This window comes from Novosphingobium resinovorum, assembly GCF_036352595.1.
GTDB lineage: Bacteria > Pseudomonadota > Alphaproteobacteria > Sphingomonadales > Sphingomonadaceae > Novosphingobium > Novosphingobium resinovorum_B.
Genome location: NZ_JAZFAX010000014.1, coordinates 1 through 111,888, shown reverse-complemented (window position 1 = coordinate 111,888; position 111,888 = coordinate 1). Strand labels below are relative to the sequence as shown.

116 protein-coding genes, 2 tRNA genes and 1 pseudogene (1 of these 119 only partly in view) are annotated in these 111,888 nt (G+C 65.1%); 65 read left to right on the top strand and 54 right to left on the bottom strand.

Translation table 11 applies throughout. The annotated features are described in order from the left end of the window. Positions 1-1,707, bottom strand: partial view of a TonB-dependent receptor gene (locus V2S85_RS14880; protein WP_330703624.1) — the 5' portion only. The gene continues 693 nt to the left of window position 1, outside the view; only the first 1,707 of its 2,400 coding nucleotides appear in the window; its start codon is at positions 1,705-1,707; its stop codon lies off the left edge, out of view. A 173-nt stretch (positions 1,708-1,880) separates the two neighbouring features. Between V2S85_RS14880 and V2S85_RS14875 the strand changes: the two genes are divergently transcribed. Further along, a complete protein-coding gene (locus tag V2S85_RS14875; RefSeq protein ID WP_330703623.1) occupies positions 1,881-2,210 on the top strand; it encodes a multidrug efflux SMR transporter in 330 nt (109 codons plus the stop codon). A gap of 119 nt (positions 2,211-2,329) precedes the next feature. After that, the gene (locus tag V2S85_RS14870) at positions 2,330-2,713 is read left to right on the top strand and encodes a response regulator (protein ID WP_330703622.1); all 384 of its coding nucleotides are present in this window, start codon (positions 2,330-2,332) and stop codon (positions 2,711-2,713) included. Positions 2,714-2,729: 16 nt separating this feature from the next. Here V2S85_RS14870 and msrB read toward each other — a convergent pair whose 3' ends face one another. Together msrB and msrA are read right to left on the bottom strand one after the other, a co-directional pair. Then, positions 2,730-3,251, bottom strand: a complete 522-nt coding sequence (gene msrB, locus V2S85_RS14865) for a peptide-methionine (R)-S-oxide reductase MsrB (protein WP_419198201.1) — start codon at positions 3,249-3,251, stop codon at positions 2,730-2,732. Continuing rightward, positions 3,251-3,991: a peptide-methionine (S)-S-oxide reductase MsrA gene (gene msrA, locus V2S85_RS14860; protein ID WP_330703621.1), complete on the bottom strand. Its 741-nt coding sequence runs from the start codon at positions 3,989-3,991 to the stop codon at positions 3,251-3,253. Before msrA ends, msrB begins: the two co-directional genes overlap by 1 nt. A gap of 155 nt (positions 3,992-4,146) precedes the next feature. Here msrA and V2S85_RS14855 point away from each other — a divergent pair, with 155 nt between their 5' ends. Further along, positions 4,147-5,883 (top strand): cytochrome c biogenesis protein DipZ, encoded by a 1,737-nt coding sequence (locus V2S85_RS14855; protein ID WP_330703620.1) that lies wholly within the window; start codon positions 4,147-4,149, stop codon positions 5,881-5,883. Between the two features lie 171 nt (positions 5,884-6,054). Here V2S85_RS14855 and V2S85_RS14850 read toward each other — a convergent pair whose 3' ends face one another. The 3 genes from V2S85_RS14850 to V2S85_RS14840 form a co-directional block, all read right to left on the bottom strand. After that, entirely contained in the window at positions 6,055-8,814 is a 2,760-nt protein-coding gene (locus V2S85_RS14850; protein ID WP_330703619.1) for a TonB-dependent receptor domain-containing protein, read from the bottom strand. Positions 8,815-8,882: 68 nt separating this feature from the next. Then, positions 8,883-10,589 (bottom strand): class I adenylate-forming enzyme family protein, encoded by a 1,707-nt coding sequence (locus tag V2S85_RS14845; RefSeq protein WP_330703641.1) that lies wholly within the window; start codon positions 10,587-10,589, stop codon positions 8,883-8,885. 248 nt (positions 10,590-10,837) lie between these two features. Beyond that, complete coding sequence (locus V2S85_RS14840) at positions 10,838-11,881, bottom strand: AraC family transcriptional regulator (protein ID WP_330703618.1); 1,044 nt, start codon at positions 11,879-11,881, stop codon at positions 10,838-10,840. A gap of 213 nt (positions 11,882-12,094) precedes the next feature. On the opposite strand from V2S85_RS14840, the gene V2S85_RS14835 reads away from it, so the two are divergent. The 5 genes from V2S85_RS14835 (at position 12,095) to V2S85_RS14815 (ending at position 16,823) form a co-directional block, all read left to right on the top strand. Continuing rightward, entirely contained in the window at positions 12,095-12,625 is a 531-nt protein-coding gene (locus tag V2S85_RS14835; RefSeq protein ID WP_330703617.1) for a nuclear transport factor 2 family protein, read from the top strand. Further along, positions 12,622-13,518, top strand: coding sequence for an SDR family NAD(P)-dependent oxidoreductase (locus V2S85_RS14830; protein ID WP_330703616.1), 897 nt, complete (start codon positions 12,622-12,624; stop codon positions 13,516-13,518). The genes V2S85_RS14835 and V2S85_RS14830 overlap by 4 nt, the downstream gene beginning before the upstream one ends. Further along, entirely contained in the window at positions 13,508-14,062 is a 555-nt protein-coding gene (locus V2S85_RS14825; RefSeq protein ID WP_330703615.1) for a nuclear transport factor 2 family protein, read from the top strand. The genes V2S85_RS14830 and V2S85_RS14825 overlap by 11 nt, the downstream gene beginning before the upstream one ends. Beyond that, on the top strand, positions 14,062-14,928 hold the full coding sequence (locus V2S85_RS14820) for an SDR family NAD(P)-dependent oxidoreductase (RefSeq protein ID WP_330703614.1): 867 nt from the start codon (positions 14,062-14,064) through the stop codon (positions 14,926-14,928). The genes V2S85_RS14825 and V2S85_RS14820 overlap by 1 nt, the downstream gene beginning before the upstream one ends. Before the next feature lie 242 nt (positions 14,929-15,170). Next, positions 15,171-16,823 (top strand): FAD-binding protein, encoded by a 1,653-nt coding sequence (locus tag V2S85_RS14815; protein WP_330703613.1) that lies wholly within the window; start codon positions 15,171-15,173, stop codon positions 16,821-16,823. A gap of 39 nt (positions 16,824-16,862) precedes the next feature. Here the strand turns inward: V2S85_RS14815 and V2S85_RS14810 are convergent, their stop codons facing one another. Next, positions 16,863-17,465: a TetR/AcrR family transcriptional regulator gene (locus V2S85_RS14810; RefSeq protein ID WP_330703612.1), complete on the bottom strand. Its 603-nt coding sequence runs from the start codon at positions 17,463-17,465 to the stop codon at positions 16,863-16,865. Positions 17,466-17,638: 173 nt separating this feature from the next. On the opposite strand from V2S85_RS14810, the gene V2S85_RS14805 reads away from it, so the two are divergent. After that, positions 17,639-18,367 carry a helix-turn-helix transcriptional regulator gene (locus V2S85_RS14805; RefSeq protein WP_330703611.1) on the top strand — a complete coding sequence of 243 codons (729 nt, stop codon included), beginning with the start codon at positions 17,639-17,641 and terminating at the stop codon, positions 18,365-18,367. Positions 18,368-18,432: 65 nt separating this feature from the next. Here V2S85_RS14805 and V2S85_RS14800 read toward each other — a convergent pair whose 3' ends face one another. The 6 genes from V2S85_RS14800 to V2S85_RS14775 form a co-directional block, all read right to left on the bottom strand. Further along, positions 18,433-20,706, bottom strand: coding sequence for a TonB-dependent receptor domain-containing protein (locus V2S85_RS14800; protein WP_330703610.1), 2,274 nt, complete (start codon positions 20,704-20,706; stop codon positions 18,433-18,435). Positions 20,707-21,226: 520 nt separating this feature from the next. Then, the gene (locus V2S85_RS14795) at positions 21,227-21,658 is read right to left on the bottom strand and encodes an Rrf2 family transcriptional regulator (RefSeq protein ID WP_330703609.1); all 432 of its coding nucleotides are present in this window, start codon (positions 21,656-21,658) and stop codon (positions 21,227-21,229) included. A 71-nt stretch (positions 21,659-21,729) separates the two neighbouring features. After that, positions 21,730-22,341: an XRE family transcriptional regulator gene (locus V2S85_RS14790; RefSeq protein WP_330703608.1), complete on the bottom strand. Its 612-nt coding sequence runs from the start codon at positions 22,339-22,341 to the stop codon at positions 21,730-21,732. A gap of 106 nt (positions 22,342-22,447) precedes the next feature. Further along, complete coding sequence (locus tag V2S85_RS14785; protein WP_330703607.1) at positions 22,448-23,416, bottom strand: aldo/keto reductase; 969 nt, start codon at positions 23,414-23,416, stop codon at positions 22,448-22,450. A 29-nt stretch (positions 23,417-23,445) separates the two neighbouring features. Continuing rightward, positions 23,446-25,254 carry an ABC transporter ATP-binding protein gene (locus V2S85_RS14780; protein ID WP_330703606.1) on the bottom strand — a complete coding sequence of 603 codons (1,809 nt, stop codon included), beginning with the start codon at positions 25,252-25,254 and terminating at the stop codon, positions 23,446-23,448. Next, the gene (locus tag V2S85_RS14775) at positions 25,251-27,116 is read right to left on the bottom strand and encodes an ABC transporter ATP-binding protein (RefSeq protein ID WP_330703605.1); all 1,866 of its coding nucleotides are present in this window, start codon (positions 27,114-27,116) and stop codon (positions 25,251-25,253) included. Before V2S85_RS14775 ends, V2S85_RS14780 begins: the two co-directional genes overlap by 4 nt. A 415-nt stretch (positions 27,117-27,531) precedes the next feature. Between V2S85_RS14775 and V2S85_RS14770 the strand changes: the two genes are divergently transcribed. The 11 genes from V2S85_RS14770 to V2S85_RS14720 are packed head-to-tail and all read left to right on the top strand — an operon-like array spanning position 27,532 to position 43,112. Continuing rightward, positions 27,532-29,646: a TonB-dependent receptor family protein gene (locus V2S85_RS14770; RefSeq protein ID WP_330703604.1), complete on the top strand. Its 2,115-nt coding sequence runs from the start codon at positions 27,532-27,534 to the stop codon at positions 29,644-29,646. Then, positions 29,643-31,334 carry an ABC transporter substrate-binding protein gene (locus V2S85_RS14765; RefSeq protein WP_330703603.1) on the top strand — a complete coding sequence of 564 codons (1,692 nt, stop codon included), beginning with the start codon at positions 29,643-29,645 and terminating at the stop codon, positions 31,332-31,334. Before V2S85_RS14770 ends, V2S85_RS14765 begins: the two co-directional genes overlap by 4 nt. Continuing rightward, a complete protein-coding gene (locus V2S85_RS14760) occupies positions 31,331-33,007 on the top strand; it encodes an ABC transporter substrate-binding protein (protein WP_330703602.1) in 1,677 nt (558 codons plus the stop codon). The genes V2S85_RS14765 and V2S85_RS14760 overlap by 4 nt, the downstream gene beginning before the upstream one ends. Continuing rightward, complete coding sequence (locus V2S85_RS14755) at positions 33,004-33,939, top strand: ABC transporter permease (RefSeq protein ID WP_330703601.1); 936 nt, start codon at positions 33,004-33,006, stop codon at positions 33,937-33,939. The genes V2S85_RS14760 and V2S85_RS14755 overlap by 4 nt, the downstream gene beginning before the upstream one ends. A gap of 35 nt (positions 33,940-33,974) precedes the next feature. After that, the gene (locus V2S85_RS14750) at positions 33,975-35,282 is read left to right on the top strand and encodes an acyl-CoA dehydrogenase family protein (protein WP_330703600.1); all 1,308 of its coding nucleotides are present in this window, start codon (positions 33,975-33,977) and stop codon (positions 35,280-35,282) included. 14 nt (positions 35,283-35,296) lie between these two features. Continuing rightward, positions 35,297-36,652, top strand: a complete 1,356-nt coding sequence (locus tag V2S85_RS14745; protein ID WP_330703599.1) for an LLM class flavin-dependent oxidoreductase — start codon at positions 35,297-35,299, stop codon at positions 36,650-36,652. Between the two features lie 22 nt (positions 36,653-36,674). Then, entirely contained in the window at positions 36,675-37,607 is a 933-nt protein-coding gene (locus V2S85_RS14740) for an ABC transporter permease (protein WP_330703598.1), read from the top strand. Between the two features lie 53 nt (positions 37,608-37,660). Next, on the top strand, positions 37,661-39,250 hold the full coding sequence (locus V2S85_RS14735) for an ABC transporter ATP-binding protein (RefSeq protein ID WP_330703597.1): 1,590 nt from the start codon (positions 37,661-37,663) through the stop codon (positions 39,248-39,250). After that, positions 39,243-40,667, top strand: a complete 1,425-nt coding sequence (locus V2S85_RS14730; RefSeq protein WP_330703596.1) for an NtaA/DmoA family FMN-dependent monooxygenase — start codon at positions 39,243-39,245, stop codon at positions 40,665-40,667. The genes V2S85_RS14735 and V2S85_RS14730 overlap by 8 nt, the downstream gene beginning before the upstream one ends. 28 nt (positions 40,668-40,695) lie before the next feature. Next, positions 40,696-41,871, top strand: a complete 1,176-nt coding sequence (locus tag V2S85_RS14725) for an LLM class flavin-dependent oxidoreductase (RefSeq protein WP_330703595.1) — start codon at positions 40,696-40,698, stop codon at positions 41,869-41,871. Positions 41,872-41,882: 11 nt separating this feature from the next. Further along, the gene (locus V2S85_RS14720; RefSeq protein WP_330703594.1) at positions 41,883-43,112 is read left to right on the top strand and encodes an SfnB family sulfur acquisition oxidoreductase; all 1,230 of its coding nucleotides are present in this window, start codon (positions 41,883-41,885) and stop codon (positions 43,110-43,112) included. A 110-nt stretch (positions 43,113-43,222) separates the two neighbouring features. On the opposite strand, the gene V2S85_RS14715 is transcribed toward V2S85_RS14720, so the two are convergent. The 15 genes from V2S85_RS14715 to V2S85_RS14645 all read right to left on the bottom strand — a co-directional run bounded on the left by V2S85_RS14715 (position 43,223) and on the right by V2S85_RS14645 (position 60,546). After that, entirely contained in the window at positions 43,223-44,437 is a 1,215-nt protein-coding gene (locus V2S85_RS14715) for an acyl-CoA dehydrogenase family protein (RefSeq protein WP_330703593.1), read from the bottom strand. Positions 44,438-44,476: 39 nt separating this feature from the next. Beyond that, positions 44,477-46,177 (bottom strand): ABC transporter ATP-binding protein, encoded by a 1,701-nt coding sequence (locus V2S85_RS14710; RefSeq protein ID WP_330703592.1) that lies wholly within the window; start codon positions 46,175-46,177, stop codon positions 44,477-44,479. Continuing rightward, entirely contained in the window at positions 46,177-47,028 is an 852-nt protein-coding gene (locus tag V2S85_RS14705; RefSeq protein ID WP_330703591.1) for an ABC transporter permease, read from the bottom strand. The genes V2S85_RS14710 and V2S85_RS14705 overlap by 1 nt, the downstream gene beginning before the upstream one ends. After that, positions 47,025-48,005, bottom strand: a complete 981-nt coding sequence (locus V2S85_RS14700) for an ABC transporter permease (protein WP_330703590.1) — start codon at positions 48,003-48,005, stop codon at positions 47,025-47,027. The genes V2S85_RS14705 and V2S85_RS14700 overlap by 4 nt, the downstream gene beginning before the upstream one ends. Then, positions 48,002-49,663, bottom strand: coding sequence for an ABC transporter substrate-binding protein (locus tag V2S85_RS14695; RefSeq protein ID WP_330703589.1), 1,662 nt, complete (start codon positions 49,661-49,663; stop codon positions 48,002-48,004). Before V2S85_RS14695 ends, V2S85_RS14700 begins: the two co-directional genes overlap by 4 nt. Continuing rightward, positions 49,660-51,069: an LLM class flavin-dependent oxidoreductase gene (locus tag V2S85_RS14690; RefSeq protein ID WP_330703588.1), complete on the bottom strand. Its 1,410-nt coding sequence runs from the start codon at positions 51,067-51,069 to the stop codon at positions 49,660-49,662. The genes V2S85_RS14695 and V2S85_RS14690 overlap by 4 nt, the downstream gene beginning before the upstream one ends. Before the next feature lie 16 nt (positions 51,070-51,085). Further along, complete coding sequence (locus V2S85_RS14685) at positions 51,086-53,209, bottom strand: TonB-dependent receptor family protein (RefSeq protein ID WP_330703587.1); 2,124 nt, start codon at positions 53,207-53,209, stop codon at positions 51,086-51,088. Positions 53,210-53,826: 617 nt separating this feature from the next. After that, positions 53,827-54,702 carry a phytanoyl-CoA dioxygenase family protein gene (locus V2S85_RS14680; protein ID WP_330703586.1) on the bottom strand — a complete coding sequence of 292 codons (876 nt, stop codon included), beginning with the start codon at positions 54,700-54,702 and terminating at the stop codon, positions 53,827-53,829. Positions 54,703-54,781: 79 nt separating this feature from the next. Further along, positions 54,782-55,234, bottom strand: a complete 453-nt coding sequence (locus V2S85_RS14675) for a nuclear transport factor 2 family protein (protein ID WP_330703585.1) — start codon at positions 55,232-55,234, stop codon at positions 54,782-54,784. A gap of 177 nt (positions 55,235-55,411) precedes the next feature. Further along, entirely contained in the window at positions 55,412-57,733 is a 2,322-nt protein-coding gene (locus V2S85_RS14670) for a TonB-dependent receptor (RefSeq protein ID WP_330703584.1), read from the bottom strand. A 217-nt stretch (positions 57,734-57,950) separates the two neighbouring features. Next, positions 57,951-58,538: a TetR/AcrR family transcriptional regulator gene (locus V2S85_RS14665; protein WP_330703583.1), complete on the bottom strand. Its 588-nt coding sequence runs from the start codon at positions 58,536-58,538 to the stop codon at positions 57,951-57,953. Positions 58,539-58,925: 387 nt separating this feature from the next. Further along, the gene (locus V2S85_RS14660) at positions 58,926-59,138 is read right to left on the bottom strand and encodes an AlpA family transcriptional regulator (protein WP_330703582.1); all 213 of its coding nucleotides are present in this window, start codon (positions 59,136-59,138) and stop codon (positions 58,926-58,928) included. After that, positions 59,135-59,938 carry a Rha family transcriptional regulator gene (locus V2S85_RS14655; RefSeq protein ID WP_330703581.1) on the bottom strand — a complete coding sequence of 268 codons (804 nt, stop codon included), beginning with the start codon at positions 59,936-59,938 and terminating at the stop codon, positions 59,135-59,137. The genes V2S85_RS14660 and V2S85_RS14655 overlap by 4 nt, the downstream gene beginning before the upstream one ends. Further along, on the bottom strand, positions 59,935-60,300 hold the full coding sequence (locus V2S85_RS14650) for a hypothetical protein (protein WP_330703580.1): 366 nt from the start codon (positions 60,298-60,300) through the stop codon (positions 59,935-59,937). Before V2S85_RS14650 ends, V2S85_RS14655 begins: the two co-directional genes overlap by 4 nt. Before the next feature lie 66 nt (positions 60,301-60,366). Further along, positions 60,367-60,546 carry a helix-turn-helix domain-containing protein gene (locus V2S85_RS14645; protein ID WP_330703579.1) on the bottom strand — a complete coding sequence of 60 codons (180 nt, stop codon included), beginning with the start codon at positions 60,544-60,546 and terminating at the stop codon, positions 60,367-60,369. 102 nt (positions 60,547-60,648) lie between these two features. Between V2S85_RS14645 and V2S85_RS14640 the strand changes: the two genes are divergently transcribed. Further along, on the top strand, positions 60,649-61,320 hold the full coding sequence (locus V2S85_RS14640; RefSeq protein WP_330703578.1) for a hypothetical protein: 672 nt from the start codon (positions 60,649-60,651) through the stop codon (positions 61,318-61,320). Positions 61,321-61,374: 54 nt separating this feature from the next. Here the strand turns inward: V2S85_RS14640 and V2S85_RS14635 are convergent, their stop codons facing one another. The 12 genes from V2S85_RS14635 to V2S85_RS14580 all read right to left on the bottom strand — a co-directional run bounded on the left by V2S85_RS14635 (position 61,375) and on the right by V2S85_RS14580 (position 67,726). Further along, positions 61,375-61,860: a hypothetical protein gene (locus V2S85_RS14635; protein WP_330703577.1), complete on the bottom strand. Its 486-nt coding sequence runs from the start codon at positions 61,858-61,860 to the stop codon at positions 61,375-61,377. After that, complete coding sequence (locus tag V2S85_RS14630; protein WP_330703576.1) at positions 61,857-62,582, bottom strand: hypothetical protein; 726 nt, start codon at positions 62,580-62,582, stop codon at positions 61,857-61,859. The genes V2S85_RS14635 and V2S85_RS14630 overlap by 4 nt, the downstream gene beginning before the upstream one ends. A 1-nt stretch (position 62,583) precedes the next feature. Further along, positions 62,584-62,823 carry a hypothetical protein gene (locus V2S85_RS14625; RefSeq protein ID WP_330703575.1) on the bottom strand — a complete coding sequence of 80 codons (240 nt, stop codon included), beginning with the start codon at positions 62,821-62,823 and terminating at the stop codon, positions 62,584-62,586. After that, on the bottom strand, positions 62,820-63,002 hold the full coding sequence (locus V2S85_RS14620; RefSeq protein WP_330703574.1) for a hypothetical protein: 183 nt from the start codon (positions 63,000-63,002) through the stop codon (positions 62,820-62,822). The genes V2S85_RS14625 and V2S85_RS14620 overlap by 4 nt, the downstream gene beginning before the upstream one ends. Further along, entirely contained in the window at positions 62,999-63,220 is a 222-nt protein-coding gene (locus tag V2S85_RS14615; RefSeq protein ID WP_330703573.1) for a hypothetical protein, read from the bottom strand. The genes V2S85_RS14620 and V2S85_RS14615 overlap by 4 nt, the downstream gene beginning before the upstream one ends. Continuing rightward, a complete protein-coding gene (locus V2S85_RS14610; protein WP_330703572.1) occupies positions 63,217-64,368 on the bottom strand; it encodes a DUF6551 family protein in 1,152 nt (383 codons plus the stop codon). The genes V2S85_RS14615 and V2S85_RS14610 overlap by 4 nt, the downstream gene beginning before the upstream one ends. Further along, on the bottom strand, positions 64,365-64,691 hold the full coding sequence (locus V2S85_RS14605) for a hypothetical protein (protein ID WP_330703571.1): 327 nt from the start codon (positions 64,689-64,691) through the stop codon (positions 64,365-64,367). The genes V2S85_RS14610 and V2S85_RS14605 overlap by 4 nt, the downstream gene beginning before the upstream one ends. Beyond that, on the bottom strand, positions 64,688-65,623 hold the full coding sequence (locus V2S85_RS14600; RefSeq protein ID WP_330703570.1) for a hypothetical protein: 936 nt from the start codon (positions 65,621-65,623) through the stop codon (positions 64,688-64,690). The genes V2S85_RS14605 and V2S85_RS14600 overlap by 4 nt, the downstream gene beginning before the upstream one ends. A 2-nt stretch (positions 65,624-65,625) precedes the next feature. Beyond that, the gene (locus tag V2S85_RS14595; protein WP_330703569.1) at positions 65,626-65,940 is read right to left on the bottom strand and encodes a hypothetical protein; all 315 of its coding nucleotides are present in this window, start codon (positions 65,938-65,940) and stop codon (positions 65,626-65,628) included. Then, on the bottom strand, positions 65,937-66,200 hold the full coding sequence (locus V2S85_RS14590; protein WP_330703568.1) for a hypothetical protein: 264 nt from the start codon (positions 66,198-66,200) through the stop codon (positions 65,937-65,939). Before V2S85_RS14590 ends, V2S85_RS14595 begins: the two co-directional genes overlap by 4 nt. Before the next feature lie 3 nt (positions 66,201-66,203). Then, positions 66,204-66,932: a hypothetical protein gene (locus V2S85_RS14585; protein WP_330703567.1), complete on the bottom strand. Its 729-nt coding sequence runs from the start codon at positions 66,930-66,932 to the stop codon at positions 66,204-66,206. A 188-nt stretch (positions 66,933-67,120) separates the two neighbouring features. Continuing rightward, the gene (locus tag V2S85_RS14580; protein WP_330703566.1) at positions 67,121-67,726 is read right to left on the bottom strand and encodes a LexA family transcriptional regulator; all 606 of its coding nucleotides are present in this window, start codon (positions 67,724-67,726) and stop codon (positions 67,121-67,123) included. A 79-nt stretch (positions 67,727-67,805) separates the two neighbouring features. On the opposite strand from V2S85_RS14580, the gene V2S85_RS14575 reads away from it, so the two are divergent. The 23 genes from V2S85_RS14575 to V2S85_RS14465 all read left to right on the top strand — a co-directional run bounded on the left by V2S85_RS14575 (position 67,806) and on the right by V2S85_RS14465 (position 83,137). Beyond that, entirely contained in the window at positions 67,806-68,042 is a 237-nt protein-coding gene (locus tag V2S85_RS14575) for a helix-turn-helix transcriptional regulator (RefSeq protein ID WP_330703565.1), read from the top strand. A gap of 1 nt (position 68,043) precedes the next feature. Then, positions 68,044-69,438, top strand: coding sequence for a replicative DNA helicase (locus V2S85_RS14570; protein WP_330703564.1), 1,395 nt, complete (start codon positions 68,044-68,046; stop codon positions 69,436-69,438). Further along, positions 69,438-70,667, top strand: a complete 1,230-nt coding sequence (locus V2S85_RS14565) for a DUF1376 domain-containing protein (protein ID WP_330703563.1) — start codon at positions 69,438-69,440, stop codon at positions 70,665-70,667. The genes V2S85_RS14570 and V2S85_RS14565 overlap by 1 nt, the downstream gene beginning before the upstream one ends. Continuing rightward, positions 70,624-71,160: a hypothetical protein gene (locus V2S85_RS14560; RefSeq protein ID WP_330703562.1), complete on the top strand. Its 537-nt coding sequence runs from the start codon at positions 70,624-70,626 to the stop codon at positions 71,158-71,160. Before V2S85_RS14565 ends, V2S85_RS14560 begins: the two co-directional genes overlap by 44 nt. Before the next feature lie 276 nt (positions 71,161-71,436). Then, on the top strand, positions 71,437-71,955 hold the full coding sequence (locus tag V2S85_RS14555; RefSeq protein ID WP_330703561.1) for a hypothetical protein: 519 nt from the start codon (positions 71,437-71,439) through the stop codon (positions 71,953-71,955). Then, entirely contained in the window at positions 71,952-72,119 is a 168-nt protein-coding gene (locus V2S85_RS14550; RefSeq protein ID WP_330703560.1) for a hypothetical protein, read from the top strand. The genes V2S85_RS14555 and V2S85_RS14550 overlap by 4 nt, the downstream gene beginning before the upstream one ends. After that, positions 72,112-72,774, top strand: a complete 663-nt coding sequence (locus V2S85_RS14545) for a hypothetical protein (protein WP_330703559.1) — start codon at positions 72,112-72,114, stop codon at positions 72,772-72,774. The genes V2S85_RS14550 and V2S85_RS14545 overlap by 8 nt, the downstream gene beginning before the upstream one ends. 100 nt (positions 72,775-72,874) lie before the next feature. Beyond that, a tRNA-Thr gene (locus tag V2S85_RS14540) sits at positions 72,875-72,950 on the top strand. Positions 72,951-73,065: 115 nt separating this feature from the next. Continuing rightward, a complete protein-coding gene (locus V2S85_RS14535; RefSeq protein WP_330703558.1) occupies positions 73,066-73,251 on the top strand; it encodes a hypothetical protein in 186 nt (61 codons plus the stop codon). A 542-nt stretch (positions 73,252-73,793) separates the two neighbouring features. After that, positions 73,794-74,216, top strand: coding sequence for a hypothetical protein (locus V2S85_RS14530; RefSeq protein WP_330703557.1), 423 nt, complete (start codon positions 73,794-73,796; stop codon positions 74,214-74,216). Then, a complete protein-coding gene (locus V2S85_RS14525) occupies positions 74,161-75,978 on the top strand; it encodes a terminase large subunit (RefSeq protein ID WP_330703556.1) in 1,818 nt (605 codons plus the stop codon). The genes V2S85_RS14530 and V2S85_RS14525 overlap by 56 nt, the downstream gene beginning before the upstream one ends. Continuing rightward, positions 75,975-77,279, top strand: coding sequence for a phage portal protein (locus tag V2S85_RS14520; RefSeq protein WP_330703555.1), 1,305 nt, complete (start codon positions 75,975-75,977; stop codon positions 77,277-77,279). The genes V2S85_RS14525 and V2S85_RS14520 overlap by 4 nt, the downstream gene beginning before the upstream one ends. Further along, positions 77,279-77,977 carry an HK97 family phage prohead protease gene (locus V2S85_RS14515; RefSeq protein WP_330703554.1) on the top strand — a complete coding sequence of 233 codons (699 nt, stop codon included), beginning with the start codon at positions 77,279-77,281 and terminating at the stop codon, positions 77,975-77,977. Before V2S85_RS14520 ends, V2S85_RS14515 begins: the two co-directional genes overlap by 1 nt. A 9-nt stretch (positions 77,978-77,986) precedes the next feature. Then, on the top strand, positions 77,987-79,288 hold the full coding sequence (locus tag V2S85_RS14510; protein ID WP_330703553.1) for a phage major capsid protein: 1,302 nt from the start codon (positions 77,987-77,989) through the stop codon (positions 79,286-79,288). 72 nt (positions 79,289-79,360) lie between these two features. Next, positions 79,361-79,645, top strand: a complete 285-nt coding sequence (locus tag V2S85_RS14505; protein ID WP_330703552.1) for a hypothetical protein — start codon at positions 79,361-79,363, stop codon at positions 79,643-79,645. Then, entirely contained in the window at positions 79,642-80,064 is a 423-nt protein-coding gene (locus V2S85_RS14500; protein WP_330703551.1) for a hypothetical protein, read from the top strand. Before V2S85_RS14505 ends, V2S85_RS14500 begins: the two co-directional genes overlap by 4 nt. Then, positions 80,064-80,642, top strand: coding sequence for a head-tail connector protein (locus V2S85_RS14495; protein ID WP_330703550.1), 579 nt, complete (start codon positions 80,064-80,066; stop codon positions 80,640-80,642). Before V2S85_RS14500 ends, V2S85_RS14495 begins: the two co-directional genes overlap by 1 nt. Continuing rightward, the gene (locus tag V2S85_RS14490) at positions 80,639-80,965 is read left to right on the top strand and encodes a phage head closure protein (protein ID WP_330703549.1); all 327 of its coding nucleotides are present in this window, start codon (positions 80,639-80,641) and stop codon (positions 80,963-80,965) included. Before V2S85_RS14495 ends, V2S85_RS14490 begins: the two co-directional genes overlap by 4 nt. A gap of 232 nt (positions 80,966-81,197) precedes the next feature. Further along, positions 81,198-81,731 (top strand): HK97-gp10 family putative phage morphogenesis protein, encoded by a 534-nt coding sequence (locus V2S85_RS14485; protein WP_330703548.1) that lies wholly within the window; start codon positions 81,198-81,200, stop codon positions 81,729-81,731. 1 nt (position 81,732) lies between these two features. After that, positions 81,733-81,918 (top strand): hypothetical protein, encoded by a 186-nt coding sequence (locus V2S85_RS14480; RefSeq protein WP_330703547.1) that lies wholly within the window; start codon positions 81,733-81,735, stop codon positions 81,916-81,918. Positions 81,919-81,920: 2 nt separating this feature from the next. Then, positions 81,921-82,328, top strand: a complete 408-nt coding sequence (locus V2S85_RS14475; RefSeq protein WP_330703546.1) for a tail completion protein gp17 — start codon at positions 81,921-81,923, stop codon at positions 82,326-82,328. 18 nt (positions 82,329-82,346) lie between these two features. Continuing rightward, positions 82,347-82,784, top strand: a complete 438-nt coding sequence (locus tag V2S85_RS14470) for a phage tail tube protein (protein WP_330703545.1) — start codon at positions 82,347-82,349, stop codon at positions 82,782-82,784. Continuing rightward, a complete protein-coding gene (locus V2S85_RS14465; RefSeq protein ID WP_330703544.1) occupies positions 82,784-83,137 on the top strand; it encodes a hypothetical protein in 354 nt (117 codons plus the stop codon). The genes V2S85_RS14470 and V2S85_RS14465 overlap by 1 nt, the downstream gene beginning before the upstream one ends. A gap of 332 nt (positions 83,138-83,469) precedes the next feature. Here V2S85_RS14465 and V2S85_RS14460 read toward each other — a convergent pair whose 3' ends face one another. Further along, positions 83,470-83,799: a hypothetical protein gene (locus V2S85_RS14460; protein WP_330703543.1), complete on the bottom strand. Its 330-nt coding sequence runs from the start codon at positions 83,797-83,799 to the stop codon at positions 83,470-83,472. A 20-nt stretch (positions 83,800-83,819) separates the two neighbouring features. Between V2S85_RS14460 and V2S85_RS14455 the strand changes: the two genes are divergently transcribed. The 11 genes from V2S85_RS14455 (at position 83,820) to lysC (ending at position 94,688) form a co-directional block, all read left to right on the top strand. Then, positions 83,820-86,153 (top strand): hypothetical protein, encoded by a 2,334-nt coding sequence (locus V2S85_RS14455; RefSeq protein ID WP_330703542.1) that lies wholly within the window; start codon positions 83,820-83,822, stop codon positions 86,151-86,153. Beyond that, positions 86,153-86,743, top strand: coding sequence for a hypothetical protein (locus tag V2S85_RS14450; RefSeq protein ID WP_330703541.1), 591 nt, complete (start codon positions 86,153-86,155; stop codon positions 86,741-86,743). The genes V2S85_RS14455 and V2S85_RS14450 overlap by 1 nt, the downstream gene beginning before the upstream one ends. Then, positions 86,740-87,330, top strand: a complete 591-nt coding sequence (locus V2S85_RS14445) for a hypothetical protein (protein WP_330703540.1) — start codon at positions 86,740-86,742, stop codon at positions 87,328-87,330. The genes V2S85_RS14450 and V2S85_RS14445 overlap by 4 nt, the downstream gene beginning before the upstream one ends. A gap of 2 nt (positions 87,331-87,332) precedes the next feature. Next, a complete protein-coding gene (locus V2S85_RS14440) occupies positions 87,333-87,740 on the top strand; it encodes a DUF6950 family protein (protein ID WP_419198203.1) in 408 nt (135 codons plus the stop codon). Further along, a complete protein-coding gene (locus tag V2S85_RS14435; protein ID WP_330703538.1) occupies positions 87,740-89,884 on the top strand; it encodes a hypothetical protein in 2,145 nt (714 codons plus the stop codon). Before V2S85_RS14440 ends, V2S85_RS14435 begins: the two co-directional genes overlap by 1 nt. A 17-nt stretch (positions 89,885-89,901) precedes the next feature. Then, a complete protein-coding gene (locus V2S85_RS14430) occupies positions 89,902-90,288 on the top strand; it encodes a hypothetical protein (RefSeq protein WP_330703537.1) in 387 nt (128 codons plus the stop codon). Then, positions 90,281-92,974, top strand: a complete 2,694-nt coding sequence (locus tag V2S85_RS14425) for a hypothetical protein (RefSeq protein ID WP_330703536.1) — start codon at positions 90,281-90,283, stop codon at positions 92,972-92,974. The genes V2S85_RS14430 and V2S85_RS14425 overlap by 8 nt, the downstream gene beginning before the upstream one ends. Before the next feature lie 99 nt (positions 92,975-93,073). Next, positions 93,074-93,724 (top strand): N-acetylmuramidase domain-containing protein, encoded by a 651-nt coding sequence (locus V2S85_RS14420; RefSeq protein WP_330703535.1) that lies wholly within the window; start codon positions 93,074-93,076, stop codon positions 93,722-93,724. A gap of 16 nt (positions 93,725-93,740) precedes the next feature. Then, on the top strand, positions 93,741-94,100 hold the full coding sequence (locus tag V2S85_RS14415; protein WP_330703534.1) for a phage holin family protein: 360 nt from the start codon (positions 93,741-93,743) through the stop codon (positions 94,098-94,100). Then, the gene (locus V2S85_RS14410) at positions 94,097-94,489 is read left to right on the top strand and encodes a hypothetical protein (RefSeq protein ID WP_330703533.1); all 393 of its coding nucleotides are present in this window, start codon (positions 94,097-94,099) and stop codon (positions 94,487-94,489) included. Before V2S85_RS14415 ends, V2S85_RS14410 begins: the two co-directional genes overlap by 4 nt. After that, a complete protein-coding gene (gene lysC / locus V2S85_RS27265) occupies positions 94,416-94,688 on the top strand; it encodes an Rz1-like lysis system protein LysC (protein WP_419198200.1) in 273 nt (90 codons plus the stop codon). The genes V2S85_RS14410 and lysC overlap by 74 nt, the downstream gene beginning before the upstream one ends. Positions 94,689-94,965: 277 nt before the next feature. On the opposite strand, the gene V2S85_RS14400 is transcribed toward lysC, so the two are convergent. The 3 genes from V2S85_RS14400 to V2S85_RS14390 form a co-directional block, all read right to left on the bottom strand. Continuing rightward, complete coding sequence (locus V2S85_RS14400; protein WP_008830900.1) at positions 94,966-95,217, bottom strand: hypothetical protein; 252 nt, start codon at positions 95,215-95,217, stop codon at positions 94,966-94,968. A gap of 313 nt (positions 95,218-95,530) precedes the next feature. Further along, complete coding sequence (locus V2S85_RS14395; RefSeq protein ID WP_330703531.1) at positions 95,531-95,797, bottom strand: hypothetical protein; 267 nt, start codon at positions 95,795-95,797, stop codon at positions 95,531-95,533. Between the two features lie 190 nt (positions 95,798-95,987). Continuing rightward, on the bottom strand, positions 95,988-96,257 hold the full coding sequence (locus tag V2S85_RS14390) for a hypothetical protein (RefSeq protein WP_330703530.1): 270 nt from the start codon (positions 96,255-96,257) through the stop codon (positions 95,988-95,990). A 73-nt stretch (positions 96,258-96,330) separates the two neighbouring features. Here V2S85_RS14390 and V2S85_RS14385 point away from each other — a divergent pair, with 73 nt between their 5' ends. After that, positions 96,331-96,774, top strand: coding sequence for an HIRAN domain-containing protein (locus V2S85_RS14385; RefSeq protein ID WP_330703529.1), 444 nt, complete (start codon positions 96,331-96,333; stop codon positions 96,772-96,774). On the opposite strand, the pseudogene V2S85_RS14380 reads toward V2S85_RS14385, so the two are convergent. The 3 genes and pseudogenes from V2S85_RS14380 to V2S85_RS14370 all read right to left on the bottom strand — a co-directional run. Beyond that, positions 96,740-96,811, bottom strand: a pseudogene (locus V2S85_RS14380) (helix-turn-helix transcriptional regulator); the annotation flags it as partial. The gene V2S85_RS14385 and the pseudogene V2S85_RS14380 overlap by 35 nt on opposite strands. A gap of 76 nt (positions 96,812-96,887) precedes the next feature. After that, the gene (locus V2S85_RS14375; protein WP_330703528.1) at positions 96,888-98,213 is read right to left on the bottom strand and encodes a tyrosine-type recombinase/integrase; all 1,326 of its coding nucleotides are present in this window, start codon (positions 98,211-98,213) and stop codon (positions 96,888-96,890) included. A gap of 157 nt (positions 98,214-98,370) precedes the next feature. Beyond that, positions 98,371-98,462 (bottom strand) — tRNA-Ser (locus V2S85_RS14370). A gap of 281 nt (positions 98,463-98,743) precedes the next feature. Between V2S85_RS14370 and V2S85_RS14365 the strand changes: the two genes are divergently transcribed. The 3 genes from V2S85_RS14365 to V2S85_RS14355 all read left to right on the top strand — a co-directional run bounded on the left by V2S85_RS14365 (position 98,744) and on the right by V2S85_RS14355 (position 101,356). Then, on the top strand, positions 98,744-99,535 hold the full coding sequence (locus tag V2S85_RS14365; protein WP_330703527.1) for an EipA family protein: 792 nt from the start codon (positions 98,744-98,746) through the stop codon (positions 99,533-99,535). A gap of 97 nt (positions 99,536-99,632) precedes the next feature. Further along, the gene (locus tag V2S85_RS14360) at positions 99,633-100,808 is read left to right on the top strand and encodes an aromatic amino acid transaminase (protein ID WP_330703640.1); all 1,176 of its coding nucleotides are present in this window, start codon (positions 99,633-99,635) and stop codon (positions 100,806-100,808) included. Between the two features lie 2 nt (positions 100,809-100,810). Next, positions 100,811-101,356: a GNAT family protein gene (locus tag V2S85_RS14355; protein ID WP_330703526.1), complete on the top strand. Its 546-nt coding sequence runs from the start codon at positions 100,811-100,813 to the stop codon at positions 101,354-101,356. 90 nt (positions 101,357-101,446) lie between these two features. Here the strand turns inward: V2S85_RS14355 and V2S85_RS14350 are convergent, their stop codons facing one another. The 7 genes from V2S85_RS14350 to V2S85_RS14320 form a co-directional block, all read right to left on the bottom strand. Further along, positions 101,447-102,178 carry a hypothetical protein gene (locus V2S85_RS14350; RefSeq protein ID WP_330703525.1) on the bottom strand — a complete coding sequence of 244 codons (732 nt, stop codon included), beginning with the start codon at positions 102,176-102,178 and terminating at the stop codon, positions 101,447-101,449. A gap of 369 nt (positions 102,179-102,547) precedes the next feature. After that, complete coding sequence (locus tag V2S85_RS14345) at positions 102,548-103,165, bottom strand: riboflavin synthase (RefSeq protein WP_330703524.1); 618 nt, start codon at positions 103,163-103,165, stop codon at positions 102,548-102,550. Positions 103,166-103,168: 3 nt separating this feature from the next. Next, positions 103,169-104,143 (bottom strand): bifunctional diaminohydroxyphosphoribosylaminopyrimidine deaminase/5-amino-6-(5-phosphoribosylamino)uracil reductase RibD, encoded by a 975-nt coding sequence (gene ribD, locus V2S85_RS14340; RefSeq protein ID WP_330703523.1) that lies wholly within the window; start codon positions 104,141-104,143, stop codon positions 103,169-103,171. Next, complete coding sequence (locus tag V2S85_RS14335) at positions 104,140-104,625, bottom strand: hypothetical protein (RefSeq protein ID WP_330703522.1); 486 nt, start codon at positions 104,623-104,625, stop codon at positions 104,140-104,142. The genes ribD and V2S85_RS14335 overlap by 4 nt, the downstream gene beginning before the upstream one ends. Before the next feature lie 32 nt (positions 104,626-104,657). After that, positions 104,658-105,407 carry a SprT family zinc-dependent metalloprotease gene (locus V2S85_RS14330; RefSeq protein WP_330703521.1) on the bottom strand — a complete coding sequence of 250 codons (750 nt, stop codon included), beginning with the start codon at positions 105,405-105,407 and terminating at the stop codon, positions 104,658-104,660. After that, complete coding sequence (locus tag V2S85_RS14325) at positions 105,389-105,904, bottom strand: YcgN family cysteine cluster protein (protein WP_330703520.1); 516 nt, start codon at positions 105,902-105,904, stop codon at positions 105,389-105,391. Before V2S85_RS14325 ends, V2S85_RS14330 begins: the two co-directional genes overlap by 19 nt. Positions 105,905-105,908: 4 nt before the next feature. Beyond that, positions 105,909-106,523: an SCO family protein gene (locus tag V2S85_RS14320; RefSeq protein WP_330703519.1), complete on the bottom strand. Its 615-nt coding sequence runs from the start codon at positions 106,521-106,523 to the stop codon at positions 105,909-105,911. Positions 106,524-106,692: 169 nt separating this feature from the next. Between V2S85_RS14320 and V2S85_RS14315 the strand changes: the two genes are divergently transcribed. From V2S85_RS14315 to V2S85_RS14290, 6 genes are all read left to right on the top strand, one after another. Beyond that, on the top strand, positions 106,693-107,298 hold the full coding sequence (locus V2S85_RS14315) for an ankyrin repeat domain-containing protein (protein WP_419198202.1): 606 nt from the start codon (positions 106,693-106,695) through the stop codon (positions 107,296-107,298). 10 nt (positions 107,299-107,308) lie between these two features. Continuing rightward, positions 107,309-107,965 (top strand): COQ9 family protein, encoded by a 657-nt coding sequence (locus V2S85_RS14310; protein WP_330703518.1) that lies wholly within the window; start codon positions 107,309-107,311, stop codon positions 107,963-107,965. 75 nt (positions 107,966-108,040) lie between these two features. Next, positions 108,041-108,280, top strand: a complete 240-nt coding sequence (locus V2S85_RS14305) for a FeoA family protein (protein ID WP_330703517.1) — start codon at positions 108,041-108,043, stop codon at positions 108,278-108,280. Continuing rightward, complete coding sequence (feoB, locus tag V2S85_RS14300; RefSeq protein WP_330703516.1) at positions 108,277-110,121, top strand: ferrous iron transporter B; 1,845 nt, start codon at positions 108,277-108,279, stop codon at positions 110,119-110,121. Before V2S85_RS14305 ends, feoB begins: the two co-directional genes overlap by 4 nt. An 85-nt stretch (positions 110,122-110,206) precedes the next feature. Continuing rightward, positions 110,207-110,791: a single-stranded DNA-binding protein gene (gene ssb, locus V2S85_RS14295; RefSeq protein ID WP_330703515.1), complete on the top strand. Its 585-nt coding sequence runs from the start codon at positions 110,207-110,209 to the stop codon at positions 110,789-110,791. A 450-nt stretch (positions 110,792-111,241) separates the two neighbouring features. Beyond that, a complete protein-coding gene (locus V2S85_RS14290; protein WP_330703514.1) occupies positions 111,242-111,613 on the top strand; it encodes a hypothetical protein in 372 nt (123 codons plus the stop codon). Positions 111,614-111,888: the final 275 nt, after the last annotated feature.

Sequence of the window (111,888 nt, the reverse complement as noted above, 5' to 3'; positions counted from 1 at the left end):
TGACTGGCGCACGAGGTTGATGCCGGGCGACTTGTACCCGCGCGAATAGGACGCATAAGTATGGACGTCGCTCGAAAGGTCGTAGGCGGCGATCGCGGTGCCGGACACGTTGCTGGTGTTGTCCGACGCGGTGTAGGCGCCCGCAGGCGCATAAGCGGCGCGCAGCGCAGCGACGGTGGACTGGATCGCCAGATCGAAGCTGGACAGCGCCGCGTAATCGCCCGTCGCGTAGGCTTCATAAATGCCGGTCTTGTGCTCGTAAGTGTAGCGAAGACCGCCCGTCAGGCGCAGCGAGGGGGAGATGTTCCAGGTCGCCTGCCCGTAGGCCGCATAGCTGTGGGTCGCGGGAAGGACGTGGTTGTAGGACGTCAGGCCATCGAACACGGCGGAGGGCAATGTCGATACCGATGCCGTCGGCGTGTTCGCGGTGGTCAGCCACGTTGTCGCGTCGCGGCCATAGCGGTTGATGACGTCATCGTCGGCCTCCTGCCAGAAGAAGTAGAGACCGGCGGTATAGTCGATGGTCTCGCCACCTTGGGATGCGGCGCGCAGTTCCTGGCTGAACTGCTGCTGTTTGGTGGCCACCACGCTGTTGGTGATGATGTTGGCGCCGAACTGGTCGCCGTCGTAATTGGGCACCCATTTCCAGTTGCGGTATGCGGTGATCGAGGTCAGCGTCAGCGGGCCGACATCCCAGTCCGCGCGGGCCTGGACGCCCCAGCTGGGCATCTCGTCGTACTGCGAGGAGTCGATGTCGGTCTTGCGGTCGAAGGCGTTGACGGTGCCCGGCGTGTATCCGACGTCGGCGGCACGGCGGTAGAACCCGCGGACCTGCGCGCCGTTCGCCAGCGTCGTCGGCATGACACCGGCGATGCTGGTAAAGCCGACGTCGCCCTTCTGGATGCTGTAGTCCGCGATCAGGCGCAGCTTGAAGTCCGCGCTCGGCTTGTAGAGCAGGTCGAACCGCGCGGCATGGTTGTCGAGGTTGTCCCAATGCTCGCGCTGGGTGGTGTTGTAGATCAGTCCGTCGCGCCGGTTGCGCAAGTACGAGACGCGGAACGCCAGGTCGTCGCTGACCACCCCGTTGTACGCGAAGTAGCCGCGCACCTGATTGTAGTTGCCGTAGCTCAGCTCCGCCCGCGCTTCCTGCTGGAACTGCGGCTCGCGCGTGGTGATGTCGATCGCGCCCGCAACGGTGTTCTTGCCGAACAGGGTGCCCTGCGGCCCACGCAGGACCTGAATGCTTTCGATGTCGATCAGGTCGGTGATGACCGATCCGGTACGCGGCCGGTAGACGCCGTCCACATAGAGCCCGACGCCCTGTTCGAGCCCGTCGTTGGTGCCGCCGGCATTGGTGCCGATACCGCGGATCGTGATCGTCTGGTTGCGGCCGCTGAAGCCCTGGATATTGAGGCTGGGGAGCTGCTGGACCACCTGCTTGAGCGAGCTGACCCCCTGCGCCTCCAGCTGGCGGCTGGAAATGGCGGAAATCGCGATGGGAACGTCCTGCGCGCTTTCGGTGCGGTAGCGCGCGGTCACGGTGATTTCGCCGATGTCTGCGGCAGAGGCAGCATCCGCCGGGCTGGTCGCTTCCTCGGCGGCGGCGCCTTGCGAGACGGCCGCGGCAAATACGGCCGCCGCCGATGCCGCGCCGACGCGCAGCGTATGTTTTCGTCTGGAAACAAACGTATCCGGAAACTCTTTCAAACCGACCCCCTGGGTTACCGACTGGCACTCGGTTTGCCGGTGTATTGTCTATCGGATCAATAGACATTGTGTGAAGTCTATATGACTTCGCCTCAAGCAAGGAGGTGGGCGTCTCGCCCGGTGCGGTGCGATGCCCGTTGCGTCCTTCGTTTTGCCCGCATAGTCCCAGGGCCATGAACTGGCTCTACCTGACAGGCGCGATCGCCTTCGAGATCGTCGCGACTTCCGCGCTCAAGGCGACGGACGGCTTCACCCGCGTGGTGCCTACCGCCGTGACGGTGGCATGCTACGTCGCGGCGTTCTTCTGCCTTTCGGTGGCCTTGCGCACGATCCCGATGGGGGTCGCCTATGCGATCTGGTCGGGGGTGGGGATCGTCGCGATCTCGGTGATCGGGCTGGTGGTCTATCGCCAGCAGCTGGACGCACCGGCACTGGCGGGGATCGCGCTGATCCTGGCAGGCACGCTGGTCATCAACCTGTTTTCAAAAGCGGCCGGGCACTGAGGCGCATAAGGCCCAGTCGCGCCGCCAGCGATATGTGGATACACGACACTGATGCTGGGAAATTGCAGTGGCTCAGGAACGCGGGGCGGTCCTGGTCGGTTTCGCTTGCTGGAACAGACATGGTCAGGTGCAACGTGGGTTCGACAGTCAAACGAAGGGTTCTGCTCGTCGAGGACGAGGCGATCATCCGGCTGATCGGCTCGGATGCGCTCGAGGATGCCGGTTACGAGGTGCTCGATGCCGCCAGCGCCGACGAGGCCTTGCGGATTCTGGAAACGATCGACGACGTGGCGATAGTCTTTACCGACATCCGCATGCCGGGAAGCATGGATGGCCTCGAACTGGCCAGGCTCGTCCACGAACGGTGGCCCGACATCAGGCTGCTCATCACTTCGGGAGATACCTGGCCGCCCAGGGCTCTCATCCCGGACGAGGGCCGGTTCATTGCGAAACCCTATGAACTTGGCCAGCTGCGCTGCGAAGTGAGTCGTCTGCTGGACTGAACCCCATTCAGGCTGCTCAGCCTGCCCTGAATGTCAACGCGGCGCCATTCATGCAGTAGCGCAGACCGGTCGGCGGCGGTCCGTCGTCGAAGACGTGGCCAAGGTGCCCGTCGCAGCGCGCGCAGCGGACTTCCTTGCGGACCATGCCCATGGAACGATCGGTGATGATCCTCACCGCACCGGGGAAATGATCCTGGAAACTGGGCCAGCCGGTTCCGCTTTCGAACTTGGTGGAGGAGGAGAACAGCGGCAGGTCGCAGCCAGCGCACAGGAACCGGCCCTTCCCGTGCTCCTTCAGCAGCGCGCTGGAAAAGGGGCGCTCGGTACTTCCCTGGCGCAGCACTGCATAGGCCTGCGGAGACAGCCGTTTGCGCCATTGCGCATCCGGCAGGCTGACGCGCGCCGGCGCCGCGGCGAGCGCACCCGCGCCGGTCATCGCCGCGCCGCTCGCGATGACGACGGCCAAGGTGAAGGCACGGCGGCTCAGGGGAAAAGTGTGCAAAGTCATGGCCTGGCGGATCCTGTCGGTTGGAAGCATCAACGATCCTGCTGGCCGCTTGTGCCCCGACCGGAAACGAGGACGGGAGCGCTCCGGTAGAGGGCGGGGAACGTCGCTTTCAGGGCGGCGACTTTCGGCAGGTCGTTGCGGCGGATATAGCTCGAGTCCGGGTGCAGCGTCAGGTAGTCCTGGTGGTAAGCCTCGGCCGGATAGAAGCCCTTGAACGGCTCCACGCGCGTGACGATGGGGCGCCTCCATGCATCCGTCCTGCCCAGCTGGGCGATATATCGCTCGGCGGTCTCGCGCTGTCCCGGCGACTGGGGAAACAGGGCGCTGCGATACTGGGTGCCGCGATCCGGGCCCTGCGCATTGAGCATCGTCGGATCCGCCACCACCGAGAAGAACACATGCAGCAACTGCCCATAGCTCACCTGCCGGGGGTCGTAGGTGACTTTCACCGCCTCAGCGTGGCCGGTGCCCCCGCGTGAGACTACCGCGTAGCGGGCGCTTGCGCGATCGCCGCCCGCGTAGCCCGATACCGCACTGCTGACGCCCCTGACATGCTGGAACACGCCCTGGACGCCCCAGAAGCAGCCGCCCGCGAAGACGGCGGTTTCGCGCTTCGCGGCCTCGGGGGCCTGGAACGTCGGTGCGGGGATGCGGAACACGGCCTGTGTCGCGGCAGCTTCGACACGGGTTGCCCGCAGGAGAGCGGCGCCGCCGATCATGCCTCCGGCGGCGGTGACGACGAGAATGGCGGTGCTGGCGATACGGTCCATCGGCGGTGCTTCTTCCGGTTTGCGGGCTCTCCTGCAGGTATATACGATGCAAGCTGCCGGATGGATGAATGCTCCCGGCCATTCATGGATCATTATGGTGCCGGGGCGTTTATGGAGCGTGATCCCGGACATCTGCGGCAAGGCGACGACGAAGCATGATCCTTTTCCTGCTGGCTTATCTGGGCGGGGTGCTGACGATCATCAGCCCGTGCATCCTGCCCGTGCTGCCGTTCGTCTTCGCCCGTGCCGACAAGCCGTTCCTGCGCAGCGGATTGCCGCTGCTGCTGGGCATGGCCATGACTTTCGCCGCCGTCGCCACGCTCGCGGCGGTCGGGGGAGGGTGGGCCGTCCAGGCGAATGCCTATGGCCGGATCGCGGCGCTGGTGGTGCTTGCGGCCTTCGGACTGCTGCTGCTGTTTCCCTCCCTGGCCGACCGGGCGACGCGGCCGCTGGTGGCGCTGGGAGGGCGTCTGTCGCAGTCGGCGGACCGCGCCGATCACGGCGCGTCGAGCTTCTTCGCCTCGCTCCTGCTGGGCGTCGCCACCGGCCTGCTGTGGGCGCCCTGCGCGGGGCCGGTGCTCGGCCTCGTTCTCACCGGCGCGGCCCTGCAGGGCGCGAGTGCGCATACGAGCTTGCTGCTGCTGGCCTATGCGGCCGGGGCCGCGACCTCGCTGGCGCTGGCCTTGCTGGTGGGCGGCAGGGTCTTCGCGGCGATGAAGCGTTCGATCGGGGTGGGCGAGCGCATCCGCAAGGTCCTGGGCATCGCCGTCCTGATCGGCGTCGCCGCCATCGCGCTGGGGCTGGACACCGGGCTGCTGACGCGGCTTTCCCTGTCAGGCACCGCGCGTTTCGAGCAAGGTCTGCTGGACCGCTGGCAACCGGGCGGGGCCATGCCGTCCGCCGCCATGGGCAATGGCGGACGACTGGCCGACGAAGGGCCGTTTCCCTCTCTGTCAGGGGCCGGGGAATGGATCAATTCACCCCCGCTCGGCCCGGCGTCGCTGCGCGGGAAGGTGGTGCTGGTCGACTTCTGGACGTATAGCTGCATCAACTGCCTGCGCTCGCTGCCCTACGTGAGGGCCTGGGCCGAGAAGTACCGCGATCAGCGGCTGGTCGTGATCGGCGTCCATACGCCCGAGTTCGCGTTCGAAAAGGATCCGGCCAATGTGCGCAAGGCGGTGCGCGATCTCGGCATCGCCTACCCCGTCGCGATCGATAACGACCATGGCGTATGGCGCGCGTTCAACAACCGCTACTGGCCGGCGCATTACTTCATCGATGGGCGCGGCCGGATCCGCTACCACCACTTCGGCGAAGGCGATTATGCCCGGTCGGAACGGGTGATCCAGCGGCTGCTCGCCGAGAACGGCAGCGCGGTGGGCAGCGCCGGGACGGTCACTGTCGCGGCGAGCGGTGCGGGAGCGGCCGCGGCACAAGGGAAGGCGCGATCGCCCGAAACCTACCTCGGCTACGGCAAGGCCATGCGGTTCACCTCGCCGGGCGGTCTCGCCCGCGACGCCCGCCACGACTACGCCCTGCCGACCGCGTTGCCGCGTGACGGATGGGGCCTTGGCGGTGCCTGGACGGCCGGCCGCGAACAAGTGTCGCTCGGCGCCGCCGGGGGACGCATCGTCTATCGCTTCCGGGGCCGCGACGTGCATCTCGTGCTTGGTCCGGCGCAGCCGGGCCGGCCGGTGCGGTTCCGCGTGACGATCGACGGCAAGGCGCCCGGGGCGGACCATGGCACGGACGTCGATCCGCGCGGCAATGGCGTGGTCGATGGCCAGCGGCTCTACCAGCTTGTCAGGCTGCACGGCGGCATGGCCGAGCGGACGTTCGCGATCGAGTTCCTCGACCCCGGGGTTCAGGCCTTCGCCTTCACTTTCGGCTGAAAGGCGCGACTGAAACAGGGTGGGACACGACAAAGCGCACCCCTGTCAGACAATGATGACTTTGATCCGTTGCGCGGCAAGTTGTTCGACGACGGCGCGGCGTGGCCGTGAGGAGCGGACTGGTATCGCCTGGAAAAGTGCGGGAGCCGCGCCCGGCGGCTCCCGCGATACTCAGAAGTTCTTGCGCACCCCGAACTGCACGATGCGCCCGATCGAGAATGCCGACCCTTGCGTCGCATCGTAGCCGAGGCTGGTTGCACTACGGAACTCGGGCGGAGCGCTATCGAACACGTTCTGTACGTTCAGCGTGAACGAGAGGTTGCTTGCCAGCGCGGATTCGGACTTCACGTCGTACTTGAAGAACAGGTTGATTGCGTCGAACGCGGATACCTTGGTCTGGCCGAATTCGACGGTACCGCGCTTGTAGCCTGACGTGTGGTTCCAGATGATCTGCGCGCGCAGCCCGCCGATCGTGGTACCCAAAGTGCCCTGGATGCGGAAGCGAGGCGTGTTGAAAGCCAGGTCGTCAGCCACCGGGAGCGAGGGTAGCGCCCGCGACTTCTGCGAGAGGCGGTAGTTGCCCGAGGCACTGGCATCGAACGAGGCGAAGCTGGTGTCGAGAACATAGTTGGCGCTGAAGTCGATACCGTCCAGCTTCGCCGTACCGAGGTTTCGCGACCGGGTGTCGAGAGACACCAGCACGGGCGAGTTGACGCCGCCCGCCGTGATGATCGCCTGCCCGGTCGAGGTCGGATTGGCGACCGTGAAGTTGAAGTTGGCCGGATCGAACTGGGTCAGGTAGGCCGCCAGTTCCTGCCCGCTCGGCCGTACCGAGTAGAGCTGCGGGAAGTTGGCGTAGTAGTCGGTCAGGTCGGCGCTCGTCACCGGGCGTCCGATCGTGCCGGACAGGTCGATGTTGTAGTAGCTCGCGTTGAGCGTCAGGCCGGGCACGAAGGGCGGCTCGACCTCGGCGCCGACGGACCAGTTCGTCGCCTTCTGCGGCTGCAGGCCCGGCGCGGTGCCGGACACGAACAGGCCGACCTCACCCGGCGCGGCGGTCACTCCCGGAGGCGTGCGCAGGAACGCGGCGGGGACGGTCGCGACGGCGGAGGCCAGGACGCCCAGCTGATCGACCGGCGAGGGCGCGGTGAACGACTTGCCCCAGTTGCCCCGGATCGCGATCCATTCGACCGGCCGGAATGTCGCCGCGAACTTGGGATTGAAGGTGTCGCCGAAATCGCTGTACTTGTCGTAGCGGGCCGACGCGGACAGCGACAGTTCGTTGACGAACGCCATTTCATTGCCGCTGCCGACGATCGGTACCTGCAACTCGCCGAAGACCGAGTCCACCTTCTGCGTATAGTCGGTCGGATCCTGGAAGGCATAAGTGGTGGCGTTGGTCGTGCGGCGCCGGAAGTTGTCCTGCATGTGCTCGTAGCCGACCGCGGCTTTCACCGAACCGCCCGGAAGCGCGAACAGAGGGCCATTGGCGATGGCGCGATAGTCGAACAGTTCGTTGCGGCCCGTGCCCTCCGCGTAACGCAGCAGGCTGGCCGCCGTGGCCGAACTTGCCGAGCCGACATCGTAAGGGTTGAGCGCTCCGGAAGCGAGCGCTGCCGCCTGCGCGGTCGTGCTGATCTGGGCGTTGCGGAACGAGGTTGTCGCGATGCCGTAGCTGAACAGTCCGCTCAGTTCCCAGTCGGAGCCGAGTTCGACCGATACCGAGGGCGCGACCCGCCATGTCTCGAGATTGGTTTCCTGCGTGGCCGAACGCGCGCCGAACAGCGGGCTGTAGTCGAACCGCACGACTTGCGGCTGGCCGGCGTTGGCATCGCCCGTCGAACGGTAGAACGGCGAGGCGGCCGTCAGCGTGGCCTGGCCGGTGGCACCGGTGCTGAGCGCGCCGGTTCCCAGGGTTCCGCCCACCGCATCGATCGCGCGGTTCGCATAGAGCGCGGTCACGTCGAAACGTACCGAATCCGACAAGTGCTGGTTCAGGCGGGCGAAGACGGTGTGCAGGGTCGCGGTCGGGTATATCGAAACGGTGTCCGAGAAATCGCACGCGTTCGGGCCACCGGCGGCGAGGCCGGTTCCGGAAGGCACGTAAGTGGCCGAGCCTATCGACACGTTGGGCGCGGCGCAGTTGCGGCCGGTAGGCACGCCGGTGTCCCAGTTGACCTGCTTCACCCAGTCCCGGTCGGAGCCATAGACGCTGTCATGGTGCGAATAGCCGTAGGCGACGTAGAAACCGCCGGTGCCCCAGTCCTTGCCGGCCATGGCGCTGGCATCGACCGACTTGTAGTTCTCTCCCAGGCCGTATCGGGCATCGACCTGAACCCCGTTGAAGCGGTCGCGGGTCACGAAGTTGATGACGCCGCCAAGGGCGTCCGAACCGTAGACGGCGGAACCACCGTCGGTCATCGCCTCGACGCGGGCGATGACGCCGGGGGCGATGATGTCCGGATCGACGGCGACCTGCTGGATGCCCGCACCGACCACGCGCTGGCCGTCGAACAGAACGAGGGTCTGCGCGCCGCCGCTGGTGTTCGCTCCCGGCAGGTTACGCAAGTTGGGCCGGTTGATCGGGTTCGAGGCGTTGGCACCGGCCTGCGGCGACACACCGGCGGGCAGGCCGTTGAAGAAGTTGCCCACTTGCGGAACGCTGGCGAGCACCTGGCTCGTCGAGGCCGCGCCTGTTGCGGTGATCTGCTCGCTGGTGACGCCTATGACGTTGTTGCCCGCCGGTGCGATGCCGCGGATCAGCGTGCCGGTAACGACGATCGGTTCCGAGGTGATCTGGTCGCTGCCGGTGTCTTCGGGCTGCGCGGCCTTGTCCTGCGCCGCCGCCATGCCCGGGATCAGCGCGATCCCGGCGACGCCCAGCGCCAGCCGCCACATAGCGTACTTGCTGTAGAAATTCCTCATAGTCATCCTCCCTCTCTTTGTTGAAGAGTCATCGCCCGCCGGTTCTCCTGACCGATCGGGCGGAATTCCAAACGTCAGGTCTTCATCGCCAGCCTTTCCGTAGCGGCACGGCGCAGTTCGCTGGTCCTGATCTTGTTGCTGCCGGTCACCGCGAGGTCTTCTTCGGTGAAGAACAGGACGCGGCGGGGCACCTTGTAGCTGGCCAACCGGGTGCGGGCGTGAGAGCGCAGGGCGTCTTCGCTGAGATCGGCATCCTGGTGCAAGGCAACGCATGCGACCACGATCTCGCCCAGCGTCTCGTGCGGGACACCCACCGTCTGCGCGAGCTTCACGCCCGCGCATTCGCGGATGACTTCGTCGATCTCGAGCGGGGAAACGTTGGCTCCGCCGGTCTTGATGATATCGTTGAGACGCCCCTCCCAGTGCAGGCGCCCGGCATCGTCGAGCCATCCGCCGTCGCCGGTGCGGAAGAAGCCGTCTTGGTCGAGCGTCTCGTCGAGAGGCACGCCAAGGTAGCCGAGCATGAGCGTCGGCCCCTTGACCGCCAGTTCGCCGCGGTCGCCCAGCGGCATCGTCCGGCCGGTCAGCGGATCGACGATCTTGAGGATGTTGCCCGGCAGGGGCAGGCCGTGGCTCCCGGCGGCTTCCTCGCGGCGGGTCTGCGCCGGGTAGGCCGCGCTGAGTGTGAAGGTTTCGGTATTGCCATAGCAGTGGCGCGGTTCGATCCAGTCGGTTTCGACCGTCGGGTGCCGCGCGATCGGCGATGCCGCGTCGATGTAGGTCAGCGCCGACAGATCGACATCGAGCCAGCCGGGCACGGCGACCAGTTGTTCCCACTGATGAGGCCATGCGAAGAGGAACTGAACCCTCTCGGACGCCATCAAAGCCAGTGCCTCGGCCGGTTGGAAGGTCCGCTGCAGGACGATCGTACCGCCCATCGCCAGCGTGCCGCCGACGATCATCGCGAAATTGCCCGACCAGAAGAAGCCGTTCGCGGTCCAGCTTCGCACGCCGTCCGCCAGCCCCTGCTGCGGACCCATGCGCCACATCTGCAAAGCTACGCCGCGGTGTGACGAAAGGATGCCCTTGGGCCTTGCGGTCGAACCTGAGGAAAAGAACAGCACACCGGGATCGGCGGGGGATATCGCGGCCGAGCGGGCCTCGATGCGGTCGGAGGCGATATCGCGGCCGGTGTCGAGAAACGCGTGCCAGCTTCGTATTGCGCCATCGGCGCCATCGCCGATCATCGCCAGGGCCTTGAGAAATGGGAAGCGAGCGGAGGCGTAGTGCTCCGGCGATTGCGATGCTATCCGGGGATCGAGATCACACAGGATCTCGAGGAAGTCCTTCTTCAGCACCATACGTTCGAAAAGCAGCGTCGAGATCGCGGAAACCTCGATCAGGTAGGCCAGTTCATCAGGCGTCGAGAACGTGCCGATCGGCGCTGCCACGCCTCCGGCCAAGGCGATTCCGAAAGTCGCGGCGAGGAATTCCGGGCGATTGGTCATGAGCACGCCGACGCGCTCGCCTTTGGCAAGACCCGCCGCGACAAGCGCGCCAGCGACGGCCTCCGCCTCCCTTTCCAGATCCCGATAGGACCACCGCGTCAGGGCAGTACCTTCACGGTGTACCAGCGCCTCGCGATCCGGAGCGCGCGCGGCGACTTCACGCAGGAACCCGCCGAGCGTGAGTTCGCCCAGTCCCTCCTCGGCGGAAAGCGGGATGCCCCGCGATATCGACAAGGCAGGGTCGGCGATGAAATCGTGAGCGGTCACGCGCATTCCGGTCACTACGGACGCTGCACTTCGTCGATCGAAGTGCCGACGGTCCTGTCGTCATGCTGGCGGCAGAGGCGCCGCTCGACGTCGCTGATGCCCATCGCGACCTTGGGGCCGGTTCCAGCCATTTCGTGCTCCACTCCTGCCTGACCGTATGGGGATGGCTGTGAGGGCCACCGCTGGTCGGATCGTTGTCGAGCGGCATGATTGCGCAAATGGACAGCGCTTGGCTTGACCGATGCGGACAAATTTCAGTTTCGTGTTCGTGGGAGACGCGGGCCGCGCAGTTGGGTGGGAGACTGGCCGAACCAGCGACGGCAACTGCGGGAGAAGACTGCCTGTTCCGCGAAGCCGAGTTTCTCGGAAATACCGCGAAAATCGAGATTGGTCTGTTGCAGGTAGTAGAGCGTCAAGTCTCGGCGCACGTCATCCTTGACCTCCTGAAAGCTGGTTCCCTCCTGATTCAGTCGCCTGCGCAGAGTGCGATGATGGATGCTCAATGCGCGCGCGACTTCGCTGGCGGCACAGTCGCCCTGGGTCAGCCTTCGCATGATGAGACCACGCACTTCCGTATGGAATGGTGCTCTCTGCCTGGGGAAATGCTTCTCGATATAGGCGACGAGGGCGCCGTGCACTTGTGCGTTCTGGCTTAGGATGGGGCTGGCAAGATCCCGATCGGAGAACGTGATGCCATCCGCAGGCTCGCCGAAAACCACATCGCAGCCGAAATACCGGCGATAATCTCCAACCGCGGATAAGGGTTCGTGCCGGAAATGAATGCGGCGGGCGCGGGCATAGCCGCCGGTCATATCCATCGCGCCCAGATGGCCGATCAGGAGGATCTGTTCGATCGCCTGGATACGTTCGCCGCTGATATCGAAAGCCAGTTCATGCCCGGCGAAAACGCTCCCTTCCGCCGAATTCTTGCGCAGCCACATGCGAGCGGCCCGGCTATGCGCATGAATGTGTTCGTTGGCGAAGTGCAGGGCGTCGCCGAACGTCCTGGAATTACGCATGGTGTTGCCCAGCGGCCCGAAGATCGCGCCATCGCGCTGCCGCAGCGCCAGCCGCATGCCGAAGTCCGGGCAGTCCAACAGCCTTGCGGCAATGGCCAGCAACCGGATAACCTGCGGATACGTCAGATCGGTGGTGTCGTCGCGGAAATCTTGCGAAGATATGCCGATCAAGGGAAGCATTTCGGCCTGATCGCCGCCCAAAGTCCGTACCAATTCCGTAAAATGGCACAGCAATGGAATGTTGAGCCTCATAAATTCCGCATCAGCGATCAATGACATCGAAACTGTACTCCGCTGACAGCGAAAGGCACGGGTAGCTGGGGTTTCGCCCGTCTCGTCCATCTGCTGCGATGGTCCAGAGTGGATCGCGTGGCCACATTGGTCAAGTCGCAGCTGCCGTTCTGCGGCATGAACACTTGCGGCAAGTCCTATCGGCACGGGTTCGGTTAGGCAGATAGAAAGCCGCCCGGAAAGGGTGTGCAGGAGAGGCAGATGGAGCAGATTTTACGCGAACTGATCGATCGCGATGCAATTCGCGCCTGCGTCACGCGGCTTGCCAGAGGCGAGGACCGGCGCAGCACGGAACTCATTCAGGCAAGCTGGTGGCCCGAGGCCCGCTTCGATTATGGCGTTCATAGCGGCGACTTCGAAACCTACCTTGCATGGGTGGTGCCGGGCGCCGATGCCATCAAGGACACGCAGCATCTGCTCGGCCAGACCCACATCGAACTGTCAGGGGATCGGGCCAAGGCTGAAACGCACGTCTTCTCCTACCATCGCGTCGACATGGGCGAGGGGGATCGCGATACCTGCATCGGCGGGCGCTATCTCGACAGTTTCGAGAAGCGCGGCCAGGAGTGGCGCATCATCGACCGTATCATGCTCTACGACTGGGAGCAGGATTGGGGGGTGGCAGCGGACTGGTCGAAGGGGGTGATGGGCTATCCCTTCGCAGCGGAGCATTTCCCTGGCCGTGCCAAGGGCGATCATTCCGAATACTGGTTCGCCGGAGAGCCCCGATGAGCGCGCCGCTTGCAGGCAAAGTCGCGCTGGTGACGGGTGCGAGCCGGGGGATCGGCAAGGGAATCGCTCTGGTACTCGCCGAGCAGGGCGCACGGGTCTACGTCACGGGTCGCACCGTGCGCGAAGGCGACTATTACCTTCCGGGAACGGTCGGCGGCACCGCGGCGGAATGCGACGAGCGTGGCAAGGCGAGCGGCGGCAGCGGTGTCGCCGTCGCCTGCGATCATGGCGACGACGCCGCGGTGGAAGCGCTCTTCGCGCGGATCGCCGTGGACGAGGGGCGTCTCGACATCCTCGTCAACAATGCGTTCACGCTTTCGGATGACCTGCTGGAACCGAAGGGTTTCTGGGAAAAGCCGCTTGCCAACCTCGAGATGTGGGACGTAGGCGTGAAATCCAACTACGTCGCCGCATGGCACGCGGCGAGGATCATGGCGCCGCAGAAGTCGGGCCTCATCATCGCGATCTCCGGTTTCGCGGCGGTAACCTACACTTATGGCGTAATCTTCGGCACCTCGAAATCTGCGGTGGACCGCATGGCGCGTGACATGGCTATCGAACTCGAACCCCATGGCGTCGCTTCGCTCACCTTGTGGCAGGGGCTGACCTTGACCGAAAAGGCCCGGGACAACCTCGCGAAGATGGGGGATAAGATGACCAGTTCCATCACGTCGATGCAGGGCAGTTCGGTCGAGCATCCCGGCCGCGTGGTTGCGGCGCTGGCGGCGGACCCGGAGATCATGAAGCGGTCGGGCGGAGAATACGTGACTGCCGAAATAGCCCGGGAATACGGGATCGCCGATGTGGACGGCAGCATCATCGCCTCCGCCCGCGCAACGCGGGGCTCGCCCATCTGGAAGCCGATCTCGGAGGTGAACTACCGTGGCAACTGACCGTCAGGTCCGCATCGATGCATTGCTCGACAAGCAGGACATCCGCGAATGTCTCGAGCGCTTCTCGCGCGGGATGGACCGTTTCGACCGTGAGATCTATCTCTCCGCCTTCTGGCCTGACGCGGAGATGGCCGCAGGGCCCTTCGTCGGCAGCGCAGCCGACTGCTGGGACTGGGCCATCCCGATGCATGAGGCCGGCCAGATCGCGACCCATCATGCGCTGCTGCAATCGAACATCGATCTCGATGGTGCGGTCGCGCACTCGGAGACGTACTACCAGTTCGTCGGGCGTAACCGCGACGAAAGTCTGTGGATCGCGGGGGGACGCTACATCGATCGGTTGGAGCGCCGCGACGGGGACTGGAAGATCGTGCTGCGCACCAATGTGATCGAGTGGGGCTGTCTGCCGCCGGCTCTGCCGATCCCGTTTGCCGACGTTCCCGACATCGCGGTCAACGGTGTCTCCTCGCGTAGCATTGCAGACCCGTCCTACCAGCGACCGCTCGTAAACCGGCGCGTGCCCGCCAATCCGGCGAAAGCGTGATGGAAACGCTGAAGGGACGGATCGCGCTGGTAACGGGGGCCAGTCGCGGTATCGGCAAAGGCATAGCCTGCGCGCTGGCTGAGCAGGGAGCGACCGTCTACGTCACCGCACGAACGCTCAGGCCGGGGGGGAATGCGCTTCCCGGGTCGTTGGAGGAAACCGTTGCCGAAGTGAACGCGCGCGGCGGGCGCGGCGTGGCGGTGGCGATGGACCTTCGCGACGATACCGCCATCGCCGATGTGTTCGAACAGATTGGGCGCGACGAGGGACGGCTCGACATTCTGGTCAACAACGCCATGTCCATCCCGGACAGCATGACCCTGCGCACCGGTTTCTGGGAAAAGCCGCTCGCCGACGAATGGGAGATCTGGGATACCGGCATGCGCGCGGCCTTTGTAGCGGCCTGGCACGCAGCGCGGATCATGGTGCCGCAAGGCTCCGGCCTGATCGTAGGCCTGTCCGGCTATGTAGGCGTCACTTATACTTACGATGTCGTCTTCGGTACGACGAAGACCGCAACCGATCGCATGATGCGCGATATGGGCCACGAACTGCAGGGAACCGGCGTCAGTGCCGTATCGCTCTGGCAAGGTTTTACATATACCGAACGGGCAACGCAGAACCTCAAGTCCGTGCCGGGCATGGCGAACCAGTTGAACAGCGCGGTGGGCTCCTCGCCCGAATTCCCGGGGCGCGTGATCGCGGCCTTGGCCCGGGATCCTGGGTTGCACGGGAAGTCGGGCGGAACCTATATCAATGCCGAACTCGCCGCCGAATATGGTCTGACCGACAGGGACGGGCGAACGATCCCGTCGCTGCGCGAAAGCCGTGGTGCTCCACTCTGGGCCGCAGGCTCGACATCATGAAGTGAGGCATGGGCCAGCCCGTCGGGCGGTTAATGCATGGGCCAAGCGTGACGAGAGCATCAGTGTGCCGGGGCTGAGAAGCCAGGAAGGTTCTCGCCGCAGGGTGCGAAGCGGTGTCGGCAGGGTATACTAAGACTTTTCAGAGTTGCCGGTCTTCGAGGCTATAATTTAGGACTTTGTTATAAAACGATCACGGCTCGCCGCCAAAGGGTCGTTCGGAAACAAGGTCGAGAGGAGTATCGATGGCTGAGGAATTTTGCTGGGATCGCGAGGCTGATGTCGTCGTTCTCGGTTCCGGCGGTGCGGCGATGACGGCGGCCATCACCGCGTACGATTTCGGCGCGAAGGACGTGGTGATCCTGGAGAAGACCGGGATGGTCGGCGGGACGACCGCGATGTCCGGCGGCATGCTGTGGGTTCCGGGTAATCCCTACCAGATCGAAGCCGGCATCGAGGATTCCGACGAAGACGTGGTGACGTACCTCGATACCCTTTGTCCCGGCGCGCTCGATCCCGATACCCTGATGGCCTTCATGGAGCAGGGCCCCGAGATGATCCGCTACTTCGCGGACAGGACGCCGGTGCGTTTCCATGTCTTCGCGGATTTTCCGGACTACCAGTCCTATGTCCCGGGCGCGAAGCCGGATGGCGGCCGTTCGCTGGACAACGAGGCGTTCTCGTTCGAGCGGCTCGGCAAGTGGGCAGGCCGCGTGAACCCCAGCAAGATGGCCTATCCGCTGCGCGGCAGCTTGATGGAAGCCATTACCGGCAGTCTGGACGAAGCGGCTCTCGCCGAGCGCGAGGCGCATGACTATCGCGGCCTCGGGCAAGCCCTGGCGGGATCGCTGTTCATGGCGGTGCTGGACCGCGACATCCCGGTCGAATTCGAAAAGCGCGCGCGCAAGCTGATCAAGGACGGCGGCCGGGTGATCGGGGTCGTCGCCGAGGATGCCAATGGCCGGGACTATCGCGTGCGCGCCCGTCGCGGCGTGGTCATCGCCACCGGCGGCTTCGAGTGGAACGAGGTGCTGGTGAAGACGTTTCTGCGCGGGCCGCTCACCGGCCCGGTCAGCGTGCCCGAGAATGAAGGCGACGGCCTGCTCATGGCGATCGAGGCCGGGGCTCAGCTGGGCAATATGCAGCATGCCTACTGGATGCAGAGCGCGCTGGAATTCAAGCCCCAGCACCGCGAGGCCAAGCCTAACTACATGCTCGGCTCCGACGAGCGCGCGCGTCCCGGCGCGATCCTCGTCAATCGTGCAGGCAAGCGCTTCGTGAACGAGGCGGCCAACTACAATGCACTGGGCAAGACCCTGCATGCCTTCGACGCAGGCACCCATGCCTATGCCAATCTGCCGTACTGGCTGATCATCGACCAGCGTTACCGCAGCAAGTACCAGACCTTCAACACGCCGCCGGGCGGCCCTGTCCCCTCCTACATGATGCAGGCGGACACGCTGGAGGAACTGGCCCAGATCGCCGGGATCGACCCGGCCGGGCTGGCCGCCACGGTGGAGCGCTTCAACGGCATGGTCCGCAAGGGGCACGACGACGACTTCAATCGCGGCGATGCCACCTACGACAACTTCTACATGTGGGGCGACACCGATTTCGAGGCGCCGTACCGCACGCTGGGGGCAATCGACCAGGGACCGTACTTCGCCGTGAAGATGGAGGCCGGCGCCCTGGGCACGGCGGGAGGGCCCAAGACCAACGCCGATGCGCAAGTCATCGACTGGAGCGGCAATCCTATTCCCGGGCTTTATGCGGCGGGCAATGCGATGGCGGCGGTGCTGGGTGAGGCTTATGGCGGCGCCGGCGGTACGCTCGGGCCGGGCATGACCTTCGGCTTCATCGCCGGCAAGCATCTCGGCGCCTATATTCCCAATCATTGACCTCATGGGCCGGCGCCGCCGTCAAAGCGCGCGCCGGCCTCAGGATCCCGGGACTTTCGGTCTGTAGCCCAGACGCAGCAGATGCTTACGCAGCATTTCGCGTTGACGTTTGGCAGGCCAGTCCGAACGTTGAATGGCAACCAGCGTCGCGATGCCGTTGATCGCGACCTGAATATCGGTCGCGACGTCTCTCGGATTCTCGGCCGGATCGAATTCGCCCCGCGACTGGGCTCTGGCGATCAGATCGATGAACACGTCGTTGCTGGAGGTGCTGCTTTCGGACCACTCCGTTTCGATGCCCTCGGTGTCGGGGGTCTGGCCCCAGAAGGCCAGCCAGCAGTGCCAGTCCTGCCAGCGCGCGCTGGTGGTGGGCAGCGCAAAGTCGAGGCATGCCAGAAGATCCTTGCCGTCCTTGCCGGCCTTTCTGATCCGGGCCAGTCCCCGCTGCCACGCGATCCGCTGGGTATAGGCGAGCATCTCGTGCTTGCTGCGAAAATAGTGGCATACGATGGTCGTGCTGTAGCCGCATTCCTCGGCCACGGCGCGGATGGTGACGGCTTCGGCGCCGCCTTTGAGCACAAGCCCGGATACGACCTTGGCGATCTCCCTGCGCCGCTGCTCGTGATCGACTATGCGCGGCATGGAAGCTGTTACCTTGATTTCCAGAGGACGTCGTGGCCGTCCACGCTACTTCCGCAAATCAGCGAAGCCAAGCCCCGAGGTCATTGACCGGCAGTCGATTTTATTTAGAACATAGTTATATAATATAGAACTCTTCGATCGACTTGCATCTCGAAGGGACCGGGATTCGGATCATGCCTGACCAACCATCGTTCCTGCCGCAATGCGGTGCCTCTCATGCCGAAGCCGGGCCGGCATCCGGCCGCCTTGCCGCCTTCGTATCGGAGATGGGGTCATTCAGGCTGAGCGTCATGGACAATCGTACCGGCCATCATTCCTCAGGCATGACTGCTCCCAAACGGTTGAACTGGGAAACCCACAAGGCCGGGGCATTGTCGTTGATTGCCCAGGCCCTCATCGTCGAGGACGACGTCTTCTGGGCGAACCCGTCGGGGATCGTGACCATGCGGCCCAACGAGGTGCTGGCGCGGCTGTGGAAGCGCACCGTGCTCGAACTCTCCGTTCCGGCGTTCATGGCGATTGCGGTGCGAGCCTCGCTCGGCCGGATCGGCGGGGTGATCCTGACGCCGCGTTCGTCATTCCGGACCGATCTTTCGGCGGAATATGCGGCATTCGGCAAGCAGTTCGCCTCGCTCGCGCGGGATTTCATGCTGGAGCACTTCGACGGCAGCCCGGAGATCAGGGACACCGCGCTGCCGGGAGTGCTGAGCCCGCGCGAGGTCCAGTGCATCCGGCTGATCGCGATGGGGCGGACCGACGACGAAATCGCCGACAGCATGACGATCGCGCGCACCACCGTGCGGTATCACTTCACGAACCTGTGCGAGAAACTGGGCGCCAGCAGCCGCGCCAACGCGGTCTACCGTGCCGCCACGCTGGGGCTGCTGCCCAGCGCGGCGTGAGGTGAGAAGGCCGGCGCGGCCTTGCGCCGGGCCTGTCCGTCAGAGGCTGATATCCATCGTCGCGATCATGCGCGAGGGATCCGGATCATGCGGCGGCTTGCCGTACCGGTGTGGACCTTGCGCGAATCCGGCGTGTTCCAGATGCCCTGGAAGAAGGCGTAGTCCTTCTGTTCGCGGATCACGCGGCCGCCCAGGATCATCGTCAGCTTGGGCGCGAACTTCCATTCCACCTGACCGAAGGCGGAATAGGAGTCGGTCTTGAGCCGCGCATCGACGCCGAGGTCCATCGGCGCGCCGGGCACCACGCTGCCGACCGGGAACTTCAGGCCGTTGAGCGAGTGGTTGTCGATGTGCAGGTAGAAGCCGCCCGCCACCCAGTTCAGGCTGTCGGTCGAGCCGTTGAGGCGCAGTTCCTGTGAATAGGTATTGGCATTCACGCCCGCATAGTTCGCCGCCTGATTGCCCGGTCCGGCATCCACATCGACGAACAGCAGCTTCTCGAAGTGCTTGTAGTCGGACACCGAAGTCAGGCTGACCGCGTCCGACAGGTCGAACTCGGCCGTCAGGTTCAAGCCTTGCGTCTTGACGTGGTTGTGATCCTTGAACGCGAAGTCGCTGGAGGTGGCGAAGTCCTTCCCGTCCGGGTCGATGTACCCGAAGAAGTCACCGCCTGCGACGGGACGGCCATAGCTGTCGCCGAAGACGCCGTTGTTGTCGGTGTCGGAGCCCATGTCCTGCCCGTTCGCGCCGATCGTCGCGCGGGTTTCGTCGGCGGCGGCATTGCGCACGTCGACCAGTTCGCCGTCGGCATTGAAGACGCCGATGGTGGACTTGCTCTGGTACGGCGCGGTGGACATGCGGCTGCGCGCGGCATTGCCCGAAAGCGTGAAGCGGGCGGTGTCGGTCGGCTCGAACAGCACCGTCAGGCGGCCCGCCAGCGTATCGTCGTCACCCAGGTTCGCGCCCGCTCCGGCGCCCGGCGATCCGCCGACCGCGCCTGACGGATAGCGGTTGCGCAACAGCGCGTCGCTTTTGTTCCACATCACCGCGCCGCGCACCGCCAGCGTGGTGGAGAGCGGCACGTTGAGCGCCGCCTCGCCGTGGAACATCATCGGCGAACCGACCGAATCGTAGATACCGCCCTTCACGTCGACGTAGCCGGTGGTCTCGGTCAGACTCGGCTTGGTGGTGACGAAGTGGACGAGGCCACCCGTCGCGTTGCGACCGAACAGCGTGCCCTGCGGCCCTTTCAGCACCTCGACGCGGTCGATGTCGAACGTGGCGAAGGTCTGCCCCTGCGCGACCGCGATGTAGCCTTCGTCGAGATAGACCGCGTTGGGCGCCTCGACGATGTCGTTGAAATCGTTCTGCGTCACGCCGCGAATGGTGAACTGGGTGTTCTGCCCGGCGATGTTGCCGCCGGTATGCACGCCCGGCGAGAATGCCGCGAGATCGCGGCTGTCGGTGACATTGAGCGTACGCAACTGCTCGCCCGAATAGGCGGTGATGGCGATGCCGACGTCTTGCAGCTTCTGCTCGCGCTTCTGCGCGGTGACGACGATTTCGCCGCCGAGCCCGCCGCTGTCCGCCTGCGCTTCCTGCGCCAGCGCCGGTTGCGAGACGCCGCATAGGGTCATTGCCGGGCCCGCGATCACCGCTTCGCTGAGAATTTCCTTGATGAAGCCTTCGGGCGCGACGACGGGGACGTGCCGGGCCGCCACTTCCTCGTCCGAGATGACCGCGCGGACGCCGCTGTAATGGTCGGTATGGCTATGCGTATAGATGACGCCGACGATCGGCTTCTGGCCGAGATGCTCGTAGACGAGCTGCATGCCGGTGAAGGCTTCCGCTTCGTAGCCGGGATCGACGATGATGTAGCCGGTGTCGCCGACGATCACCGTCATGTTGGAAATGCTGAAGCCCCGGATCTGGTAGATCCGTTCGGAGACCTTGAACAGCCCGTGCTTCTGCAGCAACTGGGCGTTGCGCCACAGGCTGGGGTTCACGGTCGCGGGGGCAGATTGGCCGAAGAACGCGTCGGTGTTCACGTCGCCCACCGCCTGGCCGTCGGGGCCGCGCAGCTTGCCGTCGGCGACCGTCGCGATGAAGCCGCGCTGGACGAGGTCGAAGTCCTCGCGATCGCTTGTCGGCAGGGTCTTGGCGAAGGCCTCGATGCGCTGCCTCGTGATCGTGTCGGCGGGTTTACCCCCCTCCGCTACAGCGCCCTGTGCAGGGCCATGTTCAGGCGCCGCCCCGGGCGCGGCTTCCTGAGACAGAACCGGAGCCGCGACCAGAGAGGCCGCCGCGATCGAGCACGCAAAAGCTATGCGAAAACGCATGATTTCCCCTAAACCAGAAAAGATGAGATGGCCGCCTGCCGTGAGCCGCGAATGCCCGCCCTCAAGTCGAACAGGACGATGAGACGGTGGCGAACCTGCCGACGTAGGCCCTGCCGACGCCAGCAATGCGTCGCACGAGGCTGGAACCGCATGAACGTGCAGCCTGACCCAAAGCGGTCCATGTATGAACAGTCGTCAGGATGCCCCCGTTTCCGGCGCACGTGGTCGCGGGTCACATGCAGCTCTCGCCTCCGGGGGCCCGGTCAGTCAGAGCATGTAGCGGGCTGATTCCCGCTGTGGTGCTGCGATATCAGCAGGCTCTCTACTCGAACAGTTGAGAAATGATCATGTGAGAATAGATTTTCTTCGCCGCGATCAACCTTGCCGTACTCCGCTGACCATCAGCGCGACACGCCATGCGCCGCCCCGGGCACATTATCTGCGGATGTGCCTGGACGTGAGGTCGTTCCCTCTGACTTCGCTCGAAGGTTAAGTCTGCCCGGAAAGAGAAAGGCGAGACTTAGAAAACTCGCTCACCGCGTGTCTGGCGCGCCGTCAAGGCGGCTATGCTCGTGTTGTCGAGAACCATCGACATTTGGTCGCGTACGTCCAGCATGAGATCGCGGATACGACAGGCGGCCTCATCCGGACAGTCCGCGCAAGCCTTGTAGTCGGTCCGACTGGTACACGCGATTGGGGCGAAGGAGCCTTCGAGTACGCGGATCACCTGGCCCACGCTGATCCGCTCCGCCGGGCGGGCCAGCACATAACCGCCACCCCGCCCCTTCTTGCCGGTGACGAAGCCGGCACGGCTCAGTTCCAGCAGGATGACGTCGAGGAACTTGCGAGGAATGGTGTTGGCGACGGCGATGTCGTTGGCCAGCAGCGGACCTTCCGCGCCGGTGAGATACATCAAGGCTTTGAGCCCGTATTTTGACTTGTTGGAAAGCATGGAACCCCGTCGACGCGGCGTTCCATAAAGCTCCGGGCGCGCAAGTGCAATTGCGGGGTTGGCCGCGCCGCTCAGGCGTTCCCGGACAGTTGATAGGCGATGACGAGATAGAGGCTGGCCGTCCCGCCGCCGAGATTGCGGTAGCTGTGCGGTACGTCGGCCTGGAACTGGACCCAGTCCCCGGTGCGCAGGCGGCGCGGCGGCTCCTTTCCGATCACGATCTCAACGTCGCCGTGGTGGATCGTCAGCGTTTCGAAAGTGCCGGGAGGATGCGCCTCGAACTGCTGGCAGGTTCCAGCCGCCATGTCGATGCCGTACAATTCGAAAGGCTTGCCGCACTGGAAGGGCGACAGCGCGCGGGAGACGTAGCCACCGTCCGGAGAAGCCAGCCGAGGCTCGTGCCCCGCCCGCGACAGTGCGAATTCAGGGGTATAGCCGTAGGCGACCAGCGAACCCGGCCGCACGTCGAGGGCATTGGCGATCTTCCACAGAAGATCGATGGTGGGTTGCCACTCGCCGTCGATGATCCGGCCGAGGCCATCGGCGTCCAGACCGGTGCGCGCGGCAAGAACATCGATGTCGAGTTCGCGACGCTGCATGTGATGGGCGATCCGGCGCCCGACCGGAACCGGGAGCGCCGCGGCTTCGCCGGGCACGGGAGACTTCTGCTGACGGGCACTCATCGGTCGCCTCCGGAAGGTTGTCGTGGCGCGGTAAGCGCCACGACAGAACAGCATATTGTCTATTCAGCAAGTAGACAATTAATCTTGGTCCCGTGCAAGCCTTGGTTCAGCGCACGCCGACCGCTTCCAGCGTGGCGCGCATCTGCGCCGGATAGCGCGAGCCGACCGTGGTGCCGATCGGGAAGGCTTCGTCCAGTTCGGTCAGCGTCGAGGCATCCAGGACAAGCTCGTTCGCGGCGAGGTTCGCTTCCAGATTGGCGATCCGCCGCGTGCCCGGGATCGGCACCACATCGCGGGCAAGCAGCCACGCGAGGCTGACTTGCGCCACGGTCACGCCAAGGCGCTGCGCGACGCCTTTGATGACGGTGAACCGGCGGCTGTTTACTTCCAGCGCATCGGCCTGGAAACGCGGATGCAGGTGGCGACGGTCGCTGTCCTCGGTCGGGCGGCTGCCGGCAAGGAATCCGCGGCCGAGCGGGCTGTAGGCGACGAAGGCGATGCCCAGTTCCCGCGTCGTCGCAAGGATGTCCTCCTCCACGGTGCGCTCCCAGATCGAATATTCGCTCTGCAGCGCGGCGATCGGATGCACCGCGTGGGCGCGCCGGATCACGTCGGAGGATGCTTCGGACAAGCCGATCGCACCGATTTTCCCCTCGTCCTTGAGGCGGACCAGTTCGCCCACGGTATCCTCGATCGGGACGAGCGGATCGACGCGGTGGAGGTAGTAAAGGTCGATGTGGTCGGTGCGCAGGCGCTTCAGGCTCTCTTCGATGCGGCGGCGGGCGTAGGCCGGCTCTGCGTTGACGTGGCGGCTTTCGGGATCGTCGCCGAAGCGCAGACCGAACTTGGTGGCCAGCACCACGTCGCCGCGCTTGCCCGCGAGAGCCCGGGCGACGAGTTCCTCGTTATGGCCCTGGCCATAGACGTTGGCGGTGTCGATCAGCGTCACGCCAAGATCCAGCGCACGGTGGATCGTGCGGATTGAATCCTCGTCCTCTGCCTGGCCATAGCTGTGCGACAGGCCCATGCAGCCGTAGCCCTGCTTGCCGATAGAGCTGCGGGAAAATGCAGTCATTGTCGTATCTCCTTGGGTACGCGGAAAACTCAGATTTCGTCGAATGACGCGTAATTGTGCCGGTGGAGGTCGGCGTAGAGCCCGCCGCGCTCCAGCAGTTCCTGCGGCGACCCCTGTTCGAGTATCGCGCCGTCCCTGAGGACGACGATGCGGTCAGCATCCTTCACCGTGGCCAGGCGATGGGCGATGAGGACGCTGGTGCGTCCGCGCATGAGGACGCGCAGCGCCTCCTGGATCTGTGCCTCGACGAAGCTGTCGATGCTGGCGGTGGCTTCATCGAGGATGAGCACGGCGGGGTCCGCCACCAGCGCACGCGCGAAGCTGATAAGCTGGCGCTGGCCGACCGAGATGTTCTGCCCCCGCTGGTCGAGCATCGTCGCATAGCCGTCGGGCAGCGTCTCGATGAAGTCGTGCGCCCGTACGGCTTTCGCCGCGCGCACGATGTTCTCGTGACTGACGTTCGGGGTCGTGAAGCGGATGTTCTCCTCGATGGTGCCGGTGAACAGGAACGGTTCCTGCAGCACCATGACCACCTTGCGCGCGATGGATTGCTGACGGACGTGGCGCACGTCCTGCCCGCCGATCACGACGGCACCCTGCCATACGTCGTAGAGACGGCAGATGAGCGCGGCGATGCTGCTCTTGCCCGAGCCTGTCGGACCGACCAGCGCGACCACTTCGTGCGGGGCGATGTCGAGCGAGAAGTCCGTGAGGATCGGTTGCCCGGCGCGGTAGCCGAAGGTGACGTGGCGCAGCGAAATCGACGGCACCTTCGCTTCCAGCGGGGGTGCGAAGCGTTGCTCCGATATCTCCACCGGTACGTCGAGCACTTCGAAGATGCGGTGTGCCGCCGTCGTGGCGCGCTGGGCGGCGGTGTATTGCTGGGCCAGCGTGCGTACCGGCTCGAAGAAGCGCTGGACGTAAAAGATGAAGGCTACCATCACGCCGATGTCGGTCCCTCCGCCGAGTGCCAACCAGGCACCGCCCAGTGCGACGATGGCGATGGCGATCCCGGTCAGGGTATCGATCGTAGGCACCATGATCTGCGCCGTCCACGCGGCGGCGACTTGCGCGTCCCGGTTGTCGGTGGCCTTGCGGTCGAAGTCGGCGAGGTTGATAACCTCGCGCCGCGCGGCTTGCACCACGCGGACACCGTTTATGTTTTCCGCCAGCGCGCCGTTTACGATCGACGATGAATCGCGCGCGGCGGTGAACACGATCCGCGCCCGCGGCAGCCACAGCGCCCTGACGCCCAGCAGCACCGGAACAAGCAGCAGCGTCAGAAGTGCCAGTCGCCACTCCAGCGCGAAAAGAACGCCGACGATGCCGACCAGCAACGCCATGTCACCGACTGCAGGCACCGAAGTCTCGAAGAACTCCTGCAGTGCGTTCACGTCACCCTGAAGGCGTGACATGATGCGGCCGACGTGACTGCGATCCATGAAGCCTTGCGAGACGCGTTGAAGATGTTCGAACATCGCCCGGCGCAAGTCGAATATGATGCGCTGCGCTAGCCGGGCGGCGGCGACATCGGACCAGTAGTTCGCAAGGCTGTTGAGTACGATCACCGCTGCGAAGGCGACGACGATGTACGATAGGGCCCAGCTTCCCATCTGCCCCGTAAGGCTGTCCACGGCCGCCTTGATCAGTAGCGGGATGGCCAGTTGCGCACCGACGAAGAGGAGGATCGCCGCCAACGCAGCCAGCGCGAGGCGGCGATGCGGGCGGACGAAAGGGCCAAGTCGCTCCATGACGCCCGAGGTGATCGGCACGAACATCTCGTCGCGCTCCTCGCGCGGGGAGATCCGGTCGGGATCGTTGGCGGTGATCGCGTTCATGCGTCGATCTCCTCGCGGTTACGGTCACTTCCCGTCTCTGGGGCGCTGGTCTGGAGGGCATGCAGGGTCGCATAATAGCCACCAGCACTGAGTAGTTGTGCGTGGGTGCCGAACTCCACGATGCGCCCTTCGTCCAGCACGATGATCTCGTCCGCGTGCATGAGCGAGGACAAGCGGTGGGATATGATGACTGTCGCCTTGTGTCCGGTCGCTGCGCGCAGGGCGCGGCGCAGGCGATGCTCGGTCGCGGCATCGACGGCGGAAGTGGAATCGTCGAAGATCAGCACGGCGGCGTCGGGCAGGAGCCCGCGCGCGATCGCCGCGCGTTGACGCTGTCCGCCCGAGAGACGCGATCCGCGCTCGCCGATGCCGGTGCGATATCCGGCGGGCAGGCCTTCGACATGGTCGTGAAGCTGAGCGGTCCTCGAGGCCGCGCGCACGTCGGTGCGGCGGCTTTCGGGTTCGGCGTAGGCGATGTTGCGTTCCACGCTGTCGTCGAACAGGAACACGTCCTGTGCCACCAGGGCGACGGCGGTGCGCAGCGATTCCAGTGTAACCGCGCGCACGTCCTGTCCATCGACGAGAACCCGGCCTTCCTGCGGATCGTAGAACCGCGCGGCGAGGTGGGCGAGGGTGGTCTTGCCGGCTCCGGCCGGGCCGACGACGCCAAGGGTGCGTCCCGGCCCGACCGTGAAGCTTACGCCGCGCAGGGCCCAGGGGGCATCGTCGGCATAGCGGAACGACACGTTATCGAAGCGCAGTTCGCCATGGCCGCGGGCCAGCGCCTTTGTGCCGGGCGCGTCGGCGATGATGGGCTCCCGGTCGAGGATCTCGAACAGGCGCGCGCCGGATGAAACCGCGCGGGCGGCGGCGTTCATGATCATGCTGGTCTGGCGCACCGGCATCTGCAGGATGGTCATGAAGGCCAGGAACTCGGCAAGCTGGCCGATGGTGATGGCGCCCGCCGCAATGCGATGGGAACCCAGCCACAGTACCAGCAGCATCGCCGCGTAGTACGCGCCGTTGATCTGCGCCATCGACCGCGCCCGGATGCGGATGCGCTGGTTTGCGTGGGCCAGCGCCGCGTCTCCCGCCCGGTCGAACGCCGCCATCTGGTGCGCGCGGGCAGGAAAGGCCCGCACCACGCGCGCGCCCTGCAGGTTCTCTTCCATGACAAGCGTGAGAACCGCCATGCGCTCCTGCAGCCGCGTCCAGGCGAGGCGCAGTCGCAGGCCCATTCGTCCTGCGAGGAGCGCGACCAGTGGCAGGAACAGCAGCGTCACCGAGGCAAGCACCGGATCGCGGTCGAACAGCAGCCAGCCGCCGACGCCTGCCAGCAGGACGAGTTGCACGATCCGTTGCAGCCCGAGTTCGAGGAACCCGCGCACACCCTCCAGATCGAGCATCCCGCGCGTGATGAGGTCGCCCGAGTGGATGCGGTCATGAAATGCGAAGTCAAGGCGCTGGAGCTTCTCGAAGAACGCGAGGCGCAAGTCCCGGCCCACGCTCTGCCCGACGACTTCGGCGTTGTAGCCTGCGGTCATCTGCAGGATGCCCCGCAAGGCGCTGGCGCCGACCAGCAGGGCGGCGGTCCCGGCGACGGGCGCGAGGGCTGCGGCGCCTGCACCATGACGGCCGACGATCGCGACCGTCTGGTCCACCGCGCGGCCGAGCAGGCGCGGCAGGGCAAGGTTGGCGAGCGCCGCGCCCAGGCAGGCGCTCATCGCGACAGTGAAGCGCCAGCGGTAGTGCAGGGTCTGCGCCACGACCCGCTTCAGGATCGCGGGTGCACGCACCTTGTCGATCCCGAGCGCGCTGATTGCCTCGCCGGCTGACCAGTCCTGCGCCTGCTCCTTCTTCACTGCCGATCCTGCCCCTGCTGCATCGAGTCATGGCAGTGATAGGATCGGATTATTCGCTTTGTAAAGGCGCGCAGCCTGTCTGTTGGTACAGGTAGGGGATCATAAAAATAACTATAAAACAATCATATATTGGGGGATTGCGATCGGATTTACCGGCTGAATTAGATTCTCTATCAAATCAGTAAGGAATGATTTATTGATCTTGTGAGTAGGGATATGGCCCTTTGGGTGTGGCCGCAGACCCCACGACCGGATGCAGGCAAAGACCAGTTCCCAGGGGGGCAGTTTGCTTATGTCGTTCAAGTTTCCATCCGGTTTTCGCAGATTAGAAGTCACCGGCAGATTTACCCATGCCGTGTCCGCCCTTGCCCTTACGGCCGCCTTGGCAGGCGCTGCCCATGCGGAGGAAGTGCCGGTGGCTGCTGCCGACGCTGCCGATCCGGCCAGCACCATTGTCGTCACCGGCACCAGCACGATCGATACTGCCCGCAAGCAGATTTCCGAGATTCCCGGCGGCGCCGGCATCGTCGACCAGACCGAGGTGGAGAAGGGCCGCGTCCTGACCAACCAGGACGTGCTGGCATTCCAGCCGGGCGTCTTCGCCCAGTCGGCCGGCGGCGCCGATGGCCTGAAGATCTCGATCCGCGGCTCCGCCGTCAATCGCGGCACCAACTTCTTCCGAACCGGCATCCTGTTCCAGTTCGACGGATTGCCCGTCACCGGCCCGGGCGGCACGCCTTACGAACTGTTCGAGCCGCTCGGGCTAAAGTACACCGAGGTGCTGCGCGGCGCGAACGGGTTCGATCAGGGGTCTTCGTACCTTGGCGGTGCGATCAACTATGTCACCAAGACGGGCCGCGATGACGCCAGGCTGCTTGAGGCACGGGTCGAGGGCGGCTCGTTCGGTTACCAGAAGGGCCAGCTTGCCAGCGGCGGGCAATACGGCAACGTCGATTACTACGTCAGCGCCACCTACTCGCACCGCGAAGGGTTCCAGCGGCAGTCCGAAGGGCGCAGCTTCGGCGTGCTGGGCAACATCGGCATCCAGCTGACACCGGATATCGAGACGCGCTTCTATGTCCGTTATCGCGAGACGTCGAACGAGACGCCCGGTTCGCTGACCCGCGCCGAGATCAGCAACAATCCGACCACGGCCGAACCGGCCAACGTCGCGCGCAACGCGAAGCGCATCCAGCCCGGTTCCTGGTGGATCGCGAACAAGACGACCTTCACGCTGGGCGACGATTCCGACCTGTCGGTCGGCTTCGTCTACCACGATTATCCCATCGACATCCGAACGCAGAACATCGCCAAGTGGGGTTACACGACGCTGAGCGGCGTCGTCGACTACACCCGCACCGATACGCTGTTCGGTCGCGACAGCGTGACGCGGATCGGCCTGCTTACGTCCGACAACGTCAGGGCATGGCAGAAGACCTACAACCGCTATACCGTGGACCCCGCGAACGGCGGGGCGCACGTATCGGGGACGACGGCCGGCACGCTGCTGCGCACGGCCCATTACGACGGTGCCGACCGCAACCTGCACGTCAACAACACGTCGGAGCCGCTGCCGGGCCTGAAGCTGACGCTGGGCGGCGCGCTGCTGAACATCTACCGCGCCACGCATGTCGTCTATCCGGCGACTTACGAGACGGCAGTGGGATCCGGTATCTTCCTGCCGACCGAGCCCTACAGCCGCAATAGCTGGGACTATACCGTGCGTTCGGGCCTCCAATACGCGGTGACGCCGGAGATCCAGCTTTACGGTAACTTCAGCCGGTCGGTGGAGCCTGCGAACGACTGGTCGCATCTCAGCACGGCGGCGGGCACTTTCATCAGCGGCCCGGCGATCACGCAGGCCGTGCGCGGCCTTGCGCTCAAGGACCAAACCGCCTGGACCGGGGAGATCGGTGCGCGCGGTACGTCGCCGATCTTCGGCAACTGGGAAATCAGCGCCTACCGCGCCTGGGTGAAAAACGAGCTGCTTTCGGTGGTCATCCAGCAGACCCCGGTGCTCATCACCGCCGAATCCAACGCCAGCCCGACGATCCACCAGGGCATCGAGGCAGGCTTCGAGACGACGCTGTGGCGCGCATCCCGCGATCCGGGCACGAACATCTCCACCCGGCATGCCTACACTTATAGTGATTTCCACTTCCGCGACGATGCGCAGTGGGACAAGAACACGCTGCCCAGCCTGCCGCCGCACTTCTACCAGGGTGAGTTGAGCTTCAATCATTCCTCGGGCTTCTACATCTCGGGAGATGTGCAGGCGTCGAGCGCCTATTACGTGGACTACGCGAATAGCTTCAAGACGCGCAGCTACGTGATCTTCGGCGGGACGCTGGGCTATGCGCCCAAGGATGCGGACTGGAGCGCGTTCATCGACTTCCGCAACATCGGCGACAAGGGCTACGTAGCGGCCGTAGCGCCGGTCTACAACGCGGCGGGCCTCGATGGTCGCCGCTCGAACCCGGGTGACGGGTTCTCCATCATCGGCGGCATTTCCGTGAAGCTGGGCCGATGATCGTGGGCGGCGCATCCCGCATCATCCTGACGGGCGCTCTTGCCGGCGCCATTGCGGGATGCGCCGCGCCGCCTCGGGCGGCACACCAGGATGCCGGATCCGCGCTATCGCAGGGTGACTACCGGGAAACCGGCCACCCTGCGGAACCGGGGCAGCGCGACGGCATCCTGCGTGTCTCGGCGGCGGCCGACACGGGCACGCTCGACCTTCATTCGATTTCGCACGGCAACGCCCAGTGGCTGGGACGGCTGATCTTCGACAATCTCGTCTATCTCGACGACAAGGGCCTCCCGACCCCGTGGCTGGCGCAGAGCTGGGACGTATCGCCGGACGGCAGGACTTACACCTTCCATCTGCGCAAGGGCGTTACGTTCAGCGACGGTGCACCGTTCGATGCCGAGGCGGTGCGCCTGAACCTTGAGCACATGCGCGACCCGGCAACGAAGTCGCCGCTCGCCGCTGCCTATATCGCTCCGTACGAAAGCGGCCGGGTGATCGATCGCTACACCTTCGAGGCCACGCTGCGCGCGCCTTACGCGCCGTTCCTCAACGTGCTGGCGCAAAGCTGGCTTGCGATGATCTCGCCCAAGCAGATACGCGAAGCGCCGAAGACCATCGCCTCGAACCCGATCGGTTCCGGCCCCTTCGTGGTCGAGAGCTATCGCCGCCAGCAGGGCATCCGCCTCGTGCGCCGGGCGCATTACGATTGGGCTCCGGATTTCATCGGTCATGCCGGGCCTGCCTATGTCGCGCGGATCGACGTGGATTTCGTACCTGAAGGGCTGGTCCGATATACCGCGCTGGCATCCGGGCAATACGACCTCACCATGGATGCGCCGCCGCAGAATGCCGCTGCGATCCGGGCGGACAGCAGCCTTGTGCTCGACAACCGGGTGCGGACGGGGATCACCTCGCGCGCGGTGAACTTCAACGTCGATCGCGCCCCGTTCGATGACATTCGCGTACGGCAGGCGCTGGCCTTCGGCGTGGGGCGCACAGGTATCGCCAAGGCCAACGGCTTTGGAGAATTCCGCACCAAGACGGATTTCCTTGCATCGAATACCGCAGATTACGATGCCGGTGCGGCGGGTTTGCTGCGGCAGGATATCACGCACGCCGGACGCCTGCTGGATGAAGCAGGCTGGACCGGCCGCGATGCCGAAGGATATCGGACCAAGGCGGGCCAGCGGTTGGGGGCGGATATCCTCGTTACCGAATCCGGGACGCTCAGTTCCGTGATCGTCGCGCTTCAGGCCGATGCGCGCGCGGTCGGCTTCGATTTCCGGATCGTCCAGCTGACCTTGCCGATGCTGACCAAGCGGCGGATGGCGAACGACTATCAGGCGCTTGCCGGCGGCGTATGGCACACCAACACGCCCGATGCGCTCTACATCAATTATCAGGGCGGAGAAGTCGCCTCGAAGAAGCGGATCGGGCAGAACGTGTCGCGCCTGCGCGATCCGCAGATCGACGCCTGGCTGGAAGACGCGCGCGAGAGCCAGGATCCGGCAGAGCGCCGCCGTCTCTATGCTCTCGCGCAGAGGCGGCTGGTCTGGCTCGCGCCCGGCATTCCGCTTTACGAGAACCACACGATCACCGCTCACCGCCGCGCGGTCCATGGCATTCTCTATGACACTTCGCACAACACCCCGGTCCTGACGGGCGCCTGGGTGGAAGGTCGCACATGAGGCGCGCCGTCTTTCTAGGCGCGCTGCTGCTGGCGGGCTGTGCGCGTTCTGCCACGCCGCAGGCCGACTTCGCCCAGACGCCATCCCGCCACGCCTTCACTTACGACCGCAGCAATTACGTGGAGACCGAAAGCGGTCGTCCCGGCGGCACCTTGCGCGTCTCGGTCGCCAGCGACACCGGGACGCTCGACCTCCAGACCATCGCCGCGACCAACCCGAAGTGGCTGGGACGGCTGATATCCGATAACCTCGTCTACCTCGACGACAAGGGGAACATCACGCCCTGGCTGGCGAAAAGCTGGGATATCTCGCCGGACGGCAAGACGTACACTTTCCATCTGCGCCGCGATGTGACCTTCAGCGACGGCACGCCCTTCGATGCCGAAGCCGTGCGCGCCAACCTCGACCGCGTTCGCGATCCCAAGACGCGCGCGGCGATGACCACCGCCTACATCGCGCCCTACAGGAGCGGGCGCGTGGTCGATCGCTACACGTTCGAGGCGCAGCTTTCCGAACCTTACACGCCATTCCTGAACGTCCTTGCCCAGAGCTGGCTCGGCATGCTTTCGCCCGCCGTGCTGAAGAAATCGCCTGCCGAGATCGCCAGCCATCCGATCGGTTCCGGCCCCTACGTGGTGGCCAGTTATCGGCGGCAGGAGGGCATCGCCTTCACCAAGCGCCGCGATTATGCATGGGCACCCGATTTCCTGCGGCACAAGGGCCCTGCCTATATCGACCGGATCGAGGTGGGCTTCGTACCCGAAGCGTTGATCCGCTACGTGTCGCTGGCTTCGGGCCAGTACCAGCTCACCATCGACGCGCCGCCGCAGAATGCGCGGGAAATCCGGGCCAATCCGGAGCTGGTCCTCGGCAACCGCGTCAACCTCGGCAATCCCACGCGGGCGATCACTTTCAACGTATCGCGCGCGCCGTTCGACGATACCGCCGTGCGCCAGGCCTTCGCCCTCGCGATCGACCGCACCGGGATCGCGCGGATGAGCGGCTTCGGCGAGTTCGCGCCGACGCAGGCTTTCCTGTCCGCCAACACGCCCTACGCCGATCTCGACGCGAAGACAGGGGGACCGGATCTCGAGCGGGCCGGGCGGCTGCTGGACCGTGCCGGATGGACGGGCCGCGATGAAGACGGTTACCGCACGCGCGGCGCCCAGCGGCTGGAGGCGACAGTGCTCCTGACCGAGACGGCGATGCTGAGCCCCGTCGTCGTCGCCCTGCAGGCCGACGTGAAGCGGATCGGCTTCAAGCTCGACATAGAACAAGTGACGACGCCGCAACTGACCGACCGGCGCAAGCGCAACGCCTATCAGGCGCTTGGTCCCGGCTACTGGCACACCAATACGCCGGACGGGCTCTTTATCGTCTACCACGGCAAGCAGATCAGCACGCCGGCCTTCATAGGCCAGAACACGACGATGCTGCACGATGCGCGACTGGATGCGCTGCTTTCGGCAGCGCGTGCGAACCGCGATCCAGCAGAACTGGCTCGGCTCTATGCCGCTGCGCAGGAACGGCTGGTCACCCTTATGCCTGCGGTGCCGCTCTACGAGAACCATACGCTCATCGCTTACCGCCGCTCGCTGCGCGGCATGGTCTACGACACGTCCCACAACATGCCGTTCCTGACGACGGCCTGGCTCGCGGAGAGCAGCTCATGAACTTGCCCCGTTTCCTTGCCGGCCGCCTGTTCACCGGCGCCATCGTGCTGTGGGGGGCGGCGACGCTGACCTTCATCATGATGCACCTGACGAGCGGGGATACCGCCATCGCCATCCTCGGCGGCCCGGACGCCATGCCCACGGCGGAACAGATCGCGGCTGTCCGAGCCGAGTACGGCCTCGATCGCCCGTTCCTCATCCAGTACGGCGACTGGCTATGGCGGTTGCTGCATGGCGATCTCGGCCAGTCCTATCGCCTGCGCATACCCGTGAGCGAGGCGATCGGCGACCAGATCTGGCCGACCCTGCAACTGGGCCTCACATCCGCGGTGCTTGCGTTCGTTCTTGCGATCGCATCGGCCACGCTGACCGTGCGCCGAAAGCGAGGCTGGATCGGCAAGCTGGCCTCGGTCAGTGAACTGGTGCTGGTCGCCATGCCGGTCTTCGTCATCGGCATCGCGCTGCTGCTCGTCTTCGCGTTCTATTTCCCCGTGCTGCCGGTCGCGAACGCGCCGGGGCTGGCGGGACTGGTGCTTCCGGCGCTGACGCTGGCCCTGCCGATGGCCGCGACGCTGGCGCAGGTGCTGCGGCAGGAGCTGGAAGACGTCCTCGAGCAGCCTTTCATCCTTACCGCCCGCGCGCGGGGCCTTTCAGACCTCGGCACCCGCTTCGGCCATGCCCTGCGCCATGCCCTGATGCCGATCATCACGCTGGCCGGCTTTTTCCTGGCAGTGCTGATCGCGGGTGCGGCGATCACGGAATCGCTGTTTTCCCGCCCCGGCGTCGGCCGTCTGCTGGTGGATGCCTCGAACACCACCGACGTTCCCGTGGTCATCGGCATCACCATCGTCAGTGCCCTTTTCTACGTCATCGCCAGCATCGCCGTCGATCTTGTCGGCGCGATCGTCGACCCGCGCACGGTCGCCCGCTGATCCCTTACGAACTCCCGCAAGAACAGGTGAAGCCCATGAGTGTCGTCGAATTGCGCAAGCCCGAAGTCAGGACCGCTCCGTCCACCGAACCGCCCGTTTGGGAAGACCTTGCCGCCCGCTTCCGGCCGATCTTCGCGCGCATCGCGCAAGGCGCCGTCGCGCGCGAGATCGAGCGCCGCCTGCCGCACGAGGAAGTGAACTGGCTGCGCGAGGCCGGCTTCGGCGCGATCCGCATCCCCGACGCCGAGGGCGGCAGCGGGGCGACCATCGCCCAGTTGTTCCGCCTGCTGGTGGAACTGGGCGAGGCAGATTCCAACCTCGTCCAGATCCTGCGCGCGCACTTCGCCTTCGTGGAAATCCGCCTCAACGACGACGAGCAGCCGGAGGTCCGTCGAACCTGGTTCGAACGCATCGTCGCAGGAGACCTCGTCGGGGCAGCCATGGCGGAGCGGACCAGCGCCACCGAAACCACGCTCGAACTCGTGCAGGAGGGCGATCACTACCGGCTGAACGGGCGCAAGTACTACTGCACCGGCACTCTTTACGCCGACTGGGTTTCCGCCGCCGCAAAGGACGGTGAGGCGCGCGTCAGCGTCCTCGTTCCGACCGATGCCGAAGGCGTCACGCGGATCGACGACTGGGACGGTTTCGGCCAGCGCCTGACCGGGAGCGGATCCACGGTGTTCGAGAACGTGCGCGTAGAGGAAGCGCAGATACTGCGCCGCTTCAACCCGGGCGAGTTCCGTGCCGACAGCTACATCACCGCCTTCTACCAGCAGTTCCACCTTTCCGCGCTGACCGGCATCGCCCGCGCCGTGAAACGGGACGCCATCGCCTTCGTCCAGGCCAAGACGCGTACTTTCGGCGTTCCCGGCAACAGCGATCCCCGCAATGACCCGCTCGTTCAGCGCGTCGTCGGCAAGATCGCCAGCCATGTCTTCGCCGCCGAGGCCATCGTCGAAAGCGTCTCCGCCGCGCTCGACGCCGCTTACGCGAGTTATCTCGCGGGTGAGCCGGACGACGACCTGTTCCTGGAGGCGGACCGCCGTGCCTATCAGGGCCAGCAGGTGCTGGTCCATTCGGTGCCGGAAATCGCCGCGCTGCTTTTCGAGGTCGGGGGATCGTCCGCGACGCAGGAAAGTCGCCGTCTGGATCGGCACTGGCGCAACGCCCGCACCCTCGGCTCGCACAATCCCGCCATCCTGCGCGAGAAGGTGCTGGGCGACCATTTTCTCAACGGTACCGATTTCCGCAAGCAATGGGCCGAGCAGTGGAACCCGGCCAAGCCGGAAGAAGCCGACGCTGAGGCTGCCTCCGAAACAATCGCCGTCGGCGCGGCGTGAGCGGGAGACGTGTCATGAGCAAGTCGCCACGGCAGATGAGCATCGGCATGAACATCCTTGGCCATGGCGGTCACGCCGCCGCATGGCGCCTGGGTGAAGTCGATCCCCGCGCCTGCATGGACGTGGGCTATTACCAGAACATCGCGCGCATCTCGGAGCGAGGCACGCTCGATGCAATCTTCCTTGCCGATGGGCCGGCACTTGGGGGTGATGTCGAAAGCCAGCCCGCCGGGCGACTGGAACCAACCGTCCTGCTGACCGCCGTGGCGCTGGCGACCACGCATATCGGCGTGATCGCGACCTGCTCCAGCTCGTACAACAGCCCGTTCAACCTTGCGCGGCGGTTGCAGTCGATGGACCACATCAGCGGCGGGCGTGCGGCCTGGAACGTCGTCACCAATGCAGGCGACGCCGCAGCGCAGAACTTCGGACTGGCAGGCGCTCCCATCCATGCCGATCGCTATGGCCGCGCGGACGAGTTCGTCGATGTCGTCTTCAAGCTGTGGGACAGCTGGGAGGACGACGCCATTGTCGCAGACCGCGAGAATGGCCGTTTCGCCGATCCCGCCAAGGTCCACCGGATCGACCATGAAGGTGCGCACTTTCGCGTAAGCGGGCCTCTGAACGTATCGCGTTCGCCGCAGGGCCGCCCCGTCGTGGTACAGGCAGGCTCGTCCGAAGGCGGCAAGGCGCTCGGCTCGCGCTGGGCGGATGCGATCTTCACCACGCAGACGACGCTTCCGGACGGCATCGCCTTCTACGACGAGATGAAGGCGCGCGCGCGGGGCTGGGGCCGCAATCCCGAGCATCTCAAGATCATGCCCGGTCTTTCCACCGTGATCGGCAGCACCGAGGAGGAAGCGCAGCGCCGCTGCGACGCGCTCGATGCCTTCCAGGGTGAAAGCGGCCTTGCCAGCCAGATCGCCCAGCGCATCGGCCTGCCGGTGTCCGACCTCGATCTCGATGCCCCGCTGCCGTTCGAGAAGCTGGGCAACGTGGTCGATTACGAGCGCGGCTCGCACGGCTTCTTCGAGGCGCAGGTGAACCTTGCCCGGCGCGAGAACCTGACGGTGCGCCAGCTTTCCCGCCGCATCCGCAGCGGCCACCGGCTCGTCGTGGGCAGTCCGGAGCAGGTGGCCGATACGCTGGAGGAATGGTTCCGCGCAGGTGCGGCGGACGGCTTCAACCTGATGCCGGACATGTTCCCCTCGGGCGCCGAATTCTTCGTCGACGAGGTCGTGCCGATACTGCGCAAACGCGGCCTGTTCCGCCACGAATATACCGGGACCACGCTGCGCCACCATCTCGGCCTGCCGCACCCGGACAATCGTTACGCCAGCCCCAAGCGCGAAGCAGCGCTCGCATCCTGACCGCACCGGAAGGAGAACGACCATGACGCCTCCCGCAGCTACCGCCGCTCTCGCTCCTGCCTATTTCACGCCGGATGGCACGACCATCTGGCTGCCGTCTCGCACCGAGCCAACCGCGCCGGACGCAGCGGGGCTGGTCCAGCGGCTGAAAGCGGTTCGTCCCTCGCTTGCCCTGGCGGCAGTTTTCACCGCGTTGCTCGTGGTCGCCGCTCTGGCGCCCGGCCTGCTGACTTCGGTGGACCCGCAGGCAGCCGATGCGAACCTCGCTTTCCTGCCTCCTGACGCACAGCACTGGCTGGGGACGGATGAGAACGGCCGCGATGTCCTGGCGCGCCTGATCCACGGCACCGGGGCTTCGCTCGGCCTCGGGGTCGCGGCGATGGCGATTTCGCTGGGGATCGGGATCGTCGTGGGCCTCGCCGGCGGGCTCGGTGGCAAGGTGTCGGACTCCGCGTCGATGCGCTTTGCCGATGTCATGGCGGCGATACCCAGCATCCTCTTCGCGCTGCTCGTCATCACGCTCTGGGGACAGAGCACGACCAACGTGATCGTCGCGATCGGCATCGCCACGATGCCGCGCTACGCCCGGTTGGTGCGCACGACCACGCGCACGATCCGGAATGCGCCTTTCGTGGAGGCCGCGACCACGCTCGGCCTGCGCCGTGCGACGATCGTGTGGCGGCATATCCTGCCCAATGCGGTGAAACCCGCGCTGCTGCTGGCGGTGATCGGCATCGGCGACAAGATCGCCTTCGCCGCGGCGCTGAGCTTCCTCGGCTTCGGTGCGCCGCCGCCTGCGCCGGAATGGGGCGCGATGCTGGCGGTGGGACGCAACTTCGTGTCCGTTGCGCCCTGGCTTGTCGCGACGCCTGCGATCGTCGTGACGCTTACGGTTCTGGCCGTTTCCACCATCGGACGCGAGGTCATCCGGCGCGGGGAGGGCAAGACGGCATGAATGCCCTTACGCCTTTTACAGAGACGCCGCTCGTCGATATCCGCGATTTGACGGTGCGCTTCACCGAAACCGGACCGGCGCGGGTCAGCGGCATTTCGCTGTCTATCCGGCGCGGCGAGTGCGTGGCGCTGGTGGGCGAATCCGGTTCGGGCAAGAGCGTCACCGCGCGTACCATCATCGGCCAGACCGGGCCCGGAGCGCGCATTTCCGCCGATGCCGTCCGTTTCGATGGCCAGGATACCCGCGCCTTCACGGAAGCCGAATGGCGGCGGGTGCGCGGGGATCGCATCGGTTTCGTGATGCAGGACGCGCTGGGATCGCTCGATCCGTTGCGGACCATCGGGCAGGAAGTGGGTGAGCCGCTGCGACTGCACACCGCGCTCGGCCGCCGGGCGCGGCAGGAGAGGGTGCTCGAACTGCTGCGTTCGGTGGGTGTGCCGGAGCCGGAATTGCGCGTTTTACAGCGGTCTTCGCAGCTTTCCGGGGGGCAGCGGCAGCGGGCGCTGATTGCTTCGGCGATCGCGTGCGACCCCGAACTGCTGATTGCCGACGAGCCGACCACGGCGCTGGATGCGGCGGTTCAGGCGCAGGTCGTGCGGTTGCTGGAGACGTTGCGTAGCCCTGATCGGGCGATGCTGATCGTCAGTCACGACCTGGCTGTGGTGGCCCGTCTTGCTGACCGTATTATCGTTATGAATCATGGGTATATCGTCGAAGAGGGGCCTGCCGCGCGGATCCTTTCCTCGCCCGATCACCCCTATACCCGCGAGCTTCTGGACGCGGCGCGGGTGTTGCATGCGAGTTCGCGAAACGGCGTGGTTCCGCTGCGGCTGGTGCGGCCGCCCGAGGGCGAGGCTGTCGTGGAAACCCGTGGAATTTCAAAGAGTTTCGTCGGGCCTGACAAGCGTTCGCGCATCGCCGTGAACGATGTCTCGTTCACCCTGCGAAGCGGGGAAACTCTTGGAATCGTGGGAGAATCCGGCTCCGGAAAGACGACGCTGACGCGGCTGGTGCTGGGGCTGGAGCAGCCCGACGCGGGCGAGGTACGGCTGCGCGGCAAGCGCTGGCGCGACCTTTCCGGCGCCGAACGCCGCGCCCAGCGCAAGAAAATTCAGGTTGTTTTTCAAGACCCTCTGGCCAGCTTCGACCCGCGCTACACCGTCCGCCGGGTGCTGGAGGAGGCTATCGCGGTGGCCGGCACTCAACGGCACCCAGACGGCACAGAACGTGCCCAGGAACTGCTCGAGCTGGTCCAGCTCGACCCCTCGGTGCTGGACAGGCGGCCCATCGAGCTGTCGGGCGGACAGCGCCAGCGCGTGGCCATCGCCCGCGCCCTTGCCCCCGGGCCCGACGTCCTCGTCTGCGACGAACCCGTGTCCGCGCTGGACGTCTATGTCCAGGCGCAAGTGCTCGACCTGCTGGCCGATCTCAAGCAGCGGCTCGGCCTGTCCTGCCTGTTCATCTCGCACGACCTTGGCGTCGTGCGCCGCATCGCCGACCGCGTGCTGGTGATGAAGGACGGCGTCGCCGTCGAGCAGGGCAACGTCGAGGACGTCTTCGCCCGTCCCGCCCATCCCTACACCCGCGCGCTCATCGACGCGGTGCTTCCCGTCGATCCCAACCGGAGCCTTGAACATGCCTGAACCCAGGAAGCTGCACGTCAACCTGTTCGAGATGAACTGCGTCAGCCACATCGTCCATGGACTGTGGCACCTGGAGGGCAACAACCGCCACCGCTTCAACGACATCGAATACTGGACCGAAGTTGCCCAGCTGTGCGAGCACGGCGCGTTCGACGCGATCTTCCTGGCCGACGTGGTGGGCGCTTACGATCGCTTTCGCGGCGGCCCGGAAACCGCACTGATCGAGGGGTTGCAGATCCCCAACAACGATCCGCTGCTGGTGATCCCGGCGATGGCCGCCGTCACCAGGAATCTCGGCTTCGGGGTGACGTTCTCCACCACTTACGAGCCGCCCTTCGCCTTCGCGCGGCGGATGAGCACGCTGGACCACCTGACGAAGGGCCGCGTCGGCTGGAACATCGTCACCTCCTACCTCAAGAACGCGGCCGAGAACTTCGGCCACGCCGACGAGGTCGCGCACGATCACCGCTACGAGATCGCCGACGAATACCTCGACGTGCTCTACAAGCTGTGGGAAGGATCGTGGGACGACGACGCGGTGATCCAGGACCGCGACAACCGCGTCTACACCGACCCCGCCAAAGTCCGCTACATCCACCACAAGGGCGAGCATTTCCGCGTCGCCGGGCCGCACCTGTCGCAGCCCTCGCGGCAGCGTACGCCGGTGCTGTTCCAGGCGACCGGATCGCCGGCGGGCATGGAGTTCGCTGGGCGTCACGCCGAAGTCGTCTTCACCGGCGGCCTCACCACCGAGCAGGTCCGCCGCAACATCGCCAACATGCGCGCCCGCGCCGCCGCGCACGGGCGTGATCCGGCCTCGATCCGCTTCATCGTCCAGGCGGGGGTGATCGCCGGGCGCAGCGACCTTGAAGTCACGCAGAAGCTGGAGCGCTATCGCCGCAACCTGTCGGTGCAGGGCCGCCTTGCGCACAGCCAGTCGGCGATCGACTACCTCGCCTTCCCGCGCGAGACGCGGGTGGCCGACATCGCCGCCACCGACCACCGCTGGAACCACCAGATCGACCGCAGCAAGCCCGAGCAGACGGTGGGCGACGTGGTCGAGCACTTGTCCGGTTTCGACGAGGAACGTTTCTTCGTCGCGGGTACGCCGACGGTGATCGCGGACGAGATCGAGCGCTGGCTGGATATCGACGGGATCGACGGCATCAACCTGCGCCAGTACCACAGCTTCGACACCGCGCGCGATTTCATCGAACTGGTCGTGCCGGAACTGCGCAGCCGTGGCCGCTACCGCGAAAGCTACGCCGAGGGCGAGACCCTGCGCGAGCGTCTGTTCGGTGCCGGTCCGCGCCTTCCCGCCGAGCACTTCGGCACCCGTTACCGCGATCCCGCCAACTTGCGCGTTCCGCCCGCGCCGCTGCGCTTCGACGCGCCGGCCAAGGCGGACGCGGCCTGACAGACCTCACATAGACGGACGACATGACATGAGCCTCAAGTTCCACTGGTTCCTTCCCACGTATGGCGACAGCCGCTTCATCGTCGGCGGCGGCCACGGCGTGCCTGCGGGCGTCGCCGGGGGTGCCCGCCCCGCGACCATCTCCTACCTCGGCCAGATCGCCCGCAGCGCCGAGCAGATCGGCTTCGAGGCGGCGCTGACCCCGACCGGGGCATGGTGCGAGGATGCCTGGCTGATGACCGCGATGCTGAACGAGGTGAGCGATCACCTGAAGTTCCTCGTCGCCTTCCGGCCCGGGATCATGTCGCCGACGCTGGGGGCGCAGATGGCCTCCACCTTCCAGAACGCCTCGAAGGGACGCTTGCTGCTCAACATCGTGGTCGGCGGCGAGGATCACGAGCAGCGCGCCTATGGCGATTTCCTGGGCAAGGATGACCGCTATGCCCGCGCCGACGAGTGGCTGGAAGTGGTGCGCCGCCTCTGGGCCGGCGAGGACGTGAACTACAAGGGCCAGCACGTCCACGTCGAGGGCGCGCACATCCCGCGCCTGCCCGATCCGATCCCGCCGTTCTACTTCGGCGGTTCCTCGGCGGCGGCGGGGGCGGTCGCGGCGCGGCACAGCGACGTCTACCTGACCTGGGGCGAGCCGCTGGAGGCGGTGGCGAGGAAGGTGGAGTGGATCCGCGGCCTTGCCGCCGAGCAGGGGCGCAAGGTGCGCTTCGGCATCCGCCTTCACGTCATCGCCCGCGACAGCGCCGAAGCCGCCTGGGCCGAGGCGCAGCGCCTGCTGGACGCGATCGATCCGGAGACGATCGCGAATGTCCAGTCGGGGCTGTCGCGCAGCCAGTCGGAGGGGCAGAAGCGGATGCTGGCGCTGCACGGCGGCAGCAAGGACAACCTGCTGGTCGGCCCGAACCTGTGGGCGGGCGTCGGCCTGGTGCGCGGCGGCGCGGGCACCGCACTGGTCGGCAGCCACACCGAGATCGCCGAGCGGATCAAGGAATATGCATCGGTCGGCATCGAGGAATTCGTGCTCTCCGGCGTGCCGCACCTCGAGGAGGCTTACTGGTTCGGCGAGGGCGTGCTGCCCGTGCTCCAGCGTGAGGGGCTCTGGCAGCATCCGCGCGGGGCCGTGAGCACGGCATCGGCGAACGTGCCGTTCGCGCCCGTTGCCAAGCCTGACCTCAAGATCGCGGCGGAGTGAAGATGGCGACGGTGAGCCACAGGCAATCGGCCGATACCCAGGCCGCGCGCGTCATCGCTTCCGACGCGGAAGCGCTCGACGTCGCGCGGCAACTCGCGCGGCGGCTGGCTGAAGGCGCGTCGGAGCGGGATCGTTTGCGCACGGTCCCCTCCGAGCCGCTCGACTGGCTTTCCGAGGCGGGCCTGTTCGGCATCACCGTCCCGCGTGAGCATGGCGGCGCGGACGTATCGTTCGAGACGCTGGTGAAGGTCTTCCAGATCCTGTCGGCGGGGGACGCGGCGGTCGGACAACTGCCGCAGAACCACTTCGTCTTCGTCGATGCGATCCGGCAGGACGGGACCGAGGAACAGAAGGCGTTCTTCTTCGCGCAGCTGCTGGCAGGCGCGCGCTTCGGCAATGCGCAGGCGGAGCGGGGAGGTTCCTCGGCGCTCGATCTGAAGACCCGGCTGACGCGGGGGCCGGGCGGCGACTTGCGGCTGAACGGTCGCAAGTATTACTGCACCGGGGCGCTGACGGCGCACTGGATTCCGGTGGCGGCGCTTGACGAGGCTGGACGGCTGGTGCTCGTCTACGTCCGGCGCGATGCGCCCGGCGTCACGGTGGAGGCGGACTGGAACGCCATGGGCCAGCGCACCACCTACAGCGGCACCACCGTGCTGGAGGACGTGGCGGTCGATCCTTCGCAAGTGGTCGAGCACTGGCGCCTGTTCGAGCGGCCCAGCCTGTTCCACAGCCTCGGTTCGCTGCTCCACGCCGCGATCGACGTGGGCATCGCGCAGGATGCGCTGGCCGAGGCGGTCGGGGTGATCCGCCGGCGCGGACGGCCGAGGCTGGGCGCTCCGGCGGCCTCGGCGCATGAGGATCCGCTGCTGCTGCACCGCCTGGGGCAGCTCTCCACCCGCTTCCACGCTTCGGAGGCGCTGCTGGAGCGGGCCTCGCGCAAGCTCGATGCCGCGAATGCGGACCTGACGCCGGAAAGCGCCGCGCTGGCGGCGGTGGCGGTGGCGGAAGCCAAGGCCTTTGCCGAGGACGTCTCGGTGGAGATCGGCAGCGACGTGTTCGCCCTGATCGGCAGTGCCAGCACGGACGAGGGGCTCAACCTCAACCGCCACTGGCGCAACGCGCGCACCCATACCGTGCATGACGCGAACCAGTGGCGCTATCACGCCTCGGGCAACTGGCTGCTCAATGGCGTGGCGCCGGGCAAGCCGGTGCGCAAGGCGGCGGCCGTGGAGCGCTGAACGACTGGCGACCCGGGCGGCGGAGGAAGACATCCTGACCGCGCCCCGGTCGCCTCGCTATCGGCTGCTTCTGAAGAGGAGGCGCTTCTACCGATCCTTTGTCCAACGCATCAGAACAGCCCGGATACGGGCAGCGCTGTTCCCTTCAGGCGGTAGGCACCCACGGCGGCGGCTTTCCAGTCCCGGGGATTGTGGTTGGCGACGGTGCGGGCGTTGCGCCAGTGTCGGTCGAGGTTGTGGCTGCGCCCGGTGGTCGAAGCGCCGCCGACGTCGAACAGGCGCTCGGCAGCCTTGAGTGCGGCCTCGACGGCGATGTATTGCGCCTGTGCGACATCGACCGCCGCAAGGTCCACCGCCGCTTCGTCGAGGTCCGCCGCCCATGCCGCATCGATGCTGTCGGCGGCGCGCAGCACGGCGGCCTCCGCAGCGAAGGCGCGCGCGGAGATTTCGCCCACGGCATGCTCCACGTAAGGGTCGTCGACCGATCGCAGGGCGCTGCTGTGCTTGATCGGGCGGGCCTTCTCCCGCGCGAAGCGGACCGCGTCCGCCAGCACGTTCCGGGCGATGCCGGCCTCCACCGCAGCCAGGAACAGTTGCGCGAAAGGCGTGACGATGGAGCGTTTCCCGTCGTCGAACGCACGCTGCTGGATGTCCTCGGGATGGACGATCACGCCGTTCAGGTTGGTGGTGCCGCTGGCGGTGAGGCGCTGGCCCATGGCATCGAAATCGTCGACCAGTTCCAGCCCTTCGCGGTCGGTGGGCAGGACGAAGACGACCAGCTCATCCGCCTCGTCCGTCGCGACGGCGAGAATCCAGTCGGAATAGAGCCCGCCGGTGCTGTAGTACTTGGCCCCGGTCACTCGGAAGGCGTCGTCGTCCTTCACGATACGCGTGGCGACGGCGCCGTTGTTGCCGCCGATTTCCCACCCGGCGTTGCCGACCACCTGCCCCGCCAGATAGCGCGAGAACCACAAGGCGCGCTGGTCCTCGGGCGCACTGGCGAGAAGCGAGTCGATGAACAGGAACGAGGGGCGCAGGGCCTGCGCGATGTTGGAATCCACCGCCGCCAGGTCGATGATGAACTGCACCACCTCGCGCACGGTGGACCCGCTGCCGCCGTAGCTTTGCGGAATGCGGAAAGTCAGCAGGCGCGCCTCGGCCAGCCTGCGGATCTGATCGCGGGGAAGCACGCGCTCGCGTTCGCGATCGGCGCTGCCTTCGGCGATGTCCGGCAGCAGCAGCGCGGCGCGGTGCCGTAGGTCGGCGACGCTGAGGCCGTGGGCGAGGGGGCGCGCGGCAATGTTGAGATTAGACGGGTTGCTCATGTCGGAACTCTCGTTTGGATGGGGACGATGCGCGGCACGTCAGGCGTGCAGCGCGTACTCGGGGACGAGCGGCGCGATGAATGCTTCCTGCGGCAGCCGGGGCACCGCCGCGAGCAGTTGCCGGGTATAGGGGTGGCGCGGATCCTCGAAGATCCGCCGGGTGCTCCCGCGCTCGACGATGCGACCCTGCGACATCACCAGCAGTTCGTCGCTGACGTGCCGGATCACGTCGAGGTCGTGGGAAATGAACAGGTACGCGAGGCCCAGCTGTTCCTGCAGCTCGGCCAGCAGGTCCAGCACCTGCGCCTGCACCGAGACGTCCAGCGCCGACACCGGTTCGTCGCAGACGATCACCTTGGGGTTGCTGGCGATGGCGCGCGCGATCGCCACGCGCTGGCGCTGGCCGCCGGACAGTTGCAGCGGGCCGCGCGAAAACAGGTCGGCGGGCAGCCGCACCTGCTCCAGCAGCGTGGCCACCCGGTCGCGGCGCTTGGCGGGAGCGCAGCCGCCGACCGCAAGCGCATCTTCCAGGATCTGCCCGACGTTCCAGCGGGGATCGAACGAACTCAGGGGATCCTGGTAGATCGCGCTGATATGCCGCCGGCGGGGGCGCCGCGCATGCTCGGGCACGCGGGCGCCTGCCGGCCCGCTCCAGGGCTCTCCGGCGAAAGTCACCTCGCCCGCGTCCGGTTCCAGCAGGCCCATGACGATGCGCGCGGCCGTGCTCTTGCCCGATCCGGATTCGCCGACGATGCCCACCGTCCGTCCGGCGTGCAGGGTTATGTCGATGCCTTCGATGACCTGCCGCCAGCGCCGGTCCGGACCGCGATAACGCTTGCCCAGCTGGCGGGCTTCCAGCAGCGGTATCTCGGGCAGGCGCATCTGCGGCATCGCGCTAAGGAAGGGGACAGGCCCTGAGACCGGCACCGGGCCAGGGCGCCCCGGCCCGAGCCGGGTGCGCGCAGGCTGCAGGCCCGGACGCGCATCGAGCAGGCTGCGGGTGTAGGGATGACGCGGCGCCGCCAGGATCTGCGCGATCGGGCCCTGCTCGACGACCCGGCCCTGGTGCATCACCAGCACTTCGTCGGCAAGCCGGGACACGACGCCAAGGTCGTGGCTGATGAGCAGCAGCGAACTGCCCGCCGCCCTGATCTCCTCGAACAGGTCAAGGATCCGGGCCTGCACCGTGGCGTCCAGAGCCGTGGTCGGCTCGTCCGCGATGATGAGGCCCGGACCGAGGGCGAGAGCGCTGGCGATCAGGGCGCGCTGGCGCAAGCCGCCCGACAGCTGCCCGGAACGCTGGCCGGCCCGCAACTGCGGTTCGGGCACGCCGGCCTGTTCGAGCAGTTCCAGCACCCGTGCCTTGCGGCCGGCGCGGGTTCCCCAGCCATGCAGCGCGAGCGGCTCCAGCACTTCCTTGCCCACCGGGCGCAGCGGGTCGAGCGAGACGAGCGCGTCCTGCAGCACGAAACCGATGTCCTTGCCGCGCAGGCGGCGCCACGCACGTTCCGGCAGGCGCAGGAGGTCATGTTCGCCATAGCTGAACCGGCGCGCCTCGACATGGGCGCCGGGCCCGGCCAGCCCGACCAGGCTGCGCGCGGTGACGCTCTTGCCCGATCCGGATTCGCCCACCAGCGCGACGACCTTTCCGGGGGGCAGTTCGAACGAGACGTCCTCCACCACGCGGCGCGCGCCGAAGCTGACCGACAGGCCTTCTACGATAAGGTGCTTAGCTTCCATTAGCGGTGGCCCTCCAGGCGTTGTTGCAGATAGCGTCCCAGAACAGTGGTCGACAAAGTGGTGAGCAGGATGAAAAGGCCCGGGAAGAACGTCAGCCACCAGGCATTGGCGATGAAGTCCCGGCCGGCCGCCATCATGGTTCCCCACTCGGGCGCGGGGGGCTTGGCCCCCAGGCCCAGAAAACTCAGCGCCGATGCCCAGACGATCGCCTGTCCGACGCCCAGCGTGATGACGACGACCAGCGGCCGGGCGGCATTGGGCAGGAGCTGGCGCCGCACGATCCGCCACGGGCGGTGGCCCAGCGCCCGTGCCGCCTCGATGTAGCCGGAATTGCGGACCGCCAGTACCTGGCCACGGATCATGCGGGCATAGCCGGGCGCGACGCCCAGGCCCGTCGCCACGATCAGCGGGCCGATGCCGCCGCCGAAGATGGCGACGAACAGCAATGCCAGGATGATGCCGGGAAAGGCGAGCAGGATCTCGATCACCCAGCCGATGCCGCGGTCCACCCACCCTCCGGCAAGGCCGGACACCACGCCCAGCGGCGCGGCGACCGCGACCGCCAGACCCACTGCGAGCAGTCCGATCGACAGCGACTGGCGGCTGCCGTGGACGACACGGGCGAAGATGTCGCGGCCCGACTGGTCGGTACCGAACCAGTGCGTCAGCCCGGGCGCCTGGAAGGCATCTTCGGGAAGGATCGAGAGGGGGTCGGTCGGGGCGAAGATCCAGGGGAACAGCGAGGCCAGCAGCAGCGCGGCGAGAAAGCCGCCCGCCAGTACCGCGCCCCATGGGGCACCCGTCCGCCGGGCGGCGTGACGGGCATCGAGTGTCGGCGCGATGGCGGTCACTGGTCGTCCTTTCGCAGGCGCGGATCGATGATGTGGTAGAGCAGGTCGACGAGGATATTGGCGATCACGTAGCTGGTGGCGATCACCAGCGTGATGCCGATCACCAGCGGGGCGTCCTGCGACTGCACCGCCTGGTAGAGCTGCCGTCCCAGCCCCTTGCGCGAGAAGATCACCTCGATGACGACGGTGCCGCCGATCAGCGCGCCGATGGCCCAGCCCGACAGCGAGACGCCCGGCAGCAGCGAATGGCGCAGGGCATGGCGCCAGCGCACCGACCAGTCGCTCGCCCCGCGCATCCGGGCGGAAAGGATGAACGGTTGCTCCAGCGTGACGACAAGGGCCTCGCGCGTCACTTGTCCGACGAACCCGGCCAGCGGCAGCCCCAGCGCCAGGGCGGGAAGAACGAGGGTGCGCACCCCGTCGCTGCCTGCCGCCGGGAACAGCCGCAGGCCGAAGGCGAACGTCGCCAGCAGCACGATCGCCAGCCAGAACGGCGGCACCGCGGCCGCGATCGTCTCCACCGTCGCGCCGATCCCGGCGATCCAGCGCCCGCGTCCCGTCGTGGTCAGCGTCCACAGCAGGACCAGAACCCAGGTGGTGAACAGCGAGGCCGCCACCAGTTGCAGCGTCGCGCCCGATTGCTCCGCGATGATCTGGCTCACCGGCAATCGCTGCGCGTAGGAGATGCCGAGATGGCCTTGCAGCAGATCGGACAGGTAGCGCCCGTATTGCACGAAAAGCGGCTGGTCGAGGCCGTATTCGCGCGTCACTTCGGCGATGGCCTGCGGGGTCGGGCTGATGCCGCCCAGGATCGCGAGCGCGGGATCTCCCGGCATCTGCCGCATCGCGATGAAGGTCAGCGTGGCAACCGCCCAGAGGACGAAGGCTCCGCCGGCCAGGCGAATGCCGCCAAGGCGCAGCAGGGCGAGCCATTCGGCGTGCGTCTCGCGTCGGCCCGGAGCAGGCGGCCCGCTCATTTGCGCACCCATGCGTCGTAGAGGTAGGTGATGGACAGCGAGGGTTCGATGCGGACCCCGTGGGTGGTCTTGTAGATCGCGAGGCGCGTGCTTTGCGGGATGGTGGTCAGCTGCAGGTACTCTTGCGAAACGATCCGCTGCGCATCGAGATAGAGCGCCCGGCGCGCTTCGGGATCCTGCGTCTCCAGCGCCTGATGGATCACCCGGTCGAACCGGGCATCGCGAAAGCCGGTGCCGTTGGTGTGGTAGGACGTGCCGGGGCGGTCGATGAACTCGCTGCCGAAGACGAAGCGCAGGACGTCGGGCGTGTTGGTGTTCCAGTAGCCGATGCGGATGTCGTAGTCCCACGCCGTGCTGCAGCACTCGAGGATGCCGCTGGCGCCCATGGGATCGAGGTCGACGGCGATGCCGACCTTCTTCTCCGAGGCCTGCACCTGTTCCCACAAGGTGCGCTCGGCATTGGAAAGCTGGTCGCTCATCGGCACCTTCACCGTCAGGCGCCGGGCGTTGCGGGTGCGATAGCCCTCGCTGTCCCGCCCGGTCCATCCCGCCTCGTCGAGCAGGCGTGCGGCCCGCTGCGGGTCGTAGTCCTGCGCATGCTCGAACTGCGCGTTGTAGAACGGGGTGACGTGGCTCAGCGGCCCTCCGGCGCGGGTATATTCGCCGAACAGGACGCTTTTGAGCGCGCCCGCCACATTGGCCGCGCGCACGAAGGCCTCGCGCACGCGGACGTCGTCGAACGGGGCGCGGGTGACGTTGAAGTCGCCCTTGGTGGGATTGCCCGGCCGGTCCTTCATCAGCAGCGTGATGTCCGGGTTCTGGCGCGCGGGGCCGTGCGATTCGGGCGGCAGGGCATCGATCACGTCGACGTCGCCCGCCTGCAGCGATGCGAAGCGCACCGAGGGGTCGGGGATGAACTTCCATACCACCCGGTCGAGATACGCCGGGCCGGTGTGGCGGGCGGTAGGCGGCGCCCAGGCGTAGTCCGGGTTGCGTTCGAGCACCACCTGGCTCTGGCGATCCCATCGCACGACCCGGAACGGCCCCGAGCCGACCGGGCTCTGGCAGTTCTCGTCGCGCGAGCGCGCCAGCGCCCTGGGGGATTCCATGCCGAGGAACCCCTGCGCGAGAACTTCGAGGAAGGCCGCGTAAGGCGTCGCAAGATGAACTTTCGCGGTGTGGCTGTCGATGACGTCGGTGCGCAGGTACTGGGCAAGATAGCTGCCCGCCGTGCTGGACTGCGTCTTCGGATCGACCATGTGATCCAGGTTCGCCTTCACGGCGGCGGCATCGAAGCGAACCCCGTCGGTGAACCGCACGTCGCGGCGCAAGTGGAACGTGTAGGTCAGACCGTCCCGGGACACCTCCCAGCGTTGTGCCAGCCACGGCCCGATGTTGCCCTTCTCGTCCATGGAGACCAGCGAATCCAGGAACTGCTGCGCGATGTAGACCTGCGGCATGTCCCCCTGCGAATGGGGATCGAGGCAGGTCGGCTCACGATCCGTGGCGTAGACCAGCGTGCCGCCGGAGACCGGCGTGCCGGATGCGGCCGTGCGTCCGCCGGAGGCGCTGTCGCTTCCGGCGCCGCATCCCGATAACGCCAGCAGCAGGGATGTCGCCGCCAGGGCGCCCGCCGCCGGTCCCGACCTGCGCGTCAAGCGGGCACCTCCTGATGGCGGGGCAGGGGCTGCGCCCGTTCGAGCAGCTTTGCCGGATCGCGGTAACGCGCGCCGAAATGATCGCCGGGCAGGCGGGCCTGGCCCTTGCCGAAGAACCTTTCCCGCAAGGTCTCGCCGTCCGCATATGTCTCGCGAAAACGCCCGCGACGGCGCAGTTCGGGCACGACGAGTTCGATGAAGTCCCGCGCGGTGCCGTAGGACAGGTACTGGATGAGGTTGATGCCGTCGATGCCGTCCTCGTCGAGCCATTTCTCGATGACGTCGGCGACCTGGCCGGGCGTGCCGGCGACGAAGAAGCGGCCTTCCTGAAACCGGATCCGGCTGAGCAGGGCGCCGACCGTCTCTTCCGGGTCGATCCAGCGCGACAGGCCCCAGGACCGGTCGCCCGTCGACAGGATATCGGCCAGCCGGGTCTGCGGCGGATACAGCGTGAAATCGATCGTCGACTGCATATGCACCAGCGAGGCATCGACGCTTTGCAACTGCCGATAGGTGCGCAGCTTGTCCTGGACCTCCGCCTCGGAACGCCCGACGATGACGCTTGCAGGAACGAAGAACTTCACCCCCGCAGGATCACGGCCATGCGCGCGCGCCTTCGCCTGGATCGCCGCGATGTTGCGCCGTACTTCGGCGGTCGTCGCCCCGCCGGTGAAGATCGCCTCGGCATGGCGCCCGGCGAATTCGATGCCCGCCGGCGAGCCCGTGGCCTGGAACAGCAAGGGCGTGCGTTGCCGCGAAGGCTGGCAGAGATGCGGCCCCGCGACCTTGTAGTGCTCGCCCACATGGTTGATGTAACGGACTTTCGAAGGATCGGTGTAGACGCGCCTGTCCTTGTCCACGACGACGGCGTCATCGTCCCAGGACCCTTCCCAGAGCTTGTACAGCACGTCGAGATACTCGTCGGCGATGCGGTAGCGCTGGTCGTGGTCGATCTCGGCTTCCAGCCCGAAATTGCGCGCGGCATTGGGCAGGTAGGACGTGACGACGTTCCAACCCACGCGCCCCTTCGTCAGATGGTCCAGCGTGCTCATCCGGCGCGCGAAGGCGAAGGGCGGCTCGTAGCTGGTGGAGAACGTCACCCCGAACCCCAGGTTGCGGGTGACGCCCGCCATCGCCGGGATGACCAGCAAGGGGTCGTTGCTGGGGATCTGCATCCCTTCGCGCAGGGCCGTCTCGGGTCCGTTCCTGAACTCGTCGTACGTGCCGATCACGTCGGCGATGAAGACCCCGTCGAAAGTCCCATGCTCAAGCAATTGCGCCAGTTCGGTCCAGTAATCCAGGTCGTTGAAGCGATGCCTGTTGTTGTCCGGATGCACCCACATCCCGTGAATGATGTGGCTGACACAGTTCATCTCGAACAAGTTGACGTGAAGCTGCTTGGGCATGGGACTGTACTGCGCCTTAAAGGTGGAACGCGATGCCGGCGAACACGCTTCGTCCGTCGCCGGGCCAGAAGACCGCGGCATCCGCGCCGCGATAGTCGTAGCTTGCCGATCCGGCGGCGGCGTAATGCTTGTTGCCGAGATTCTTGAGATCGACGTAGATCTTCCACTGCCCGTCCGGCCGTTCATAGCCGGCCCGCAATCCCCAGATCGCGTAGGACGGTACCTTCAGGCTGTTCGTGTAGTCGGCGTAATAGCCGGATATGGCCCGAAGATCGGCCCCCGCGTAGAAGCCCGCCGCACTCTTCCACTCAAGTTGTGCCTGATAGGAATGAGGCGGAAGGCCGGGCAGCTTGTTGTTGCCGAGATCGCTGTCGTTGCGGAAATAGAAGTCGCTGTAGGTATAGGCCTGCCGCAGGTTCACGCTGTCGCCGCTGTCTCCCTTCCACAGGGCGACGGTCAGCGCGGCTTCGATGCCCTGGTGGATGGTCGGGCTGGCATTGACGGTATCGGTCACCGCCTCCGCCGTCGCGGTCGCCGGGGTGACGACGATCGAGTGGATCTCGTCATGCAGCCAGGTTCTGTAGAGGGTGAGACTGCCTTCGAAGACACCGGTGTTGGCACGGGCGCCTGCTTCGACCGTCAGGCCCTTCTGCGGCAGCACCGATCGGACATAGACGCCCTGTGCGGTGTTGCGCGGTCCGATGCCCCAGGTCACCGGCGCGTCGATCGAGCGGCCGAGGCTGGTGAAGAGCTGCAGTTGCGGAATGGGCTTCCAGCTCGCGCCAAGGCGGGGCACGACGTACCACTTGTCGTACCTGACGCGGTCGGGATACGTGGTCGTATTGGGATTCAAGGTTTCCACGACCCTGATGTCGCGCAGCGCCTCGACGAGCGACAGGCCGCTGGTGATCGAGGCGTCGTCGCTCAGGTGCAGTTCGTTGCTGATGGCCAGCGAGGTATCGCGCGAACCGGAGTAGCCCCCGTGGTAAGTGAAGACCTTCTGCCCGTTGACGCGGCTTCCACCGTAAGTGTCGCCGTCTTCGAGGCGGGTCTGGGTGAGGATGATCGAAGTGTCGCTCTTCAACCCGAATATCGTGTCGCCTTCGCGCAGGTAGCGAAGCTGCGGTGTGAGGTACAGGGATGGCCAGTCGTTGTACCACGCTGCCTCAAGGCCGTTGTCCAGATCGAACTTGTTGGCGCTGAACGAGAGTTCCAGGCGGGACTTGTCGTCGATCGTGTAGTCGATCTTGCCGATGGCCAGTGCGGACCAGTTCTTGCGTCCGTAGACACTGGGTGAAATGTGGCGCGGATCGTTCCTGATCTGCTCCAGGGTCAGGTTGCCGCCGTTGAAGTATTTCTCCTTGCGGTATTTCACGATCAGCTGGACCTTCAGGCGATCGCTGAACTGGTGTGCGAGGTTGAGAGTGACGTCCCTGGCGCTGTTGCGCGTATGTTCCTGATACCCGTCGCGTTCGTTGCTGGAAGCGCCGATGTAGTAGTCCGTCGCGCCATCCGCGGTCACGCCGCCATAGCTGGCCTGGTATTTGCGGTAACCGTAGCTGCCGCCCTCGATGCCCAGATTCAGTCCCGGCGCGGTACGGCCGGAACTGGTCACGAAGTTGATCGCGCCGCCCAGCGCCAGGGCGCCATAGGAAAATGCGTTGGAGCCGTTCAGGACTTCAGTGTAGCTGACGCTGCTCGGCGTCAGGAAGGTTTCCTGCGTACCGCCGGGGCCGCTGATCGACGCGCCATCATAGAGATAGCGGATACCTCGCGCATAGCCGCCGTAGAAGGTGTTTATCCCGGAGCCGCGGATGGACACAAGGTTGGCCCCGTTGCCGCCCGTCGCCACCGCGAAGACGCCGGGCTGATAGGCAAGGACGTCCTCGAGATTGGCTGCACGTCCTTTTTCCACGTCGGCGTTGTCGACGATGCTGACGGTACCGGGGATCTTCTGGAGACGCTCCTTTTCCGCGGTCAGATTGCTGCGGGCTCCGGTGACGGTGATCGTCTCCGATGCTTCGGCATCGGCGGCCGCACTCTCCGCCGAGGATGCTTCATCCGCGGCGTACGCGCTTGTTGCGGTCAGGTTGGCGATGACTGCAAACGTGGAAGCTGCCCCGAGAACTACATTCTTCACGCGAAACGCTTTTGGATTCGAACCAAGACCAGAATTCATCAATTCCCCCTAAGGACTGCCATTGCACCGGCATCCTTTCGTCGGGTCTGCGGCCGCCTCGACCATCTTATAAACACACTAAAATGGTCAATAAATGAATCCTAAGTGATTTGATAGAGAATGTGGTGCGGCCGCGCGCGGGGACGGATTCTGCTCGGTAGGCCATCGGCGGGAAGCGCGCTGAAAATGGAAGTGCTACGCATTCGGAATTCCCGTGAATGCGCATCGCCCTTGATGGATAACGTGAATGGAAATGATCCATGGGCCAGGCCAGGGGCTTGCCCTCTTGAGAAGTCTTTACGCCGATATCCGGCGAACTCCCTGGCGATCGCACGCGCTTTTTCTTAATTCAAAGGATAGGTTTTTTCCGCGTTTCGAACTTGCCGGAACAGGCGGATACTCCTGGCTTTCCAGTCCTCGACGGCGGCGCGCCCGCCCGCTTCGAAAGGTTTCTACCGAAGTCTCTCAAGCTCTCCGACAGCCTGCGCGATTTCACGCGGGATTCGACCGAGCGGCCGCTGGGTTTCCAGGACGGGGCGGGCGTCGGTGCCGGAAATGGAGGGCGGACGGCGCCGCTATTATGCCAGTTGCGTCAATCCAAATGCGCTTGCCGGGGTGCCAAGCGGCAGCTTCTTGATGCGGGCGACGAGTTCTTCCTCGTCGTCGCCGATGTTGTTCGCGGTCGGCGAATCCACGGCGGGCGCGGGCCGGGCCACATGGACGATGTCGTCGCCCAGCATCCGCAGCGACAGGCTGCGGCGGGTGGTGCCGGCTGCGGTGTAGCCGCCACCGTGAAGGCAGCTGGGGTGAAAGATCAGCACGTCTCCGCGCCGCATTCCGCAGGTCACGATGTCCCAGGCGTCGCGATTGGCCTCGACGTCGGGCAGGCGCGGCATTTCCTTCTCGTCGTAGACGGGCAGGGTGTCGTCGCCCGGGTCGAAGTACGAGCCGTTGTAGAGCGTTTCGTTGTGCGAGCCGCGCACCACCTCGAGCGCATATTCCGATGCGATGTCCTGCAGGGGAATCCAGAACACCACGGACTTGCTGCCGTCGATCGGGTGGTACGGCGTGTCCTGGTGCCAGGGCGTACGGCGCACCGGCTTGTCGATGGCGCCCTGCTTGAAGAAGAGCTGGTCGTGGAAGTACCAGACGCCGCCCGATCCGAACACGTCACGGGCGATATCGACCACGGGCGTGTCGCGGAACATCGCGGCAAAGGCTGGCTTGGTGCTCGAATCCTCGACCGACTGGATGAACGTGCCGCCGCTCTCGGCATAGAGGTGCTGGGCGAGCGCGCTGGGGTTGTCGAAGTTGCCCTGCCAGGCTGCCTCGATCAGGGCCATGTCCGCTTCCGAGAAGGCGTTCTCCACGATCAGGACACCGTCGCGGAAGAACCGCTCCGCAAATCCGTCCCGTTCGGCCAGGCTGGTCTTCACTTCCGAAACATCTGCCATCGATCGTCTCCAGGCTTCCTCTGTCGGCCCGCGAAGCGCCGTGCCGGGATTACCGGGCAGGGCGCTTCGCGGCGCTCCCTCAGTCCTTCTTGTGAACCTGCGTGACCGATTCCGGCATCGGCATTTGCGGCGCTTCGTAGAAGCGGCTGATCCGCCAGGTGCCGTTCTCCTTGCGCAGGTCGAGGTCGTAATAGACGTAGACCTGCACATCGATCCCGCTCTTCGAGCGGCCGAGGCCGTTGATGTAGGCATAGATCGTGGCGTCGTTCCCGTTCAGCGTTACGACGCGGAAGTTGGTCAGGACATGCATGTGGTGCGACATGTCGGCGAAGACCTGCGCGTAGAAGGCGCGGATCTGCTCATGCCCCTCGAAGCGCGGCAGATGCAGACCGGTGAGGTCGAGCACGGCGTCCTCGGTGAAGTGGGTCATCATGAAGTCGAGGTCGTCGAGCTTGTCGACCGCCACGCAGTAGCCGGTGACGACCTCTTCCAGGGCGTTCTTCTCGATCAGGTATTCGATGCCATCAATCATGTCGTCTCTCCGTTGTCCGGCGTGGCGCCGGGTCATTGTGCAAGCAGGATGTCGGCGGCGCGCCAGCCCGCCACCATGGCCGGCGCGTTGGTGTTGCCCGATACGAGCGCGGGCATGATCGAGCAGTCCCATTGCGCGCACACAGTCATGTCGCGCTCCCCTGCTTCGCAAGACGCTTCACAGGTCGAACTTGAAGGTCACGCCGTACTCGCGCGGCGAGGTGTAGGAGACCTGGTTGAACAGGCCGGGGTTGTTCGTGACCGCTTCGACGTAGTGATTGTTGGCAAGGTTGCGCACCCAGGCTTCCAGCGTCCACCGGCCGTCATCGGGCGACCAGCCGATGGTCGCATTGACGAAATGCGTTGGCTGGATACGAACCAGCGGCTGCCCCTGAAGGCCCTGCAGCAGCTTGGTGTCGGTGTACGTATAAAGAACGTTGGCCCGCGCCTTGCCGCCACCGACGGCGGTTTCATATGTCGCCCCCGCAGATGCCGACCACTTGGGCGAGTTCTGCAGCGGCCGCCCGCTGAGATCGACGATCGCGCCGCCCGGATCGAGGAAATCGAACGTCTTGTACTTGGCATCGAGGTAGGCGAGCGAACCGGTGAGGGTCAGTCCGTCGAAGGGCAGGGCGGTCGCTTCAAGTTCGAAGCCCTTGATCTCGGCCTTGGCCGCGTTGAAAATCGAGGTGCCGATCGTCGTGCCGTCGGGCAGGATGTAGTTCTGCGCCACCTGCATGTCGCGGTAGTTGGTGTAGAAGCCCGCGAGATTGAGCCGCAGGCGGCGGTCGAACAGATCGGTCTTCACGCCCGCCTCGAAGGTATCGACCTTTTCCGGGTTGAACGGGCCGATGTCCGATGCCTGGCCCAGACGGCCGACGAAACCGCCCGACTTGAAGCCGCGCGCCCACGAGGCGTAGAGCAGGGTGTCGGGCGTGACCTTGTAGTCGATGCCCAGCTTCCAGCCGATATTGTCCCACGAACGCTTGCCACGAGCGCGGAAGCCGCCGAGCAGGACGTCGCCGCAGCTGCCTTCGTGCGTGCAGTAAAGGCCGATGCCGCCGATGCCGCCGGGGTTGTAGTAGTTGTCCGTCCCGGCGACCATCTCGGTCGTCTCGTGCGTGTAGCGGATGCCGGCCTGCACGCGCAGCTGGTCGGTCAGGTCCACGTAAGTCTGCGCGAACAGCGAGCCGGACCAGTTGTCCTGATCCTGCGGCAGGTTCTGGCGCAGCCCCGGCGCGAAGGCTTCGAGACGGACACTGTTGAAGTGGTCGTAGTGCGTCTTCATGTAGAAGCCGCCCGCCTGCAGCTTGATCGCGTCCGTGAGATCGGCGGCGGTGCGCAGCTCCTGGCTGAACTGCCAGCCCCGGGTGCCGCGGAAGGTGTCGATGCCCAGGCCGACGACGGCGTCGTTGTCGGTAAACTCCTCCAGATGGAAACTCTTGTAGCCGGTGATCGCAGTGATATCGCCCAAGGGCGTGTTGCTGATGTTGGCGGTCAGCGTGGCGCGGTAATTGTCCATGTTACTGAGGTCGGGGCCGAAGTCCCGCGCGCTGTAGTATTTGCTCGGCGCACGGCAAGGTGTCGCATCGGAAGCGCAAGGCGATGCGTACATCGGCAGGACTTGATTGGTCGTCATCGTCCCGGCGGGGACGAAAATCGCGTAGTCCGGCCCGGTCGAGCCGTTGACGATGACCGGCGAACCGTTGCGCGAGCGGCCATATTCGCCGCTCAGCGTCACGTCGACGTCGTCGGTGGGCGTGTAGCGCAAGTAGGCGCGCAGCACGGTGACGTTGCGGCTACCCATGTCGGAGCCGTCTACGATGTTGGTATAGAAACCGTCGCGCTGCGTGTGCATCGCGGAAATCTTGCCAGCGAGGATTCCGTCGATGAGCGGCGCATCCACGGCGGCCTTGATGTCCATGCGGTTCCAGTTGCCGTATGTCACCTCGCCGCGAACCCCGAATTCGCCGGTGGGCTGGCGCGTCATCACGTTGACGACGCCGCCCGTGGTATTGGCCCCGAACAGGGTGCCTTGCGGGCCGCGCAGCACCTCGATCCGGTCGACGTCGAACAGGTCTAGCAGCGCGCCCATCGAGAAATACTGCGGCACACCGTCCTGCACGATCGACACGGTGTTGCCCGCGAACGGGTCGGGCTCGACCACGCCTATGCCTCGGATGGTGAAGACCGCGCTGTTGGGCGTGTTGGTGAAGTTGTTGATCTGGAGGTTGGGAATCGTCCCCTGCAGGCCCTTGAGATCGACCGCCTTGAGGTTCTCGATCGCCTCCCCGGTGACGGCGGTGACCGCGATCGGGACGGACTGGATGTTCTCGGACCGCTTCTGCGCGGTCACGACGATTTCCTGAAGGCCTTCATGGGTTGTGTTGTCGGCGGAACTGTCCTGTGCGCGAACCGGCGTCGCGGTGACCAGACCGGTGGCGCCCAGACAGGCGGCAATCGCGCACACGGCCGCGCGAGTGTACAAGGAACTGACCATTTTTCTCCCCTCTCCCTAAGGCGCGCGCTCCCGGTTTTCGGGTGTTTTCGCCGCGCCTCGATTCTCCACGTTTGCCTACCGATACCCGGCAGGCATCTTTATGTCGTTTTGTTGTACAACGAATTTGCATAAAGAATCGGTGGCGGCACCTCGCACTTTGGCGAGGCGGCGCACGGCCGCCGCGGCGGCGCTCAGGCGGAAGGGTGGTGAGACGCCCTCAGTGGGGCGGGAAAACGCTCTGGAGCAAGTCGCGCAGGGTCTGCTTCTGGCGCTCGGGCGGCCATCCGGCCCGATCCTGCGACACGAGCGAAGCTATCCCGTTGACGAGGATCTGGATGCGGGTCGCCGCCAGAACGCAATCGATGGCCTCGGGGAATTGCCCCGCGTCCTGCGCGCTCTTGATCAGGCGCAGGAACAGGTGGTGCGCGTTGCTGGTGCCTTCGCGCCATTCGCGCGTCACATCGGGTTCGGCCGGCGCCATGCCCCAGAAGGCGAACCAGGTGTGCCAGTTGCGCCAGCGTTCCTCCGTGATCGGCAGCAGCTCTTCCAGCGTCTCGAGCAGGGGGCGGTTGGTGCGGACGGCCTCGTCGATCAGCCCTTCGGCCATCCGCCGCGCGACCTGATGGGTGAAGACCAGCATCTCCAGCTTGCTGCTGAAATAATGCGAAACGACTGTGGTGCTGTACCCGACGCGGGAGGCGACTTCGCGGATCGTGACCGCCTGGACCCCCTGTTCGTAGACCAGCTGGTCCACGACCTGGGCGATCTGCAGGCGGCGCTCGTCATGGTCAACTACGCGCGGCATGCCGCCTCAGCCCGGTTTCGGTGAAAGTGCATGATCGTGCGCATAGACCAGGCCGAGGCTCCCCGGCAATCGCCACTGCCGGCATGATTACGGTCGCAGGCGGAATGGACAAATGGTTGGCAGGGGGGCGGCCGCATTGGTTCGATCGCCGTGTCTAGGGTAAATGCCAACGGAGGATAGCGAGCGGCGGACGCGGACAGCTTTCCCATGCCGCGAATCACCCAAAAGACCTGATTTCTCAGTGTCTTGTCGGATGGTCGCGAATGTGGCTGGACAAGCCGGTGGCGGAGACGCCGCCCATCGAATTAGAGCGATAAGTTGCTGTTTTAACGCGACTACGTTTGCGGCGCGCCTATACGATACCCCACTTCGTACCCCCGCGCCATTTCAGGACACTTCGGACCACTCCATCGGCGCACTCACCCAGCGATCGATCTCCGATTCGTACCACGCCACGAGTCCGGCGCTGATGCGGACCGGCTTGGGGAATGTGCTGGCAGAGATGCGACGATAGATCGTCGTGCGAGAGAGGCCGGTTCGAGCCTTTACGTCGGCAAGGCGGAGGAGGCTGTCGCCATGCCTGGCGGGTGCAGTGCTCATACCGGATCCACCAGCCGCAGACGACCCTGACCGCGCTTTTCGGCAACATACATCTCGATCGCCTTCCGTCCGCCCTCGATCAGCCATCGCCTTGCGATGGTCTCGATGTAGACCGCCACCTTCGATGAGCCTTGCGGCGTCAAAGGAGGAATGACGCCGCGATCAAGGTGGTAGCGTTTCAGCCTATGTGTGATGAACTGGATAAGGCCTCGGGGGCGCTTCCCCTTGGTGTAACCGGCCATTTCGGCCACCTCCAATGCGCTGATGCCCTCAATCACCTTGGCCCGTCCGGACAGCAGCCGCTCGCTGACCATGCGCTCCAACATCGGTTCCACGAGCGCCGGAAGCACCTGGCCGAACGCCTCTTGCAGTTCTGCGTGCGTCACGCGCTTCACGATACCTCCGAGCGTGGACCGGGCGGCTGGCGCAAATGCGTCTACAACGGAGGGTGCGGTCGACGCGGGTCGTAGCAAAGCTCGCATGCGCTCGAACTCGGACACGTAAGCGATCTGCCATCGTAGAGCTTTTGTCCCGGTGAAGCGCATTGCAAGAAGACTAAATGCGGCCTGATCCATTTCGAATCCTCGCCGCATTTCGCCTTTCCCGTCCTCGTAAGGAACCGCCCGAAAATTCGGGCCGTCGAGAATCGGGGCATTCCGCAGAAGATCATCGATTTTATCAAGCACATGATCGTGGCGTTTGCCGAAAACGGCGGCGACGTTACGACTATCGACGATCAACGTCCCGTCTTTGACTACGACGACCGGCATATTGGTCATCCCATCAGTGGAGACAATCACGCCGCTTCTCCCATCGCAGGACGCCTGCCGGTCACGCCGGACCTGTGATCGCGCGTCACCCGGGCTGTCGCCAGTTCGGCCTTCTCGAAGGAGGCGCCGCATGCATCGGCCTGCTCCTTCAGCAGGTCCATGAGAGACGAGATCACCGCCCACTCTCGCATGTTGGTGATCGGGCCGGCGTCCATCATGCCCTGGCGCGACATAGCTTCGTTCGCCACCGCGTCCAGCGCAGCGGTAATCGCAAACGCCAAGCCATAGATGCGTTCGACGCTCACCGTGCCGCCCCACGCACCTTCCCTGATCTCGGCCAGAAATTCCGGGGCGACAACGACACCCGGTGCGGCTATATCAATCCTGTTCATGTAGCAGTCCTTGCTGAACAAGGTCGGGGACGCGGCTGGAACCCGCTTCCTCGACCGCCTTTTCCATTACGAACGGGTTTCCGAGCGGAACGCAGCCTCGAGTTCGCTCTTGCGGAAATAGAGGCGCTTACCCTTGCGGATCACCGGGAGATGCCCCCGCTCCACAAGGTGATAAATGGCGCGGGGCGTGAGGCCCGCGTAACTGGCCGCAGCGTTTGCGCCCGCGATCAAATCCGCGTTAAGCATTCCGTTACCTCCGTGTGGTTACAGGTGTATCCGTATCTTCTAATGTCCTTGCGCGGCCTCCGTGTCAAGGGATAGAGGTGTGTCTGTATTCAGGAGGGATTCGTGACGAGCTTAAGCGTGACATTCGGTCGGCTAGAGGTGCTGCTCACGACATATTTTCGGATTGATCCTGATCGTCAGGGGACTTTCCGAGCTCGCATCAAACAGCTCCAGCGGCTGAATTTTCCAACCGGCGTCAACGTCGGCAGGGGGGCTCGTTTCGAATATGAGATAGAGCATGTCATCAAACTCATCTTCGCTTTCGAGCTGCTCGCGGTCGGCATCCCCGCAAAGCTGGCAACGGACATAGTCGAAAACGGGTGGGATCGTATTTCGGCCGCTATTCAATTGGTGGTAGGAACCTGGAGCTGTACCGGTGAACAGGACGACATTTATTGCATCGTTGCCCCAGATTTATTGAACGATGCGAGCGATCTCTCGGACGCTGTCTTAGTTTATGAACGGGAATTCTTCGTCGAAGCGGTGTCAGGTGATGACTTTAAACCCGCCGCAATGTTGTCGGTGAATGTGACAAAGTTGATGAGGCGTTTCTATACACATGGGGATCACGTTCGGCTTGAAGAGAGGGGGGTAAAAAATCACATTAGGCAATGGAAGACCATGGTCCCTGAATTATACGGTTTGATCTGGGCAAATGACTGGCTCAAAATGTCTTGGGCGAGACTGAAAGAACATGCGCCGGTCGATGAAGACTCTGATAGAATACCTTTCTGAGCGCAATTCGTAAGCGCGACTAGGCCCTGGATAAGCGCATCGCGGCCTTCCTGTTCACTGCTTAGTCGCTCCCATTCCGAGGGCCTGTGCGACATCGGCGCGGGTGACCGCATGCATTTCGTCCAGCGCGTGCAAAGCAACCCCGCTTGGCGTGTGAACCATTGCTACCATTGCGGCGGCTTTCCAGAGCGCGCTTGCCCCTTCCAAGGGCAAGAAGCTCAGCGCCACCGCTTCGTTGGCCAGATGCACTGCGAGGGCGTCGAACTCCTCTTCGCCAAGTGACGCATCGGGCTTCTGTTCTGCGCGTGCGATTCTGGCCCTGGCTGCGGCATTCTCCCGAGAGAGTACCTCCGCGTGAAGGGCTTCGGTCACGATCCTGACATAGACCGCAGGCAGTGTGACAGTAGGGCCGAGATCGCCAAGCCGTCCTTCGGCTGAAGGCAAGGCGGCGGTCAACTCTGCGACAGACGGCAGTAGCGTCTCGATATGCTTGGCAACGGCGAGGGCGGACTCGGCTGCGGGATTATCGTTTGTGCTCACTGGATCGTCGCTCCTGGGCGAAAGGGGATGCCCTTGCGATCCAAGGGCACGATGACGATCGGTAGGCCGATTTTCGCCTGCAGCTTCGTTGCCCTCGTAACCGCCTCTTCCCGAGTGACGGCCATGTCGGTGTCCCTATACTGATCATAACTTCCATCGGGCTTTTCGACGCTGATGAGCCAGCGCCATGGCACTTCCAAAGGCTTGTCATTGCTGGTCCAGCCCTCGCCAGTGATCTCGGCTACTTTGATCGTGCCAGAGGGTGGGGTCCAGCCGGTCGGCCGAGGCTGCGGATCTGGAAGCGGAACCCAGGCTGTCGGCTCTTGACCGTATCCTTCGTCATCGTACCAGCCTGTGTCGCCCCATGTCACGGGCATCCATGGCTGCCAGCGCGTCTCCGTCGGGCCTTCCGGCAAGACGAGCCCGAGAACCCAGCCGCCGTTCTTCGGCGCGGTCTCGATCGGTTGCGGGACGGGTGGGGTAGCCTCGTCCAGCTGAACCCCGCGTGCTACCAACGCAGCTTCTAGGACGCTGGCGTGCTGCGCGTCGCAGGCGGCCAATGCACGGAGTACCGCGGCGGCGCAGGGCAGGTCGCTATCGCGAATATCGGCGAACCCTGCTGCGTCGGCAGCGGCGCGCCATTCGGCCTTAGTCATTACTTCTGGCTGGGTGCTCTGCCAGAGGCAAAATTCCAGAATGCGTTCATCGGTGGGGCGGGGCATGTCAGAATTCCTCGTTGAGACAGGGGGTGATGCCGCGCAGATCGGAGCGGCAGACGGCGCACTGGCAGGAGGCGGCGAGTTCGCGGCCGCGCTTGATGCCCGCCAAAGTGGCGCGGACCGTTTGGCCGCCGTCCCAGCCGCCAGCGTCGATCTCGGCTCGGCAGTTGCACCGTTGGTGGCTGTCCGGTTTGAGCGTCGCTTTGACGATCTCCCGGGCCGCGATCAGATTGGGGTCGATCATCGGGCGGGCCTCCCTGGCATGTGGCGGATTGTCCGCTCGATGGGGATCAGCGCGCGCTGGACCTTCATGGCGGTGTTGCCGCCACCGTCGCGGGCGCCGATCTGGAGCAAGAGGTAGTCCGCGATGCGGTCGCGCATCTGTTCGCTGGCCGCGAGTTCACGATCTTCGCCGTCGGTCATGTCGGCTCTCCTTCGACTTGCGTACGAAGCGCCTTGCAGGGCTTCGGAAGCGTCATCGGGTCGATGCCGATCTTCATTGCTTCTAAGCACATGTTCATGTCCGCAGCGTCTGCGATGCGGTCCAACTGCTTGGCGATCTCGAACTGGATAGATCCGAGCACCCCCACGATGAGGAGCGTGCCAACGCTGAGCGAGATAACTCGGCTCTGTTCGGTCATTGGACCTCCTCGGCGACGGGCACTTCATCGTAAGCCATGAGGAGGGCGTCACGGATCGCGCAGGCGCGCGTATCGCCGCCCTTGAGGCCGGTAACGAAGCTGCCCCATTCCTCGGCGCTGTAGCGCAGGAGGGCCTGGAACAGTCGGTCGGGGTCGAAGCCCTCCGGCGGGGATGCCAGCACCTTGACCAGCCCGAGGAAGATCGACCCCGAGTGGATCACCTTCTGGTCGGGAAATGCCTCGGCGATGTTCGTCAGCGCTGCCGATACGATCGGCGCGCCATGCTTGCGGAGCGTCGAGGCTATCGAGGCCGTGAAGGCGATCTCGCCCGGCCGCCATGCCGCCGACGCGGTGTTGCGCGTGATGACGAGCCCAGCTTCGGAGACGAGCCGCTGAATTTCCAGCGCGTCCTCGTCGGCCGCAGCCAGCGCTGCATGGAAGTCGTCCAGCCGGTTCATCGCCTTGCGGCTCCGGTTCATGGCGATGAACATCTTCGCCTCTTCCTCGACGTTGGCGAAGGTGAAGACGCAGCACGGCAGGTCCGGCAGATCGGGGCGCATCTGTGCCGCCAGCGTGCGGTGCTGGCCGTCGATCACGACCAGCTTTTCATGATCGCGGCGCGAGACGACGAGCGGCGTACAGAGACGCCAGTCGAAGTTTGCCGCGATGCTGGCGATTAAACGCTGGGAAGCCTGATTCTCCGTCGACCTCTGATAGCTGGCGTCCAGCGAAAGCCGGTCGACGTGAATCCACTCGATCGTTGGCCGCGAGCCGATGACCGGGGGATAGGCGCGTTTGCGCTCGGTGGACTTGCCCTTGCGTGCCGGGGCCTTCTTCTTCGGCGCGCAGCACTTGTCCGCGTTCTTGCCGGGCCCGATGGGGGCGGGCGCGGCGCGGTCCATTTCCTCAAGCTCGACGATGAGCTCGTCCGCCTCGCCAAGGATGCGGGTGTAGGCAACGTCACGATGGAGGATAACCGCGTGTCCGACGTGGACCTTCGCGACGACCTCGGCCTTGCCGATCTGAGAATTGATGCCGAACGATCCATTAGGCTCGCGCGGCGTCGCGACGTGAGGCGCCAGCCATTCGGGAATGCGGTGGGCGGGGCCGCGATTGATCCAGTGGTGATCTCCAGCGACTGCGGTCATGAAGTCCTCCTGCGCTTGCTGCTGCGCCGCTTGCAGCGCACGCCGGACGCGATCACGATCCGCACGGCGGCTGGGAGGCCGGGTGTGTCGAGCAGTTCCGCCAGCAGGACCGTGGCGCACTCGTCGTCCGCACATCCGATCTCGGGATTGAACCAAGGCTGGAGCGACGCATCCGCGCCGACCGTCACGGCACCGCCGATGCGATGCCACGCCAAGAGCCAGGATTCGGCCAGCAACGGCGGGGCCGGGGGGTGGGGAACCCCGCCGCTGCTGACACTCCCGCCCGGGGGGACGGCGGGAAGGTTAAAGGGCTGGAAGGTCATGCCGCTGCCTTTTCAGGGGCGGCGAACACGAGGGCCGGGCGGTTGCTGACGATGAAGTCGGCCAGCAGATGCCACCGGGCGCGGTGATCGAACGTCAGCATCTGCTGGAGGCGCCGCTCCTCGCGGCGCAGGCGGTCGTCATCGCTGTCGATGAAGCCGAAGTTCAGGGACTTGGTCCCGTCTGCCCTGACGATGACCGAGACGGGCATGCCGATCGTGTCGGCGCGTTCCACCCACCCGAGCGGATCGAAGTCGATGTTGCCTGTGGCGAGAAGGCAAGCGCCGAGGTCGCTGTGATCAAGGTCGTCGTAGACCGAGCGGTAGTAGGCGTCCGTGAACTTGCTATCGCTGTCGATCTGCGAAAGGGCGATATCGAAGAAGCTGCCAGTCTCACCGTTCGGCAGATTGCTCGCTGCAGTATGCCCTGCGTGCCAAAGCAGGTTCACGTAAGCCTTTACGACGAAGTCGCCGGCTGTCGCGCACCCGACCGCGAAGACAGCGTCCGATGCATCCGACATAACATCCTGAAGCCGGAGCGCCTCTTTGTCCGTATGGGTAGATGCGTTATCGTAGTCGGACATCGTGACCCACGCGGCGCGGAACGAAGCGAAGGCGCTGATCATGGGCGCGCTCGGCTGGGGGCGCGCCGCCGCGGTCAAGGCCTGCTCGAAAGCACCGCCATTGCACATCCACTCATCGGTGCGATCAAGCATCGCTTCCAGCTGCATCAGGATCTCGATCCCGTTGTGGGCGGGAATAGCGACCAGTTCGGCAATTGCCCTGTCGAGCTTGTCCTGCTGCTCCTGGATCGACGCTGCGTCGGCGGGAAACTTCGGGTGGTCCGTCATCGTGCGCTCTCGGGCAACGTTGGCAGCGCGCTGGGCGACGAGCCCTTTCGCCGCAAGAAGCGGCTGGTTCATGTGCATGCGCATGGTCATGCCTCCCTATTCTGATGGGGGAATCGGCGCTGACCGAGCGCAATGGCGGCATCAGTCAGCGTGCAGGCCTCGTCCATGATCGCCTGCAGGTTGCAGTCAGTGCGAGGGGAGGGCCTGTCGATGCCCGCGCAGTCGAGCTTGTAAAGCGAGTCTGCGAGATTGCGGGCGGGCAGCGCCATGATGGCCATGATTGCCGCCGTGGTAGCTTCCTCGGAACCGCTTGCGAGTTCGTTCGCGTCGTCGAGGTCTTCACAGGCGCGCGACCAGATAGCGTCGAGCGGGTGAGGTTGCTTGATGATTGCCCAGGTCATGCTGCGACCTCCGCTGAAGGAGCGCTAGACTTCCCAATGGCCGCCTCGATACGCTCGAGGTTTGCAATCAGAGCTTCCGCGCTTTCGTAGATCACCTGTGCGCAGGCGCGCAGGCGGCTGGATTCGCAATCGGGCGGCAGGTCATCGGAAACTTCTTCGATGATCCGGGCCATCTCGATGATGCGCTGGGCCTTCGCTTGATCGCCCATAGCGATATTGACGATGGAGGTGGCGGCGAGGATTTTTGCGGTCTCGGCCATGGCTCAGGCCCCCTGTTCTTCGGAGGTGCGTGCCGCCAATCGCTGCCGGTTATCGGCGACTTCGGCCTCGGTCAGCTTGCGCGGCGTGCGGCCGATCTCAAAGCCGACATGCAAGCCAAGCCATTGCAGCTGGAAGCGGAAGACGTCGCCGGTGCTCTCATCGGTGAAGTCGCGGCACTGCGCGTCGATGCGAAAGACGTTTGCCTGATACCAGTCGTACCAAGGCTCAATCTTCTTCAGGGTGCGCTTGAACGCAGCGAAGATGTCGGCCTTGGAGGGCAGGAAGATAGCCCGCTTCGCCAGATGGTCGACGTCGAGCAAAAGTTCCTCGAAGTAACCGTCTGCTTGATAGGTGCCCGTCTTGTCCACAAGCCGCATCTTGTCCGCCAAAGTCGCCAGATCGGGCGATCGAGTGGCAATCACGGCGTCCAACGCCAAGCCTGCACGACCGCAAGCCGCATCTTTCTCATCGTCGGAAAGGTGCGAAATGTCGCAATATTCGGCCCGCTGGTACTCGCGGAGCGCATCACCCCAGCGAGCCACCGCTACATGGCGAGCGACGGGCGAGGTCGCGGGCGTCTGCATGTCGGCGCGCAGGCGGCGTTCGTCGCCATTGCCGTATTCGCGAACTACATTGTCATCGCCGACAGCGAAGAATTGACCGCGCCCGTCAACCCAGGCGACGAGCCCGGAATAATCGTCCTCAAGGTCATGTTGGATGTTCAACGTCATAAGCCCTCCTGCGGGATTGTGCAGGAGGTTGGCGGAGGCTGGCACCATGTCCCTAGGTGTCCGAGCGCGTTTCCCTACCTGCGTTCCGGAGGGTCAGCGGCCCGAGGGCGATCGTCTCCGATGCCCTTAGGGTATGTTCAAACTGGAAATAGTGTCAATCCAGATTATGACCAAAATGGAAAAATACGTTAAAGGGGCACGAACGCGCCTTTCGCCATTCCGATTACGGTGAATTGCTCGCGGCCAAGGCTGATCGGCTGGTGATCCGGATTGGTCGAGCAAGGCTCCAACCGTGCCGGGTCAGATCTGAACCGCTTAATCGTCGTTTCCCCTTCCGAGTTCATCACTGCGTAAACTCGGCCTTCGCGCAAATCTGCTTCACCTGGATCAATGACGACATAACCACCGTCAGGAATGATCCGGTCCATACTGTCTCCGCGAGTGCGGAGCGCAAATGCAGCTTTACTTAACCCTTCGACCGGCGGAAAGATCATGTCTTCATAATGTTGAATAGCTTCACGCCAGTTTCCGGCCGCGATCTCGCCAATTAGCGGGATCAAGAACGGATTGAGCGGCAGTTCTGTATTCTGCCCCATCAACTCCGCCTCGGAGATTTCAAAGGCCGCCGCAAGCCGACGAACCCAATCGAAGTTCAGGCGGCGTTGCGACTTTTCCAGCTTCATGACCTGCGAGGCAGTGGTGCCCGCCCGATCAGCTAGCTCCGCCAACGACCATCCCCGTTCGGCCCGAAGCGCGCGCACGCGGTTCGGGATCGCCTCGCTCAAATTCGACATCAAATATTCCTCATCAGATGCAGTCTTTTATCCAATGCGGATATTAAGAAATAGTGCACAGGATGGACACGAATGTCCGTTGCGGCGTGACCGTTTTGGAAATATGGTGATCGGCATGCAACTCAAAGCCTATCTCGTCGCGGCGGATGTAACGTACGACGACTTCGCTAAGCGCATTGGCGCATCGAATGCGGGTGTGATCGCAAAGTATGCTGCTGGAAAGCGTGTGCCTCACCCAAAATTCATGGCTGCAATCGTGCGGGAGACCGGAGGGAAGGTTCAGCCGAACGACTTCTACGCCACAGAGGTCGTTTGAAATGCTCGCGAATGTTGAGGCTGAAGCGGCCCTGCTCGGTGCTCTCATGCAGGGCAGCGCCGAGATCATCGATCTTGTCTGCGAACGCCTGAGGCCTGCCGACTTCTACGAGCCGGTGCACGCGCGGGTGTACGCGGCCGTCTTGGAACTTCACTCCGGAGGTAAGCCGGTCACACCGGTCCTACTGCGCCCGCGTTTTGAAGAGGACGACGGCCTGCGGCGTCTGGGCGGAGTGTCGTACCTCGCGCGGCTGACGGCGGACGGGCAGGGCATGCTCGCTCCACGCGAACTAGCGGAGCAGGTCGCCGACCTCGCCGCCCGCCGGAAGATGCAGGCGCGCTTCACCTCGGCGGCTGGCGCTTGCGCGGACCTGTCGCTCTCTATCGACGCGGTGGCTGCGCAAGGCGAAGTCCCGCCCGAGGCGACGCCGGGGCTCAACTCGCGGACATACACGCTGGGCCAAGCGTTCACAGCGGCGAATGACCGCATCGACGAGATCGCGGCTGGCACCACCGCGCCCGGCGTGCGGCTGGTCGGTCTTCAGGACTGGGATGACGTCACGAAGGGCATGCGGCCCGGAGCGTACATCCTCGTCGGCGGTCGCCCCAGCATGGGCAAGACGGCGCTGACATTGAGCGTGGCGCGCCGCGCGGCGCAGGCAGGGCATGGAGTCCTCTACGTCAGCCGGGAAATGGACATCGTCGAGTTGATGCCTCGCATCCAAGCCGATCTGCTCGCCGAGGCCGGAGGCGATGCGGGCATGCAGGAGGTTCGCGACGGCGCTCTTTCCGCACGGGACAAGGCCCTGCTGCGCGGCATCGAAAACGAGGTGCAGGACTGGCCGCTCGTCATCATCGACCCCGAGACCTTCGGCGCCGATCAGATCAATCTCGTGATCCGGCAGCAGGCGCGGCAATTCGAGCGGCGCGGCCATAAGCTCGAACTGGTCATCATCGACTATCTGGGCCTGATCGACCCGCCGCCCGGGCGCGTGAACCGGGAGCAGGAGGTCTCGCTCATCAGCCAGTCGATCAAGCAGGCCGCCCGTAGCAACCGCATCCCGATCATCGTCCTGTCGCAGCTGAGCCGCGGCGTCGAGCAGCGCGAGGACAAGCACCCCCAGCTTTCCGACCTGCGTGACAGCGGCACCCTCGAACAGGACGCCGACATCGTGATTTTCGTCTACCGTGACCAGTACTATCTAGAGCGATCCGAACCTGACGCCGCCGACAAGAAGCGCGAGAAGTGGGAACAGGACTTCGCCGCATCCAAGGATAAGATGGAGGTCTACTCGGCGAAGAACCGCCAGGGCGCGCTGTGTCGGCGAAAGCCGTGGTTCTTCGGCCGCAATCAAGCCGTGCGGAACAGTGACTTCTATCAGCGGGAGGGCTTCTGATGTCCGACCTGCCGGAGCCACTGACCCCGCCAGAGTGCGACCTGCGAGACTTCCAGTACATGCCGCTGGACGTCGTTCGCTTCGCTCAGTCCGACCTTGTCGCCTTGGAAGAACCAGCCGCAGTGCTCGCGAACATCCTCTTGTGGGGAGCGAGCTGGCACTCCGTGCCTACGGCGAGCCTGACGGACGACGACCGCGTCTTGGCGCGGCTGGCCGGATATGGTCGCTCGGTGACCGAATGGCGATCGATCCGCGAGGGCGCGCTGCACGGATGGGTGAAGTGCTCCGACGGGATGCTCTACCATCCCGTGGTCGCCGAGAAGGCCCTTGAGGCTTGGGACGCCAAACTGAAGCAGCGCCACCGGACCGTCTGCGCAGGGGTCCGCAAGTACAACGAGCGCAATCCGAACGCGAAGATCACCCCGCCGACATTCGACGAGTGGGATGCCGCCGGGCGGCCTGAAAGTGTCACACCAGATCGGCGCGGTTCGTCACGCGTGACAAAATCGGACGTCACGCGTGACATGGGTACTGCGTCACGCGTGACGGATATTGGACAGGGCGAACCTGATAACCAGTCCAGCCTAATTAAGGATGATCCCCGGCAGCCCTCATCCGATGAAAAGGGTGAAGATAGTGCCAAAACGACCATGTCACACGTGACAGAGAGCGATGTCACGCGTGACGAAGGGGGTATGTCACGCGATTGTCACGCGAAAAACGGCTCCAAGGGAAGGGAAGGGAAGGGAAGGGATTATATAGATAGACCTTCGGTCTCGTCGATTAGCGAGGCTAACCGACCCGAAGGCGTCTTCCTGCCCGCCGTCATCGACCAGCCGGACACCGCCCAGATCGCATTCGAGAGGCACGACGCCCTTCGGCGCGAGTTCGTGACAAACGCCCGTAGCGTCGAATTCACTCCCGAGCGCAAGCGCCACATGGCCGCGCGCCTTAAGGAAATCGGTGGCCTCGGCAGCTGGGACGAGGTGCTCTCGATCATCCGGCGATCATCGTTCCTGCGCGGCGACGCGGCCCGCAATGGCTTCGTCGCCGTGATCGACTGGATCCTCAAGCCCGCCAACCTCCGCAAAGTTCGAGAAGGAAATTACGACGATGACGACCAGCGCAATCATCTACTCGCCACCACCGGCGGCGGGGCCGCGCAGCGCCCCCGTAGCGCCGTCGATGCTGTCCATCGCGCCATCACTGCGCTTGGTGCTGGAGGATAGCGAGTTCGCGCCCAGCGGCCAGCCCGCATGGACCACGGAACGTGCCCTCGACTTCGCGCACCACAAGGGCGTGGAGGCCGAGATCCCTGCCGTCCTTCAGGCGCTCGCCGGAGCAATGGAGCGGGCACCATACCCGTGGTTCGCGAAGCGGCTGGGCGTGCTGTGGACGATGTTCATGGTCGGGCGCAGCGTCGATGACCGCGATCTGACGGTCTGGATGGCGGAAGCGGCGAACCTGCTGTGCGACCTCCCGCACGACATCGTCGCGTTCGCCATTGACGAAGCGATCCGCAAGAGCCCGCACGGCTTCATCCCGTCGGTCGGCGAGATCCGCCGTCATGCCGATCCGCTCGCTGCGGAACGCCGGCAGCATATCGAAAGGCTGGAGCGCATGAAGGCCGCGCTGGAAGACGGGGCTGCTACCGCCGCGCGCTCACAGCGCCGAGCTCAGCAGGACGCCCATCGCCGGGATATGGCGAGGTTCGAGAAGTGAGGGGCGCCGCTATCGCAGCAGTCGCTGTACTGGCGTTGGCCGCCTGCGCGCCGAGCCCTGCCGAGCAGCGCTCCGCTGTTGAGGACTTCGGTTTCACCGACGTTCGCATTGGCGATTACGCCTGGTGGGGTTGCTCAAAGGACGACACCTTTAGCCGAAAGTGGACAGGCCGCAACGCCGCGGGTGGGTCCGTGTCTGGCGTCGTCTGCGGCGGCTGGGCCAAGGGCTATACCGTGCGCATCACCGGGCGCGGCAGAACGGGAGGAAATTTCTGAAATGGCTACCGGCATCCCCTTCGCCGAAGCGAACACCATCCTGCGCGCTCCGACGCCGGAGGACGCTGCCGCTGGCACGGTCTATGACCTGCGGGTCCACCGGTACCGCGATCTTGACGGCAACCCGCATGTCATCAGCAAGTGGCAGTTCGGACCTGATGAGCTCGCCGAGGTAATCGCGACAGGCGGGGTATTCTGGTTCGACTGCTGGGGTCACACCCATCCCCCGGTGGACATCCGGGGCACTTACCCGTTCGTCCGGGCCGCGCGTGCTGAGCCCGAGCTTGTGCTCGCACCATCGGCGCTGGCGGCGGCGCGCGACGCGATCCTCCATGATCTTCGCGACAGACGGCTGTTGAAATACCTATTCGCCGACGATCCCGACAGTCGCGCGGCATATGGGCACGTCGACGCGCCGATAGAACTGGAAACCCAGCATGAGATCGCGGACGCGCTTGCCCGTGCCGTGCTGAAGGTCGTTCTGCCCAGCATCGCGCACGGTGACGGCGGTCAAGGGTGAAGCCCAGCCGCCCCACACCAGCCGCCCAGCTTCGCGCCCTCGCGCGTGATGTCAGGCGGCTCCGGCCGGACTGGCGCATGCCCGAGCGCTATTTTGAAAATCGGGACGAGATCGAAAACCGCCTGCAACGCCTCGCCCGAGAACTGGACAATCCGAATGCCTAAGTCAGATACTCTCGCCGCCATCGCCGCCCAGACCAAGCAGCGCGCCAGCCGCAAGGATCGCGCTCCTCGTGCCGAGAAGGCCAACCCGTTCGAGCCGACGCCGGAGCAGCGCGAGCACGCGGTCTATGTCGAGCAGGACATCGTCGACGTGAAGGCCAAGGGCCGGGTGACAATCGGCAAGGCCTACCGCAAGCAGCCGCGCTTCGAGACGATCGACGGGCTGGGCACCGAGCAGCTGAAGGCCTTGCGGTTCTACCGCGGCGCGTTCGACATGAGCGAGATGTCGGAGACCAAGTGCGCGCTCGATGTACGGCCACGCGGTGCGGCTGGATCACACGGCGCGATCTCGGCGATCGAGGCAAGGTCATTCGGCGCGACCACGTTGCGGGGGATTGAGCGGCAGCTGGGCGCGCTGGTGCATACGCTGCGCGCCGTGGCCCTGATGGACCTGACGTTCTCCGAGGCGGCCATGGAGCGGTACGGTAGCCGCGAGGTCGATTGGATCGACGTCGGGAAGGGCAAGCGTAAGCCACGTACCGTCGTGAAACTAATGCCGAAGTCGGGCTCGCATCGCCAGATCATTCGCGAGGAATTCTTTCGAGGCCTGCCACTGCTGATTGCGGCGGTGGCGCCCTACCAGCGCGGGGCCTCATAAGCCCTTGCGCTGGGCACGGAAACGGTGCAAATAGATACCGTGAAGATCACGTGCGCCCGCAGCCGAAAGGTGAGCGGGCTTTTCATTGCGCATCCCGTTCGCCGTCGTAGCTCCAGTGGTAGAGCAGCCGCCTTGTAAGCGGACGGTCCAGGGTTCGAATCCTTGTGGCGGCACCATCCCTCTCTCGTGCGTCGGCGTAGCTCAACTCGGTAGAGCGTCGGTCTCCAAAACCGGAGGTTGCAGGTTCGAGGCCTGCCGCCCTCGCCAGAGATAGAACCCATGGAGGCCAGCATGGCGACAGTAGCGATCCCGGCGGGTGAGGTGATGAAGGGCATCACGCTCAACGCCGAAGTCACTGGTATGCGCCGTACCCGCGCCCGCATCCTCGCTGGTGTGTGGCTGATGCGCTTGGCAGCGCGGGTGATGGGTGTTGGCGCGTCCTGCGTCGTGGTGGATCTTAGCGGGCCGGAAGACTGACGTTGTCCAGCCGCCCGCCCAGCTTGAGGCTGCGGCCTCGGGCCAAGTCAATCGTAGTCCGCGCCCCAGATGGTGAGTACCGGGCCAAGACAAAGCCATGGTACGGCACCGCCATGTGGAAGCGCAGGCGGCAAGCTCAGCTTGATGCCGAGCCCCTATGCTGGATGTGCGAGCGGGATGGCCGCGTGACCCGCGCCACCGTCGCAGATCACCACCCGCCGCACCGAGGCGACTGGGAAGCATTCGCCACCGGACCCCTGCGGTCCCTCTGCAAGCGCCATCACGACGGCGAGAAAGCCCGGATCGAGAACGGACGCGGAACGAACCGACCGCGCTGACCTGCGGATGGGCGCCGACTCGCCCGGCCACGCCGATCCGTTCATGAAACCCTCACCGAACCTGTCGAAACGCCCGCCGAAGCCCCGAGGGGAGGGGCGGGTCGAAAATCAGGGGGGTGAGGGGGTCTCTGGCGCGCGGGAGGCCTTTTTTTTGCGCGTGCGGATTAAACTTCTGACCCGAATTAAATTTATGGAGGCCCGTCGATGAAGCGCGGACCCAAGCCCGAGACGCCCAGCACGAAGCTGGACCGAGGCACGTTCCAGAAGGTCCGTGACGGCCTCAAGACCGAGATCATCGTCCCCGGCGAACCGCCGCTGCAGCCCGAATATTTGACCCCGAAGGCGATCGAGGTCTGGCAGGAGGTGCTCCCGCGCGTGATGGCGGCCGGAGTGTCCGAGGTCGATAGCGCGCTGCTCGCCCGGTACTGCTCGCTGGAGGCGGAGGTCCGCGTCGCCTTCAAGGATCCGGAGGGCGATCTGCCCTCTGCCGCCTACCTGACGGTGCTACGCCAGTACGAGGAGCTCCTCAGGATCGCGGGGCCGAAGAGCCGTGTTGGCGTCGGCTCGCCCAATGGCGCAAAGCCGGAAAACCGCTTTGCCAAGCGCGGCGCAGCAAACCGGTCGTGACTTCGCCGCCATCGCGCTGGCGTATGCCAAGCGGGCGGCGGCCGACAAGAAGCAGGTCAATCACTGCAAGTGGGTGCGGCTGGCGGGCCAGCGCCATCTGGACGACCTGAAGCGGTCCAAGAAACGCGACTGGCCCTTCAAGTTCGATCCCTGGTACGCGAACGACGTCTGCGAGTTCATCGAAGGCCTGCCCCACGTTGAGGGCAAGTGGGAAACGCCGACGATCACGTTGGAGCCGGCGCAGATATTCATCCTCGCGATGGTGTTCGGCTGGCGCGACAAGAAGACGGGCCTTCGCCGGTTCACTGACACGTACATCGAGATGGCGAGAAAGGGCGCCAAGTCGACGCTGACCGCGGGCGTGGTGCTGTACTGCACTTGCTGCGAAGACGAACCGGGGCCGCTGGTGCTGATCGGCGCCACGACCGGCGCGCAGGCGCAGAAGGTGTTCAACCCGGCCAAGCTTATGGTGCAGAAGACACCGGACCTGCAGGAGGCGTTCGGCCTCCGGGCATGGGCGCGGGCGATCACCTGCGACGACAACGGCGGTACGATCCAGACCATCAATTCGAAGTCGGCGACGCAGGACGGCCACAACCCGCATCTCGCGGTGCTCGACGAGTTGCACGCGCACAAGGACCGCGGGCTCTACGACGTCGTCCACTCTGCTGACGGTGCCCGGCGCAACCCGCTGTACTGGAAGATCACGACCGCCGGCTATATCCTCGATGGCGTCTGCTACGAGCAGCGGACGTTCACCACGAAGATGCTGGATGGAGCGATCGTCGCCGATCACGTCTTCGGCATCATCTTCACCCTTGACGGCCCCAAGGACTTCACGCCCGAGCGGAAGGTCGGTGACGATCCTTACGACGAGAAGAACTGGCCAAAGGCCAACCCGCTGATGCCCATCACGCCCAGCCTCGCATCGATGCGGCGCCTGGCGGTGAAGGCGAAGGGTGCCCCGGGCGAAGAGGGCGAGTTCTTTACGAAGCGCTTGAACCGGTGGATGTCGGCGGCGTCGGCGTGGCTCAGCGTCCCTCAGTGGATCGCATGCGGCGACAGCACGCTGCGGCTCCGGGACTTCGCCGGGCTGGACTGCTACGTCGGCGCGGACTTGGCGCACAAGAGCGACTTGACCGCCGTCACTCTGGCGGCGGTGACCGCCGACGATCAGTTGCTGGTGAAGACGTGGTTCTTTCTGCCCGAGGCCGTATTGAACCGTGACGGCCAGAGCGACCGGAACAACGCCGAGCTTTACCGGCAGTGGGCGAAGCAGGGGAAGCTCATCACCACCGCCGGGGACTGGGTCGATCAGGCCCGCGTGGAGCGGCTTATCCGCCGCCTCAAGTCGGTGCTCCGCGTCCTCAAGGTCAACTTCGACCACTTCGCGGCGGCCGAAGAGATGGCCGTCCGGTTGAATACCGACCTCGATGACGGGGACGGTTTCGCGTTCATCCTGCCCAAGAATGCCAAGAACGTGACGAACCCGGCCCGCAATCTGGAAGCCCGCGTGATCGCCGGCCCGCACCTGCTGCGCCACGACGCCAACCCCGTCATGACCTGGTGCGTCGGCAATGCCGTCGTGGATCGTCGCATCGACGGTTCGATCCTGCCGAAGAAGGAGACGCCGATGTCGATGAACAAGATCGACGGTGTCGACTCCACCGTCCATGCGATTGCCCCGATGATGCTGACGACCGAAGCGGAAGACGAGGGCATGGATGACTACCTCGCTGCCATGCGGGCGCAGGCGGCATGAGGTTCGGTTTTGGCCGCAAGATGATGCGCGGCCTTCGCACCGCGCTATCACTGCTCAACCCCTCGGCGTGGAAGGGCGTATTCGGTTCTCCGTCCTATTCAGGCAAGAGCGTCACCGCTACCAATGCGCTGACGCTCTCGACGGTGTGGGCCTGTGTGCGGCTGGTGTCTGGCACCATCTCCTCGCTGCCGCTCATGGTCTATCAGGACGGCGCCAACGACAGCCGGAAGATCGCTAAGGCCCATCCGCTTTACGGCCTGCTACACGACAGTCCCAACGCCGATCAGACGGCGCTCGACTTCTGGCAGTTCATGTGCGTCAGCCTCGAATTGTGGGGAGACGCATTCGCGCGGATCACGCGCGGCCGCGGCGGAAAGATTATCGCGCTCACGCCGCTTCGCCCCGAAGTCGTCCATGCGCGTCGTGTTGCAGACGGTTCGATCCGATATCGGTATCCCGATAACGGCCAGACCGTCGACATCGGCCAGGATGAAATGTTCCACGTCAGGGGTTTCGGCGGTTCACCGCTGGGCGGCCTGTCCACTCTGGCGTTCGGTCGCCATTCGTTCGGCTTGGCGATGGCCACCGATGAAGCTGCCGCGCAGATGTACAAGAACGGTCTGCGGCCCTCCGGCGTGCTGACCACCCAGAATAACCAGACGCTGAAGCCTGACCAGCGTGCGGACATCTACAAGTACGTGGTCGAGCCCTTCGCGGGCGACAACAACGGCAAGCCTCTCGTGCTGGAAGCCGGGCTCACCTGGCAGGCCATCGAGATGAAGGCCGACGATGCCCAGATGATCGAGAGCCGTCATTTCTCGGTTGAGGATGGCTGTCGCTGGTTCGGCGTACCGCCGCACATGGTCGGGCACACGGCGGGCAACACCCAGCTGGGCAGCAGCATCGAGAACCAGACGCTCGGCTGGCTGATGTTCGGCTTGCGCGAGCGCCTGAAGCGGATCGAGCAGGCGATCGCAAAGCAGCTGCTGACCGCCGCCGAGCGGCTGACGATCACGGTGGAATTCAATCTCGAAGGGCTGCTGCGCGCGGACAGCGCCGCGCGCTCCGCATTCTACGCGCAGATGGTGCAGAACGGCATCATGACCCGCAACGAGGTCCGCCGCCTTGAGAACCTGCCGCCGCTGTCGGGCGGCGATGACCTTACCATCCAGTCGAACATGATCCCGGCCGGCAAGCTCGGAGAAATCACCAGCACCGGCAGTGAGGCTGCCCGCCGCTCCATGATGGACTGGCTTTTCCCCGAAGGTTTGCCCGCCTTGAAGCAGAAGGAAGACGCGTGATGCTGATGCACCACAAGCATGGTCAGCTGAAGGTCCGCGACTTCAGCCTGTCGATCAAGGCCAGCGACGTTGCGGAAGACGGCTCGTTCGAAGGCTACGGCTCAGTCTTCGGCGGCGATCCCGACAGTTATGGTGAGGTCGTCGCCAAGGGCGCGTTCCTCGAAAGTCTTGCCGAACTGAAGGCAAAGTCCCGAATCGTTCCTGTGCTCTGGCAGCACCGCACGGCCGAGCCGATCGGGGTATACGACTTCCTCGAAGAGGATGGTCATGGTCTCAAGGTCAAGGGCCGCCTCCTGAAGGATGACGTTGCCCAGGCGCGCGAAGCGCACGCCCTGTTGAAGGCTGGTGCCGTCACGGGCCTGTCGATCGGCTACTGGGTCCGCCAGGCCACCTACGACGAAAAGACCGGCATCCGCACCCTGATCAAGCTGGATCTCGTGGAGGTCAGCCTGGTCACGTTCCCCGCCAAGGATGACGCCCGCGTGGAAGCGGTGAAGTTCAAGCTTGAGCGGGGGCAGCTTCCCACGAAACCCGAATTTGAGAAGGCACTGCGCGAGGCTTTTCCCTTCTCGAAATCGCAGGCTGCGGCAATCGCCAGCCACGGCCTCGACCACCTGCTCCGGAGCGAGTCCGCGGGCGCCGGCGACATCAAATCCATTTCCGACGCCATCGCAGGCTTCGACCTGCCCAAGCTCTGAGGACATCACATGAAGCATCCTGAAATCCTGGCCGCCTCGGGCGCGGCCGCTCTCGCCATGGGCGCCGTCGTGTCGCCCGAGTATCGCCCCGTCGAATTCGGCCGCAAGGGTTCGGACGACGGCGGCGACATCGACATCAAGCAGCTGTCGCGCGACCTCAAGGCCGCGACCGACAAGGTCAAGGAGTTCGCCGAGGACGCCAAGGGCCGTATGGAGAAGGGCGAAAAGCTCTCCACCGATGCGAAGGAGCGCGCCGACGAGGCTCTGGTCAAGTTCAACGAACTGTCGGCGACCATGACCGAGATCGAGCAGAAGCTCGCGCGCTCGGGCGGCCAGGGCGAACGCTCCGGTCAGAAGTCCGTCGGCAATCGCTTCACCGAGCAGGAGGACGTCAAGTCGTTCATGGCCCGCAACCCGTCGAAGGGTTCGGTCAAGTTCGAGTGCAAGGCGATCATCACCTCGCTGACCACCGACGCGGACGGTTCCGCCGGCGACCTGATCATCCCGGATCGCCGCGACGGTATCGTCGCGCCGCCCGAGCGCCGCATGACCGTGCGCGATCTGATCACGCCCGGCCGCACCTCTTCGAACTCCATCCAGTTCGTTCAGGAAACTGGTTTCACTAACAATGCGGCGCCCACGGCCGAAACCGCCCAGAAGCCGCAGTCCGAGATCAAGTTCGATCTGAAGACCCTGCCGGTCGCCACGATCGCGCATTGGGTGCAGGCATCGCGCCAGATCCTGTCCGATGCACCGATGCTCGAAAGCTATGTCGACGGTCGCCTCCGCTACGGCCTTGCCTATGCTGAAGAACTGCAGCTGCTGAAGGGCGACGGCACCGGGGTCAACCTGCTGGGCATGATCCCGCAGGCGACCGCGTACTCCGCGCCGGGCGGTCTGGTCGCCGACAACATGATCGATCAGCTGCGCTACGCCATGCTGCAGGCGGTGCTGGCCGAATACCCTGCGACCGGGCACATCCTCAACCCGATCGACTGGGCGCGCATCGAAACGCTCAAGGACGGTGAAGGTCGCTACGTCATCGGCAATCCGACCAGCGGAACCACACCCACCCTGTGGCGCCTGCCGGTGGTCGAAACCCCCGCGATGACGGTCGACAAGTTCCTGACCGGCGCGTTCAAGCTCGCCGCACAGGTGTTCGACCGCGAAGACGCCAGCGTCGAGATGTCGACCGAGGATCGTGACAACTTCATCAAGAACCTCGTCACCATCCTCGCCGAGGAGCGGCTTGGCCTGGCGGTCTACCGCCCGGAAGCGCTGGTCTACGGCGATTTCGGCAACGTCGCATAACCAGGGGAGGGCGGTTTCGGCCGCCCTCCTTTTCTGACCGCCGTGAGCGACGGTCTGGAAAGGAGACACCCGATGGCGATCATCAAAGTGAAGCGCGACTACAGCGGAGCCGAGGGCACCGACGTGGACAAGAACGTCTTTGCCGGTTCCAAGCACACCGTCACTCGCGCGCGTGCCGCCGAACTCAAGGCAGTCGGCCTCGTCGAGATCATCAGCGACGAGGCGCATCCCGACGACGACAAGGAGGAAGCCGTGTCTGACCAGAAATCTGAGCCCAAACCGATCTCGAACAAAGCGGCCCCGGTCGCATCCAACAAGGCTGCGAAGCCCGCCGAGAAGAAGGGCGATAGCAAGTGATCCGCCGGCCTTCCCCCAACAAGTTGATCTCGGCGCCGACTGACATCGTCGATATCGGCGGTCAGGTAGCCGGGGCCAGCATCACGGTGAGCGCCGAGAACGCCAACGTCAGGACCATCGCGATCCAGCTGCGCGATGCACAGGGCCGGGACATTGCGCACCGCGCGTCTGTCCAGATCGCGGTTCTCGCCGACGCCAATGGTGACGCCTTCGTCGCCACCGGCGGCTCCACGGGTATCGCGGCGGGGGCTGACGGCGCGTTGCTGCCGGTCGTCGCCAAGAAGCTGTTCCTCGCGATCAGCGAGGCGGATGGCGACATCGATCTGACCTGGACCGACACGGGCACCGAGGCCGCCTATCTCGCGGTGATCCTGCCCAATGGTCGTATGGTCATCAGCGCGGCGCTGACGAACACCTGATGCGCGTCTTCGTCGTCACTCCACCGGATCCTGTCGTCTCTCTTGAGGAGGCGAAGGAACATCTGCGCGTGGATGGACCCGACGAAGACGATCTCATTCGGTCTTACATTGCGGCCGCCACCGGGCATATCGACGGCCCAGATGGTTGGCTGGGGCGAGCGATCGGCCTTCAAACGCTGGAGGCGCGCTTCAGTCTGCTGCTGCCTGCCGCATGCAGCGGCCAGGCTATTCGGCTGCCATTCGGTCCCGTCAGCGCGTTGGCAGCGGTCAGCTATCTCGACAGCCAGGGCGTCGAGCAGGAAGCGGACCTCAATGATTTCGCCCTCTACGGCGACGAAGTGGAGCCGGTTGCAAGCGTTTATCCATGGGAAGGCGGCTCTATGCAAAGGGAGGCTGGGCGTATCCAGTACCGAGCTGGTTACGAAACCCTTCCGCCCGCAATCCATGCCGCGATTCTGCTGATGGTCGGCGATCTCTACGCAAACCGCGAAACGGCTTCCGTGGGCACCGGCGCGGCCGCTATCCCAATGTCAGCGACCCCGGCGCTGCTTCTCGGCCCGTTTCGGGTTTTCACGTGAGAGCCGGAAAGCTCGACCGCCGCGTCGTCATCCAGCGCCAAGGCGCGGCGGCCGACAACGGCTATACGACCGCCCCCGGCGCGTGGGCGACGTATTGCACGCGCTGGGCATCGTGGAAGCCGTCGAACGGGCGCGAGGTATTCGAGAACCAGGGCAACGAGGCGAAGGCCGGCGGCACGTTCTGGCTGCGCTACGACAGCCAGACCAGCGGCATCGAGACGACCGATGCGGTCCAGTTCGACGGGCGGCGCTGGCAGATTGTGGGCATCCAGCAGTTGGGCCGCCGCGGAGGCGTCGAACTGATCGTCGTTGCGGAGGGCTGACCATGGCGATCGAGGTGATCCGTCGCGGCCACTTGCCCCAGAACGATCAGTTCGAGGCCGAGTGCCATTCCTGCAAGTCCGAATTGCGCTTCCTACGCAGTGACGCGCGTTCCACGAGCGATCAGCGGGACGGCGACTTTGTGACGATTGACTGCCCCGTATGTAACCGCGCGGTCCACGTCGCGTCCGGCAAAGGCAAGCCCCCTATGCCCCGGTCTTCGGAAGACTGATCATGGCCGCGACGATGTCGATGAAGACGACCGGCTTCAAGGAGCTTGACGTCGCGCTTGCCGGTCTGAAGGACAAGGCCACTTCACGCCGCGTTGCCGAACGCGCTCTGCGCCGCGGTGCCGAGCCGATCCGCGACCGCGCGAAGGAACTTGCACCGGACGATCCGGACACCGGCAAGGGCAAGTACCTGGTCGAAGCGATCAAGATCGGCCGGGCCGCCGGTGTGCAGCAGAAGCTAGGCAACAGCGGTTCGGTCGTCAGCACGTTCGTGGGCATCGACGGCAGCGTGAAGCGCGCCAAGCCATCCACGAAGCGGTTCACCAAGAAGGGTACCGGCAAGCCGGGCGGCGGTGTCGCGGCGTATTCGATCTTCATGGAGGAGGGTTCAGCGACGCACTCGGCGCAGCCGTACATGCGTCCGGCCTTCGAGGAGAAGAAGGAGGAGGCCGTGGAGAACATGGCCGACATCCTGCGCGAAGAGATCTTTGAGGCACAGGCCCGCGCCGCGCGCAAGGCCGCGAGGAATGGAGGCTGACATGGCGACAGGAAACATCAACGTCTCCCTGCGTCTGGAGCAGAAGTCCTGGTTCAATGCGGCGTTCGCCGCCGCATATTGCGCCTGCACCGTCGCTTCTCTGGTGAGCTACCGGCTCGCCGACAGGATCTCCGAGATCGCCACCTCGCTCCTCGCAAGATACGCCTTCCGGTACATCGTCGAATGACCATGGAAACGGCCCTGCGCCGCCGACTGATGGATGCGGCGCCGGTTACGCAACTGACGGCCACATGGGAGGGTTTCCCATGCATCTTCTGGTCAGTACGGCCTGACGGCAGCCCATTTCCGGCGATCGTCCTCACACTGGTCTACGACGACCGCTCGCAGAATTTCGCGGGCTTCAACACGTTCCGCTCCTCGCGCGTCCAGATCGATTGCTACGCGCTGGATTATCCGACTGTCGCCGCTCTGCGCGAAGCGGTCATTGCCGCAGTGGTGCCGGAGCCGGCGGCCGAAATTCAGGGCGTGAGGTTTCTGCGCGCCTTCATCAATACCGTCGTCGATCGCGGAGATCAGACGGACACCGGCTTTGTCCACCGGCAACTTATGGACATCACCGTCTGGCATGACGCCTAGCACCGAAGGAAACTGACCATGGCAACCGACGCAATCATCGGCATGGGCGCGGCAGTATCGCTGGACAATGCCAGCGGCACGCTCACGCTTCTGGGTGAGCCGATCACCATCACCCTGCCGAATCCGCAGGTCGCGGACGTGGAGGCGACGCACTTCGGATCGCCGAACCGTCGCCGCGAATACATCGCCGGTCTGATTGAGGACGGCGAGGTGACGTTCGGCTTCAACTACGTCCCCGGCGGGCCGGTCGACGTGCTCATCATGGCTGCGATCGAGGACGGCGAGGCCCGCACGATGCAGGTCGATATCCCGCGCAAGGGCACCACGCCGTATCGCTTCACCTTCGAAGTGATCGTGAAGGGGTGGGAGAAGGCGATCCCGATCGATGACCGCCTGACCGCGACCCTGACGGCGCGCGTCACCGGCCCCGTCACCGCTGCGGAGGTTGCGCCCTGATGGTCGCCCCGGTCGACAGCAAGGTCGAACTTGAGGTCGAAGGTGAAACCTTCATCCTCAAGCTCAACATGCGCACGCTCGCGCTACTCGAGCAAGCCGGCCTCGACCCCTTCAGCGACGAGGGCTTCGCGCTTTCGACCTCGCGCATGGCCGTCATGTGCATGTGTCTCACGATCGAAGATCACCCGAACATGCCAGACACCGAGGCTCTCGCGATTGTCGTTCGAAGCGGCACTGGATTTGCGGAGAAGGTGAAGGAACTGTTCGATCGCTTTGGCGGCGCGGCGCCCGACGAGAGTACGGAGGGAAAGGCCAGGGCGAAGCCGAGACGGAAGGCGAAAGCCAAAAGCTGACCGTCTGGCGCATGTATGAGATGTGGGCGGAGGCGGGGCAGAACCTCGATGTCTTCTGGAAATTGAGCCCCCGCCACTTCCAACACGTCATGCGCGGGATCCGCAGGCGCCTGACGGCGGAGCACGAACACCGTATAACACAGGCATGGCAAGCCGGCGCGTTCGCTGGAATGGCGCAATCCAAAGGTGGCCTTAAGCCTCTCGATCATTACTTGCGCCGTGTGCCCCGCCAAATGAGCGCAGAAGAAATGCTCGCTACGATGCAGGTTTTCGCCGGAAGGCAGAACGCCAAGTTCGCAGGGAATTAAGGCTAATAGGGCGCCGGCCCCGCTTCACTTCGCATTCTGCGGCCAAGGCTTCAGCCCCTCGGGTGGGCAATCTAATCTACCTTGCCGCCATATTTCGATCCAAAGGTCGTTCACAAGCTCGCAACCCGTTGCTTCTCGGACGGCGCGCTGAATGCGCCCCAGGCGTTCCGTCGTCCTGTGATCGCCGAACGGCGTTGGAAACTTTTTCGTCGTCACCTTCACTTCCGTCCCGCTGAAGATCGCGATCCGGAATGTTTCCCCATCGATTTGAATGCGTCTGACCTCGACATTCTTGGCCGCCGCAGGATTGGCGATCGCCGCCGTCAACATCGCAACCGCCAGCACCATCTTCATAGTCACCCCCGAGGTAGCCCATGGCTGAAGCAACAGTCTTGGGGTCGTTGCTCGTCCAGTTGGGCATGGATTCGGCGCAGTTTGAACGCGCCGCCACAAAAGCTCAATCGAAGACAGCCGCGATCGCCAAGACCTTCGATGTCACTGCGAAGGATGTGTACAGCGCTAGCCAGCGCATGGGCATGTCCGTCACCCAGTTCGGCAATACCATGAACGCCCTGCAGGCCAGGGTTAATCCTGCAGTGACGGCGCTCGCGTCCTATCGGCAGGAGATGGGCGTCCTTCGTCAGGCGCTTCGGCTGGGCATAATCACGCAAACTCAGTTCCGTGGCGAAGTGCAGAAGGCGCTGACCACCTATCGCGCGGCTGGAACCGGCGTGGTGCAGTCCAGCGGCGCCATGCAGGCCGGTATGCAGCAGTTGAACTACCAGATCGGCGATATGGCGACGATGTGGGCGATGGGCGCCAAGCCGCAGCAAATCTTCGTTTCTCAGGCTGCCCAGACTGTTCAGGCCATCTCGCTGATGACAGGCGGTGCCGGTAAGTTCGCGACTTTCATGCGCGGGCCGTGGGGGATCGCGCTTCAGGCGGGCGTCATTGTCCTTTCCTCTCTCCTGCCGGTCCTACTCAACACCGAAAAAGCGATGAGCGAAGTCGAGCTGGCTTCAAATGCACTCGGGGATGCCCAGTCGGTTCTGGGCGAAATGTTCGACCTGACCACCGGCAAGCTGGAGAAGCAGAATACCATGCTGCGGCTCAATGCGCAGACTATGGCATACAATCTGCGGATGCAGGCGGCCACGGAGAAGGCCAACTACGAGAAGACTTTGGGTGCATTCGGACAGGGCGTGACCGGCACCACCGGCGTCTCTCTCACGCAGCGCGCGCTCGGCGCGGTTGGTGTGAACGTCAGTGGTGCTTACGGCCGGGAAGCGCCTGTGCGCGCCATCGCGCAGGACTTGCGATCGGGCAAGATCAATTCCGAAACCGCGTTCCGTCGCGCGGAGAAGCTGGATTTCGAGGGGCTGAGTGTCACTCGGGATGAGTTCCTTGGGGCGATCCGGGATGGCGTGTCATTTTCCGGCAAGGAAAAGATCTCCGACGAGATCCTGAAGACGCTCGATAGCGGTGTGCTTTCGCCGATGTTCCGCGAGGACGGCAATAAAAAGCGCACACCGAAGGGCAAGAATCAGGACAAGATCTCCGCCCGCTACGACGAGGATATGAACCGTCTGCAGGCAGAGCGGGCGAATCTCGAAGCGAGTTACACCCAGACAATCGAGGACCGGTACAAGGCCAACATCATCGAGATCGACAATGATCTCGCGTCGTTCAAGGCCAACACGCTCGCCAACAAGGACATCGGCAAGGAACGCCAGCAGGCTCTCATCCTTGAGGCGACCAAGAACGCCGACCTTCGCAAGCAGTTGGCAGAGAACGACCGCGACGACGCGCTGGCGAACAAGGCTGCGGCGATCCAGCAGCAGGACTTGCAACTGCAGATCGACCAGGTGCAGTTGCGCAGCCAGTTGGCAGTCACGGTCAAGGATCAGAAGGCTGCGGCGCTGGACCTGCTGGACCTGCAGGACCGTCTCCGCATCGCCGAACTCGATCGGATCATGGCGACCGAGGCGGCTGGATCGGCGGCGTGGGACAATGCCCGCGTCGAAAAGCAGTCTATCCAGTCGACGCGTGGCCAGCGCGAGGAGTTGGTCAACCGCCAGAACATGAGCCCGATGGAGCGATATCGCTTCAACCTGAAGTCGTCGGTCGCGGACATCAACTCGGCCATGGAGGGCATTCAGGTCGATGCGATGGACGGCCTGACCAACGGCATCGCGAACGCCATTGCAGGAACGCAGAAGCTGGGCGACGTCTTCAAGCAGGTCGCGCAGTCGATCATCGCCGACCTCATCCGCATCCAGATCCAGAAGGCGGTCGTCGGCGGCCTGAGCAACGCCTTGGGCAGCATCGGCGGGGTGTTCGGGGGCGGGGCATCGCTCAGTAGTGCGTCGATCGCCGGTGCGGGAAGCTACGATTTCAGTTCGTTCGGCGGTATCTCGCTGGCCGGCGCGCGCGCGGCTGGCGGCCCGGTGCGCGCAGGCCTACCGTACCTCACGGGCGAGTTCGGGAAGGAGCTCTTCATTCCGGATCGCAATGGCCAGATCATCCCGAACCACGAGCTTTCGCAGATGGGTGGCGGTGGCGGCGGGGACACCTACTTCATCGGCCCCGGCGCGGATGAGTTTTGGGGCAAGGTAAACGGGATCGCTTCGGGCAATGCCAACTCGGCCGTGATCACGAGCAAGCAGCGCGATGCCCGCCGCGCGTCACGCAAGCTGGGGAAAGCTTGATGATCGACCTGACCTCCCTGCGCTGCGCGGGCGCCGACTGGACGTTCCTGGACTGGGCCGCGCTGCAGGAGCCTATCCTCGGCGGCGTCACCCAGCGGGTCGGGCGGCTCGGCTCTCGCCACTCCCTCGACTTCTCCACTCCAGCGATGAAGATCGAGTCCGCCGGTCGCCGCGCAATCGCCCTCCTCAAGCAGGCGAAGCGCCTGGGCGGCTTCGCTCGTGTGCCGCAGGTCGATTTCAGGGTCGGCGCGGTCGGCGTCCCACTGGTGAATGGGGCGCACACCGGCGGCACCACGCTGGCGGTCAAGGGCCTGACGCCCCGATATGGCATTCGTGCCGACCAAGCGCTGAACATCACAGTGGGCGGCCGACGCTACCTCTACTTCGCAGCCGACACCTCCATGATGGACGCGAGCGGCTCGGGCACGATCCTCCTTTCCTCGCCGATGCGCACGTATCTGGCGGGCGACGAGCCGGTGGAATTGGCGCATCCTGTCATCGAGGGCTGGCTGAGCGGCAACGAGTTCACCTGGACGCTCGACCTCGCCCGCACCGTTGGCCTGCAGTTCACGATCGGGGAGCGGGCATGAGCGTCTTCTCCCCCGCGCTCGACGCCGAACTCGCCAAGGACAACGTGACGTTCTTCGGCGCGCTCCGGTTGACCGTCGGTGACCACACACTTCGCCTGCTGGATGGTTCGGCTCACCTGACCGTCGACGGCGAACTCTACACTGGCGAGGATGCCGCGTACGGCACCTGGGGCAGCATGGAGAGCTTCGAGGACGGCACCGGCGACGAAGCACCCGGACTGTCCGTCATGCTGCTGCCAGCTGACGATGCGGCTGCGCTCGCTCTTTCCGGCCCTGATATGCAGGGCGAGGCAATACAGGTTCGGATCGGCGCGCGGAACGATGCGACCGGGCAAATCGTCGGGGAGGCCTATCTCCTGTTCGACGGCGAGGTCGACGTCACCAAGCACGAGTTCGGCAAGAACATGCTGCAGGCCAGCCTGGAATGCGTGGGCGGCATGGAGCGCCTGTTCTTCGAGGATGAGGGCATCAAGCTGGCGCCGACGTTCCACCAGCAGGTGTGGCCGGGCGAGTTGGGCTTCAACCACGTCACCGGCATCCAGGACATCATCTACTGGGGCAGCAACAAGCCCAGCAACGCGGTGTGACCATGAACCTTGTCGAGCGGGTCGAAGCTGTGAACGCCACCATAGGACAGTTCGCGGGCAAGCCCTTCATCATCGGCACGTCCGATTGCGGCAAGATGGTGATCGCGCACCTGAAGACCATGGGCTGGACGATCAGCACCGGCGGGACATGGTCGACCACCATGGGCCTGAAGCGCTTCTTGCGCCGCCACGGCGGCAGCGGAGCGACCTGCATCGACGGCTGGGGCGTGCCGCGCATCGCGCCTGCCGCCGCGATCGCGGGCGACATCGTCGAGCTGCCCGACGAAACCGGGCTGGGCGCGTTCGGGATCGTCGTCGGCAACGGTCGGGTGCTCGCCTTCCATGAACATGCCGATGGCGTCGCGATCATTCAGCCCGGCGTCGCGCCGCTTGCAGCCTGGAGAACCTGATGGCCAAGGTTGTTGCAGCTGTCGCGGTGGTCGTCGCCATCGCCGCCGCCATTCCGACCGGCGGCGGATCGACCCTGCTGGCGGCCGGCCTGAGCAGCGTTGCCGGCACTGCGGTCTCGGCCGCTACGGCAGGCATGATCGCGGCGGGCGTCGGGCTGGCATCCACGGCGCTGACGATGCTGACGGCGAAGGCCCCGGCGATCGATGGCGGACAGACGCAGTGGCAGTCAGACCCGAACACGGACGCGAAGATCTGGTTCGGGCGCACGGGCGGGTCGGGCGACGTGTGCTATCGCAAGACCGCCGGCGGTTCGAAGAACAAGCAGCAGTACATCTACACCGACATCTCCACGTGCGGCCCGGTCCACATGCTGGAGAAGACGATGGTGGACAAGGCGTCCGTCACCTTCAACGCCAGCGGCGACATCATCGGCAGGCTGACCGGCAACGTCTACCAGGCGCATCAGCGGGGGCTGTGCCCGGAGGCGACCGCGCTGCGCAGCCTGCAGCCCGGCACCCCGCCGGGATGGACAAGCGCGCACAAGACGTCAGGGCATGCCGCGGTGATGAACTGCTTCGTGTTCGATGGCAAAGGCGACAAGACGTTCACCCAGATCCCGGACATGCTGTGGGTGTGGCACGGGGTCATGTGTTACGACCCGCGCAAGGACAGCACCTATCCCGGCGGTTCCGGCGCGCACCGGTTCGACGATCAGACGACATGGGAAATCAGCTACAACGGGTGGGTCCAGGCGATCACCTATGCGCTGGGCTGGTTCCAGGGGCCGAACGTCATGCGCGTGGGCGGTGTCGGCATGCCGATCACCTCGATCGATCTGGCCGCCTTCGTGGAGGCGGCGAATGTCGCCGATGCCAACGGATGGAAATCGGGCGGCCGCATCTCCACCGGGGACGACAAATGGGAGTCCATGAAGGCCCTGTGTCAGGCTGGCGGCGGCGAGCCGGTCCGCTTGGGCGCTACCCTGTCCTGCATCGTCAACACCCCTCGCGTTCCGATCGGCACCATTACACGCGACGACGTCATCGGCAACGCATCGAGCACCACGACGCAGACGCGCCGGGACCGCATCAACGGCATCATCCCGACCTATCGCAGCGAGGATCACTACTGGGAGCAGGTGCCGGCCGGTGTCGTGCGCAACAGCAACTACCTTGCCCAGGATGGCGGGATCGAGCGCACGAAGTCCGTCACCTATCCGATGATCCAGTGCGATGCGGGCGAGAACCCCGACCAGGTCGCGCAGATCGCCGGGTACGACATCGCCAATGCCCGCGAAGCCGGGCCCGCAGTGTGGCCCATGAAACTGCGCTGGCTTGGCTACAAGGCTGGCGACTGCCTTTCGATCGAGAACGCGCCGGAATTCGGCTATTTCGCAGGGAAGGACGTGCTGGTCCTCAAGCGCCAGCTGGACCCGGAAAGCGGCGGCGTGGTGCTGACGTTCCGGACCGAGACCGCCGCCAAGCACCCTTACGCGCTGAACCTGACCGGCACCCCGGCGCCGACGACGGATGCCGCCAGCACCCCGCCCGAGGCCGAGGCGCCCGAGGCGGGGACGTGGGCCGCCGCAACTCGGGTCGATACGATCGCCGGTCGCCCGGTGGGCGTGATCGCCATCACCGGATCTGTCGAGGACGACACGGCGACGCAGGTGACGATCGAGTACCGCGAGACCGGATCTGCGATCTGGCTGCAGGCGGCATCGCTGTCGATCGATGCGACCAGCTACGAAATCACCGGCCTCGATGTCAGCAAGAGCTATGACGTCGCGGTCAGCTACTTCTCCGAACTACGGCTCGAATTTCCCGGCCTGACCTTCAGCTACACCCCGGCGGCGCCGACCGCATCCGGTGTGACCGCCGACACCTCGGCCAACCCACCGACGATCACCTGGCAGATGCCCGAGATCACCGGCTGGTCCTACGCCCGCGTTGCGCGGGGCACGTCGAGCGATCCGGATGCCAGCGTGGTGGTATCCGACCCCATCACCGGCGGTCTGTTCGAAGAGAGGGCGTACGAAGACGAGACGCTGGCGGCGGGCACATACTGGTGGTGGGTTCGCATCTACGACGCGGGCGGGGCGGTGCTTTCGACCTCGGCCGCAACGACCGGAACTGTCGTTTAATCAACGGGAACATCGCAATGGAAGCCCAGAACGTAGCGCTCGCCGGGATCCTCGGCGACGACATCAAGCATGTGCTCGCGGTGGCAGGCTTTGACCTGACGGGCGTGACAGTCACTTTCGAGATCTCGGCCGGGCCGGAGCAACCGGCGATCATCACCGCCGCCGCGTCGCTGCTCGATGTTCACACCGACGATGACGATGTGACGACATCGATCATCCAGGTGTTCGCCGCCGCCGCCACCGTGCGCACCGCGATCACCGGCGTTGGCGGCCTGCCCGGCAATGAGCCGGTGACCCTGTTCTACCAGCTCAAGTTCAGCAGCCTCCCCGGAGATGCCGGTACGGCTGCAGTGACGACGATCCTGTTCGGCGACTACGTAATGAAGGGCGAAGTGAATGGCTGATTTCAATCTCGATTTCGTCGGCCCCGGCGCTCGCCTGGCGTTGGCGGCGGCGAAGCGAGCCGAGGACGCTGCGGGCTCGGCCGGGGGCGCGGCGGCGGCTATCGTCCAACCGTTGGTGGATGACGCCCAGGCCTCGGCAGGCTTTGCCCTACGCTCCGACGCCATCACCTTCGCTCCGAAGATGGCGACGGGTGAGCGAACTTTCGTCTACGGTGCTGGCGCATCTACCCACGCCGCTGTTGCTGGAGAAATCGCGCTTGGCGGTGCAGCCGCTACGCCGGGCGCACAGATCAGCGACAACGGCTATTACGCCAAGCAAGCAAGCGGAACTCTGTGGCGGGTAGATGACCTTGAAAGCCAGAAGGCGAAATCCTCGGCAGACAACGCGGCTGCACAGGTAGGCGATCTCAAGTCCAGCCCCACGCAGCGCATCGGCAGGCCTGTTGCGCCGGTCACCTCTGCGACACAGATCGGCGCCAACACCACTGTCCGTCAGGACACCGCCGCGACCAGGGCCAGCACGATCACCGAGATCGGCGTTTGGGCTACGGGCTCGGCTAACATCAAAATCCGTGTGCTCGACAGCGCGAATGCGATCGTCGGCACGATCTCCACCACCGTTGTTGCGGGGCTCAACACCTTCAACGCAGCGGCGCTGAGCGCATTGCCGCAGGTGCCGGTCGGCGGTCGCGTCACCATCTGGGGGAACAACGCGTTCCTCGCCTATCGCCAGGCGTGGACGGCTGATGGCGACGGCTACTCGACGTATGCGGGGGACTACACGACCGGCGGCGTGGCCTTCACCAAGAACGTCAACATCCGCGAACTGCAGTGGTATATCACCCTCACCGCTGCAGCTGAAACGGCGGCGACGGCCTCCGCGTTCAACGCGCTCAAGGTCGAAGCGGACGACAGCGCCGCAGTGACGGCGGGCCTCAAGTCGAACGTCACGGAAACGGCTGGCCTGCCTTCGATGCCGGTGGCGGGCGGCGCGGCTCTGCCTGGGACGGCCGTGTTCATTCTCGGTGAGCCGTTCGTGAATGGCGGGCCGCTGCTGGTAGACCTTGAAGTCGTCGCGACCGGCGACATTCCGATCTGCCTTTACACTCAGGTGGCGGGCGCATGGACGCTCGCCCAGCAGATGATCTTCACCGCTACCGTGACCGGCGTGCAAACCGTCGATACCGGCATGACAGCAAAGGCGGGCCAGTACCTCGGCTTCATTCCCAGCGGGCGCGTGGGGTACTTCGCGGGCGTCGCGATGCCGTCTCTCGGGTACTACAATTTCACGCCAAACACTGCGGGCGCCGGAACCGACAGCACCCTCTCCACCGCTTCGACGCTCAACATCCGGGGTCGCGCGACGAAAAGCATTGCGACTGTCACAGCCCCGGCATTCGCAACGCTCAAGGCCCAGGTCGAGGCGGGAGGCGCTGGAGTTCCGCATGCCTACAGCTATGACGCGGGCACCGGCTCAGCCATCTACGTACAGACCGAGAACTGCACGTACATGATCGTCGGCCTCGGTCAGAGCCTGTCGATGGGCACCAACCCGGACACGACGGTAGCCATCACCACGGCAGCGGAATACCCCGGCTATGGGCTGATGGTGAATTCTGGTGTCTGGCCAAACGGTGCGGCGATCACCTCGCTCGTCGATCTCGTCGAAGGGCCCACGTCTGTCGGCGGCGAGACGCACGCGGCGGGAACGGTGAGCGCCATCCTGTCGCGGCTCAACGTCCGCCATGGCCGAACTCCGCGTCTCGTCTACGCCATCGCCGGCAAGGGCGGCACGGCCTATCTCGGCCTCAAGCGTGGATCGGACACGTACGCAGAGCTGTTGCGCGTCGTGAAGGCGGTCAACGACATCGAGGTCGCCGCCGGGCGCAAGCTGGTGGTCATCTGCACCCAGCTTCACCACGGCGAGCAGGACTATCGCGACGGCACGACCGAGGCGCAGTATTGCCGCATGCTCGACTGGTGGCAGTCGAACACGCAGGAGGATATCCGCCGGATCACCGGGCAGTCTGCGCCGGTTCCGATGTACGCCTACCAGAGCAATCGCGGCGGGCGCACCGTTGGCATCCCCAGCCCGCCCGCGTTGGCCCAACTGAGCATCGAGAAGCGCAACCCGCTCATCCGCTGCCTGGGCCCGATCTACGACAGCGTCGCAGCCTCCGATAATGCCCACGTAACGGGCCGCAGCTATCGCCGCATGGGCCGCCGCGAGGGCGCGATGATCGCCGACGATCTGTTCGCCACGCCGACGGCAAACTCCGAAAGCCTGCACGTGATCGCCAGCTACTGGAGCGCGACGAACAAGTTCTGCCTGCAGTACAACAAGCCGATTACGATCGAGAGCGGGGACACGCTGGTGACCGTCTCGACACTGGGGGCTGGCAAGGGGATCGACTATACGGACAACTCCGGATCGGTTCCGACGATCACCGGTATCGCGGTGACGGGAACGGACACCGTCGAAGTCACCTTGTCCGCCGCCCCGACCGGCCTGCGCAAGCGGTGCTGGATCGCCGCGCGCGGGCAGTATCCGACAGGCAACACAAGCGGGACCGGCAACGTGCTGGGCCCGCGCTCCGGGATTCGCTCGACCGCCGTGGCCGACACCGACCCGAACGACGGCGCCGTGATCTACCACTGGGCATGTCAGGAAGAGATCGCGTTGTGACGACCACCCCCGACCTATGGGCCGACGTGATGCGCGATGGATGGGGGCGGTGACTGACCCCCGCCAGGCCGCGTTCGACGCGGTGAGAAAGGAACATCCATGACCGTGAAAGACCTCCAGACCGCGCTCGGCGTGAAGCCCGATGGCGTGTTCGGCCCGATCAGCCGCGCCGCTCTCATGGCGAAGTTCATCAACCTGTCGGCTTCTGCCGTCACGCAGGCGGATATCGCCGGGTTTGCCTCGCGCCTCGGTTGCACGGTCAAGCAGATCGCCGCCGTTGCCACGGTCGAGAGCAGCGGCGGGGGCTTCGATAAGGCAGGCCGGCCCAAGATCCTGTTTGAACGCCACCTGTTCCATCGGCAGACAGGCGGCAAGTGGTCGCAGGCCAGCTATAGCGATCCGATCGCGGGCGGCTACGGCGATGATAGCTGGAACAAGCTCGGCCTCGCTTGCGCCAAGGATCCGGACGCTGCTTTCGGATCATGCTCGTGGGGCAAGTTCCAGGTGCTCGGCTTGCACTGGTCGAAGCTAGGCTATGCCAGCCCCTATGCGCTCGCCCTGTCCACCGTCGCGGGCGAGGCCTCGCACTACGAACTGCTGGCCCGCTACATCGAGAAGTTCGGCTTGATCGATGCCCTGCGCGCCCTGAGCCGCGATCCCGACGACTGCCGGGCATTCGCGCGCGCCTACAACGGCACCGGCTACGAGACGTACAAATACCACACGAAACTAGCGGCGGCGATGGCGTGAAGGATGCACGGGGCTGATGGAACATCCCGACTGGGGCCTGTGGGCCAAGGTTCTCTTCTTCATGGGCGTCGCCTCTCTGGGCGGCGGGCTCGGGCACGTGATGCGCGAGAGTGACAAGGGCAACCGCATTCTATTCTGGCGCGTCCTGCTCAACATGGCGGGCTCGGGCTTCGTGGGACTGCTCGTCACGTTCCTGTGCCGCGCCATGAAGCTGGACGACCTGTGGACCGGGTTCGTCGTGGGCGTCTTCGGATGGCTCGGGGCAACGGTATCGATCCAGCTTCTGGAGCGCGTCGTCTACAAGAAGCTGAACATCCCTTTGCGCGCCAACACGGAACAGCGCGTGACAGCACAAGACCAGGAGGAACAGCCATGAAGTGGCTCATCAACCTGATTACGTCCATCAAGTCCGAACTGATCGCCATGGTCGGCGTGCTGGCTGTCTGCGGTATCGGTGCAGGCATCATCGGCTACATGCACATCCAGCGCCAGAACGATCAGATCGCCGCGAAGGATCGCTACATCGGTGACCTGGCCGAAGCGAACAAGGGCTGGGTCGCGTACATGAAGCGCCGCGACCAGCTGCGCGACCTCGAACAGCGCAACGTGCTTCTCCTGCAGGACAAGCTCACGCTGATCGACGGTCAGAACACAGCCCTCTCATCTCAGATCGAACAGTTGGAGCAAAGCAATGCGGAAGTCCGTGAACTCATGTCTCGTCGCCTGCCTGCTGACCTGCGCCGCCTGCTCGAACAGCAAAAGTGAGATCGCCTCTGCGCCCCCGCCGGCGTACGAGGGCATCCCGGCCGGGCTGATGGAGCGCTGCACGGTACAGGACGTTCCGCAGGAAACGGTGGCCTCGATCATCGAGAGCCGCGGCATCTACATCAAGGCGTTTGGGAAATGCGCTGCCAAGGTCGATGCGATCCGGGCGCATGATGCTCAGGCGCGGGAGGTGAAGTAGGCTCTCCACAGGCAACTCGGTGCGGGTGAGACATCCCGTGGAGAACCCGCCCTTTAAACTTTCGCCGACGAGCGCGGTTCCTCATTCGTCTCAGCGCCGCTGCGATACGACGCGGTCTGCCTTGCGCGCTCGTGCGGGTATGATAACGCGCTGCTGCGACCCGAAGGGCTCTGCAGCCCTTGCACTAACTGGCCCGGACCTCACCAGAGCGCCGGGCCTTCTTGCATTTCGGACATTCAAGGGCGCCCGGGCTTCGGCCTCGGGCGCCTTTTTCCGTTTAGAATGGCAATACGGGGTTCTCGACGTACCGCACCGCTGTCACCCTATCAGGGCTACAGACGATCGCCGCGTTTTCAGGGATCAGGCCATGCGTGTACTCGCATCGGACCATTCCTTCGACGGCGCTCAGTGCGCGCACCTTCACCCACCCTAAATCGGGAAGATCAATGAGCAGTTCGACGGCCTTCTCGTCATCCGCTGCATCAAGCCACTCGTGAGCCTGTCGCAGGCAAATTTCGCTATTCGTCATCCATCATCCTTTCCTGATCACGGTATCCAAGGATCTGGCCAAGAGTCGAGGCAACGGGCCACCCGCATCGTGGATAGGGCTGTCGAGAAGGTCAGGCGGCGCGCCGGATCTCGCGGGCCTTGCTGACCACTAGTTCCACCGGCACCGCCAGATACCACTCGCGTTGGCTTTCGTCCCAGGAAGCGAGTTCCAGCTTGATCGCATCGGCCATGGCCTCGTCGATGCTGGAGCGCCAAGGCGAGCGGGGCTGTCCGAAGACCGCAATCCTATACCGCTTACGATTTGCGTCCGCGCTCATAGTGCGACCACCATATCAGAGGTGCAGCAGGGAAAGCTGCATCTGGTCATCGTCGGCAGCGACGTCGGAGGATGCTGCCTGCTTCTCCCACCCGTTCGGGTTGCGCACGGCCATGGGATTGATCGTCGAGAGTTCCCGCGTGATCTCGACCTTATCGCGCAGGCGCTGGAGCACGGCCGGAAAGATGTCGCGCAGCTGACGGCAATCCTCGTGCGTCGCGCCGTCGCGGTCGGCCTGGTCGAAACGGTGCTGGGCGAGCGTCAGCAACTCGTCGTCGGGCATGGGAGCGCTCATAGCTATATCCCTTCAAGAGCATCGAGCGCTGCGAGCAAGCATCGCCGCGCCCATCGTGCCTCGGTGTCAGTCGGTGGCCGATCGTGAAAGCGCCGGAGTATCGCAGTAGCGTGCTCGGCTTGCTGCCATGCGGACATGGCTGGCCCGTTGTCGTTCCGGCCGGGGGAGGCGGCTCCGATCACAGCGCTGCCCAGTCCAGTTCAGCGTCGTCGATGGCGTCGAACATCTCCGGGTCGGCGCCGGTATCACCCAGCCGCTTGCGCACCGCCTCCGGGCCGCCGTCCTTGGGGAAGCCCCGGTCGCTTTTCGCGATCGTCGCCAGTTGCCCGATGAACCCGCCTCGGCTGGACTGTTCCAGCACCCAGCGGCCGAAGGGGATCGGCTTCTCGGGAGCGTCCGCGACATTGATGCGGAAGCCGGCGGCGTCGTGTCGTTCGAGACTACCCATCGTCAAAATCCTCTATGCGAATCGGGTCCTGTTCTTTTAATCCGTTCTTGATATGTTCTCAAGGGAGGTGCGGATGGGATGGAACGACTTCAGCTTGCCAGCGATCGGCGAACGGCACGACAACGAGGACGGCACCAGCCGCCAAGCCGAGCTTGCGTTGTGCCGCCCCGGCGAGGAGGTGCGGCTGGTCCGGGAGCCGGAGAACCCTCACGACCGGATGGCCGTCGCGGTCGTCAGCTGTCGCGGGATCAAGGTCGGATACCTCAAACGCGACCGCGCCGTCTGGATCGGGAGCAAGATCGATCGCGGTTACGACGTGCGCGCCATTGTCGAGCGGGTGAAGGGCTCCCATCTGCTCGACGCGATGCTCGGGCTGGTCATGCGCGTGAACATGGATGGGGAGGAGCCAGAGCTTTCGTTCAGCGCTGCTGTTCGATCCAAGCCAGCACTTCGGCTTCATCCCATCGGCTTGACCAGCCGCCCGGCTTATACTGGACCGGGAACCGGCCCTGCTTGATAAGGCGGTAGATCATGCCTCTGCTGATCCCGGTCATTTCGGTAACCTCCGCCAGCCGGATCAATCGCCGCGAAACGGGGAGGCTGGGAGAGGTCATCGTAGGTGCTCGCTGGTCAGTGGCCGGAAGGTGACCTTTCGAGCAGGCTTTGCGCGGCCAGCAAACCGTTCGTCAGCAAGTCGGCCCATTCCTGCGATAACTCGCGGCGCCGGGGGAGGTAGGCCGCACGGTTGTAGGCAAGCTCGACGCGATCTTTAGGCACGTGCGCTAGCATCAGGTCGATGATGGCGCGGTCAGGCGATGCCCCCACATGCCCCGCCGCACGCCACTGTCGCTCGACACGCTCATTCATCAGCGTCGAGAACCCGGCGCGCCACCCATGGGGTACGTGCCGGCCGTGATACCCCGACCTGTTATAGAGGTAGCCGATCGCGTTCTCGCTGAGCGGACGGTGAGCATGCCGGTGGCCGGGGAAGACGAGTTTGCTTCGGCCGGAGATCCGGAAGGCGGTGCGGAGCACGTCGACGGCCTGCCACGACAGCGGCACGAGGTGATCGAAGGCGTCCTCGCCCTTCCGATCGAGCACCAGCTTCATCCGAGCGGCTGGAACGCGCCACATGGCAAGGCAAGGGCCGTGCGTCTGGTCATTCCAGTCCACCCCTTCGAATTCGGACCACTCTGCCCCACGGATGATCGCCGGGCGAACGGCTGTGAGCGCCAGCAATCTGGAGGCCAGCTTCGTGATGGCCGACGCATCGGATGATTCTGCATCCCGAAGCACGCCTTGCAGTGCGTCCAGATTGACCAGGGCAGGCTGGCGCTTTTTCGACGGCATCGGTCGCAGCGCCTTCGTCACCGTAGCGGCTGGATCACCGGTCGCGACGCTTTCGGAGATCGCATAAACGAAGATCGCCGAGATCCGCTGCCGCAGGCGGTGGGCAGTCTCAATCGCACCGCGCCCTTCGACCTTGCGAAGGGTGGTCAGCACCGTCGGAGCATCGATCTCGCTCGGCAACATCATGCCGAGGTCAGGGAACACGTCTCGCTCAAGGCTGGTGATGACGTCATTAGCATGGACCTCGGTCCACCTGACCTTCTGCAGTTCGTGCCATGCTCGCCCGATCCGCTCGAACGTCATCTCACGCGCGCGTTCCAGCCGTTCCTGCGCCTTCTCCTGCCTCGCCCGTTCACGCGCGCCGGAGGGGTCGACCTGCTCGCGTAGCTGGCCCCGAGCGTCGTCTCGCTTGCGCCGGGCCTCGCTGATAGTGACCTGCGGATAGGGACCGAATGTGAGAAGCTTTTCCTTGCCCTGGAAACGGAACTTCATCCGCCAGGACTTCAAGCCAGTGGGGGCCACATAGAGGTAGAGCCCGCCCGAATCTGCGATCTTGTATGGCTTGTCACCAGGCGCCGCTTTCTTCGCCTGAACGTCGGTCAGCATCGATACCCCTACCTTTGTTCCAATACCCCGCCTCGTACCCCTCGATACCCCGTGATGGGGTGGGACGGATCGGGATCAACCGAAGTGGAACATAGCAGGAAACCCAACGCAAAACAGCCGGTCATGGGACCGGCTGGGCGTGCTTGAACAGCAAGGGTGGCGGAGACGCCGGGATTCGAACCCGGGGTGCCCCCTTAAGGGCACGACGGTTTAGCAAACCGCTGGTTTCAGCCACTCACCCACGTCTCCGAGTGCGGCTTGGAGCGGTGCCTATAGCGAGCACTTTTCAGGGCGGCAAGGGGGAAGCGGCGAACATTGTGAATTTAACAAAAACGCCCGATTTTCGTCGATTACGGATTCGGCCTGCCGCAAAACCGACTCAGGTCGTCGCCCGTTCATTGCGAGGCAACCTGCGGTGGATTCTTGTAGGGTGACACCAGTTATGACCGTGCATGGGGCGCGGGGGATGTGGGCCACGCCTGGACGGGCGCGGCAAGCGCAAGGTAGTCATGCCTATGAAGGATCATTCTATGAAAAGCAGCGGGCATGTCGTGAAGCGCGCCGTCGGGATCGCGTCGGCACTGCTGATGGTCGCCGCGCCGCTGGCGCCGGCCATGGCGCAAGTCACCACCGTCGATCCCGATGCGGCGATCGATTCGGACCTCAACCGGGGCACCACCTATTCCAGCGCACCGCCGGCGACGGCGGAGCCCGGAAACGGCACGCCGGTCGACGCCCCGCCGGCGACCGACTGGAACGGCGGCCAGCCGTCCTACCCGGCACCGAACCAGGCCCCGGCGACCCCGCCGCCGGCAGGCACCGTGGCCCCGGACGGCAGTTCCACCTACCGCGAGGACGACCTGATCGGCGCGGCCGAGGGCGTGTTCGGCAAGGGCGCCAAGGGCCTGGCTGACATCATCAAGGATCTCCTCGCCAAGCAGGGGCAGCCCAATGCCTATATCGTCGGGCGCGAGGCGGGCGGCGCCATCGCGGTGGGCCTGCGCTACGGTTCGGGCACGCTGCACCACAAGGTCGAGGGCGATCGCCCCGTGTACTGGACAGGCCCCTCGATCGGCTTCGACGCCGGGGCCAATGCGGGCAATGCCTTCGTGCTGGTCTACAACCTCTACGACACGCAGGATCTGTTCCACCGCTTCGGCGCGGGCGAGGGGCAGGCGTACCTGGTGGGCGGCTTCACCGTCAGCTACCTGCGACGCGGCAACACGGTGCTGATTCCCGTGCGCGCGGGCGCGGGGCTGCGTCTGGGCGCCAATATCGGCTATATGAAATTCTCGGAAAAGCAGCGTTGGCTACCGTTCTGACGCAATGATATTGCGCGCAGCGCAGTCGTCGAATTCGGCGATTGCGCTGCGCGGCGGGGTTGCGCTGCGAAGCGGGCAGGGCTAAGTGCCGCCCGCCATGCTCAACGACCTCAAGCAACAGCCCGCCGATGCGCTGCTAGCGCTCATCAAGCTCCACAACAACGATCCGCGTGCGGACAAGATCGACCTCGGTGTCGGCGTCTACAAGACCGCGGATGGGGCCACGCCCGTCTTTGCCGCGATCAAGGCGGCCGAGAAGAAGCTGGTCGAGGAGCAGGACACCAAGGCCTACCTCGGCCCCGAGGGCGACATGGGCTTCGTCGAGAAGCTGATGCCGTATATCTTCGGCAAGGCCAATCCGACCATGGACGGCCGCATCGAGGGTATGCAGACCCCCGGCGGCACCGGTTCGCTGCGCCTCGCGCTCGCGATGGTCAAGCGTGCGGGCTACAAGCGCGTCATCGTCGGCAAGCCCAGCTGGCCGAATCACAACCAGATCTGCGCCGACCTCGGCCTCGACGTCCTCGAATTCAACCACGCCGCCGCTGGCGGTGCCGACATGGATGCGCTGCGCGGCGCGATCGCTTCGGCGGAGGCGGGCGACGCCATCCTCCTGCACGGCTGCTGCCACAACCCGACCGGCATCGACTACACCAATGCCGAGTGGGACGAGATCGCCGGCCTGCTGGCCGCATCGCCGATCCTGCCGGTGCTCGACCTCGCATACCAGGGCCTCGGCCAGGGCATGGAAGAGGACGCCTACGGCCTGCGCAAGGTTCTGGCCGCCGTGCCCGAGGCGCTGGTGTGCTACTCGTGCGACAAGAACTTCGGTCTCTACCGCGACCGCGTCGGCGCGCTCTACGCGATGGTCGCCGATCCGGCCGACCTGACCAAGGTGATGTCGAACGGGCACTCGCTGGCCCGCGCCAACTGGTCGCAGCCGCCGGATCACGGCGGTGCGGCGGTACGCCTGATCCTCGAGGACGAGGCGCTGACCGCGCAGTGGCTGGCCGAACTCGACGAAATGCGCGAGCGCATGCGCGGCGTGCGCGCCACCCTCGAGGCGGCGGGCAAGACCGGCGGCGTCGATCTGACGCCGGTGGGCAAGCAGAACGGCCTGTTCTCGATCATCCCCTTCACCCCTGAACAGGTGCAGGCGATGCGCGCGGACTACGGTATCTACTTCGCCGCTTCGGGCCGCATCAACGTGGCCGGCCTGACCACCGGCAACATCCAGCAGTTCATTGCCGCAGTCGCGGCGGTGACGGCTTAACGATGAACCGCCAGCCGGTTCTCGAAGGGGACCGGCTGGTGCTTCGGCCCCTGGTGGCCGAGGATCGCGAGGCGCTGTTCGCGGTCGCCTCCGATCCGCGGATCTGGGCGCTGCATCCCTCGCACGACCGCTGGCGGGAGCCGGTGTTCCGCGCCTTCTTCGATGAAGGCCTGGCCGGCGGCGGCGCCCTGGCGATCGTCGACAAGGCGACCGGCGCGATCATCGGTTCCTCGCGCTACGGCGCGCCGGAAGCCGAACTGCCCGGCGAAATCGAGATAGGCTGGACGTTCCTCGCCCGCAGCCACTGGGGCGGGGGCTGGAACGCCGAGTTCAAGCGCCTGATGCTCGCTCACGCCCTTGCGCATTTCGAACGGGTGATCTTCCAGGTCGGCGCCGACAACCGGATCTCGCGCAAGGCGATGGGCAACATCGGCGGCCGCCTGGTGGAAGGCCGGAGCCGTAGCTACGAGCGCTGCGGGGTGATGGTCGAGCACGTCATCTTCGAGATCACGCGCGAAAGCTTCGCCGGCGGGCCCCTCGCGCGGTAACCCTCGTCATTGCGAGCGCTGCGAAGCAACCCAGCGCGGCATGCGTGACCCCGGATTGCTCCGCTGCGCTCGCAATGACGAGATGTGGAGTCACGACGGACAGGCCACCCGGACCACCAGCGCCCATGAATTGAGCGTGCCTTCCACGGCCTTGTCGATCCGCACGCACTGCCCGGCGAGCAACTGCCCGATGACGGCGTTGTCGCCGTTGACGACCGGCGTGTTCTTCTCGCGGATATTCACGAACCAGCGCGCGCGGATAACGTTGCCTGCGGTGTTGAGGGCGTCCTTGTTGCCGCTCACCACGTCGAAGTTCTGCGCCGAATAGCTGGTGTCGTTGCGGCGTGATACCGCCACCCACTGCGGCCGGTCGAGATTGGCCTCGACTTCCAGCGGGCGGGTGGTGGCGGTCGAGGAACTGCCGGTGGCGGCGCCGCCGGAATAGCCGTTGTCGCGGCCGGTACTTCCGCTGCCCACGAGCGGAGGGATGGTCGGGACCGGAGCATCCTCGCCGCTCATCGCCTGCGCCGCCGTGACGGGGCTACGCCAGCTGTTGTTGAGCACGTCCACGAGTTTGGACGAGGGCGCGCCGCAGATCCGGCCCTGCACTTCCAGCTTGGCGTCGAGCAGGGCCTTGCGGGCGTCGGTGAACAGGTTCGCCTGCACGTAGTCGAAGTTCTGCTGCAGCAGTTCGCCGCACATCTTCGACTGGTTCATCTGCGTCTGATCGCGCGTGACCAGGAACGTTCCGACGGCAAGCCCGGCGGCGACTACGCCCTTGAGGACGATGTCGGTCAGTTTCTGCACTTGCTCAAGCGTCATGCGGCACCTCCCACCCAGAGATGCGACCCGTCATTATGCCGTGCGAGGTTATCACCGAAGGGACGGGGCAGATAGCCCGGGCGAATTCGGGGGCGCTTTCCTACAAGGCGCGCTTCGCGATACCGTCAGAAGATGGTCGCCCGGCTCTCCCACCCCCTCGATTGCGATTATCGCAAGGTGACACTTTCGCCGTGCAAGGTGACACCTTTAGGTCACAAGGTGACACCTGCCGCGCCCAAGGTGACACGCAAATCCGCGGTTTCCGGTTGCACGCGGCGCAAGGTGACACTTCTTTCCCCTGGACCGTGTAAACCGTGTAAACCCGGTGTCACCTTGCGCATGTCGCAACATGCATTCCGGGGGATCGGCTCAGCCGCGCAGCGACTGCATCCGCTGGAGATAGCGTGCCAGCACGTCGATCTCCAGATTCACCGCGTCGCCTTCGCGCAGCGCGCCGATGGTGGTGACCTCGGCGGTATGGGGGATGATGTTCAGCGTGAAGCGGCAGGTGCCGTCGGGCTCGTCGCTCACCTCGTTGACGGTCAGCGAGACGCCGTCCACCGTGATCGAGCCCTTGGGCGCAAGATAAGGCGCCAGTTCCTTCGGCGCCGCGATCGTGAAGCGGAGCGAATCGCCGACCGGCTCGATGCCGGCGACGGTGCCGACGCCATCGACGTGGCCGGTGACGATATGCCCGCCCAGTTCGTCGCCCAGCTTCAGCGCCGTCTCGAGGTTGAGGTGGCGGCCTTCCTGCCAACGCCCCGGCACGGTGCGGGCGACCGATTCGGCGGAGATATCGACCGCGAACCAGGAGTCGCCCGCGACGCCGCCCTTGTCCACCACGGTCAGGCACACGCCGGAACAGGCGATCGAGGCGCCCATGGCGATGCCGGCGGGGTCGAACGGGCAGGCGATGACGGCGCGCAGGTCGCCGCTCTGGCGGGCCTCGCGAATGGTGCCAACGGCAGTGACGATTCCGGTGAACATGAGCTAGCCTTCGTGACGGTTTGCCGCCTCGTAGACTTCGAGCGTGTCGCTGCCAAGCTGCCGCCGCTCGGTCATGCGCCAGCGGCCGTGCGCGGCGGCGAGGGGGGACAGGCCGAAGTCGCCCAGCGCCGGGCGACCGCCGAGGAGCACGGGCGCGCGGTAGATCAGCAGCCGATCGACCAGCCCGGCGGCGAGGAAGGCGGTGGCGGTCTGCGCCCCGCCCTCGACGAAGAGGTGGAGCACGCCCTCCATCCCCGCGATCGCCGCGGGTTCGGGCAGGGCCCGCCAGCCGGAGGGCACAGCGCCGCGCGTCAGCACCCAGCGTTGCGGGCTACGCGCCTCGAGCCCCGGCAGGCGCACGTCGAGGCGGGGCGAATCGGCGCGCAGGGTGCCGCCACCGACCAGGATCGCGTCCGCCCGTGCGCGCATGGCATGGGTATGCGCGCGCGCTTCGGGGCCGGTGATCCACTGGCTCTCGCCGCTTGCAAGCGCGATGCAGCCGTCGAGCGAGAGCGCCAGCTTCAGCGTCACTTCCGGGCGGCCGAGGCGCTGGCGGGTGAGATATCCCGAAAGGCTGGCGGCGCAGGCGGGCGAGGGCAAGTGCTCGGTCGCGATCCCGGCGGCGCGGATGCGGGCAATTCCGGCCCCGGCAGTGCGCGGGTCGGGATCGAGGCAGCCGACGACGACGCGGTCGAGGCCTGCCGCGCTGACCAGATCGGCGCAGGCGGGGCCGCGCGCCGATGTGTGGGCACAGGGCTCCAGCGTGACGTAGAGCGTGGCGCCGCGTGCGGCCTCACCGGCCTCGGCCAGCGCCACGGCTTCCGCGTGCGGACGACCGCCGGGCCGGGTCCAGCCCCGCGCGATCACGCGTCCGTCCTTGACGAGAATCGCCCCGACGCCGGGGTTGGGGCGGCTCAGCGGGCGGGCACGCGCGGCCAGGGCCGCGGCGGCGGCGAGCCAGCGCGAATCGGAATTCACTGCCCGGCGGGGTCCGGTGCGAGCTTGGGGTTGGCGATGCCACCATTGCGCAGGGTTTCTTCCACCCGCTCGCGCTCGGCCTTGGCCTTGGCGGCTTCCTCGGCATCGGCTTCGCGGGCGATCTTGTCCACGTCCATGCCCGACATGCGGCCGATGGTCTTGTACAGTTCGCGCACGTCCTTGTCGCGGCGGGCGAGTTCGCGGGCGTTGGATTCCTTGGCCTTCTGGTTGGCGATGTTCTCCGCCTCGATCTCGGCGTCGGTGCGGTGTTCCTTGAACACCGAGATCCAGGTCACCTTGGGCGGGGCATGAGGCGCGCTGCCTTCCTGCGTGAACATCAGGTAGAAGACGCCGAACGTGCAGGCGGCCGAAACCGCGGCGATGCGCCAGCGGTTGTGGCCGGCCTGCTTCCAGACCAGCTTGAAATCCGCGACCATCCCGGTCGGGCTGACGTCTTTCCACATTCCGGAGCGCTTCAACATGCCCCCTATCTAGGCGCTAACGACACCTAAAGCTACCCAAACGGCACATAGAGCGACCGGCCATGCGCTTTGAGCCACCGATTGGCGTCGTGGACCGAGCCTTCGAAGATGGTCTTGAGGAAATGATGGAACGCCGGCGAATGGTCGAAATGGGCAAGGTGGGCGACCTCGTGGGCGACCACCGAGCGGCGGACGAAATCCGGCGCCATGACGAGCCGCCAGTTGATCCGGATCGCGCCGTCATGGGCGCAGGAACCCCAGCGCCGCTGTGCGCTCGACAAGGCGAGTGGCGGGCAGGGGCGTTCGGCCCGCTGGCAATATTCGGCAAGGTCGATGGTCAGCAATTCGCGCGCCTCGGCCTGGAGCCAGCGCAGGACGCGCGGGGGCAGCGAGTCGGCCGGGCCGCCGAGGCGCAGTTCGCCATCGTCGACCACCGGCCGGCGCGGGGCGGTCTGGTCATGGCGGACCGTCAGTTCGTCGCCGCGAAAGCGCAGGACCGCGCCGTCCGCCATCCGGCCGGCCTGGGGCAGCGCGGCGAGTTGCCGGGCCAGCCAGTCCTGGCGGCTGCGGGCGAATTCGATGGCTTCGGCGCTGCGGGTCCAGCGCGGGATCGAGATGCGCACCTCGCTGCCATCCGGGGCGAGGCGCATGGTCATGCGGCGGGCGCGTTCGAGCCGGCGGATGACGACCGGCAGCGCGCGGCCCGCGACCTCGATGACAGGCTCCTCGCGCGGGTCGCGGCGCAGCCAGTCGAGCACCGCCGTCAGTCCCTGCGGTCCCATGGGAACACGTCCCAGGGCTCCGCGCCGTCCTCCTCGCCACCCTCTTCGTCATCGCCGTAGGGCCAGACGATATGCTGTTCGAGCGGCCCGGCGACAGTCTCCGAGATCACCTTGCCCGCCACCGACATGCCGGCCTGGTGCACCGTCTCGCGGCTGCCGCTGACGAGGTAGTGCCATTCGGGCAGCGGATCGCCGTCGGCGCGCAGGCGATAGGCGCAGCTTGGCGGCAGCCAGGCGTAGCGGCCCGCGCTTTCGGGCGTCAGCTTCAGGCAATCGGGCACGAAGCTGCGGCGATTGGCATAGTCGCTGCACTGCGCGGTCTTGAGGTTGAGCAGCTTGCAGGCGACGTTGGTGTGGTAGATCTCGCCGGTGTCCTCGTCCTCGACCTTGTGCAGGCAGCACTGGCCGCAGCCGTCGCACAGCGCCTCCCACTCGTCGCGGGTCAGGCGGTCGAGGGGCAGTTCCCAGAAGGGCTTGGGCCCGCTCACTTCACCCACGTCCTCACTTCACCCACTTGGCCAGTTCGGCCTCGACGGCATCGGGCTTCTGGTCGACCGGCAGCATCGCGACCGGCTTGCCGTTCGGGTCCATAAGGTAGGCGATGCGGGTGTGGTCCATGAGGTAGCCGCCGTCAGGCGTCGGCGTGCCCTTCTTGTAGTAGGCGGCGAAGGCCTTGGCCGCCTTGTCTACCTGGGCGGGCGTGCCGGTCAGGCCGAGCAGGCGCGGGCCGAAGGCGGCGGTCCACTCTCCGACGATGGCCGGCGTGTCGCGCGCGGGATCGATGGTGATGAAGATCGGCTGCACCTTGGCCGCCTGTGCGGCGTGGCTCTTTTCGAAGCGCGTGAAGCCGCCCATCATCGCCTGCACGTCGAGCGGGCAGGCATCGGGGCAGAAGGTGTAGCCGAAATAGACGATCCGCCAGCGCCCCTTGAAGCTTTCCCAGGTCACGGTTTTGCCGTCCTTGTCCACCAGCGTGAACGGCCCGCCGATCGCGGCGCCTTCCAGCGGCGGGCTTGCGCCGCGGTCCTGACTGCAGGCGACAAGGGGCAGGGCCGTCGCGCAGGCGAGGGCCAAGGGGATGATCCGGCGCAGCAGGCCAGGCAGCAGGTAAGTCATGGCGCGGCCGGTAATGACCTGCTAGACCCTTCGATGCAAGCTGTGTGCAGATGCGCGAGGGGCGGATCGCGCGAAAGTCCCGTGTCCGGAGGAAGTCCAAGTGTTGAATTTCGTGATCCGCAATGCCGGCCCCCGTAATGCCGGTCGTGGCGCGGTGGCTGCCGCGCGCCTGCTGTTCAAGGCGGCGATTCCCGCTGCAGCGCTGGGGCTGCTGCTGGCGAGCCCGGCGCGGGCGGATTTCTCCGAAGGCTACAAGTTCCTCGAGTCGGTCAAGAAGAAGGAAGGCGACAAGGTCGAGGAGGCGCTGATGAAGTCCTCCCAGATCGTCAACACCCGCAACGTCACCACCGGCGAGACCGCGCTCCACATCGTCACCGCCCGGCGCGACCTGACCTGGCTGAGCTACCTCATCGCCAAGGGCGCCAACGTCAACCAGGCCGACGATCGCGGCCGCACGGCGCTCGAACTGGCGGTGAACCTGGGCTGGCGCGAGGGTGCGCAGCTGCTTCTGGACCAGGGCGCCTCGCCCGATTCCACCAACGACGCCGGCGAGACCCCGCTGATCTTCGCGGTCCATCGCAAGGACTTGCAACTGGTCAAGGCGCTCGTCGAGGCCGGTGCCAATCCCGACCGCTCGGACAATTCCGGCCGCAGCGCGCGCGACTACGCCAAGATCGAGGGCGGCAACAACACCAGCCTCCTCTCCGCGATCGAAAGCAACACCAAGAAGGGCGTGACCCGGACCGCCAAGCCGGTCTACGGCCCGACGTTCTGAAAGTCCGCAGATGACCGAAGAAGCCGCAACCCTCGACGAACTGCGCCTGCGACTGGCGCCTGCCGTGGCCGACGCCGCCGTGTTCGATGGCTGGACCGCCGACGCGGTCGCATCCGCCGCAAATGCGGCGGGTGTCGATCCCGCGCTTGCCGCCTACGCTTTTCGTGACGGGGCGATGGCGATGATCTCGGCCTGGATCGATCATGTCGATGCGACGATGGCCGCTTCGGTGGGGGGCGGGGCGCTCTCCAATCTTTCGATCCGCGAGCGCATCCGCCGCCTCGTCTGGGCCAGGCTGGAAGCGGTGGCCGGACGCAAGGAGGCCCTGCTGCGGGCGCTGACGATCATGGCGATGCCGCAGAACATCGCCGGTTCCACCCGGCTGGGCTGGCGCAGCGCGGATGCGATGTGGCGCCTCGCGGGGGATACCGCGACCGACTACAACCACTACACCAAGCGCGCCGTGCTGGGCGGGGTCTATGCGGCCACGCTGCATGTCTTCGCGCGCGACGCCAGCGAGGACAAGGCCGATACCCGCGCCTTCCTCGACCGCCGGATCGCCGGCATTATGCGCTTCGAGAAAGCCAAGGCGCAGCTGCTGCGCAAGCCGGACGAGCGGTTCAGCATGACCCGGCTGCTAGGCCGGATACGCTATCCGGCGCGCTGACAAGGCGCCGGAATCGGCCTTTCATGCTATTGCGATCATGTTGCAATTGAGGGTGTTATCTGGCACCGCGCGGGCATGACTCTCGATAATCTCCCGATTGGCCGGAGCGCGCGCATCGTCGCCGTGGACTGGCCCGCGCTCGTCCAGGAAGAGGCGCGCAGGCTGCGTGCCCTGGGCTTGGAGGAGGGCGCCAGGGTCGCGGTCTCGCACCGAGGAATCCTGGGCGGGCGCGACCCCATCGCGATCACGATCGGCCGCATGACCGTGGCCGTGCGCCGCGCCCACGCGGCCGCCATGGAGGTCCAGGAACTGTGAGCCGTCAACGCAAGATCGCGCTGGTCGGCAATCCCAATGCCGGCAAGAGCGCGCTGTTCAACGCCCTGACCGGCGCCCGCCAGAAGATCGCCAACTACGCAGGCGTCACCGTGGAGCGCAAGTCGGGCCGCTTCGTGCTGCCCACCGGCGAACCGGTGGAGATGACCGACCTGCCCGGCGCCTACGGGCTCGATTTCACCAGCCCGGACGAGGAAGTGACCGCCAAGGTCATCGCCGGACACTTCCCCGGCGAAGCCGCGCCGGATGTGCTGGTGGTGGTGCTCGACGCCTCCAATCTGGAGCAGCACCTCGTGTTCGCGCAGGAACTGCTGGCGCTGGGCAAGCCCACCGTCGTCGCGCTAAACATGGTCGATCTGGCCGAGCGGGACGGGCTGGTGCTCGACCCCGCCGTGCTGGCCGAGGAACTGGGCGTGCCGGTGATCCCGACCGTCGCGGTGCGCCGCCGGGGCCTTGCCGAACTGGGCGAGGCGATCGCCAATGCCGGCGAGCGTCATGCCGGACCGGGTCTGACCGACCTCGGAGCGGCGGAGCGGCGCGTGGCGGCTCACGCCATGGCGGACGCGGCGATCCTGTCCGAATCCAAGCGCCATCGCCTTCATGCGAAGCTGGACCGGCTGCTGCTCGATCCCTGGGCCGGGCCGGTCATCCTGCTGGGCGTGCTCTTCGTGGTGTTCCAGGCGGTGTTTGCCTGGGCGACGCCCTTTGCCGACGGCCTCGATGCCGCGGTCGGGGCGCTGCACGATGCGGTGAAGGCCGCGCTGCCCGAGAGCCTGCTGCGCGACCTGCTGACCGACGGTATCATCACCGGCGTCGGCTCGGTGGTGGTGTTCCTGCCGCAGATCGTGATCCTGTTCGCCTTCATCCTGGCGCTGGAGGCATCGGGCTACATGGCGCGCGCGGCGTTCCTGATGGACCGCATGATGGCCCATGTCGGGCTTTCCGGCCGCAGTTTCATCCCGCTGCTCTCCAGCTTCGCCTGCGCCATTCCCGGCATCATGGCGACCCGTTCGATCTCCGATCCCAAGGACCGGCTGACGACAATCCTGATCGCGCCGATGATGACCTGCTCGGCGCGGCTGCCGGTCTATGCCGTCATCATCGCCGCGTTCATCCCCAATAGCGACGTCGGCGGCGGCATCGGCCTGCAGGGGCTGGTGCTCTTCGCGCTCTATCTGGCCGGGGTGATCGGTGCCATGGCGGTCGCCCTGGTCCTGCGCCGTTCGATGACCAAGGGCGCTGCGTCCGGTTTCATCATGGAACTGCCCAAGTACCAGTTGCCGCGCCTCAAGGACATGGCGATCGGCCTGTGGCAGCGGGCCTGGATCTTCCTGCGCCGCGCCGGCACGATCATCTTCATGGTCACCGTGGTGCTGTGGGTCATGCTCAATTTCCCCAAGGCGGCGCCGGGCGAGAGCCAGGTCGATGCCTCGATCGCGGGCAAGGTGGCGAACGGGCTCGCCTACGTGGTCGAGCCGATCGGCTTCAACCGCGACATGGCGCTGGCGCTGATCCCGGCGATGGCCGCGCGCGAGGTGGCGGTGTCGTCGCTGGCGCAGACTTATGCCGTCGATGCCGGCGACAACGAGGACGAGCAGGCGCTCGAACTGGGCGACAAGCTCAAGGCGCGCTGGACCCTGCCGATGGCGCTGGCGTTCCTGGCGTGGTTCGTCTTCGCGCCGCAGTGCATGTCGACGATCGCGGTGACCAGGCGCGAGACGAACGGCTGGAAATGGCCGGCCTTCATGCTCGCCTACTTGTTCGGCCTTGCCTATATCGCGGCAGGCCTCACCTACTGGATCGCGGTGGCTGCGGGGCTCTAGCTGGGGAAATCGCTGCGGTTTAACTGGCCGTAGGGGCTGCCGATGCGTTACCCCATCGGCCAGATTCGAAACGAAAGCGATTCACATGGCAGGCAGCGTCAACAAGGTCATTCTCATCGGCAACCTGGGGGCCGACCCCGAGGTCAAGTCGTTCCAGAACGGCGGGCGCATCGCCAACTTGCGCATCGCCACTTCGGAAAACTGGAAGGACCGCGCCACCGGCGAGCGCAAGGAGCGCACCGAATGGCATCAGGTCGTGCTCCAGTCCGACGGTCTCGTCGGCGTTGCCGAGCGGTTCCTGCGCAAGGGATCGAAAGTCTACATCGAAGGCCAGCTGCGCACCCGCAAGTGGCAGGACCAGAACGGCAATGACCGCTATTCCACCGAAGTCTCGGTCGGCGGCGTGGGCGGCGTGCTGACCATGCTCGACGGTGCGCCGGGCGGCGGCAGCGGCGGTGGTGGTGGCCAGCGCAGCGGCGGCGGTGGCTGGAGCGAGGGCGGTTCTTCCGGAGGCCAGCGCTCCGGCGGCGGTTCGCGCGGCGGCGACGAGTGGGGCAGCACCGGCGGCTCCAGCGGCGGCAGCGACTGGGGCCGTACCGGTGGCTCCTCGGGCGGCGGCTCATCGGCCGGCGGCTTCGGCGACGATCTCGACGACGACATCCCGTTCTGACTTGGAGGATAGCGCGATTCTGTAACTGCCGCGTCAGCGCATGAGGCAAATCACGCATTTCGCCGACTATGGCCTGTAACTAATTTCGTGGCCGGCCAGGCGATTTTTCGGGGTGACGGTTTTTGTAACTGTCGCCCCGTTTTCTTTTGGTCAGGACCGCTGATACGCGGGATCCCACCTCTCTTGAAGCGCTCGTCCTCGCCCCGCGCGCGAATCGGGAAGTAGCTTATTTTCTAGCTTGCTTCCGAAACGCTGATTTTGCGGCCTCTGGGGCTGATCGGGCACTCGTTTACACGGCTAAGCAAATGAGCTAAATCGGCGGCATGCTCTCGCAGGAGCTCGCCGCCCGCACTGGCGAAGCTGAAAGGCACTGCTCTTACGGATGTTCGGTTCGAACTTCAGGCGTAGGATGTGTGAGCGGGCAACACTCCGAAGGCGCCGGAGAGTGCGATGCCGAAGTCCTCATACCCTATTCTGGATACGTTAAAGCGCCTTGCTAAACGCAAGAAGGCAAAGACCGGGATGGCGCACGCCAGAGCCCTTGATGAAGCCGCGCGTGAGTATGGCTATTCAGACTATAGGCAGGCGCATATTGCTCTTACAATCGCTTCGGCAAAGGTGGCATTTAAGACATCCGCTATTAGCGCCACCGTGAACTATTCATACCTTGTGGCGGTGCCTATCGCGCACCATTGTGAGGTGTTATGTGCGCCGGGCCGCGCCGATGAGAATTCAGCCAACCCCGCCCGCTGCGCGATTTACACGCCGCCGTTGAGTAGCGGTGCCATCATTGAGGCAATTAGCAGGACGCGCGGCCAATAGATCGGCGTTCCGCTGGTGCCGTGCCGCTTTCATACCCGGTCGATTCGAATGGAAAGCGGTGAGCGCTTTGCCCTGATGATAGACCGTGCCACCGGCATGCCGGATCCACACGTCTGCAAGTACAGTGCGACCTATCACCGCCACCGATGGTCGTGTCCCGCGGGGTGGTGTAGGAAGGTTTCCCTGAGAGGGTGGCCACCGTCGATCTTCTGGTAGGGTTCGGATGCGAACTCGAACCTGGAGAAGAAGACGATGACCGAGGACAGAATGGCCCT

Bases quoted from the DNA above. Each gene is read 5' to 3' on its own strand.
- V2S85_RS14375 (WP_330703528.1), bottom strand. From the start codon at position 98,213: ATGCTGACCGACGTTCAGGCGAAGAAAGCGGCGCCTGGTGACAAGCCA.
- V2S85_RS14395 (WP_330703531.1), bottom strand. From the start codon at position 95,797: ATGCCCGACGACGAGTTGCTGACGCTCGCCCAGCACCGTTTCGACCAG.
- msrB (WP_419198201.1), bottom strand. From the start codon at position 3,251: ATGCTTCCAACCGACAGGATCCGCCAGGCCATGACTTTGCACACTTTT.
- V2S85_RS14355 (WP_330703526.1), top strand. From the start codon at position 100,811: ATGAACCGCCAGCCGGTTCTCGAAGGGGACCGGCTGGTGCTTCGGCCC.
- V2S85_RS14840 (WP_330703618.1), bottom strand. From the start codon at position 11,881: ATGTCATTGATCGCTGATGCGGAATTTATGAGGCTCAACATTCCATTG.
- V2S85_RS14565 (WP_330703563.1), top strand. From the start codon at position 69,438: ATGTCCGACCTGCCGGAGCCACTGACCCCGCCAGAGTGCGACCTGCGA.
- V2S85_RS14665 (WP_330703583.1), bottom strand. From the start codon at position 58,538: ATGCCGCGCGTAGTTGACCATGACGAGCGCCGCCTGCAGATCGCCCAG.
- V2S85_RS14595 (WP_330703569.1), bottom strand. From the start codon at position 65,940: ATGACCTGGGCAATCATCAAGCAACCTCACCCGCTCGACGCTATCTGG.
- V2S85_RS14580 (WP_330703566.1), bottom strand. From the start codon at position 67,726: ATGTCGAATTTGAGCGAGGCGATCCCGAACCGCGTGCGCGCGCTTCGG.
- V2S85_RS14545 (WP_330703559.1), top strand. From the start codon at position 72,112: ATGCCTAAGTCAGATACTCTCGCCGCCATCGCCGCCCAGACCAAGCAG.
- V2S85_RS14670 (WP_330703584.1), bottom strand. From the start codon at position 57,733: ATGGTCAGTTCCTTGTACACTCGCGCGGCCGTGTGCGCGATTGCCGCC.
- V2S85_RS14310 (WP_330703518.1), top strand. From the start codon at position 107,309: ATGACCGAAGAAGCCGCAACCCTCGACGAACTGCGCCTGCGACTGGCG.
- V2S85_RS14590 (WP_330703568.1), bottom strand. From the start codon at position 66,200: ATGGCCGAGACCGCAAAAATCCTCGCCGCCACCTCCATCGTCAATATC.
- V2S85_RS14690 (WP_330703588.1), bottom strand. From the start codon at position 51,069: ATGCCCAAGCAGCTTCACGTCAACTTGTTCGAGATGAACTGTGTCAGC.
- V2S85_RS14475 (WP_330703546.1), top strand. From the start codon at position 81,921: ATGGAAACGGCCCTGCGCCGCCGACTGATGGATGCGGCGCCGGTTACG.
- V2S85_RS14700 (WP_330703590.1), bottom strand. From the start codon at position 48,005: ATGAGCGGGCCGCCTGCTCCGGGCCGACGCGAGACGCACGCCGAATGG.
- V2S85_RS14335 (WP_330703522.1), bottom strand. From the start codon at position 104,625: ATGTTGAAGCGCTCCGGAATGTGGAAAGACGTCAGCCCGACCGGGATG.
- V2S85_RS14450 (WP_330703541.1), top strand. From the start codon at position 86,153: ATGATCGACCTGACCTCCCTGCGCTGCGCGGGCGCCGACTGGACGTTC.
- V2S85_RS14600 (WP_330703570.1), bottom strand. From the start codon at position 65,623: ATGCGCATGCACATGAACCAGCCGCTTCTTGCGGCGAAAGGGCTCGTC.
- V2S85_RS14620 (WP_330703574.1), bottom strand. From the start codon at position 63,002: ATGACCGACGGCGAAGATCGTGAACTCGCGGCCAGCGAACAGATGCGC.
- V2S85_RS14415 (WP_330703534.1), top strand. From the start codon at position 93,741: ATGGAACATCCCGACTGGGGCCTGTGGGCCAAGGTTCTCTTCTTCATG.
- V2S85_RS14745 (WP_330703599.1), top strand. From the start codon at position 35,297: ATGAGCAAGTCGCCACGGCAGATGAGCATCGGCATGAACATCCTTGGC.
- V2S85_RS14815 (WP_330703613.1), top strand. From the start codon at position 15,171: ATGGCTGAGGAATTTTGCTGGGATCGCGAGGCTGATGTCGTCGTTCTC.
- V2S85_RS14515 (WP_330703554.1), top strand. From the start codon at position 77,279: ATGCTGATGCACCACAAGCATGGTCAGCTGAAGGTCCGCGACTTCAGC.
- V2S85_RS14765 (WP_330703603.1), top strand. From the start codon at position 29,643: ATGATCGTGGGCGGCGCATCCCGCATCATCCTGACGGGCGCTCTTGCC.
- V2S85_RS14470 (WP_330703545.1), top strand. From the start codon at position 82,347: ATGGCAACCGACGCAATCATCGGCATGGGCGCGGCAGTATCGCTGGAC.
- V2S85_RS14560 (WP_330703562.1), top strand. From the start codon at position 70,624: ATGCTGTCCATCGCGCCATCACTGCGCTTGGTGCTGGAGGATAGCGAG.
- V2S85_RS14345 (WP_330703524.1), bottom strand. From the start codon at position 103,165: ATGTTCACCGGAATCGTCACTGCCGTTGGCACCATTCGCGAGGCCCGC.
- V2S85_RS14855 (WP_330703620.1), top strand. From the start codon at position 4,147: ATGATCCTTTTCCTGCTGGCTTATCTGGGCGGGGTGCTGACGATCATC.
- V2S85_RS14650 (WP_330703580.1), bottom strand. From the start codon at position 60,300: ATGAACAGGATTGATATAGCCGCACCGGGTGTCGTTGTCGCCCCGGAA.
- V2S85_RS14755 (WP_330703601.1), top strand. From the start codon at position 33,004: ATGAACTTGCCCCGTTTCCTTGCCGGCCGCCTGTTCACCGGCGCCATC.
- V2S85_RS14605 (WP_330703571.1), bottom strand. From the start codon at position 64,691: ATGACCTTCCAGCCCTTTAACCTTCCCGCCGTCCCCCCGGGCGGGAGT.
- V2S85_RS14760 (WP_330703602.1), top strand. From the start codon at position 31,331: ATGAGGCGCGCCGTCTTTCTAGGCGCGCTGCTGCTGGCGGGCTGTGCG.
- V2S85_RS14435 (WP_330703538.1), top strand. From the start codon at position 87,740: ATGGCCAAGGTTGTTGCAGCTGTCGCGGTGGTCGTCGCCATCGCCGCC.
- V2S85_RS14365 (WP_330703527.1), top strand. From the start codon at position 98,744: ATGAAAAGCAGCGGGCATGTCGTGAAGCGCGCCGTCGGGATCGCGTCG.
- V2S85_RS14790 (WP_330703608.1), bottom strand. From the start codon at position 22,341: ATGAGTGCCCGTCAGCAGAAGTCTCCCGTGCCCGGCGAAGCCGCGGCG.
- msrA (WP_330703621.1), bottom strand. From the start codon at position 3,991: ATGGACCGTATCGCCAGCACCGCCATTCTCGTCGTCACCGCCGCCGGA.
- V2S85_RS14430 (WP_330703537.1), top strand. From the start codon at position 89,902: ATGGAAGCCCAGAACGTAGCGCTCGCCGGGATCCTCGGCGACGACATC.
- V2S85_RS14400 (WP_008830900.1), bottom strand. From the start codon at position 95,217: ATGACGAATAGCGAAATTTGCCTGCGACAGGCTCACGAGTGGCTTGAT.
- ssb (WP_330703515.1), top strand. From the start codon at position 110,207: ATGGCAGGCAGCGTCAACAAGGTCATTCTCATCGGCAACCTGGGGGCC.
- V2S85_RS14820 (WP_330703614.1), top strand. From the start codon at position 14,062: ATGGAAACGCTGAAGGGACGGATCGCGCTGGTAACGGGGGCCAGTCGC.
- V2S85_RS14585 (WP_330703567.1), bottom strand. From the start codon at position 66,932: ATGACGTTGAACATCCAACATGACCTTGAGGACGATTATTCCGGGCTC.
- V2S85_RS14530 (WP_330703557.1), top strand. From the start codon at position 73,794: ATGAAGCGCGGACCCAAGCCCGAGACGCCCAGCACGAAGCTGGACCGA.
- V2S85_RS14480 (WP_330703547.1), top strand. From the start codon at position 81,733: ATGGCGACAGGAAACATCAACGTCTCCCTGCGTCTGGAGCAGAAGTCC.
- V2S85_RS14740 (WP_330703598.1), top strand. From the start codon at position 36,675: ATGACGCCTCCCGCAGCTACCGCCGCTCTCGCTCCTGCCTATTTCACG.
- V2S85_RS14630 (WP_330703576.1), bottom strand. From the start codon at position 62,582: ATGCCCCGCCCCACCGATGAACGCATTCTGGAATTTTGCCTCTGGCAG.
- V2S85_RS14290 (WP_330703514.1), top strand. From the start codon at position 111,242: ATGCCGAAGTCCTCATACCCTATTCTGGATACGTTAAAGCGCCTTGCT.
- V2S85_RS14505 (WP_330703552.1), top strand. From the start codon at position 79,361: ATGGCGATCATCAAAGTGAAGCGCGACTACAGCGGAGCCGAGGGCACC.
- V2S85_RS14715 (WP_330703593.1), bottom strand. From the start codon at position 44,437: ATGAGCAACCCGTCTAATCTCAACATTGCCGCGCGCCCCCTCGCCCAC.
- V2S85_RS14875 (WP_330703623.1), top strand. From the start codon at position 1,881: ATGAACTGGCTCTACCTGACAGGCGCGATCGCCTTCGAGATCGTCGCG.
- V2S85_RS14675 (WP_330703585.1), bottom strand. From the start codon at position 55,234: ATGATTGATGGCATCGAATACCTGATCGAGAAGAACGCCCTGGAAGAG.
- V2S85_RS14410 (WP_330703533.1), top strand. From the start codon at position 94,097: ATGAAGTGGCTCATCAACCTGATTACGTCCATCAAGTCCGAACTGATC.
- V2S85_RS14785 (WP_330703607.1), bottom strand. From the start codon at position 23,416: ATGACTGCATTTTCCCGCAGCTCTATCGGCAAGCAGGGCTACGGCTGC.
- V2S85_RS14610 (WP_330703572.1), bottom strand. From the start codon at position 64,368: ATGACCGCAGTCGCTGGAGATCACCACTGGATCAATCGCGGCCCCGCC.
- V2S85_RS14385 (WP_330703529.1), top strand. From the start codon at position 96,331: ATGGGATGGAACGACTTCAGCTTGCCAGCGATCGGCGAACGGCACGAC.
- V2S85_RS14615 (WP_330703573.1), bottom strand. From the start codon at position 63,220: ATGACCGAACAGAGCCGAGTTATCTCGCTCAGCGTTGGCACGCTCCTC.
- V2S85_RS14485 (WP_330703548.1), top strand. From the start codon at position 81,198: ATGGCCGCGACGATGTCGATGAAGACGACCGGCTTCAAGGAGCTTGAC.
- V2S85_RS14465 (WP_330703544.1), top strand. From the start codon at position 82,784: ATGGTCGCCCCGGTCGACAGCAAGGTCGAACTTGAGGTCGAAGGTGAA.
- V2S85_RS14420 (WP_330703535.1), top strand. From the start codon at position 93,074: ATGACCGTGAAAGACCTCCAGACCGCGCTCGGCGTGAAGCCCGATGGC.
- V2S85_RS14710 (WP_330703592.1), bottom strand. From the start codon at position 46,177: ATGGAAGCTAAGCACCTTATCGTAGAAGGCCTGTCGGTCAGCTTCGGC.
- V2S85_RS14645 (WP_330703579.1), bottom strand. From the start codon at position 60,546: ATGCTTAACGCGGATTTGATCGCGGGCGCAAACGCTGCGGCCAGTTAC.
- V2S85_RS14510 (WP_330703553.1), top strand. From the start codon at position 77,987: ATGAAGCATCCTGAAATCCTGGCCGCCTCGGGCGCGGCCGCTCTCGCC.
- V2S85_RS14835 (WP_330703617.1), top strand. From the start codon at position 12,095: ATGGAGCAGATTTTACGCGAACTGATCGATCGCGATGCAATTCGCGCC.
- V2S85_RS14845 (WP_330703641.1), bottom strand. From the start codon at position 10,589: ATGCGCGTGACCGCTCACGATTTCATCGCCGACCCTGCCTTGTCGATA.
- V2S85_RS14495 (WP_330703550.1), top strand. From the start codon at position 80,064: ATGCGCGTCTTCGTCGTCACTCCACCGGATCCTGTCGTCTCTCTTGAG.
- V2S85_RS14795 (WP_330703609.1), bottom strand. From the start codon at position 21,658: ATGCTTTCCAACAAGTCAAAATACGGGCTCAAAGCCTTGATGTATCTC.
- V2S85_RS14445 (WP_330703540.1), top strand. From the start codon at position 86,740: ATGAGCGTCTTCTCCCCCGCGCTCGACGCCGAACTCGCCAAGGACAAC.
- V2S85_RS14425 (WP_330703536.1), top strand. From the start codon at position 90,281: ATGGCTGATTTCAATCTCGATTTCGTCGGCCCCGGCGCTCGCCTGGCG.
- V2S85_RS14830 (WP_330703616.1), top strand. From the start codon at position 12,622: ATGAGCGCGCCGCTTGCAGGCAAAGTCGCGCTGGTGACGGGTGCGAGC.
- V2S85_RS14350 (WP_330703525.1), bottom strand. From the start codon at position 102,178: ATGACGCTTGAGCAAGTGCAGAAACTGACCGACATCGTCCTCAAGGGC.
- V2S85_RS14520 (WP_330703555.1), top strand. From the start codon at position 75,975: ATGAGGTTCGGTTTTGGCCGCAAGATGATGCGCGGCCTTCGCACCGCG.
- V2S85_RS14805 (WP_330703611.1), top strand. From the start codon at position 17,639: ATGCCTGACCAACCATCGTTCCTGCCGCAATGCGGTGCCTCTCATGCC.
- V2S85_RS14555 (WP_330703561.1), top strand. From the start codon at position 71,437: ATGGCTACCGGCATCCCCTTCGCCGAAGCGAACACCATCCTGCGCGCT.
- V2S85_RS14525 (WP_330703556.1), top strand. From the start codon at position 74,161: ATGGCGCAAAGCCGGAAAACCGCTTTGCCAAGCGCGGCGCAGCAAACC.
- V2S85_RS14870 (WP_330703622.1), top strand. From the start codon at position 2,330: ATGGTCAGGTGCAACGTGGGTTCGACAGTCAAACGAAGGGTTCTGCTC.
- V2S85_RS14460 (WP_330703543.1), bottom strand. From the start codon at position 83,799: ATGAAGATGGTGCTGGCGGTTGCGATGTTGACGGCGGCGATCGCCAAT.
- lysC (WP_419198200.1), top strand. From the start codon at position 94,416: ATGCGGAAGTCCGTGAACTCATGTCTCGTCGCCTGCCTGCTGACCTGC.
- V2S85_RS14680 (WP_330703586.1), bottom strand. From the start codon at position 54,702: ATGGCAGATGTTTCGGAAGTGAAGACCAGCCTGGCCGAACGGGACGGA.
- V2S85_RS14725 (WP_330703595.1), top strand. From the start codon at position 40,696: ATGAGCCTCAAGTTCCACTGGTTCCTTCCCACGTATGGCGACAGCCGC.
- V2S85_RS14535 (WP_330703558.1), top strand. From the start codon at position 73,066: ATGGCGACAGTAGCGATCCCGGCGGGTGAGGTGATGAAGGGCATCACG.
- V2S85_RS14730 (WP_330703596.1), top strand. From the start codon at position 39,243: ATGCCTGAACCCAGGAAGCTGCACGTCAACCTGTTCGAGATGAACTGC.
- V2S85_RS14660 (WP_330703582.1), bottom strand. From the start codon at position 59,138: ATGAGCACTGCACCCGCCAGGCATGGCGACAGCCTCCTCCGCCTTGCC.
- V2S85_RS14320 (WP_330703519.1), bottom strand. From the start codon at position 106,523: ATGACTTACCTGCTGCCTGGCCTGCTGCGCCGGATCATCCCCTTGGCC.
- V2S85_RS14625 (WP_330703575.1), bottom strand. From the start codon at position 62,823: ATGATCGACCCCAATCTGATCGCGGCCCGGGAGATCGTCAAAGCGACG.
- V2S85_RS14440 (WP_419198203.1), top strand. From the start codon at position 87,333: ATGAACCTTGTCGAGCGGGTCGAAGCTGTGAACGCCACCATAGGACAG.
- V2S85_RS14330 (WP_330703521.1), bottom strand. From the start codon at position 105,407: ATGGGACCGCAGGGACTGACGGCGGTGCTCGACTGGCTGCGCCGCGAC.
- V2S85_RS14850 (WP_330703619.1), bottom strand. From the start codon at position 8,814: ATGACTATGAGGAATTTCTACAGCAAGTACGCTATGTGGCGGCTGGCG.
- V2S85_RS14780 (WP_330703606.1), bottom strand. From the start codon at position 25,254: ATGAACGCGATCACCGCCAACGATCCCGACCGGATCTCCCCGCGCGAG.
- V2S85_RS14305 (WP_330703517.1), top strand. From the start codon at position 108,041: ATGACTCTCGATAATCTCCCGATTGGCCGGAGCGCGCGCATCGTCGCC.
- V2S85_RS14750 (WP_330703600.1), top strand. From the start codon at position 33,975: ATGAGTGTCGTCGAATTGCGCAAGCCCGAAGTCAGGACCGCTCCGTCC.
- V2S85_RS14810 (WP_330703612.1), bottom strand. From the start codon at position 17,465: ATGCCGCGCATAGTCGATCACGAGCAGCGGCGCAGGGAGATCGCCAAG.
- V2S85_RS14570 (WP_330703564.1), top strand. From the start codon at position 68,044: ATGCTCGCGAATGTTGAGGCTGAAGCGGCCCTGCTCGGTGCTCTCATG.
- V2S85_RS14800 (WP_330703610.1), bottom strand. From the start codon at position 20,706: ATGCGTTTTCGCATAGCTTTTGCGTGCTCGATCGCGGCGGCCTCTCTG.
- V2S85_RS14360 (WP_330703640.1), top strand. From the start codon at position 99,633: ATGCTCAACGACCTCAAGCAACAGCCCGCCGATGCGCTGCTAGCGCTC.
- V2S85_RS14455 (WP_330703542.1), top strand. From the start codon at position 83,820: ATGGCTGAAGCAACAGTCTTGGGGTCGTTGCTCGTCCAGTTGGGCATG.
- V2S85_RS14390 (WP_330703530.1), bottom strand. From the start codon at position 96,257: ATGGGTAGTCTCGAACGACACGACGCCGCCGGCTTCCGCATCAATGTC.